Below are 110905 nucleotides of genomic sequence, written 5' to 3' on the forward strand. Positions count from 1 at the left end.
GCTGGCGAAAAGCCAGCAGGAGTTGCACCCGAATTGTCTCACCCCGTGCAGATCACGTGCAGATCGCTCTAACCCTGCACCCTTGTATAGGTGCCCTCGCCCGCGAGAATGCCGCGGAAGCCACCCGGCTCATCCAAAGAGAAGACAATGATCGGCAGGTTGTTGTCCCGCGCCAGTGCGATGGCACTGGCATCCATGACCCCCAGGCGCTTTTGCAAGACGTCGTCATAGCTTACCGTGTCATAGCGCTTGGCATCGCTGTGCCGGGCCGGGTCCTTGTCATAGACGCCGTCCACCTTCGTGCCTTTGAAGATCGCCTCGCAGGACATCTCATTCGCGCGCAAAGTTGCCGCCGTGTCCGTCGTGAAATAAGGGTTGCCGGTGCCGGCGGCAAAGATACAGACCCGTTTTTTCTCAAGGTGGCGCACGGCGCGGCGGCGAATATAGGGTTCTGCCACCTCGTTCATGGTGATGGCGGAAATGACCCGCGTATGAATGCCCAGACCTTCGAGCGCCGATTGCATCGCCAGCGCGTTCATGACCGTGGCAAGCATCCCCATATAGTCCGCGGTTGTCCGTTCCATCCCCTGCGCCGAGCCCTGCAATCCGCGAAAGATATTGCCGCCGCCGATCACCATGCAGATCTCGACACCCAGTTCATGGACCGACTGAACCTCGCGCGCGATCCGCTCGACGGTCGGCGGATTCAGGCCGAACCCCTGATCTCCCATCAGCGCCTCGCCCGAGATTTTCAGCATGACGCGTTTGAAGGTGGCCTGAGGGTCAGTTTCAGTCATGGGCGCGGGCTCCTGAGGCATGGGGTTTTGTTTGCGCGCAAAATGTCGCAAAAGCGGGCGGACTTCAATGCACCCTGACCGGGCACCGCGTATAAAATGACATCCACCTCCAGCAACCGCATGCATGCGCTGATCCGCGGCCTGTCACCGGAAAAGCCGGTGCTGATCGCCGGGCCAACGGCCTCGGGCAAATCGGCGCTGGCGCTGGAGATCGCTGACCGCCAAGGCGGCGTCATCATCAACGCCGATGCCAGCCAGGTCTACGACTGCTGGCGCGTCATCACCGCCCGCCCCTCACCTGCTGAGGAAAGGGCCGCCTCCCATAAGCTTTACGGGCATATCACCGCGCAAACGGCCTATTCCGCCGGGCATTGGCTGCGCGAGGTGACCCCGCTGCTGGCGGCGCCGGAGCGACCGATCATTGTTGGCGGCACCGGGCTTTATTTCATGGCGCTGACGAAAGGGTTGGCAGAGATCCCCCCGACACCCGCGCCCATCCGGGCGCGCGGCGACACGCTGGCCCTGCCGGCGCTTTTGGACGCGTTGGATCCAGCCACCAAGGCGCGGATCGATACCGCCAACCGCGCGCGCGTCCAACGCGCCTGGGAAGTTTTGCAGGCAACCGGGCGATCGCTGGCGGCCTGGCAGGATGAAACCGGCGCGCCGACCCTGCCGGCAACAGGGGTGGAAACCATCGTCTTTGATGTTGCCAAGGAATGGCTCAACGCGCGCATCGAACAGCGCTTCGATCTGATGATCGCGGAGGGCGCTTTGGAAGAAGTGCGCGCCGTTCGGTCGTGCTACGATCCGTCATTGCCCGCGCACCGCGCCATTGGTGTCCCGGAGTTGATGGCGCATCTCGATGGCAGTCTTTCGCTGGCGGAGGCCCGCGACCGCGCCGTCATCGCCACACGCCAATATGCCAAACGTCAACGCACCTGGTTTCGCTCAAAGATGCGCGACTGGCAGGCATTTGCGCCCGGAGCCATCGGCTGAGACTTGCCGACATTAAACTGCTGGTAACTGTTTTCAGCCCTAAGATCGGTATATCCTGAGTCGAAGGTGATGCCTTGCGGAGAGGGTGTATGGAGCACAACGCGCTGAGAATTCTATCGTTATCGCAGTTGAGCAACGGCCAGGACTGGCGGTTGTCGCTGGCGCATGACCGGGCGGAACATCTGCTCATCTGGACCACACGAGGACAGGGGCGTGTCCTGCTCGGCGGTCAAAGGCGCGGCGTCGGCACCCATAACGCGATCATCGTCCCCTCGCGCCAGCTTTTCGCGCTTGATCTGGGGCGGCAGGGCGTTGGCCAGGTGGTCGTATTCCCGGAAGCGACCGAGCTGTCATTGCCGCAAATGTCACGGCTGCTGCGAATCCGGGATGCGGGCGCGATGAACGAGCTGACCACATTGATTGACGCTGCGACGCGGGAACAGATCGCAGGCAAGCCCTTGTGCAAACTCTCCATGGATGCCTATGGCGCGCTGATCTCCATTTGGGTGCAACGACAGTTGGGGCTGGAAGAGCATGCGCCTGAGCGCCGCAACGCGGCGGCACGGCTGAGCGCGTCCTATTGCGATCGCATCAGCGCCTATTTCTCCCACCCGATGACCATGGCCGACCACGCCGAAGAGCTTGGCGTAACGCCCACGCATCTGACAAGGGCGTGCAAGGCCGCGACCGGCAAAACCGCCGCTGATTTGCTAACCGAACGCGTGCTTTATGAGGCGAGATGTCTGCTGGCGACCACCAAAGTGCCCGCACAGGACATCGCCCGGCATCTGGGGTTTGGCAGTGCGGCCTATTTCACCCGCTTCATGCAACACCACACGAATGCCACGCCGACGGCCCTGCGCAAAGCTTCCGCGCGGCTGGTCGAGGCTGCCTGAAGCGGCAGAAACCCTCCCCCGACACACCGGAAAATCATCGATTTGCGACGCATATGATGTCGCAAAAATACATTTTTACGGCGCAAGCCCACATTGACGCCGCCCCAAAAGTCATGCCTGATGGCCAGACAATATAATCCGGAAGCTCAAAAGAGCTTTTGAAAACCAGCGCGACCAACGCGCCATGGCCTGACAACAGGGGCGAAAATGGGACTATTTATACTCAGACGGCTGGGCGTCATGATATTGACGGCGCTCTGCCTGACGTTCGTCGTCTTTTGGCTGACGAACCTTTATCCGAACCTGGAGAAGCTTGCCAAAACGCAAGGGAACTTCCGCATGTCCGACGAGGCGGTGGAAAGCTATCTGGGCAAAAATGGTTATCTGCAGCCGATGCCGGTCAAATTCGGCCAGTGGCTGGGCGTTCTGCCGGGCTGGACCGTCGATACCGATGGCGAAATCACCGGAAAATGCTTTGCCGCAGGCACGCCCGAGGATGAGCGGCGCAGCTTTTGCGGGGTGCTGCAAGGGGATTGGGGGTTCTCAACCGTTTTCAAGGATGATGTTGGATCAATCGTTGCCACGCGATTGGGCCTGACCGGCAAGCTGATGCTCTGTGTGATGCTGGTGATGGTGCCCATGGCGCTGATCATCGGGGTGCTGGCGGGCATGCGCGAAGGCTCGAAACTGGACCGGTCGCTCTCTACCTTCTCCATCGCCTCGACCGCGACCCCGGAATATGTATCGGGCGTCATTTTCATCGCGGTCTTTGCCTCCTCCGCCTTTGGATTGAAGTGGTTCAAGGGGTCGGCGACCAGCGCCATGGAAAACGTGACCTTTGAGAATTTCACCCTGCCGGTGATCACCATCGCGCTTTACGGCATGGGCTATATCGCGCGGATGACGCGGGCCTCGATGACCGAGGTGATGACCGCGCAATACATCCGCACGGCGCGCCTCAAGGGCGTGAAGTTCTCGGATATTGTTCTGAAACACGCGCTGCGCAACGCGCTGATCGCGCCCTTCACGGTGATCATGTTGCAGTTCCCCTGGCTCTTGAACGGGGTGGTGATCGTCGAGACGCTCTTCAACTACAAGGGCTTTGGCTGGCTGCTGGTGCAGGCCGCCTCCAACAACGACATCGAGCTGCTGCTGGCGGTCTCGGTTGTCTCAGTGATCGTGGTGCTGGTGACCCAGCTGATATCGGATATCGGCTATGTCTACCTCAATCCACGTATCCGGATCGCATAAGGGAGGGCTGGTCATGGAAGAACTTTCCTGGGGCGGCATTCTGGCCCGCATGTTCATTCAACTCGGTCCGGTCTGGATTGCGCTGATTGTCCTTTTCACCGTCTCGATGACGTATAAGCGTCGTCTGGGGCTTTATGGCAAACTCTTTGACAGCACGATCGGGATGATCGGCTTTGGCCTGGTCATGTTCTGGGTCTTTGTCGGCGTCTTCGGCGGCCCGCTGGATATGCTGGTCACCCACGACCCGCTGAGCCAGGTCTCGGGCATGAAGAACAAGCTGCCCGGCACGCCAATGCGCGGCGCGGAGGACGGGCAATACGCCTGGTTCCTGCTGGGGGGTGACAACCTGGCGCGGGACGTCTTCAGCCGTCTGATCAAAGGCGCCTGGGTTGTGGTGCAGATCGCCCCGATTGCCACGCTTTTTGCCTTCATGGTCGGCATCACGCTGGGGCTGCCCGCAGGGTATTACGGCGGGCGGCTCGACACGATCCTGTCGTTCCTTGCCAACCTGATCCTCGCCTTCCCGGTGATCCTGCTCTTCTACCTGCTGGTGACACCGGAAATCGTGCTGACGGGCATTCCCAACTATATGGCACTGTTCCTCTTTGTCTTCCCGCTGATCTTTGTGTGTATTCTGCTGAACTCGCGGTACTACACGCAGCCGGCGGTGCGCACCCCCCTGCTCATCGGCGTGCTGGGCGGGTTGGGCTGGCTCTACCTGTCTCTGGTCTCCACCAATGGCGCTGTGGTGGCAACGCCCACCTACTCGATCCCGGGCATCCCGGCGTTCCTTGATCTCTTCGACATCGATCCCGGTATTCTGGTGGTCTTCGTCTCAGTGGTCTTTGTGAACTCGCCGACCGTCTTCCGGATCGTCCGGGGCCTGGCGCTGGACATCAAGACGCGCGACTATGTGGCGGCGGCGCAAACGCGCGGCGAAGGCCCCTGGTACATCATGCTGTGGGAAATCCTGCCCAATGCGCGCGGGCCGCTGATCGTCGATTTCTGCCTGCGGATCGGGTATACGACCATCCTGCTGGGGACCCTGGGCTTCTTTGGCCTCGGGCTGGAATCGGAAAGCCCGGATTGGGGCAGCACGATCAACGCCGGGCGTCGCCTGTTGGCGCTGTACCCGCACGCGGCTATTGCACCCGCGCTGGCACTGCTGACGCTGGTTTTGGGGCTGAACCTGCTGGCCGACGGTCTGCGCGAGGAAAGTCTGCGCGATTGATGAACCGGACCGGGGGCTGTCTGCCCCCGGACCCCCGAGGATATTTCTGGCCAAAAGAAGCAAGACGCGACTGATCGGCCCTCCTGAAAGGAGCATACAGATGCCAAAGACCGACTACGATGGTCCCATCCTTGAAATCGACAAGCTGTCGATTTCGTTTTTCACCCGACTGCGCGAGATACCCGCCGTCATGGATTTTTCGGTCCATGTCAAACCTGGCGAAGCCGTTGGCCTGGTGGGCGAATCCGGTTGTGGCAAATCGACGGTGGCGCTGGGGGTCATGCAGGATCTGGGCAAGAATGGCCGCGTGGTTGGCGGCTCGATCAAGTTCAAGGGCCGCGATCTGGGTGAGATGAGCGATGAGGAGCTGCGCGATATTCGGGGCTCTGAGATTGCGATGATTTATCAGGAACCCATGGCCTCGCTGAACCCGGCGATGAAGATCGGCAAGCAGTTGATGGAAGTGCCGATGATCCATCAGGGCATGAGCGAAAAAGATGCTTACGCGCGGGCCCTGCAAGTGGTCACGGATGTGAAGCTGCCCGATCCGAAACGCATTTTGGGGTCCTATCCGCACCAATTGTCCGGTGGGCAACAACAGCGCATCGTGATCGCGATGGCGCTGATGTCCGAGCCTTCGTTGCTGATCCTCGATGAGCCGACCACCGCATTGGACGTGACGGTTGAGGCAGCGGTCGTGGAACTGGTCAAGGATCTGGGCAAGAAATACGGCACCTCGATGCTCTTTATCTCGCACAATCTCGGGCTGGTGTTGGAGACCTGCGACCGCATCTGCGTGATGTATTCCGGCGAGGCGGTGGAGCGTGGCTCCATCGAGGATGTGTTCGACAAGATGCAGCACCCCTATACGCAAGCGCTTTTCCGGTCGATCCCGCTGCCCGGCGCGGATAAGAATGCCCGCCCGCTGGTGGCCATCCCAGGGAACTTCCCCCTGCCGCATGAGCGTCCCAATGGCTGCAATTTCGGACCGCGCTGCGATTATTTCGAAGCGGGGCGCTGCGATCAAGGGTTCATCCCGATGCAGCAGGTCGATGGCGATGCCCGGCACGAAACCCGCTGTTTGAAGTTCCAAGAGATCGATTGGGCGGCACCACTGGAGCTGGCGGATGTCAAGACCAAGGGCGACGTGGGCGATGTGGTCCTGAAGATGGACAACCTCAAGAAGTACTATGAGGTGGCGGCCAATGCGATCTTTGGCGGTGGCAATAAAAAAGTCGTCAAGGCCAATGAGACCCTCACTTTCGAGGCCCGGGAGAGCGAGACCCTCGCCATTGTGGGCGAATCCGGCTGTGGCAAATCCACCTTCGCCAAGGTGCTGATGGGGCTGGAGACCGCAACGGAGGGGCAAATTCTGCTTGGCAACAAGGAGATCCAGGACGTCCCCATCGAGGAGCGCGACACCAAAACGGTCTCCGAAGTGCAAATGGTGTTCCAGAATCCCTTCGACACGCTCAACCCCTCGATGACCGTGGGCCGTCAGATCGTGCGTGCCCTGGAAATCTTCGGCATCGGCGAGAGTGACCGTGACCGCACGCAGCGCATGCTGAAACTGCTCGATCTGGTCAAGCTGCCCCGCGAGTTTGCGGATCGGATGCCGCGCCAGCTGTCTGGCGGGCAGAAACAACGGGTGGGCATTGCACGCGCCTTTGCGGGGGATGCGCGGATCGTGGTGGCGGATGAACCGGTCTCGGCGTTGGACGTCTCTGTGCAGGCGGCGGTCACCGATCTGCTGATGGAAATTCAGCGCGAGCACAAGACCACCCTGCTCTTCATCAGCCACGACCTCAGTATCGTGCGCTACCTCAGCGACCGGGTGATGGTGATGTATCTGGGTCATGTGGTGGAGCTGGGCACCACCGATCAGGTGTTCTCGCCGCCCTACCACCCCTATACCGAGGCGCTGCTCTCCGCCGTGCCCATCGCCGACACCTCTGTGAAGAAAAAGCACATCGTGCTTGAGGGTGACATTCCGTCGGCGATGAACCCGCCCTCGGGCTGCCCGTTCCAGACCCGGTGCCGCTGGAAGTCCGAAGTGCCTGGGGGCCTGTGCGAGAAAGAAGTGCCCCCGGTGCGCAATTTGGACGGCAATCACCAGATCAAGTGCCATCTGAGCGATGAGAAGCTCGCGGAGATGGAGCCGGTGATCGAAGTGGGCGTCGCCGCTGAATAATCCGCTTCCGGGAGAGAGGGTGCGGCGCAGACCGGCAAAAGATCTGCGCCGCAAACCACCGAGGGCCACGGGGCTGTGCCCCTCGGTGGAAACCCTTACGAGCCGACCAAGCGTAACGATGCCCGGGCGACGGTCACTCGTTACAACACGCTTCAGCTGCCGGAGGTGATGTCTTCTTCCGGCACCAATTCAACGATACGGTCGGCAAATGCCGCCAACATTGCGTCATAGAAATCTGCGTTGCTTGGGGCGACCGAAACGAAGCCTTCCGGAACGGCCTGCTCGTCGGTGCGGGCTGAGAGCCGGATCATCTCGACGAAATCGCGGCTGCCGCCCTCATAGGACAGGAAGCCTTCCAGCTCGTTGAACTCCGCCGAATCCGGCAGAATGGTGTCGCCATCCAGGCTCAAACGTTTGATTTTTACGGAAATGACACCCCCCTCGGGGTCATTTGTTGTGTCGACACGCGAGAGGATTTCACGGGTCAGATCATCCGCGATTGTCGGATAGAGGTCCAGCGCGTTGCTGCCCTGCGGTGCGCCAACCTGCGCCTTTACATCAATGGAGCTGATGCCCTGTCCTGCCGTGGCACCCGATGCCATGAATGCGGCCGTGCCGACGCTTACAACAAGGGCCGTGGTTTTGAGAAAATCGTACATGAGAATGCTCCTTCAAACCTGTTTCACACCCGCCGCAGAGATTTTCTTGGCGGCGGCATGGCAACAACAGCAGGCTCGCAGGAATGGTTCCGTCAAAAACCTCGCCGGGGTCTCAGGCTATGGGCGACATCGGGAACCCTAACTGGGTGAGAGGTGTTTTCTTCAATTTTTACAGCACCTTAAACATGACGAAAGGCAAGCAATTTCTCGCCTGCCTTTACAACTCCGCATTACAAAGCGTTGCAGATGGTGAGTTAGAACATCATCGTAATGACCAGACCCGTCAGGTAACTCAGGGAAAAGAGCGCAAAGCCTGGCTTCTTGCTCGCCAGAAACAATGAGGCCAGCATCAGAACCGGCGCCAGCGCCAACCCCCCCAAGGCTGGCAGGAACATCATCTGGTTCAGCTCGGTTCCCGGACCCCAGGGCGAATTCTCCGATGTCAGGCCGGTCAGCAGCACGGCGGCAATGCATCCCAGCACCGATCCGATCGCGATGGGTTGGAAATGGTCAAAGATGGCAAAGCGCTTGCGCGGCTGCCGTTGCATCGTCATCGGCACAGGTTGCGATTTCAACGCGCGGATGGGGGCCTTGGCCCGTGCGGGCGCCATGCCCTGATGCGCGCGGTTGATCCGGTCAATCCGGGCCTGGAAATTCGTCGTCGCCATGTGTCTATCCCCGTCAACTTTGTTGCTCATAACCTGTTGGGGAAATCGGGCGGCACTATGACCGGGATGAGGAGCGTTTGTGAAATCCACGACATCCATTGGACAGAGGCTTGTGCAGCCCAGATTGATCTCAGACGGGCGATCCTGAAACCGCTATTGACCGCCGATGACTTTCACATAGTTGCGGGTTTCCTTGAAGGGCGGCACGCCACCGTATTTCTTCACAGCCCCTGGCCCCGCATTATAGGCGGCCAGCGCCAGCCGCCATGTCCCGAATTCGCGGTATTGGGCCATCAGATAGCGGGCCCCCCCTTCGAGGTTCTGTTCCGGGTCAAGCGGGTCCACGCGCAGCTTGCGCGCAGTTGCCGGCATCAGCTGTGCAAGACCCAGGGCGCCCTTGTGCGACTTGGCCTTGGGGTTCCAGTTGGATTCCTGTTGCACCAGCCGCAGGAACAGATCCTCCGGCACCCCATGTTTGCGGGCCGCGGACCGCGCCATTTCCAGAAATTGCCCGCGATACCGACCATCATATTGCGGTGTGGCCCATTTGCTGGGGGTATGAACCGTCGGCGGCTGCAGGCGCACGGAATTGTTGTACTGGCTCGCGGCCCGCGTATCCAAAATGCGCGTCTGCGAAGAAAAGAGCTTGGCGCGGTTCTTGCTGGAGAGCGTCTGCGCGTCCACGGGCAGGCTCACCGCACCAAATGCAACGATCACGGCACCACAGCATGTCAGCCGGGCCAGGGTCTTGGGCATCCCACTCATCAGATTGGCCAATATACCGAAATTAACTTTTGATCCAGTGTTTTGCGCAAGGCAAGGGTTTGTTCAACCCACGGTTTTAGTGAGTGGAAAGCGCCGCGCTGTCGGTATAGGTTTAGTCAAATTGCAAAGGTCGGGATTCGCAAAGGCCCGATGCAGGCGGAAAGACACCAAAAGGGGGCACAATGGCCGGCTCAGTGAACAAGGTTATTCTCATCGGCAATCTGGGGCGCGACCCGGAAGTGCGCAGCTTTCAGAACGGCGGCAAGGTGTGCAACCTGCGCATCGCCACCTCCGAGACATGGAAGGACCGCAATACGGGCGAGCGCAAGGAACGCACCGAATGGCATTCCGTCGCGATCTTTCAGGAAGGTCTGGTGCGCATCGCGGAGCAGTATCTGCGCAAGGGGTCCAAGGTCTATATCGAAGGGCAGTTGCAGACCCGCAAGTGGCAGGATCAGTCCGGTCAGGACCGGTATTCCACCGAAGTGGTGCTGCAGGGCTATGGCGGCACGCTGACCATGCTGGACGGTCGCGATGGCGGCAGCGGCGGTGGTAACTTTGGCGGCGGCGGTGGCGGCTCCGCAGGCTATGACGACCGGGGCGGCGACAGCTATGGTGGCGGCTCAGGCGGCGGCAGCCCGGCCCCTTCACGCGATCTGGATGATGAAATCCCATTCTGACGACGTTCTGGTCCGCAGGCTTGAACAGGCGGATTCCGAAAGCCTCATCGCTCTCTATAATGAATTGACCTTCGGGCCCAAGACGGCCCGGATGCGCAGGGTGGCCGCCGTGATGGCGCATCCCGGCACCCGCATTTACGGCGCGGAGACCCAGGGCCGGATCATCGCCATGGTCACGCTGCATATCCTGCCGAATGTGACATATGATGGTCGGCCTTACGCGCTGATCGAAAATGTGGCGACCGCAGAAGAGTTTCGCAAACGCGGGATCGGCCGCAGCGTGATGCAGGCCGCGATTGATGCCGCCTGGGCGGAAGATGCCTATAAGATCATGCTGATGACCGGCCAGAAGCGCGGCGCACGCGGGTTTTACGAAGTGCTCGGCTTTGATTGCGAGGATAAGTTCGGCATGGTGCTGCGCCGGGCTTAACGCCGCGCAGCCAGAGCGTCCTGCAGAACGGCGCTTACCATGTCCTTCGGCACATCGGAGGTGATGAAGGCGTCGCCGATCCCCCGCGCAAGGATAAACCGCAGGGTCCCCTGCACCACCTTCTTGTCCTGCCCCATCAGTTCCAAAAGCCCATCCGCATCTGGCAATGCGCCGGGAATGTCGGCCATGTCTGTCTTCATGCCCATCGCCTTGAGATGCGCGCGCACCCGGCTGGGGTCTTCCTGCGCACAGAGCCCCATGCGCGACGACAGCTCAAAGGCCAGCGCGCAGCCCACCGCTACCCCCTCGCCATGCAGCAGCCGGTCGGAATAGCCCGTCGCCGCTTCCAGCGCATGGCCGAAGGTATGTCCGAGGTTCAGCAGGGCGCGGTCCCCCTGCTCGGTCTCGTCCCGTGTCACGATGTCGGCTTTCATCTGAACCGAGCGGCGTACTGCCTCGACCCGTGCGGCCATATCGCCCGCCGCCAGCGCAGGCCCTTGCTCTTCCAGCCATTCAAAGAATGCCGCATCCCCCAGCAGCCCGTATTTCACGACCTCGCCATACCCGGCCAGAAAATCGCGCGGCTCCAGGGAGCCCAGCACATCCGTATCTGCCAGAACCAGCGCGGGCTGATGGAAGGCGCCGATCAGGTTCTTGCCCTGTGCGGCGTTGATGCCCGTTTTACCGCCTACCGAGCTGTCGACCTGCGCCAGCAGGGAGGTCGGGATCTGCACAAATCGCACGCCACGACGCAGGATGGCCGCGGCAAACCCCGCCAGATCGCCAATGACGCCACCACCAAAGGCCAAAACGATGTCGCCGCGTTCAACCCGCTGGTCCAATAACCAGCTGACGCTCTGCTCCAGGGGCCCCCAGGATTTCGTGGCCTCGCCCGGCGGCAACGCCAGCGCCTCGCTTGTAATGCCCTCATGTGCCAGCCCCGCCTGAAGCGCGTCGAGATGCAGCGCCGCCACGGTCGTGTCGGTCAGGATCGACACCCTTGGGCGTGATAAAAACGGTGCAATCTCAGCGCCTGCCTGGGCCAGCAGCCCCGGCCCGATGCGCACGTCATAGGCGCGTCCCGGCAGATCGACATGGACAGTCTCAAGCATCGCGGCGCTCCAGCACATCCGTACGCGTCAACAGCACCGAGGTCACCCGCTGGGCCATCTGGTCCAGCGTCACAGGCGGCGCGCAGGGGACGCGCAGATCAGCCTTGCTATATTCTGGCACCCGCTTGGTGTAGAGATCCGTCAGGGTCGCCTTGGGGTCAGCGGTGCGCAGCAAGGGACGTGTATCGCGGTGGCGCACACGGCTCCACAACAGCTCCAAATCCGCGTCCAACCAGACGGCCACACCGTTGCGGGAAATGTTTTCCCGATTTTCTGCGGATAGAAAAGCACCGCCCCCCGTGGACAAGACGCAGCGCTCATCCTGCAACAGGCGCGAGATCACTTCCGTCTCGCGGGCCCTGAAAAACGGCTCGCCGTCGCGCGCAAAGATCTCCGGCACGGTCATATTCGCCGCAGCTTCGATTTCCTGATCCGAATCGAGAAAACGCACGTTCAGCAGTTGCGCCAGCACCCGACCCACCGCTGTCTTACCGGCCCCCATCATCCCGACCATGACAACAGTTTTTTTCAGCACATAGGGGTTTGCCTGGGCCCCGTTGGCCACGGATTGCTGAAATTCGCTCATAATTATGTGAATGACGTGATATTGTGCAAAAGGCCATATATAAGTTTGGAAAAATCGGCAGGCAATCAAGGCAGTATCAACAATGTCGCGCGTCTTTAAACTTCTGGTCTACCTCATCGTACTCGGTCTGATCGGGCTCGTAGGCTACGCCTATGTAGGCCCCTATTTCGGCGCTGATTTCTCGGCGCCCCAGGAAGAAGTCCGCGTACCTGTGACGCTGGATGCCAATTAACCCGCACATATCTCTGACGGTTCTGGTGCTGTGCGGTGGCTTGGGGGCAAAGCTCGCAGCGCAAGATCAGCCATTGTCGGTGATCGATTGGGTGCAGCAAAACCCCGATCAGCCCGCGATGACCTCTGTTGCCATGCCCAACGCCGAACCGCCGGTTGCCCATTCGGGGACCGTCCCGACGGTTGCTGTGCAGCCGCTTGAAGACGAGGCGATCCGCATCATCGGGCTGGTCCCGGCCAGCGTCACCGGCCTGCCGCAGGATCTGTGGCGCAAAAGCGACCCCGAGGGGCTCAGCACCACGCTCACCGGGCTTCCGGATTTTCGCCTGCCTGCCGCGCAGGCGCTTTTGTTCACCGCCCTGCTGACCGAGGCGCAAGGCCCGGGACGGGACGCGCGGGAAGAGGATGTTTTCACCCTCGCGCGGGTCGAAGCCTTGCAACGGTTCGGCGCGCTCGACCCGGCGCTGGCGCTGATCGAGCAGGCGGATGTGACACGCGACAAGGAGCACTTTGCCGCCTATATGGATCTGGCGTTGCTCACCGCGCAGGAGTGGCCTGCCTGCAATATTCTGGCCGCCCAATTGCATCTGTCGCCCAGCATCGGCCATCGCATCTATTGCGCCGCCCGCAAGGGGGACTGGGCCACCGCGGCGTTGCTATTTGATACCGCCCGCGCCCTGTCGATGATGTCGCGCGCAGATCAGGAATTGCTTGACCGGTTTCTGCATCCGGAACTCTTTGACGGCGCACCGCCGCTGCGCCCGCCACGTGACATCACGCCCCTGCTGTTTCGGCTGCATGAAGCGATTGGTGAACCGCTGCCCACCCGGCTGCTGCCGCGTGCCTACGCGGTTGCCGATCTGCGGGATCTGGCGGGCTGGAAAGCGCAGTTGGAAGCCGCAGAGCGGTTAGCGCAAACTGGTGCCCTGCCTGACAATCGCCTGCTCGGGCTCTACACCGAACGTGCGCCTGCGGCCTCCGGCAGCATCTGGGACAGGGTCGAGGCGGTGCAACAGTTCGATACCGGGCTTGGTGCCCGGTCTGCTGATGCGGTGTCAAAGACGCTGCCAAGGGCCTGGCAGGCCATGCAGCAGGCCGAACTGGAAACAGCCTTTGCCGGTCTCTTCAATGATCGTCTGTCAAACCTTGATCTGTCCGGGCGCGCAGCGGACATCGCCGAGACCATGGCCTATCTCTCGCCGGACTACGCTGCAGCCGCAGAGCGATCCGATAACAGCCTGTTGCGGGCGGTGGCGGCAGGCGATCCTTCCGGCATGACATCGAATGATCTTGTCACCAGCGCTGTCATCGACAGCTTCAAGCCCGGTGCCGAGAGCCGCGAGCTGATGACCATGGCGCGCACCGGGAGGCTGGGCGAGGTCATTCTGCGCGCGCTGGTTCTGCTGGAAGACGGTGCGGCGGGAGATCCCGGCGCACTCACCGAGGCCCTCGGCACCCTGCGCGCGCTGGGGTTCGAAGATACGATGCGGCGCGCAAGTTTGCAGATCCTTCTGTTGGAAAGGTTCGGGTAATGGCACAACGGCACTGGATTTCCGCGTTTCTCGAAGCGCAGGCAGCCGAACTTGGGGCTGCCCGCAATACCCTGCTGGCCTATGGCCGCGACTTGCAGGATTTTGAAAGCTGGCTGGCGCACAGCGACATTGGCTTTGACAAGGTCGTCAAAGCGGATGTGGAGAACTACCTGGTGAGCTGCGACGCCCAGGGCTTGTCAAAAGCCACGCGGGCGCGCCGGTTGTCGGCAATCAAGCAGCTCTTTCGCTTCGCCTTTGAGGAAGGCTGGCGCGAAGAAAACCCGGCAATCCAGATTGCGGGCCCCGGGCGGGACAAACGCCTGCCCAAAACCCTCTCCGAGGCGGAGGTGGACCGGTTGCTGGAAGCTGCCCGCGCGTCTGGCCGGTCGGAACGGGACCGGAAGCGCAACACCTGCCTGATGGAATTGCTCTATGCGACGGGCATGCGGGTGTCGGAACTGGTCAGCCTGCCGGTCAGTGCGGCACGGGGCGACCCCCGCATGCTGCTGATCCGCGGCAAAGGCGGCAAGGAACGTATGGTGCCGCTCTCGCCCCCCGCCCGCGAAGCATTGGCAGAGTGGATCGAGTTGCGCGACAGGATGGAGGATGATCGTCGCGTCGCTGGCAAGCCTGCGTCAAAGTACCTCTTTGTGTCGCATTCCGCGGCCGGACACCTGACGCGCCATCGGTTTTATCTGCTGATCAAGGAATTCGCCGTAACGGCGGGTGTTTCCCCGGACAAAGTGACGCCGCATACGTTGCGTCACGCCTTTGCCACCCATCTGTTGGCCAATGGGGCCGATTTGCGCTCGATCCAGACGTTGCTGGGCCACGCGGATGTCGCAACGACGGAGATCTACACCCATGTGCTGGAGGCGCGCCTGTCGGAACTGGTGCTCACCCATCACCCTTTAGCCAATGACGCGCCGCGGAAAAACGGCGACAAGGTCTCCTCGGACTGACGCGCGTTCAGCAACGGGTTTACCGGTAATACCGTTGCCAGCCCCTGGTGCGGGGGATGGTTCACCAAACAGCAACACTACAGCTTTGATTGCACCCGGAACGTGGTGCATTTGCCGCAGCTCTCTTGATTGACGCAAGCGCCGTGCCCATAACCGTACCATCCACATTCAAAGGGTGAATTCCAAATGGAAACGGCGACGGCAACGCTTGATAGCGCATTCTGGCTCACATCAGGTGTGATCCTCTTTCTGCTTGTGCTGTCAGGGTTTTTCTCCGGGTCCGAGACTGCCCTGACCGCCGCGTCCCGGGGCAAGCTGCGCGCACAGGCCGATAAAGGTTCGCGCGGGGCGGAACGCGCATTGAAGATCACCGAGGACAATGAACGGCTGATCGGGTCGGTGCTGCTGGGCAACAATCTGGTCAACATTCTGGCCGCCTCGCTGGCCACGGCCATCTTTACCCGCGCCTTCGGGGAAAGCGGTGTGGCGCTGGCCACGTTGGTGATGACCCTGCTGGTGCTGATCTTTGCGGAGGTGCTGCCCAAGACCTACGCGATCACCAATTCCGAGACCGCAGCCGCCCTTGTCTCTCGGCCAATTTCGCTGGTGGTAACGGTGTTTTCACCGATCGTGGCGGCGGTGCGCCTCTTTGTGCGCGGTGTCTTGCGGGTGTTCGGCGTGACCATCGACCCTGACAGCAATATTCTGGCCGTGCGCGAGGAGATCGCCGGGGCGCTGCAACTGGGCCACTCCGAAGGGGTGGTGGAGAAGGAAGACCGCGACCGTATCCTGGGTGCGCTGGACCTCAACGACCGCACAGTGGAAGAGATCATGCTGCATCGCTCCGGCATTGAGATGATCAACGGCGAAGACAGCCCGCAGGAAATTCTGGAACAGTGCCTGACCTCGAACCACACCCGCCTGCCGGTCTATCAGGACGATCCGGAGAACATCATCGGCGTGATCCACGCCAAGGATCTGCTGCGGGCGATGTACAAGACCATCGGCGGCCCCGAAGGCGACGCAGCCCAATTGCGCGACTTCAAAATCCTCGATGTCGCCATGGAGCCCTATTTCGTGCCGGAAACCTCGACGCTGGCGGAGCAGATGCGCCAGTTCCTGCGCCGGCATACCCATTTTGCCCTGGTGGTGGATGAATATGGCTCGCTGCAGGGTCTGATCACGCTGGAAGATATTCTGGAGGAGATCGTCGGCGAGATCACCGATGAGTTTGACGAAGGTGATGATCAAACGGTGACCAGCGGCGAGGACGGTCAATTTGTCGTCGACGGCGCCATGACGATCCGGGATTTGAACCGCGCGACCGATTGGAACCTGCCGGATGACGAGGCCAATACTGTCGCTGGGCTGGTGATCCATGAGGCGCAGATGATCCCGACATCGGGACAGGTGTTTTCCTTTCACGGCTTCCGGTTCGAGGTCACCGCGCGGGATGGCAACAGGATCACCGAGTTAAAAATCCGACCGCTCTGACGTGAGGTGTCGCGCCTAGAGTGATCGTAACCGCGCCCGAATGTATTTGGCCGCGGATCTGAAATGGCTCGGCCCTGCCGCCTCGGCCCAACGGCCGGGTGTCCAGTGGTTGTTCGCGCCCTGCATCGGGCCGCCATAGAGGTCCTCATTGGAACAGGTTTGCACGAAGGCCAGGAGTGCGGCGTATTCCTGTTTCAGAAGCGCTTGCGCCGCCGCCCAATCCACGTCCTTTTGCGCCGCGCGCAGATCGGCGTTGTACCGCTTCAGCTCGTTCCACTTGTACCCTTCGGCTGGGAAATGAACCGTTTTGCCCGCCTGCCCGTCCGCATACCAGCCTAGAAAAAGCGTGATCCAATGGGCGCGGTGCGCAACCACATCCTTGATCGAGGTTTCCGCCTCATCCTTCATCATGGCCTGCTCCGTCGGGATGGGCATGATCAGCCTGTCCAGCTTTGCGTATTCCTTTTGCAATATGTCGATCAATTCGGATTTGTTTGCCGCCGCCATGTGCCCCCGCCTTTCCGGCCCAGATTGACCGTGTTTTGCGGCAGCGGCATTGATCCTTGTCAACGCGGGCCTGGGCATTCCGGTCGCGAACCCGAAAGCCGCCGCTGGCCCGTTGTGAAATTCGACGCCGCAATTGATACAGGTCAACGCGTGTCGCGCCGCCCGTCGGATAAGTTAGCGATCATAAACCATTAGGAGATGGACATGCGTTTTCTTTCCGCCCTGTTGTTTTGTTTGGCCAGTGCCGCGGGCGCCCAGAACCTGGAGGATGGCGAGAAGCTCTATAACCTGCATTGTGCCGCGTGCCACGGCGTGGAGGCCAAGGGGAACGGCCCGATGTCACCGGTGCTGCTGGTGCAGCCCGCGAACCTGACACTGCTGTCACAGAAAGCCGATGGGGCGTTTCCGGTGTTCCGGGTCGTCAAGCGGATCGATGGGCGTGATCCGCTGGTGAGCCACGGCAGCGACATGCCCGTCTATGGCTGGTTTTTCGAAGGTCAGGGCGTCGCCATCGCCGCCAACGATGGTCAGCCGATCATGACCAGCAAACCGGTGGCCGACCTGGTGGCCTGGCTCAAGACCATTCAGGAATAGATCTAGCGGTTAAGGTGTCTCGCGCGGGTCGAGAATGCGCGCGATCACACCGCGTTTGGTGACCTGTCCCACCAGGTCGCCATTCTCTTCGACCCCCAATGGGCCATCGGTTTCCAATAGCTTCCGCATCACGGTTTCGACGTTCATATCCGCTGGCACCGCGTGATCCGGCGCAGCTTGGGCCGGTTCCATCACATCGCTGGCGTTCAGCACGCCAAGCGGATTCATATGTGCGACGAAGTCCGCCACATAGTCGTTCACCGGGTTGGAGAAAATCTCCTGCGGGGTGCCGCATTGCACGATGCGCCCGCCTTCCATGATGGCGATGCGATCACCGAGCTTGAAGGCTTCATCCAGATCGTGGCTGACAAAGATGATCGTGCGTTTGAGATCGCGCTGCAGATCGAGCAACTCGTCCTGAAGCCGCGTGCGGATCAACGGATCCAGCGCCGAGAACGGCTCATCCATCAGCAGAATCGGCGCGTCCGTGGCAAAGGCCCGGGCCAGACCGACCCGCTGCTGCATGCCGCCCGAAAGCTCGCCGACCTTGCGCTCCGCCCAATCGGACAATCCCACCAGTTCAAGCTGCCGGTCTGCCCGCACATAGCGGTCTTTCTTGGGCACATCCGCCAGTTCCAGCCCCAGGGCCACGTTTTCGCGCACCGTGCGCCAGGGCAGCAGGCCAAATTGCTGAAACACCATAGAAACGCATTCGCGCCGCACCCGGCGCAGGTCATTGGCAGAACTATGGGTGACGTCACAGGACCAATCCGCATCGAACACGCGTACGGCCCCGCGCACCACCGGATTGAGCCCGTTCACCGCCCGCAACAAGGTGGATTTCCCTGAGCCGGAAAGCCCCATGAGCACCAGGATTTCACCGGCTGGCACGTCCAGCGAACAATTGTGCACGCCAAGCACCTGACTGGTTTCCTGCTGCACCTCCGCCCGGGATTTCAGCGCATCCATCCCCGGCAGCGCGGATGCAGGTGCGTCACCAAAGACGATGGAGACATTGTCAAACTCAACGGCATTTGTCATTTGCGATCCACCCGCAGCATCCGGTCCAGCATGATGGCGACAACGACGATGATGAAGCCGCTCTCAAACCCAAGGGCGGTGTTCACCTGATTGAGCGCGCGCACCACCGGCACACCCAATCCATCCGCACCCACAAGTGCGGCGATCACCACCATCGAGAGCGACAGCATGATCGTCTGGTTCAGCCCCGCCATGATCTGCGGCAAGGCATAGGGCAGCTCGACCTTCCACAGTTTCTGCAGTGGGGTGGCACCGAAGGCATCTGCGGCTTCGAGCAGGGGTTTCGGCGTTGTGCTGATGCCCAGATGGGTCAGACGAATGGGCGCTGGCACCACAAAAATCACCGTGGCGATCAGGCCCGGCACCATGCCAATGCCAAAAAACACAATGGCCGGAATGAGATAGACGAAGGTCGGTAGCGTCTGCATCAGATCGAGCACCGGGCGCATCGCCTGAAACAGCCGCGGACGGTGTGCGGCGGCGATGCCGATGGGCACACCGATGGCCATACAGACCACGCAGGCCGACAGCACCAGCGTGATGCTCTCCGTCATCTCCTCCCAATAGTCCTGGTTGAGGATGAACAGAAAACCCAGAGCGACAAAAAGGCAGATTTTCCAGCTGCGTTGCAGCGCCCAGGTAAGCGCCACAAAAGCGAGGATGATCACAAAAGGATGCGGCGTCTGCAGCACCCAGAGGATCGCATCGATCATTGCCTCCATCGCAACGGCGAGCCCGTCAAAGAACCACTCGCCATTGGTCTGAAGCCAGTCAAAGAACGCCGCTGCAGTTTTGCCGACAGGTATCTTCGTTTCAGTCAGCCAGTCCAGCAAAACCTACCCCTACCTCAGTTTGATGTTAACCCCGCCCGCAGGTGCAGGCGGGGTCAGATAATTACAGACCCAGCGCGGATTTCACAGCCGCGACGCTGTCGCCACCGTCAACGGTGGTTACGCCATCGAGCCACGCCATGAAGGCATCAGGGTTTGCCGTCAGCCACGCCTTGGCGGCGTCCGAAGGCTCGGTCCCGTCATTCAGGATGGCCCCCATGATCTCGTTTTCCATCGCCAGCGTGAATTTCAGATTGCCCAGCAGCTTGCCGACGTTCGGGCATTCGGCGCTATAGCCAGAACGGGTGTTTGTATAGACCGTCGCGCCGCCAAAATCCGGGCCAAAGAATTCATCACCCCCGGTCAGATAGCCCATCTCGAAATTGGCATTCATCGGATGTGGTTCCCAGCCGAGAAACACGATGGGTTCGTCTTTCTTGGACAGGCGTTCCACCTGCGCCAGCATGCCCTGTTCGGAGCTTTCCTTGACTTCAAAACCGCTGAGACCAAAGGCGTCGGCGTCGATCATCGACTGGATCAGGCGGTTGCCATCGTTGCCGGGCTCGATGCCATAGATCTGTTCGTCCAGCGCGTCCGCGTGTTTGGCGATGTCAGCGAAATCCTTGATGCCAAGGTCCAGCGCTGCCTGGTTCACGGCGAGGGTATATTTCGCGCCTTCGAGGTTTTCCCGCACGGTGTCGACGGTGCCCGCTTCACGGTAGGGTGCGATGTCCGCTTCCATGGTCGGCATCCAGTTGCCCAGGAATACGTCGACATCTCCCTGCGCCATCGAGGTGTAGGTCACCGGCACCGACAGCACCTTGATATCTGTCTCATACCCCAAAGCATCCAGAACCACGGTGGTCGCGGCGGTGGTCGCGGTGATGTCCGTCCAACCCACGTCGGAGAAGGTGACTTCTGTGCATTCGGCACCGGCCACGCCCGCAACGGCGATAAAGGCAAGCGTGCTTGCGGTTGTCTTGAGTGTCATGAAATATCTCCCATCTGATTTTTGCCCATAAATGCGCAGGTTGCATCATAGGGTCAAGGCGAAAGCCCGGACCGTTCGATTGGTCCGGGCTTTGATCCGCCTGAGAGAGGATGGGTTTTCAGTCGGGTGCCTGGCGAAAGACGCCGATGATCCGCTTGATCTCACCGGTTTCATCCGCCCGCGCCATCCCGAAGGATTCGACCTCCACGGTCTCGCCGTCCTTGGTGACGATCCGGTGCCGGAACTGGAAATCCCCACCCTTCTTCGCAACCTTGTTGACCAGCTTTTCGACCTTCGCGCGGTCATCGGGATGGTAGTAGCCCAATCCCGCTTGCAGATCAGGTGGCGGTCCATTCGGGTCCAACCCGTGAATGCGATAGACCTCCGAGGACCAATGCACCGAATTGTCTTTGAGATTTACCGCCCAGTACCCGACCTGCGCGAGGTCCTGCAAAAGCGTGAGCTGTTCCAGCGCGTCTTCGGCTTTGTCCCTTGCATCTATGATGCCGGTAATATCCGTGCCGACGGAGTAGATCGAGGAGGTGCTCTGCGAGGGGTCCGCGAAAATGAAGTTCTCGGTACTCATCCAGTATTTTTCGCCGGTATCGCGCGCAGAAACGGCATTGATGTGGTGCACGCGCCCCGTGGTGCTGTTCATCAGCTCATTGTCGCGTGCTTTCACGGCATCGGCCGTTGCCTTATTTGCCAATTTGAAGAAGTTCTTGCCTTCCGCTTCCTGTCGGGTCGTGCCCAGAATATTGGCCGATTTCTGGCTGATCCGCAGGACCGTCCCGTCGGTGGAGCGGTTCAGCATGAAGATCTCGGCGTGATCGAGGATCAGGTCGAGTTCCTGCGCCAGACCGGGGAACTCAGACACGACCATCGTCGAGCCCTTCATCTGGCCGCGCATGTCAAAGAAAGGCGAACAGGTGAGCTTGTAACGCCCACCCTTGGAGGTGAATTCACGCGAGATCGGCTCGCCGAGTTTGAGGGTTTCATTGCAGATCGGCGCAAGCGACGGGCAGTTTTCAGGCAGGATGCACTGGCTGACATGCGGGTTCGACACCGGACGCGACAGGCCGAACATTTCAGCAGCGGCATTGGTGGCCTGCGAGATTTGCAGCGCCGTATCCAGAACCATGATCGCCAGCGGCGCGGTCTCCAACACCGACATCAGCTCGCCGGTGCGCCCGCTGAGTTCTGCTGCGGTGACCTGCAGTTCTTCATTGACGGTGATCAGCTCCTCGTTGGTGGATTGCAGCTCCTCATTCGAGGTTTCCAACTCTTCGTTGGTGGCCTGCAACTCCTCATTGGTGGACTGCAGTTCCTCGTTGAGCGATTGCAGTTCTTCGTTGGAGGTTTCCAACTCTTCGATGGTCTGCTGCAGCGCTTCCCGCGTCGTTGCGACCTCGTCCTCCAGCAACCGGATACGGTCGCTTTCAAAGGTTTCGTCGCCGCTCTTGTTTGTCGGCTCCAGCCCTTTGGCGCGATCCACCTTCACTTCGCTGAAAACCACCAGCGCGGCGCGTTCGTTCAGATCGCGGGCAATGATCGGAAAGACATCGAGACGGATTTCGGCATCATCGTCATCCGCCAGCAAGTGCCGGACGCCCGAGCGATGCTCGCCGTTTTTCAGCGCGAGGGTCACCAGACTGCGCGCTTCTTCGCGGAAGGGTCGGCGCAGCAGATCGATGTGCATTTTCAGATTGCTGGCTTCGCTCATTTCAATAAACGAGCTGACATTCCCATAGATCCGCACAATCGAATACTCATCGGTCACCAGCACCGAATTCTTGCCCAGCGCCAGCGCCAAGGCCTCGAACATCTGGCGGTCGGTGGAATCGCCCGGTTGCGCCGCCTGCGTCGGTGGCGGAATGCGGCGCGACTGCGGAACATTCCGTGTATTTGCAAAAGGCGTCTGTTCGGAGCGGCGAATGGACCTGCGGCGGTAGATATGCGCAGACTGGCTGTCCTGAATGAACAGCTCGTCGGACCCCGCAACAGTTTCAGCCGTGCCCAAGAACATCAAAGAGCTTTCGGTCAGCGCGTAGTGGAACCGCGACATCACCTTGTGCTGCAGCGCGTTGCCAAAATAAATCAACAGGTTACGGCAGCACAGCAGATCGACCTTTTGGAACGGTGGATCCTGACAGACGTTGTGATCGGAAAACAGAATGGCCGAGCGCAGGGAATCGATGACGCGGATGCCATCGTTCTGCTGGATGAAGTACCGATCCGACAAATCTCTGGGAATGTCGTTGAGGGCCGCCATGCCGTAGACACCCTTGCGGGCCACCTCCAGGGCATCCTTGTCGATATCTGTCGCGAAAATCTGCACGTGGTCCTTGAGCTGGACCTTCGATCCACCCAGGGCTTCGCTGAGCAGAATGGCAATGGAATAGGCTTCCTCACCCGTCGCACAGCCAGCAATCCAGACCCGAAACGGGGTATTGGACTTTTTCTGCAGCAGCGGCGGCAACAATTCCTTGAGCGCTTCAAATTCGCTCTTGTCGCGGAAAAACCGGGTGACCGATATCAGCAAATCCTTGAACAGCGCATCCACCGCGTTTGGATTGACTCGACAGAATTGCGTGTATTCTTCGTGGCTGTCGATCCCTAGAGCGATCATGCGGCGCTCGATCCGGCGGTTGATCGTGGTTTGCTTGTATTCCCGGAAATCGACGCGGGTGCGGGCGAGAAGGATCTGCAACAGATCTGATGAAGGGCTCTTTTCCGCCGCCTCCTGCCGGAAAGCATCGAAATCCCGCGGCGACGTCAGGATCTTCTGCAGGTGCGTGCCGATCTCAAAGGGTCGTAACACCAGGTCGACGCAGCCGGTCTGCATGGCCGACATCGGCATCCCGTCGTATTTCGCACTTTCCGTATCTTGTGCAATCGTGATGCCACCTGCCTCACGGATCGCCTGCACGCCGTAGGCACCATCGGTCCCGGTGCCCGACAGGATGATCGCCATCGATTTTTCGCCATGCTTGTCGGCGATGCTCAGCAAAAACCGGTCCACGGAAGGTTTGGGGGAGGCCACCTCGTGGCTGGGATCAACCAGGCACAGCTTACCATTGTCATAGACAACATCGGTCTTTGGCGGTGTCACGTAGATCACATTGGGTTCGGGCACGCAGCCGTCCACGACATCGCGGACCACCAGCCGGGTTTGCCGGGCAACCAGTTCGGTCATCAGGCTCTTGTGGTGCGGCGACATGTGCTGCACCACGACATAGGCCACCTGCAGATCGGTCGGCAACGTCGCCACCAATTCGCGGATCGCCTCCAGCCCCCCCGCCGATGAGCCGATACCAATAATGGTCAACTCTGCGCTGTCTGCCCCATCCAAATGCCCGCTCCCCTACCTCAGGTCAATTTAAAGTTGGGCTTGAAACCATGCCCCAACCATAGCATGTATCTAGCAACCCACAGTTGCAAACTACGTGGTTATTGGCGGAATGTTCAACCAAAAGATCGCCGCTCCTTAAAAATAATCTTTGGCTGACGCAACAGGCACCGTACGGTGTGTTTACCTTTGACTGCCAGTTTTAGGGCACGTTAGGGCCATAGACTTTAATGCATGGATTATTGAAATGGTTGACACAAATAGCGTTGTACCCTTGTCGTCCGATCTATCCGGTCGTGTTCTGACGCTGAACCTGACGCTGCGAGAAAACGCAACCATCTCGGTGCGGTCTTGCGAAGTGCTCGGGCGCGGGTTTCGGAACCGTGTTTCTTTTCAGGACACCAGTGACATTGATCAGATCCTCGTGGCCAAATTGGCGCACTCTGTTCGCAAATGCATGGCGTCGATACCGGATGGCACACATGTGCTGTCTTTGCCGGAATTTCTGGTGGAGCTGCCGGGCCTGGTCCTTTCCGGAGTTCATGTTCTGATCATGGAACTGAAAGACGGCATGAGAAATGCGATTTTCAGGTTCAAGGAATTTATGGGATCGCTCAACAATGCGTTCCACCCTGACATCGGTTTCCAGGAGCCCTATTCCAATCACGCGGAAAAACTGGCGGCAAATGTGCTGGCCGATATCTGTCTGCCGCTGTTGAACATGTGCCGGGAAATGGAATATGCGCAGGTCGAGACACAGGATCATTTGCCAAGCGGCTTCTCCGAGCGCGCGCAGGAGTTTGAGTTCCAGACCGAATTGTTGAAGCGATTCATTTACAATGCCGGTATTGGACATGCGCAGCCGACGCAGGTTTATCTTGAACCGGAATATCAATCGCGACCCCTGTCGCTGCCACAGATTTAGGAAGATGGTCGCAAAATGAACAGCGGGTCTTTCGGGTGGTACGACAGCTTTAAGGAAAGCCAGCCCCTGACGCCGATGATCGTTTTGCAGTCCGATACTCTGAAAGCGCATATTCTGACGCGCGGCGCGACGCTCGCCGGTTTCTGGCTACGTGGTCATCCCCGCAGCCTTGTCCTTGGCTTCGAGGATCCGCTGGCTTTCGACAGCGCAGCGTTCTACGCGGGCGCGATTGTTGGTCCAGTGGCCAATCGGGTGGCACGGGGTCAGATCGACCTCGACAATCAGGTCTTCCAGATGCCCTCCAACGAGGGCACGACGTGTTTGCACAGTGGAGATGACGGCCTGCATGCGCAGGATTGGACGATCGCGAACCAGACGGCAAACACTGTGACGCTAGAGACCGCGCTGCCCGATGCCGCGATTGGCCTTCCCGGCGCGCGCAGGATTCGTGCCACATATGCGTTGGAAGCGGAAAACACATTGGTCTTGACGATCACCGCCAGCAGCGACTGCGATACGGTGATGAACCTTGCACATCATCCCTATTGGACCCTCGATGAGAAAGCGGATGTGTCGCATCACCAGCTGCAGATCCATGCCGATACCTATTTACCCGTTGATGATCAAAACTTGCCCACGGGGCACATCACACCGGTCGTCGGGTCCGCCTATGACTTTCGGGCGAAAAGAACGGTTCCGGTTGACCGCACGCTGGATGCAAACCTTTGCGTGACCACCGCCCGTTCTGACACGCCACGGGACGTCGCAACCCTGACAGGGGGAACCGGGCTTGTGCTTCATATCGCCTCCACCGAACCCGGCCTTCAGGTCTATAACGGAAGCGGGTTGCCAAGCGACGGCCCCAGCGCCCTACCCGGTCAGAACATCGCCCCGTTTGCGGGCATTGCGCTTGAACCGCAGGGCTGGCCGGACGCCCCAAACCACCCGCAGTTTCCCTCCATTTTGCTCCCGGCGGGCGCAGAATACCGGCAGGAAACGCGGTACCGAATTTCTGCAGATTGAGCCCAAAAGTCATTTTATGGCCATGTCAGCGCCCTGCCCCCGGCAGAAAACACTGGCATTCCTGAGCATGAGGCGGCCCCTCCGCTTCATGTGTAAAGGACCGTAACGATGACCAAAGATACACCAAAACCAAACCCTGCCCCAAAACCGCAAGGCAGCGCTCAGACACCCGCGCCACCACCGCCACCGATCACGGATTATGCAAGTCTTTGACAGGGATTTCCGGGTGACAATCCCCACTGCGACCGCCTATTCTGCGGCGCATGACAACACCTGTTTCCTCGATCCGAAATCTCGGGCCCGCCTTTGAGGCTGCCTGCGCGGATGCTGGCATTCACTCTGCGGAAGAGCTGCGCGCCCTAGGGGCGGATGCTGCCTATGCGCGTTTGTTGAAAAACGGCACCAGACCGCATTTCATCGGGTATTACGTGTTGGTGATGGCGCTGCAAAACCGTCCCTGGAACGATTGCAAGGGCGAAGAAAAGAAGGCGCTGCGCCAGCGGTTCGACGCGATCAAATCATCCTCTTTCGACAAGGGTCTCGATGCTTTCGAACAGATGATGGATCAAATCGGGGTGCGCCCGACTTCATAAAAAAAGGGCCAGCGCCTGGCTGACCCTTTTCCTGGATTTCTGAGGTGTCGCAGCTTAGCCGACCAATTCCAGTCCGGAGAAGAAATACGCGATCTCCACCGCGGCCGTTTCCGGTGCATCGGAGCCGTGAACCGAATTCTCGCCAACGCTTTCGGCAAACTCTGCGCGAATGGTGCCCGCGGCGGCATCTGCAGGGTTGGTTGCGCCCATAACTTCGCGGTTCTTTGCGATGGCGCCTTCGCCTTCCAGAACCTGCACCACAACCGGCGCGGATGCCATGAATTCGCACAGCTCGTCATAGAACGGGCGCTCGGCGTGCACCGCGTAAAAAACCCCTGCTTGCGCCTTGGTCATATGGATGCGCTTTTGCGCCACGATGCGCAGACCTGCGTCTTCGAATTTCGCGTTGATTTTGCCTGTCAGATTACGGCGGGTCGCATCAGGTTTGATGATCGAAAATGTGCGCTCAAGGGCCATCAGAGGTCTCCTGCAAATGTTAATTTGCGGCGCGTCTACCATGGGAGTTTGCAAGGGGAAAGCGGTTTGTGCGTGCCCATACCCGCCGCATCGGATCGTCCCCACGGCGCAGGTTTCACGGCTGATGTGGTGTGTCAGAGACGGGTCGCGCCCCATAAGGGCCCGAGGGGTAGATAGATATCAATCCCACGCATTGACATAGGCGCGGGCGTGGTTCAGTGCAGCGGCCATGTTACGCATTTCAGATATCAACTATTCCGTCGAAGGTCGCCCGCTCTTTGAGGGCGCCAGCGCGGTGATCCCGGATGGTCACAAGGTCGGGCTGGTCGGGCGCAACGGGGCGGGCAAAACCACCCTGTTCAAGATCATTCGCGGCGAGCTTGGTCTGGATGGCGGCAATATTTCCCTGCCCAGCCGGGCCAAGATCGGTGGTGTTGCGCAGGAGGTTCCCTCTTCCTCGACCTCGCTCATCGACACGGTGCTGGAAGCGGATACCGAACGCGCGGCCCTGATGCGCGAGGCCGAGAGCGCCACCGACCCCGCCCGCATTTCCGAGATCCAGACACGGCTGGCAGATATCGATGCCTGGTCTGCGGAGGCCCGCGCCGCGACGATCCTGAAGGGTCTGGGCTTTGATGATGCGGAGCAACAAATGCCCTGCTCCGATTTCTCCGGCGGCTGGCGCATGCGGGTGGCTCTGGCCGCGGTGCTTTTTGCCCAACCGGACCTGTTGCTGCTCGACGAGCCCACCAATTATCTTGACCTCGAGGGCGCCCTTTGGCTCGAAGCCTATCTGGCGCGCTATCCGCATACGGTGATCATCATCAGCCACGACCGGGGCCTGCTGAACCGGGCCGTTGGGGCGATCCTGCATCTCGACGAGCGCAAGCTCACGTTTTATCAGGGGCCCTACGATCAATTTGCCCGCCAACGCGCCGAACAGCGCGCGGTGCAGGCCGCCATGGCCAAGAAACAACAGGCGCGCCGCGATCACATGCAGGCCTTTGTCGACCGCTTCAAAGCCAAGGCATCGAAGGCGAAACAGGCGCAATCCCGCCTCAAGATGATCGAAAAGATGGATATGATCGCGAGCCCCGAACAGGTGGCCAAGCGCGTTTTCACCTTTCCGGAACCCGAAGAACTCTCGCCCCCGATCATCTCCATCGAAGGCGGCGCGGTGGGCTATACGGACACGCCGGTGCTCGCTCGGCTGAACCTGCGCATTGATCAGGACGACCGCATCGCGCTCTTGGGCAAGAACGGTCAGGGTAAATCGACCCTGTCGAAGCTGCTCTCCAATCGCCTGACACTGATGGCGGGCAAATCGGTGCAATCCAACAAGCTGCGCATCGGGTTTTTCGCCCAGCATCAGGTGGAGGAACTCCACATCAACGAAACGCCGCTGCAGCATATGATCTCCGCCCGCCCCGGCGTGCTGCATTCGAAACTGCGCGCGCAGATGGCGGGATTCGGTCTCGGCCCGGATCAGGCAGAAACCGAGGTCGGACGGCTTTCAGGCGGCCAAAAAGCACGGCTGTCGCTGCTGCTGGCCACGCTGCACGCGCCGCATCTGCTGATCCTCGACGAGCCCACCAACCACCTCGACATCGAAAGCCGCGAGGCGCTGGTTGAGGCCCTGACCGCCTATTCCGGTGCCGTGATCCTCGTCAGCCACGACATGCATCTGCTGTCGATGGTCGCGGACCGGCTGTGGCTTGTGTCGGAGGGCACGGTCACCCCCTATGAGGATGATCTCGAAGCTTACCGCAAGATGCTGCTGACCCCCGCCAAACCGATGGGCAAATCCAGCAAAAAGCCACAGGCCGCGCCCAAACCTAGACGCGCCAGCCGCGAGGATATTCTCGCACTCAAATCAGAAACCCGCAAATCCGAGGCCCGCGTCGCGAAGCTCAATGAGATGCGGGACAAACTGGCAAAAAAACTCGCCGACCCCGCACTTTACGAGGACAACAATGTCGGAGAGCTTGAAGTCTGGAACCGCAAATATGCCGAAGTCATGGACGCGCTGGACCGGGCCGAATCCCTCTGGATGACGGCCCTGGAAAAACTGGAGCGGGCAGAAGCGCCATGACCCCTTTCTTCTGGCCCAAAATATCCTGGGGGCGCTCTTGTCGCGCCATTGGTCTGGGCGACAATGGCGACGGGCAAAGCCCCAAGAGGCAGATGCCATGACGATCGACACCGCTTTTCTGATCACCTCCTTTGTCACCATGTTCGTGGTCATCGACCCCATTGGCCTTGCGCCGCTTTTCGTGGCGCTGACGCAGGGCATGACCGATGCCGCGCGCCGCCGGATTGCCCTGCGCGCCACCGCCACCGGTATCCTGATCCTGCTCGCCTTTGCCGCCTTCGGCGAGGCGCTGCTGTCCTTCATCGGGATCTCGATGGCCGCCTTTCGGGTGGCCGGTGGCATCCTGCTGTTCATCACCGCGCTCGACATGCTCTTTGAGCGTCGCACCAAACGCCGCGAGGATCAGAGCGAAGAGGAGGTGAACGACCCTTCCGTCTTCCCCCTCGCCATTCCCCTGATCGCCGGGCCGGGCGCCATCGCCTCGGTCATCCTGCTCATGGGGCAACGTCCAGGCATCGAAGGCACCGTCATCGTGCTGGGCGCCACCGCTGGTGTCATGATCATCGTGATGGGGTTTTTTCTGGCCAGCGGTCTCATCGAACGCGCTTTGGGCAAAACCGGCATCACCGTCGTCACCCGCCTGCTGGGCATGTTGCTGGCCGCCCTCTCCGTGCAATTCGTGCTCGACGGTCTCAGCGCTTTTGGCTTTGGGCCGGGCGCGGGCTGATTTCTGTGCCGAAACGCCTATATTAGGCCGAGAGACGATGGGAGCCTTATATGGATGGTAATGACACTGGCAGCCTGATCTACCTCATCCTGCTGGGATTGATGGTGGTGAGTTGGTTTTTCACACAGAACCGCCAATCCATGAACAAGACGCTGCAGCAGGCCGCCCTTTGGGGGTTCATCTTTCTGGGCGCCATCGCGGCCTACGGTCTTTGGGATGACATCAGCCAGACCGTCCGCCCGCAGCAATCCGTCTTTGCCGAACAGGGCAAGATCGTGGTGCCGCGCAGTGCCGACGGGCATTATTATATCGCGGCCGAGGTCAATGGCGCCCCGGTGCAATTCGTCCTCGATACCGGGGCGACCGAAATTGTCCTGACCCGGGAAGACGCCGAAGCGGTGGGCCTTGCCCCCGACACGCTCAACTTTACCGGACGCGCCATGACCGCCAATGGCGAGGTGCGCACAGCACCAGTGCGGCTGGACCGGGTACAGCTTGGGCCTGCCACGGATGAGAATGTGACGGCGGTGGTCAATGGCAGCGAGATGTCGCAAAGCCTGCTGGGCATGACCTACCTGCAGCGCTGGGGCAAGATCGAGATTACCGGCGGCGAGTTGACCCTGACCAGATAACTGCCCAGGCCTGGGGCGGCACCGGTTCATCGCGGCTCACGTCTCCGCCATTTTCTCCCACCGGCCTGTTTCCTCGGACCAGTATTGTGCCTTGGCACCTGCGTCCTTGAGCGCCTTCCATTGCGCCCGCGCGCCGTCCAGAGCCTGCGTGTCATTGCCATCGAAAAGCACACAGACACGATCCATCGCCGCGACATCCTCGGCACTGACCGCCGCCCCATCCACCGTCATCAGACAGGTCGCCGCATTCGGCGCCTCAGAGGTGGTTGTCAGCAGTACCGGCTGCAGCGCATCATGGTCCCCGCCCGCCAGCCCATGCGGCAGAAACCCGTCCTCCGCGCCCAGCCACAGTTTCTCATCCAACCACCCCATCCGGCCCAGATCCGTGCCGCGCACAACGACACGCATGCCCGCGCCGGTTGCCTTGCTCAATAACATCGCAAGCGTTTCTTCCATCGGACGCCGGGTCAGGTGATAAAAGAGCGCCGTGCCCAACGCCTAGCCTTTCTCGAACCGATCGGCGACCAGCCGGTCCAGCGCCCGCACACCCCAGCCTGTTGCCCCTTTCGGAGCCAGTTTGGTCGGCGATTTCAGCGAGGCAACCCCGGCGATATCAAGGTGAATCCACGGGACATCCTTTTTCACGAAGCGCTGCAGGAATTGCGCCGCCGTAATCGACCCGCCCGGACGCCCGCCAATGTTTTTCATATCGGCGATGGGGGATTTCAGCATGTCGTCATAGGCCTGCCCAAGGGGCATGCGCCACGCGCCTTCCTGCTCCGCTTCAGCCGCTTTCAGGAAGGCATTGCAAAGCGTGTCATCATTGGAGAAAACACCGGCATTTTCATGACCCAAACCGATGATGATGGCCCCCGTGAGGGTCGCCAGATCAATCATGCCCGCTGGCTCAAACCGCTCCTGCGCGTACCACATCACATCGCAGAGCACCAAGCGCCCTTCGGCATCCGTGTTCAGGATTTCAACGGTGTCCCCCTTCATCGAGCGAACAACATCACCGGGACGAATGGCGGTGCCGGAGGGCATGTTTTCCACCAGGCCCACAAGACCCACGACGTTTGCTTTGGCCTTGCGCAGTGCAAGCGCGCGCATCGCCCCCGCCACCGTGCCTGCGCCGCCCATGTCCATGGTCATGTCTTCCATGCCTGCCGAGGGTTTCAGGCTGATGCCACCGGTGTCAAAGACCACGCCCTTGCCGATCAGTGCCAGGGGTGCCGCGCCCTCTGCGCCGCCGTTCCATTGCATCACCACAACCTTGGAGGGGCTGGCAGAGCCCTGCCCCACGGCCAGAAGCGTGCGCATGCCCAGTTCTTCGAGCTTGTCCTCTTCCAGCACCTCGACCTTGAGGCCCAGGGCTTTCATCTCGACCAGCCGGTCGGCGAATTCGGTTGTGGTCAGAATATTTGCCGGTTCATTGACCAGATCGCGGGTCATGAAGATCCCATCAGCAGCGGCCAGCAACGGCGCAGCCGCAGCCTCAACGCCGCTTGGATCATTGCACATCACCTCGATGGCCCCTTCGGCAGCCTCATCCGATGTCTTGTGATCGCGGAACTGGTAGTCACGCAAAACGGCGCCCTGTACCACATGCGCAGCCCGGCGCGCCGATCCGACCGCCAGCAGCAAATCCGCCTTGCCGCGTTTGCTGCCCAAAACGGCGCCAGCATTGCGCGCGGCGTTTTCCGGTGCCGACCGCGGCAGGCACAGCACGTCCACCGCCTCTGCCGCCATACCAGCAGGATAGGCCAGCGTCAGGCTGTCGCCTTCCTTCAGGCCCTTCTCGACCCGCGCCTCCAATGCCCGTTTCAGCGCCCCTTTGCTCAGCCGGTTGACCCGGCGCCCGGCGACATCCAGTTTGCCCGCCTCATCCACGATCAGCCCGATGCGACCCGCGTGATCCGACAGACGTTCAATATCGGTTTCGGAGAATGTAACGGCGGTGAGCGTGGTCATCGGGGCAGCCTTTCCAAAATGGGGTTCCCCACCGACCTAGCGCGCTCCTTCGCCAATGACCAGATAGCAGTTTTACAGCAGCAAAGATTGGTCTATCGTCGCCCATAGGCAAGAGTGCGGGCAAAAGGGGGCCGATGTGAGCAGAATCGACAGATATGTCCTGTCGCAATTGCTCATCCTGTTTGGGTTTTTCTCCCTCGTATTGGTGGCGGTTTTCTGGATCAACCGGGCGGTTGTGCTCTTTGACCGGCTGATCAGCGACGGGCAATCGGCGCTGGTGTTTCTGGAATTCACGGCGCTGGGTCTGCCGAAGTTGATCACCACGGTGCTGCCGATCTCCGCCTTTGCCGCGACCGTCTATGTCACCAACAGGCTGAACAACGAAAGCGAACTGACGGTGATGCAAGCCACAGGATCGAGCCCCTACCGTCTGGCACGACCGGTCCTCGCCTTTGGTGTCATCGTGTTTTTGATGTCCTCCACGTTGCAGCACGTCCTGTTGCCGCTGGCGCTGGGACAGCTGAGCGAACGTGAGGCGGAGATTTCACAAAACGCCACCTCCCGCCTGCTGACCGAAGGTGCGTTCCTGCACCCGTCAAGCGCGGTGACGTTCTACGCCGGTGAAATCAGCGAAGACGGTGTTCTACGCGATGTCTTTCTCTCCGATGGCCGCAAACCCGAAGAAGGGGTCATCTATACTGCCGCCGAAGCCTACCTGATCCGCAATCAGGATCTGACCACACTGATCATGCTCGACGGCATGGCCCAGCGTCTCAGCACGGAAAGCAACCGGTTGGCCACGGCCAATTTTCAGGATTTCTCCTTCGATATCAGCTCTCTGGTGCGCAACGATGCCTCGCCAATCCAGATCGCCCGCAACATGACCACGCCTGAGCTGATGATGTCCTATAAGGACCTGTCAAAAGATACCGGACAATCCGCCGGGCATCTGGCCGAAGAATTTCACTCCCGCTTTGCCGAGCCCCTGTTTTGCATCGTCGCGGCGATGATTGGTTTTACCACCCTGCTGATCGGCGGCTACTCCCGCTTTGGTGTCTGGCGTGAGGTGGTGATCGCTTTCGGGCTGTTGCTGCTGATCAACGGCGCGCGCTCCACAATGCAGAACCCGGTGCGTAGCGATGCCAGCCTCTGGCCGCTGCTGTATCTGCCGGTGATCTTCGGCACGCTGCTGGCATTCGCCATGCTGTGGTATGTGGCCCGACCGAGATGGCGGCGACGCAATGCAGCGCCCATAGCGGGGGCGCCTGCATGATTTTGCATCTCTACTTTGCCCGCCGCTTCGCGATGAGTTTCCTCGTATTGACGGCGGTTCTGTTTTCCCTGGTCGCACTGGTGGATCTGGTGGATCAGACGCGCGGATTCAGCGACTTTGATATCAGCTTTGGGCGCATTGTCGGTCTCACCCTGCTCAATGCCCCCCAGACGGTGAATGAGATTTTGCCGTTGATCATGATCCTTGCGACCATCGCGCTCTTCATCGGTTTGGCCCGCTCCTCGGAGCTTGTTGCAACACGTGCCGCGGGCCGGTCCGCCCTGCGCGCGCTTGTGGCCCCGGTGATTGTGGCGCTGATCATTGGGGGCCTGGCCGTGAGCATGCTGAACCCGATCGTCGCAGCCACCTCGAAGCGGTACAGCGAGCTGGCGGAGAGCTACCGGACCGGGGGCGCCTCCACCCTCTCGATTTCCGGTGAGGGCCTATGGCTGCGCCAGGGCGATGAGACCGGTCAATCTGTAATTCGCGCCTTGCGCTCCAACGCGGATGCCTCGGTGCTCTATGATGTCACCATCATTACTTACGCGCCTGGCCAGGGCCCCGTCCGCCGGATCGCTGCCCAAAGTGCTGCCCTGCAGGACGGCGGCTGGGTGCTGCGCAATGCCAAGCTTTGGCATTTGAAAGCCGGCTGGAATTCCGAAGCCAATGCGGAGCGTCACGATGAGCTCTTTGTCCCCTCCAGCCTGACGCTGGAACGCATTCGCGAAAGTTTCGCCCGCCCCAGCGCCATCTCGATCTGGAAGCTGCCAGAGTTCATCGAGCAGTTGGACCAGGCCGGGTTTTCGTCGCGCCAGCACCGGGTCTGGTTTCAGTCCGAATTGGCCCGTCCGCTGTTTTTGATGTCGATGGTTCTGGTTGCGAGCGCGTTCACCATGCGCCATACCCGTTTTGGGGGGACCGGCATCGCAGTGCTGGCCGCGGTACTTTTGGGGTTTGGTTTGTATTTCATTCGCAGCTTCGCGCAAATTCTGGGCGAAAACGGGCAGATCCCGATTTATCTGGCAGCCTGGGCGACACCTGTTGCTGCGGTGCTGCTTGCCTTAGGTCTCTTGCTGCACGCAGAGGATGGTTAGCCTCGTGGTGCGCGCGTTTGTTGCATGTCTCTTCCTGATCTGGCCGGTGATCTCATGGGCGCAGGGTGCGGACCCCGATGCGGTACCGGCAGTGTTGATCGCCGATGAGCTCTTTATCACCAATGACCGCGAGTTGGTGGCGCGCGGGAATGTCGAAGCGTTTCAGGGCACAACCCGCATCACCGCCCGCGAAATACGCTACAACCGAGACAGCGGTGCGCTGACCATTGACGGTCCCATCACCCTGCAGGATGGCGAGGGGGTCACCATATTGGCCTCCGCTGCCGAATTGGATGCCACGCTGAAAACCGGCCTTCTGACGAGCGCCCGCCTGGTGCTGGAAGATCAGCTGCAACTCGCAGCCGTGCAGATTCAACGGGTGAACGGGCGCTACAGCCAGCTTTACAAAACCGCCGTCACCTCATGCCGGATCTGCGACGACGGGCGTCCGCCGCTCTGGCAAATCCGCGCAAAACGGGTGGTGCATGACAAAGAGGAGCAACAGCTTTACTTTGATCAGGCCCAGTTCATGATCCTGAACGTCCCGGTGTTCTACATCCCGCAACTCCGGTTGCCTGACCCGACGCTGGAACGTGCGACCGGGTTCCTGATCCCCTCGCTGCGGACCACTTCCGAATTGGGCACAGGCATCAAGATCCCGTATTTCATCGCACTGCGTGATGACCGGGATCTCACGGTCACGCCTTATATCTCGTCCAGCACACGCACGCTGGAACTGCGGTACCGTCAGGCTTTTGTCAAAGGACGTATCGAATTCAATGGTGCGATCAGCCGTGATGATGAACGCCCAGGCGAAACGCGCGGCTACATTTTCGGCAATGGGCAGTTTTCGCTCAGAAATGATTTCCGTCTCGATTTTGACGTCGAGATCACTTCGGACGATTCATATCTGCGGAATTACGATTATTCGGAAAAAGACCGCCTGGACAGCGCCATCACCATCAGCCGCGCGCGGCGGGACGAATTCATCTCCGGCAGCGTAATTGCCTTCAAGTCACTGCGCGACGATGACATCAATGCCGAGCTGCCGACGATTGTTGCCGATGGCATTTATGAAACGCGGTATTTCCCGACCACAATTGGCGGCGAGCTGCGCCTGGACCTCGATGCGCATAGCCACTACCGCTATTCGGATGATGATATTGTCGGGCGCGATGTTTCCCGTTTCAGCGCCGAAGCAGATTGGCTGCGCAGCTGGACCCTGGCCTACGGTCTGCGCGCAGAGCTTTCTCTTGGCGCCAGCGCCGATCTGTTCAACATCACCCAAGACAGCACTGTGCCGCAAAACCAGACCCAGTTAAGCCCCCATGGCACCGTCGCCCTGCGCTACCCGATGTCACGCAGCAGCTCGGGCGGCGTCACCGAGCTTCTGGAACCTATCGTGCAGCTCGCCTGGACGGGGGGCGACCGGCTCGACATTCCCAATGAGGAAAGCACCCGGGTCGAGTTTGACGGCGGCAACCTGATTTCGCTGTCGCGGTTTCCCGAACCTGACCGCCGCGAACGCGGTCGGGCCACGGCCATCGGCGTAAACTGGGCCCGCTTTGATCCCAACGGGTTTGATACCTCCCTGACCCTCGGACAGGTGCTGCGTGACGAGGCGGATACGGCCTTTACCGACACCTCCGGTCTCACCGGGACGTCATCAAGCTATCTGGTGGCGGGACAGATTAAGTCGCAGGACACCTGGGCCATCACCGCCCGCACCCTTTTTGACGATGACTTCGACTTTGCCAAAGCCGAGATCCGCGGCGATTTCGGCAACCGTCGCACCCGCCTTGGCGGCAGCTATGTCTGGCTGACCAAGGACATCGAGGAGGAGCGCGCCGAAAGCATCGCCGAGATTTCGCTCGATGGCTCTTACCGGGTTGACAAATACTGGACCGCCTCCGCCGACTGGCGCTACGACATCTCACTGGATAGGGCGGCCAACGCCGGGCTTGGTGTGACCTATAACAATGAATGCGTATCGGTTCAGTTCTCCGTCAATCGCAGCTATGCGACCTCTCAAAGCCTTGCGCCTTCAACGTCTTTGGGCTTATCCATCGGGCTACGCGGGTTTTCAGCGAAAAAAGGCACCGAAACTTACACAAGAACATGCGGGAAATAAGAAAAATGAGCGCATCGAGCAGTATCAGACATATTTTGGCCGCCCTTTGTGCCCTGGCACTGCCCGGCCCAACGGTGGCACAGGGCCTCTTTGACCCGGTTGTGGTGGTCAATGACGCTGTTGTGACCGAATTCGAAGTCGAGCAGCGCCAGACCTTCATGCGCTTTCTCAACGCCCCGGGCTCCAACCGTCAGGATGTGATCGACACACTGGTGGACGAGCGCCTGCAAGCGCAGGCCATCGCCTCCTCCGGTCTGGAGATGACCGAGGAAGGCATTGATGCAGGTCTGACTGAATTTGCCGGGCGGGCCGATATGGATAAGGATCAGTTCATCGCGGTTTTGGGCCAAAACGGTGTGGCCGAAGAGAGCTTTCGCAGCTTTGTTGAAGTTGGCATCGCCTGGCGGGAGCTGATCTCCGCGCGTTTTGGGTCCCGTGTCGAGATCTCCGAAGAGGAGATCGACCGGGCGCTCGGGTCGACAACCGGCACCACCGGGATCCGGGTGCTTGTGTCCGAGATCATCATTCCGGCCCCGCCGGAGCGCAAGGCGGACGTCGACCAGCTGGCGCAAGAGATCGCGCAATCCCAATCGCAGGATGAATTCTCGGACTATGCCCGCGAGTTTTCCGCAACCGCCTCCCGCGAGGCGGGCGGCCGCCTGCCCTGGCAGGACCTGAACAGGCTGCCCGCAGCCCTGCGCCCAATCCTGCTGTCTCTGGCACCGGGTGAGATCACTGACCCGCTCACCATCCCGAATGCCGTGGCGCTTTTCCAGTTGCGCGGGATCGAAGAAACCGGGGCGCCGACACAGGAATTCGTCGCCATCGAATACGCGGCCTATTACATCCCCGGCGGGCGCACCCCTGCGGGTCTCTCGGCGGCGCAAAAACTGCAGGCGCAGGTGGATCAATGCGATGACCTCTACGGTATCGCCCAAGGCCAACCTGAGGAAATCCTCGATCGTACCACCCTGCCGCCCGCGGAAATTCCGCAAGACATTGCCCTTGAGCTCAGCAAGCTAGATCCCGGCGAAGTCTCAACGGCCTTGACGCGCAACAATGGTCAGACGCTGGTCTTTCTGATGATGTGTGGACGCACCGCCGCGGTGAACGAGGATGTTGCGCGTGAAGACGCCGCGCGCGCCCTGCGCTCTGCCCGGATCACCACCTATGCCGAAGGTTTCCTCGATCAGCTGCGCGCAGATGCCCGTATCGTGACCCCATGACAGGGGCCGCGGCGCCGGTTGTCATCAGTTGCGGCGAACCTGCCGGGATCGGCCCGGAAATCGCCGCCCGCGCCTGGGCAGAGCTGAAGGGCAAGGTGCCTCTGGCCTGGATGGGCGACCCGCGCCATCTGCCAACCGGCACCCCCTTCGAGGTCATCACAACCCCTGCCGCCGCAGCAGATGTCGGGCAAGACGTCTTGCCGGTGCTGCATCACGCCTTTCCCAATCCCACCACGCCCGGCTCGCCCGATCCGGCCAATGCGCAGGGGGTGATCGACGTGATTGCCGCCTGCGTCGATCTTGTGAAAGACGGGGCGGCCTCGGCGCTGTGTACCGCGCCGATCCACAAGAAGGCGCTGATCGACGGCGCAGATTTCGCCTACCCCGGTCACACGGAATATCTTGCCGCTCTGGCAGGCGGGGCGCGCGCGGTGATGATGCTGGCCTCCGACGCGCTGCGCGTTGTTCCCGCAACCATCCATATCGCGCTGGAAGACGTCCCCACCACCCTCACCCCGGCGCTGCTGCGCGAAACGATTGAGATCACCGAGACTGCGTTGCGTGACCGCTTCGGCATAGCAACGCCGCGGATCGCCGTTGCCGGGTTGAACCCGCATGCGGGCGAAGGGGGCGCCATGGGCCGACAGGAGCTGGACTGGATCGAGGCCTTGATCGCAGATATGACGCGCGAGGGGCGCGAACTGCGCGGCCCGCTGCCCGCCGATACGATGTTTCACGCCGCCGCGCGCCGCAGCTATGATGCCGCCATTGCGATGTACCACGATCAGGCCCTGATCCCGATCAAGACGCTCGATTTCGACAAGGGGGTGAATGTGACGCTGGGCCTGCCTTTCGTGCGGACGTCACCGGACCATGGCACCGCCTTTGACATAGCGGGTAAAGGGGTGGCCAACCCCACCAGCATGATCGAGGCGATCAAACTGGCGGCCAAAATGGCCAGACCGGGCTGAGCCATGGCGACAATCGATACCCTGCCCCCCTTGCGCGACGTGATCCGCGCCCATGACCTGCAGGCCCGCAAATCGATGGGCCAGAATTTCCTGCTGGATTTGAACCTCACCGCCAAGATCGCGCGCCAGGCCGGAGATCTGACCGGGTGCGATGTGCTGGAGATCGGCCCCGGCCCGGGGGGCCTGACGCGCGGTCTGCTCTCCGAAGGCGCCCGCCATGTGCTGGCGATTGAAAAGGACGCCCGCTGCCTGCCCGCGCTGGCCGAGATCGCAGCTGTCTATCCGGGTCGCTTGAAGGTGCTGGAGGGCGACGCGTTGGAGATCGATCCGCTAAGCCATCTGAGCCCACCGATCCGCGTGGCCGCGAACCTGCCTTACAATGTCGGGACCGAACTGCTGGTGCGCTGGCTAACCCCGAAAGACTGGCCGCCCTTCTGGCAAAGCCTGACGTTGATGTTCCAACGCGAGGTGGCCGAGCGGATCGTGGCGCAACCGGGCAGCAAGACCTACGGGCGTCTGGCCATTCTCGCGCAATGGCGGGCCGAGGCGCGGATCGTTCTGCAACTGCCGCCCGAGGCTTTCACGCCGCCTCCCAAGGTCTCCAGCTCCGTCGTACATCTCGATGCCCTGCCGACACCGCGCTACCCTGCGGATGCAGCCGTGCTAAGCCGTGTCGTCGCTGCTGCCTTCAACCAGCGGCGCAAGATGCTGCGCGCGGCCCTGAAGGGCATCGCACCGGATATCGAAGATCGCCTGCAGGCCGCCGGGTTGAAACCAACCGACCGTGCCGAACAGATCCCCCTCGAAGGGTTCTGCGCGCTGGCCCGCGTCATTGCCGCCAAATAAAAACCCCGGGGACATCCCGGGGTTTGTGCTTGCTGTCTATTCCGCCGCCTTGGGCGCGTCATCGCCGCCGGGCGGGTCCTCATTCACGGCTTCCGGCTTTGGCCGCGGCTTGCGGCGCGGCTGCCGTTTGGGTTTGGGCTGGCTTTCCGGTGTCTCCACCAGATTGCTGTCCCCCTCGGCAACAGGTGCGTCACCCTGCGGTTGGGCCGCCTGCTGCTCTGTCGCCTGATTGGCCTCGCGTTCCTGACGCTCGGCGCGCTCACGGTCGCGTTCCGCCTGGCGTTCGCGGTTCTGGCGGTCCTGCTCCTCCCGGCGCGCTTCGATCTCACGCTGCGCCTCCGAGAGCATGCGGGTGTAGTGTTCCGCGTGTTGCTGAAAGTTCTCCGCCGCCACGCGGTCATTGCTCAGCTGTGCATCGCGCGCCAGCTGATTGTATTTCTCGATGATCTGCTGCGGCGTGCCGCGCACTTTGCCTTCCGGGCCCGAACTGTCGAACACGCGGTTGACGACGTTGCCGCCTTGATTGCCTTGGGACCGGTTGCGGTTGCTCTTCGAGCGGGACCGGGATCTCGATGATTTCATGAAGTTCGCTCAGCCTTCGTGCTGTGGATCGTGTGACCGGATGCGCCATGCGCTTTTGGGAAACCGGGGTGTCGATATGTTGGGCTTAACGCCGCGCGGGACCGCTCTTTGGAGCATCCACCGCTGCAACACCCTTGAATAAGCACGGCGCGCGCATTGCTGCAAGGGGTAATGGCGGATTTTACGCAGATTTACGGTTTTTTCCTGCGTTTTCAGGCCCCGTTACCCCGGTTTCGAGGCCACGACAACGCGATCCCGCCCGCCCAGATCGGGGAGAATCGCCACCTCCCCCCAACCCTGTGCTGTGAAGATGCCAGAGACGCTGCGCCCCTGCTTCCAGCCAATTTCAACCATAACGCGACCCTGGGCATTCAGATACCCTTGGGCCTCCGCCGCGATCACCCGGTAGGCGGTCAAGCCATCACCCTCATCGGTCAGCGCCAGACGCGGTTCGTGGTCGCGCAATTCGGGCTGCACCTCGTCCATTTCAGCCGCCGCCAGATAGGGTGGGTTCGATACGATCAGATCAAAGCGCCCGTCCACATCGGCAAACCAGTCGGACTGCACAATCTGCGCCCGCCCGGCCACATCGTGACGCGCGGCATTGGCGCTGGCGTGCAAACAAGCGGCTTCGCTGATGTCGACACCAACCCCTTCGGCGTCCGCGCGCTCCGCCAGCAAGGTCACCAGAATGCAGCCTGATCCAGTGCCCAGATCCAGCACCCGGTCAAAGGGTTCCGACAGCGCCACCTCGATCAACGCTTCCGTCTCCGGGCGCGGGTCGAGCACATCGCGGCTGATGTCAAAGGACCGTCCGTAAAACTCCCGCGCGCCGATCAACTGTGACACCGGCACACGCACCGCCCGCAGCGCGATCAGATTGTCATAACGCTCCGCAATCTCCGGCGCGATATCCTCGGGCGCAATGAGCGTCACCCGCGCCGCATCGACCTTGGCCGCATGGGCCAGCAACACCCGTGCATCCCGCGCCGGATCCGGCACCCCCGCAGCCCGCAGCCGTGCCATCGCCGCAACCATGGCCTCGGCCGCTGTCACTGCCCCATCTCCGCCATCAGGCGCGCCTGCGCATCCGCCGTCAGCGCGTCGACGATCTCATCCAGATCGCCCTGCATCACTGCGTCCAGCCGGTAGAGCGTCAGGTTGATGCGGTGATCGGTCATGCGCCCTTGCGGGAAATTATAAGTTCTGATCCGCTCTGAGCGATCCCCCGACCCCACCTGTGCCGCCCGATCTGCGGAGCGTTCGCTGTCCACCCGGTTCCTTTCGGCATCATAGAGCCGCGCCTTAAGCACCTGCATCGCGATCTCACGGTTGCGGTGCTGGGACTTTTCCGAGCTGGTCACCACGATGCCCGTGGGCAGATGGGTGATGCGCACGGCGGAATCGGTGGTGTTCACGTGCTGCCCGCCAGCACCGGAGGACCGCATGGTATCGATCCGCAGATCATTTGTGTCGATCTGGATGTCCACATCTTCGGCTTCTGGCAGCACGGCGACCGTGGCCGCCGAGGTATGAATACGCCCCCCGCTCTCGGTGCTGGGCACCCGCTGCACCCGGTGCACGCCGCTCTCATACTTCAGCCGGGCGAACACATCCTGACCTTTGACATGCGCGACCAATTCCTTGATCCCGCCCAACTCGGTCTCCTGCAACTCGATGATCTCGAATTGCCATCCCTTGGCCTCCGCATACCGCTGGTACATCCGCAACAGGTCTCCGGCAAAAAGCGCGGCCTCATCCCCGCCCGTCCCGGGCCGGATCTCCAGCATCGCCGGTTTGGCATCCGCCTTGTCCTTGGGCAAAAGCGCCAGCTGCAGATCGGCCTCTGCCTCGGGCAGTGCCGCCTTGATCCGCGGGATCTCTTCCTGCGCAAGCGCCGCCATATCCGGGTCGGACAGCATGTCTTGCGCGTCCTCAAGATCGCTCTGCAATTGCTGATAGGTCGCGATCTGTTCAACCACCGGGCGCAGGTCGGAATACTCCTTGGCCAGCGTCGCAATATCCGCCGCAGGGTCGCCCGCCGCCATCGCCGCCTCAAGATACTGAAAGCGGGCCGTAATCTGTTCTAATCGCTCGCGTGGGATCATGCCGTTCTGTCCGATATTGAAAGCCGTTGGTCAAGACCCGCAGTCATGCTAATATTTTCGCCATGAAACGATTGAGCCTGCTTCTGATTTGGGCCGCGCTGCCTGGCGTGGCGGACGTCACCTACCCCGGTGGCAAGACAGTGGAGTGTTATTGTACGGATAAATCGGGCACACGCATCGAATTGGGACAAACCATTTGCCTGCAGGTGGACGGGCGCATGTTCATGGCGCAGTGCCAGATGTCGCTGAACGTGCCCATGTGGCGCGAAGTACAGCAAGGCTGCCTCTCATCCTCCCTGGACCGCGGCGATCAGCCCCTCCAGTCGTTTGCGGTTGACGCCCAGATCTGACGCACCAAAACGCAAGCGCCCGAAAATCCTGACCTCATCCGCGCGCAATTCCACGGTGGTCGCATCCGGGAACCCGAAAACCGCGGAGCGGGTCACATAGGTCACGCGCCCCTCTTCCACCGACCCGGCCAATACCTGCGTGCGGGGCAATGCGCGCATCTGCTGATCGATCGCCCGAAAAAGCGCGTCGCCGCCGGCCAGCACCCGCACCGCACCGACGGGCAAATCCTGATCGGCCTGCACCTCTACCGGCTGATGCCAGCGCGCGGGATCCATCGGCGACAACCGCACATATGCCATCCACCCCAAAATCAACACCGCCAGGGCAAGCCCGATCATCTTTCGCACTCCAAAGCTTCTTCTGGCCACAAATATCCCCCGCGGAGCGTCCCTCGGCCTCAGCGGTACTTCACGCCCGGTAGAACGCACAACAGCTCAAAGAGCAGGTTCGCCGCCACCAGCGCCGTATTGCCGGAGGTGTCATAAGGGGGCGAGACCTCCACCAGGTCGCAGCCCACGATGTTGAGCCCCTTCAGGGCCCGGATCAGCTCCATCGCCTGCGCCGTGCTCAGCCCGCCAATCTCCGGCGTGCCGGTGCCGGGCGCAAAGGCCGGATCCAGGCTGTCGATATCATAGCTGACATAGACCGGCACGTCCGGCCCGATATCGCGGCGTATTTCGCCGCCCAGCGTTGCAAGGCTCCGGTGCCACAGCTCCTGCGCCGGGAATTGCTGGAACCCCCAGCCCTGCGCTTCGGTGAAGTCCGACGCCGTGTAGCCGGTGCCGCGCAGCCCGATCTGATAGGTCTTCTCCGGGATCAGCAACCCCTCTTCATGCGCCCGCCGAAACACCGTGCCGTGGGTTTCACGCTCGCCAAACATCTCATCGTTCACATCTGCATGGGCATCGACATGCACCAGCGCCAAAGGTCCGTGCCGCCGATGCATCGCGCGCAAAATCGGCAGGGTGATCGAATGATCGCCACCAATGGCCATCGGCATCGCGTCATAATTCAGGATCGCGTCATAGCTTTGCTCAATGATCTTCAAACTCTTTTCCAATGAGAAGGTATTGATGGCCAGATCGCCGATATCGGCCATCTGCAGACTGTCAAAGGGTGCAGCCCCCGTGCCCATGTGATAGGGCCGGATCATCGCGGATTGCGACCGCACCTCCTTGGGGCCAAACCTCGTGCCAGACCGCCACGACGTACCAATGTCCATCGGCACCCCCAGAAACGCGACATCCAGGCCCTTGAGATCATTTACAAAGGGCAGCCGCATAAAACTGCCCGGGCCGGAAAACCGCGCCAGGTCATTGCCGCTGATCGGTTGGTTCTTTGTGCTCATCTTTACGCCTCTTCACGCATCCGCCAGCCCAGCAGGCTGAGAATTTCCGTCGCCACATGGGCGCCTGCAATGGCTGTCGCCCCGGTGGTGTCAAAGGGCGGCGACACCTCGACCACGTCGCCGCCGCGGATGTTGATGCCCGCCAGATCGCGCAGCATCATCGCCGCCTGCGCCGAGGTCAGCCCGCCCCAGACCGGCGTGCCCGTGCCAGGCGCATAGGCCGGGTCCAATGCGTCAATGTCGAAACTCAGGTAACAGGGGCGGTCGCCCAGAATGGTCTTGATCTTGTCCACCACCGCCGCCGGGCCGGTTTCATGCACCTCACGCGCGTCGATGATGTTCACGCCGAGGGTATCGGCATTGGTTGTGCGGATGCCAACCTGAACCGAGGTGGCCGGGTCCACGATCCCGGATTTCACCGCCTTGTAGAACATCGTGCCGTGATCGACGCGGGTGAAATCATCGTCCACCCAGGTATCGGTATGGGCATCGAACTGCAGCAGGCTGAGGGGGCCGTATTGCGCCGCATAGGCCTTCAGGATCGGGAAGCTGATGTAGTGGTCGCCGCCCAACACAACGCTTGCCGCACCGGCCTCAAGAATACCGCGAATATGCGCCGTCAAAGCGTCTGGAAAATCCGGGATATTGGCATAATCAAAGGCCAGATCACCGTAATCGACAATCGCGCGTTCGCTCAGCACGTCAAAGGGCCAGCCATAGGGTGCATCCGGCGCCTGCAGGGTCGAGGCTTCGCGGATGGCGCGCGGCCCCAAACGGGTGCCGGGACGGTTGGTCACCGCCTGATCAAAAGGCACGCCCGTGACCGCGATATCCACGCCAGTAAGGTCCTTGGTGTATTTGCGCCGCAGAAATGAAACCGCGCCGCCAAAGGTCAGCTCAAAGCTGGGGCCTTTCAGGTCGTCACGCGTGAAGGCATGATCCATCTGCTTCTTGGCATCTTCCAGTGCCATGGGTCAGGTCCCGGCGACAGGCTGCGCCCGCTCCACCAATCGCGCGAAGAAAGACGCGCCGATGGGCGCGATCTCGTCATTGAAATTGTACTTGGGATGGTGCACGCCCGCCGTGTCGCCCTGCCCCAGCATCAGGTAGGCCCCGGGTCGCGCCTCCAGCATGTAGGAAAAATCCTCCGCCCCCATCACCGGGTCGATATCGGTTTTGACCCCCGCCTCACCGGCCACCTCATCCGCCACTTCTGCCGCGAAATCGACCTGTGCGGCGTGGTTCACCGTGGGCGGATAGCCGAATTCAAACTCGAGCGTCGCCTCAAGCCCAAAACTTGCGGCCTGACCGGCGATGATCTCCTCCATGCGTTTGATCACCATCGCCTGCACATCCTTCTTGAACGTGCGCACGGTTCCATTGATGTAGCAGGTCTCCGGGATCACATTATCCGTTGTCCCAGTGTGGATCTGTGTGGTGGAGATTACCAGCGAATCCATCGGGTTACGGTTGCGGCTGATGATGGTCTGCAACCCCTGCACGATGGAACATGCCGCCACCACCGGGTCCACCGCATCATGCGGGCGTGCGGCATGCCCGCCCTTACCGGTGATCCGAATGTGGAACGTGTCCGCGGCCGCCATGATCGGGCCAGCACGGGTGCTGAAACTGCCGAAATCCTTTCCCGGCGCGTTGTGAATGGCGTAGACTTGGCTCACGTCGAAAGTCTCCATGATGCCTTCCTGCACCATCACCTCGCCACCGCCGCCGAACTCTTCGGCCGGCTGAAAGATCAGCGCCACCCGGCCCGCAAAATTGCGTGTCTCGGCCAGGTATTTCGCCGCCCCCAGCAACATCGCCGTATGCCCATCATGCCCACACGCATGCATCTTGCCGTCATGGGTGGAGGCATAGGCGAGCCCGGTCTCTTCGCCAATCGGCAGCCCGTCCATATCCGCGCGCAGCCCGATGGTCGGCCCCTCGCCCTGCCCGTTGATGATCGCCACCATCCCGGTTTTTGCGATCCCCTCGTGCAATTCGTCAACGCCAAATTCACGCAGACGCTCGGCCACGAAACGGGCGGTCTGATGGCATTCCAGTCCCAGCTCCGGGATCCTGTGCAGGTGTTGGCGCCAGGCGGCCATATCCGCACTCATATCAGCGATCCGGTTTACCACGGGCATGGGGTGGACTCCTTGTGGAATTGTTTGTCAGGTGCTTGTGACACGACAGATGGGCACGCTGCAATGGTTGACGACCTGATCCACGACCGCAATGCGGGAATTGAACGTTTGCTGGAAATCATGCGGCGCCTGCGAGACCCCGAGACCGGCTGCCCCTGGGACATCGAGCAAAATTTCGACACTATCGCCCCCTATACTATTGAAGAGGCTTATGAAGTCGCCGATGCGATTCAGCGCAACGACTGGCAGGAGCTGGAAGGTGAACTGGGCGATTTGCTGCTGCAAACCGTCTACCACACCGCGATGGGCGAAGAAGCCGGGCATTTCACCTTTGAAACGGTGGTGCGGGCAATCTCCGACAAGATGGTCGCCCGCCACCCGCATGTCTTTGGTGATGCCTCCCGGGACAAATCCGCGGATCAGCAGAGCGCCGATTGGGAAGCCATCAAGGCGTCGGAGCGCGCGGGGAAAGCGCAGCAAGGTACGCTGGACGGTGTCGCCATTGGCCTGCCCGCCCTCTTGCGCGCATTCAAGCTGCAAAAAAGGGCTGCGCGCGTGGGGTTTGACTGGCCCTCGACCCGCGAGGTGCTCGACAAGATCACCGAGGAAGCGGCGGAGCTGGTGGAGGCCAGGGACAGGCTTACACAGCAGGAGGTGGAAGAGGAATTTGGCGATCTGCTGTTTGTGATGGCAAACCTCGGGCGGCATCTGGGGCTGGATCCAGAGGCGGCGTTGCGCGCTGCCAATGCCAAGTTCACGCGCCGGTTCGAAGGTGTTGAAGCGCTGCTGGCGGAACGGGGAAAAACCCCCGTAGAGAGTGATTTACAAGAGATGGATGCGCTTTGGGACGCGGTGAAGGCCTCTGAGCGTCAGAAGATGTAAACCAACCATTCTGTTTATCTGCGTCCTGTAATGCCGCGGAGAGACGCGAAACATCGAGCTGATGAGTTCGGATAGGGACTCGCAATGTCGCATCGCATCTTTCGGGATGAACTTTGGGTAGCAGCTGGTTCGCGGTGAGATCCCGTGATGCGGGTGGCGTCGGCCCTACAGCGCATCGCGGGCTTTGCACATGGGCGCAGCTCTGCGCAGGTAAAGCTGACCATCTGGACAAATTCCCACCAGCTTGCGAGTGTCGCGCTCACGAGAATCTGGAGCTGGCATGTCCCCCCGAAAAGTCATCATTGATACCGACCCCGGTCAGGACGATGCGGTCGCCTTGCTACTGGCCTTGGCCAGCCCCGAGGATATCAACGTTCTTGGCATCACCTGTGTTGCGGGCAATGTGCCGCTCGCCCTGACATCTAAAAACGCACTTATGATCTGTGAGTTAGCAGGCAAAGTTGATGTGCCTGTATATGCCGGATGCGACCGGCCTCTTGGGCGGGAGCTGGTGACGGCAGAACATGTGCACGGCGAAACCGGATTGAATGGCCCGGTCCTGCCGGACCCTGAAATGGCGCTGCAGAGCGGTAATGCGGTAGACTTCATCATTGAGACTTTGCGGCGCGAAAAACCGGGCGCGGTGACCCTTTGTGCATTGGGACCGCTTACCAATCTCGCAAAAGCTTTGAAAAAAGCACCTGATATCGCAGATCGTGTTCAAGAAATCGTGTTGATGGGCGGTGCGTATTTTGAAGTGGGCAATATCACCCCAACCGCAGAATTCAACATTTATGTCGATCCACAAGCAGCTGATATCGTTTTTAAATCCGGGATTTTCATTGTTGTGATGTCGCTTGATGTGACGCATAAGGCCTTGGTGACCAACGCCCGCAATGAGGCTTTCAGAGCCCTGGGCACACCCGTTGGCAAAGCCGTTGCCGATATGACCGACTTTTTTGAACGTTTCGACAAGGAAAAATACGACTCCGAAGGCGCGCCGCTGCATGACCCTTGCGTCACCGCCTATCTGATTGATCCTGAACTCTTTTCCGGGCGTCACGTGAATGTGGAGATTGAAACCCAATCTGAATTAACGATGGGTATGACGGTCGTGGATTGGTGGGATGTGACGGATCGGCCCTCAAATGCGCTTTTCATGGGGGACATTGATGCTGACGGATTTTTCGCATTGTTGACTGATAGATTGGCAAGGTTGTGAGCGCCGCCCTAACCCTGGCAACACCCGATCATCTGGAAAAGCTGGACGCGCTGGTTGCTGCCTTTCACCTTGAAAGCGGCATTTCGATAGATACCGACGCACGACGCGCTGGCGTTATGCCCCTGCTGGAGGGGTCTCCGCATGGCGCGGCTTATCTGATCGGTCCGCCCAGAGCACCCATCGGCTATATCGTTGTGACCTTTGGCTGGTCCTTGGAATATGGCGGGCTTGATGGGTTTATTGACGAAATCTACGTACGCCCCGGGGTGCGGGGGCGCGGCATCGCATCTGAGACCCTGCAAAGCCTGCCGCGCGCTTTGGCGGGTGCCGGTCTGAAAGCACTGCATTTGGAGGTCGACCGGGATGCGGAGAACACGCAGAAGCTTTACACACGCGCAGGATTTTCCCCGCGGTCGAAATACATGCTGATGACTCGAAAATTGTGACTAGTTTGCAAACTTCACTCTTTCGATTTGCAAACTTCCAATTCACTTTGCAAATCCGCCAGACCCCTTTGCAAAGTCCGATCTACTGGCGCGGCAAGCGGCGAAGACCTATATCCACCCCATGACACTGACCGCCCCCTTCGATAACACATATGCGCGTCTGCCCGCAGCCTTCTACACCAGGCTTGACCCAAAGCCGGTGAAGGCACCTCAGCTTCTGGTCTACAACGAGGCACTTGGCGACATCCTTGGGCTTTCTGCCGCCTCGGAGGAAGCGCAGGCCGCGGTATTTTCAGGTGTCAGCGTTCCGGAAGGTGCTTCGCCCCTCGCGCAACTCTACGCAGGGCATCAATTTGGGTCTTTCAATCCACAGCTTGGCGACGGTCGTGCTTTGCTATTGGGTGAGGTCGTTGGCACCGACGGCATCCGCCGCGACATCCAGCTCAAGGGCTCCGGCCCCACGCCCTATTCCCGCATGGGCGACGGGCGCGCCTGGCTTGGCCCGGTGCTGCGGGAATATGTGGTGTCCGAAGCGATGCATGCGCTTGGCATTCCCACCACACGTGCGCTTGCAGCGACCCTGACCGGCGAAGACATCATCCGCGAAACTGTCCTTCCCGGGGCGGTGCTGACACGGGTGGCACAAAGTCACCTGCGCGTCGGCACGTTTCAAGTCTTTGCCCACCGCGGTCAGCGCGCGGAGCTGAAACAGCTCACCGATTACGCGATTGAACGGCACTATCCGGAGGCGGATGGCCCAATGGGCCTCTTACGCGAAGTTTGCAAGGCGCAGGCCGATCTGGTTGCCGCCTGGATGTCCGTTGGCTTCATCCACGGCGTGATGAACACGGACAACTGCACCATTTCCGGCGAAACAATCGACTATGGTCCCTGCGCTTTTATCGATGATTATCATTCGGATACAGTGTTTAGTTCGATCGATCAAACAGGCCGCTACGCCTATTCCAATCAGCCGCGCATCATCGTTTGGAACATGGCGCAACTGGCGACATCGCTCTTGCAGCAATATGATGATCCGCAAAGCATGGTGGCGGCGGCGACGGAAATCGTGCACGCCATGCCGGCGCAGATCGAAGCGGCCTGGCTTAAGCGATTTGGCGCAAAACTGGGCCTTGCCAATCCAACGCCTGAAGATGCGGCAATGGTTGAGCGGCTGCTGGCCCTGATGCAAGAGGAAGGTGCGGATTTCACCAATACATTCGATGCGCTGGCCCGTGGTGAGGCCCGCGACCAGTTTCTGGATCGCGACGCTTTTGACCTTTGGGCCAAAGATTGGCGCGCGCGGGTGGCAGATGAAGATACCGCCCAGGCCCTCATGCAACAAGCGTCCCCCCGGATCATCCCGCGCAACCACCGGATCGAAGAGATGATCGCCGCCGCCGTGGCCGGCGACTATGCCCCGTTCGAGCGGCTGATGCAGGCGCTGGCGGACCCGTTCAACACCGATGATGCGGAGTTGATGCGCGCGCCCACCAAAGAACAACGTGTGCCTGCAACCTTTTGCGGGACCTGACTTCAGGCGGTCTTGGGTCGCCGGTTGATCAGATAGATGCCCGCGGCCACCAACACCAAGGCAGCCCAGACCTTTGGCCCCACGTCCTCGTTCAAGAGCAACCAGCCCAGGATCACTGCGAACACCGGCGATAGAAAGCTGAAGGAAGCCACTGAGGACGCGGGATAGATCGACATCAGCCAGAACCACGCCAGAAAGCCGAGGCTTGCAACGGCGATGATCTGAAACAGCAGGCCAGCAATATGGATCGGCTGCAGATCGCGGATGAAATCACCGAAAAACGCGGCGGCGACCAGCAATATCGGCGCAGAGACCAGGACCTGAAACATCAACTGCTGCGCGGGAGGCACGGTGCTGAGCGGTGTGATCTTGACGCAGAGCGCAATACCCGCCCAGCAGATAGCGGAGATCAGCGCCAGAATATCGCCGGTCAGGCTGGCCGTGGCATCGCTGCGATCCAGCAGCGCCAGCGCGACCCCACCCATGGCCAGAACCAAACCGATGCTGCGCAGCCCCGTCATCCGATCCGACGGGATCAGGAAATGACTGGCGATCGCCAGCCAGACCGGCATCGAATAGAAAATGACCGAGGCGCGGCTGACGGTGGTGAAATCGAGCGCCGTGAAAAGACACATGAATTCCAGCCCGAAGAGGCATCCTGACAGAATACCGGCGGGCAGCGCCTCGCGCGGCACATTCAGCGTCACACCGCGCAGCCGCATCCAAATCAGCAGCACAATGACCGCCCCGGCAGACCGCAATCCGGCGGCGAAAACCGGGCCAAATCCACCATTGGTCAGCTTGATCACCACCTGATTGAACGCCAGATGCAGCGCAAAGGCGATCAGGGCAGCCGCGCCAAAGGCATCCATATGCGATTTCTTTTCCATCCCGCAAAAGGGCGGTGCCGCCCGCGGAATGTCAATCACCTGCGGCATCAGTTTCAACCGGCCTGATGGCAAAAAGGTGCTGCTTGCGGATAATTCCCCTTACGGCGATGGCAAATGATGGCACACTCGCCGCGTGTACATTGAAAACATTGGGGGGATTTTCAAAAATGAGTTTGATGAAGACATTGGCCAAGGTGGCCATCGGTGTGGCCGTGGCCAAGGGCGCGCAAAGCATGATGAAGGGCGGCGGCGGTGGCCTTGGCGGCATGATGCGCGACGCAGGCGCCCGTGTGGGCGGCCAGCGATCAGCCAGCAGCGGCGGGGATCTACAGGATATGCTGGGCGGACTGCTCGGGGGCACCACCGGCGCGGGATCAGCCGGGGGATTGCCGGGAGGGCTTGGCGGCCTGCTGGAAAACCTTGGCGGCACCCAGGGCGGCGGCGGTTTGCAAGGGATGTTGACGGGACTCGCGGGTGGCGCCGGTGCGGGCGGTTTGCTGGGGGCTTTGACCGGTCAGGCGCAAAGGCGACCGCAGACCAGCACGGCAAGTTTTGGCGAGGTGTTGAACTCATCCTTTGACGCGACGCCCCAACCAGAAATCGAACCCAGCGCCGATCAGGAAGCCGCTGCGGCCCTGATGCTGCGGGCGATGATCCAGGCGGCCAAGTCAGACGGCAAGCTGGATGATGCCGAGCGTGAGAAGCTTTTGGGTCAGCTCGGCGACGAGGTGGATGCGGAAGAGGCCGCTTTTGTCCAGGCCGAACTGCAGGCACCGGTGGATGTTGAAGGACTGGTCGAGCAAACACCGCGCGGCATGGAAAGTCAGGTCTACGCAATGTCGGTTCTGGGCATCAATCTCGATGATCAAGCCGAAGCGCAATATCTGCACAAACTGGCGCAGACCTACGGGCTGGACGCGCGCGCGGTAAACGATATCCACGATCAGCTGGGCGCGCCATCGCTTTATACCTGAAAACCGATACCTGAACACGAAAACGGCGGCGTTCCTGGCACGCCGCCGTCATTCTCATCCTGAACGCTGGCTTCAGGCGGCGCGCTGACCGCCACCACCCGGCTTGCCACCCCGGCGACGTCTGCGGCCACCACCGGGTTTCTTGCCCTGCGGTTGCTGACCGCCGGTACCGGCGCCGCCGCCCTGCGGACGCCCTCCGCGTCCCCGACCCCGTCCGCGACCTTTCGGTTTGGTGCCTTCGGGAATGTCCATCGCTTCCCAGGGCCGTCCGGATCCTACAGGGATCGCAACGCCCATGGTTTTCTGAATGGCCTTCAATTCGCCCATCTCGTCAGGAGCGCAAAAGGCAATCGCAGCCCCGTCTTTGCCCGCCCGCGCGGTGCGTCCGATCCGGTGCACGTAGTTGTCCGGCACATTCGGCAGGTCGTAGTTGTAGACGTGTTTCACATCGGGAATATCGAGACCACGCGCCGCCACATCCGTGGCCACCAGCACCTTGATCTCCCCGGATTTGAAGGCGGCAATCGCCCGGTCCCGCTGGCCCTGTGATTTGTTGCCATGGATTGACCCGGCGGCATAACCCGCCTTCACCAGCGTCTTCATCAGCTTTTCAGAGCCGTGTTTGGTGCGGCCAAAGACCAGCGCCCGTTCGTCGCGATGCTTGTCCAGCATCTCGATCAGCAGCCCGGCTTTTTCGGATTTCGCGATGAAGTGTACTTCCTGCGTGACCTTATCCGCGGCCTTGCCGGGGGGTGACACTTCCACACGAATGGGGCTGCGCAGATAGCTTTGCGCCAATTCGTTCATCTGCTTTGGCATCGTGGCCGAAAACAGCATGGTCTGGCGGTCCTTGGGGATCACGTTCGCGATCTTGCGCAGATCATGGATAAAGCCCATGTCCAGCATCTGATCCGCCTCGTCGAGCACCAGGAACACCGCCTCGTCAAGCCGCACGGCGCGCCGGTCCATCAGGTCGAGCAACCGCCCGGGCGTGGCCACCAGCAGGTCGACACCCCGCTCCAGCCGCTTGATCTGGTTGTTGATCGACTGGCCGCCCACAACCATCGCCACCTTGATCTGCGTTTTCTGGGCAAAACCGCGCAAGTTCACGCTGATCTGCGTCGCCAGTTCGCGCGTGGGCGCCAACACCAGCCCGCGCACGGATTTGGGCGCAGGGCGCCCTTCAAGTTCCAGCATCTGCGCCACCAGCGGCACGCCAAAGGCAGCCGTCTTGCCGGTGCCGGTCTGCGCCAGACCCATCACATCCCGCCCGTTCAGTGCGTGCGGGATTGCCTGTTTCTGGATGGGGGTCGGATCCTTCAGACCCATTTCATTCAGGCGCGCCACCAGTTTCGGTGGCAGATCCATCATGTCAAAATCGCTCATTCAATTCTTTCCAGCATACCATGTAGGTACACCATTATTCTTGCTGTGCCGCATCGGGCACCGCTTGGGACACGCAAAACGGATCGCAAGCGAGGCCAAATGCCTGCACCTGTCCGCAGCGTCTGGACCCACGCGTGATTTTGGGAACACAAAGCGCGCCTTTCGGAATTATGCGCCGCTTGCGGGTGTTTCCCGGGGCGCTCATGACTGCTCACGCGGCAGAAGGCATCGCTTGAGATGGCACATGGGGGTTTATGCCCCGGAAGTCAACCGAAAGCTTCAAAACGCGTCTGGATGCTGATGCGAAATACCGTTAAACCTGCAGGCCAGAAATCAAGGGCACCGGCATGAGCAAATCCATCATCAAACGCTGCGAAGCGAAAGGCCTGCGCATGACGGGTCAGCGGCGCGTGATTGCCCAGGTGCTGGAAGACAGCGACGATCACCCCGATGTCGAAGAGCTCTATGCCCGTGCCTCTGCCATCGACGCGGGCATATCGATTGCGACCGTCTACCGGACGGTGAAGCTATTCGAAGAGGCGGGCATTCTGGACAAGTTGGAGTTCGGCGACGGTCGAGCCCGCTACGAGGATGCCGAGCGGGATCATCATGATCACCTGATCGATATGAATTCCGGCGAGGTCATCGAATTCGTCGATGCCGAAATCGAGGAATTACAGGACCGCATCGCGCGCAAACTGGGCTATGAACTGCGCGGTCACCGGTTGGAGCTTTACGGCGTACCGCTGAAAAAGCGCTGAACTCCTCCGGTCGCACGGCCCGGGCCGGCCTTCTTAGCGTCAATTCTCCCACAGCAGTCCATTCCGCCATCTGCAAGCGCGTCCATCAGGACGCGATGTCCCTCAGGTACTCCTCCGCGTAAACCCCAAGTCTCTCCAGATTATCCTCAAAGAACTCGCCCTCCCCGATGAGCAGGCGCTGGAAGGAGGCTTTCTTGCGCGCGCTCAGCTCCCAGGCTTCGTCAAAGACAACGGTGTTCGCCTCATTCACCACTGTCTCCCCCGTGGCCATGTTCAGCGTCTTGTGGATCTTGTCATAGTTGGCGGCATGGGTACTCGCAAAGACGTTGATGTTGAAATCCAGCTCTCCGCGTTTGTATTCCGCTCTGCGTTGCGCCAGCAAATCGCTACGTAGGATTTCCACTTCCTCTTCGGTCATGGAGTCGACCACACCTGTCGGATCGCGCGTCCCCTCGGAGAACGTAATGAAGTCCTCCCCGCGCGACATCTCAACAGCCTTTTTTATGGCTCCGATCTGACCATCCACCAGCGTATTTATCTGGTACTCCACCAGTTCTTCGGTGCTCATTTCGACGTATTTTTCACCGAAAAGAATAGAACCCGCGCCTTTCAAGCTGGCGGCGTCCTGTGTTGCAAGGGCCGAGATAATGGAAAACTTGAGCTCAAGGAGGCCGGCGTCGCGGGTCTCCTCGGACAGTCCCCGCATCTGCTCATTTGTGAGATCGGTGTATTTGGTACTCTCCGGCAACTTGTCCTCCGGCTCAAACTCCAGATCCGTTTCGACCATCTGACGAAACGTCGCTCCGATGGTTTCCAACTCATTGTTGATCAGGGAGTGGATGGTATCCAGTATCCTCTGCGTGGTCTCCGAGAAGGCAACGGCGGGTGTCGGACCGATGCGCGGATCACTATAAATACCCGTCATTTCTGTTGTCTCGGCGGGCGCAAAACGGCTGGCTGGTCCAGGTGGGCCAACGGAAGGCTCAACCGTGGCCCCTGAAGCGGCCCCTTGAAACAAGGACAGCGTATAGGAATTCAAAGACTGGCTAACCTGCATGACATCCCTCGCAACGCACCGGACCACAAACCTTCCAACGAAGTTGGTCAAAGCATCTGCGCTCAAGGGTTAACAGCGCACGAATTCTGCACTGTCAAAATGATCGCAAATTTCGGCACTTTTTTCGTTGCGCGCGCCACGCGCGACCTTCCCCACCGGCGATGCCTGAATGCTGATGCGCAGAAGGCCGCAGCCGTCAGATCAAAACATGCCGCCCCACCCTTTCGCCGGATGCTGCGCCAGATTGACCCTGGCCTGAATTTCTGAAAGGAGGCAGGCACTTCTACCAAAGGGCAGTCAATGGAAAACCTACGCGGCGCGACCTTCATGGTCCTGGCGATGCTCGGCTTTGCAATCGAGGACATGCTGATCAAATTCCTCGCTGTTGAGCTGCCCGTGGGGCAGATCATCGGCATGCTGGGACTGGGCAGCGCGGTGCTTGTCGGACTCCTGCTGATGCTACAGGGTCAGGCGCTTTTCACCCGCGCGATGCTGACACCCGTCATTGCGCTGCGCGCTTTTGGCGAATTGGTCGGCACCTTAGGCTTCGTCACGGCCATCGCGCTCACGCCGCTCTCTTCGGCCTCGGCCATCCTGCAGGCGACGCCGCTCTTTGTGACCCTTGGGGCTGCGCTTTTCCTACAGGAAAAAGTGGGCTGGCGGCGCTGGTCGGCGATCATCGTGGGATTCTTTGGCGTACTATTGATCATCCGCCCGGGCATGGAGGCCTTCGACTGGCTCTCGCTCTTTGCCCTGCAGGGGGTTATCGGGCTTGGCATCCGCGATCTGGCCACACGCCGGGTTCCGCAGGAGACATCCTCCTTGCAACTCAGCTTCCTGGCCTTTCTCGTGCTGATCCCCTCTGCAGCACTGCTCATGTGGATCAACGGCAGCGCGCTGGTCACCGTCAGCACCGCCAACTGGGTTTACCTGATCATCGCGCTGCTCATCGGCATTGTTGCCTACTATCTCATCGTCGTTGCCATGCGCATTGGTGAGGTCAGTTTCGTCACCCCCTTTCGCTATTCGCGCATCATATTCGCGCTCGTCGTGGGCATTGCGGTCTTCAATGAAAACCCGGACCTCTGGACCCTGACAGGCGCCTTCATCATCGTGGCCTCCGGCCTCTATACCCTTTGGCGGGAGGGGAATGTTCGCGCTAACAGCGCCTGACCCTTTCCTTAACGTCCACGGCCCGCTATGACGCGCATAACTGGTATCAAAGGAGCCCGACATGAGCACCATCATCGACATCCACGCCCGCGAAATCCTTGATAGCCGGGGCAACCCGACGGTGGAGGTCGACGTGATCCTCGAAGATGGCACCATGGGCCGCGCTGCGGTGCCCTCCGGGGCCTCCACGGGCGCCTATGAGGCGGTGGAACGGCGCGACGGTGACAAGGCGCGCTATATGGGCAAAGGCGTGCTGGAAGCCTGCGCCGCGGTCAATGGCGAGATTGCCGAGGCGCTGGTGGGGATCGATGCGACCGAACAGGTCGACATCGACACAACCATGATCGAACTGGATGGCACCGACAACAAGGGACGTCTGGGGGCGAATGCCATCCTTGGCGTTTCCATGGCGGCAGCGAAGGCGGCGGCGGATTACTGCACGCAACCGCTCTATCGTTATGTCGGCGGCACCTCGGCGCGGGTTCTGCCGGTGCCGATGATGAACATCATCAATGGCGGTGAACATGCGGATAACCCAATCGACATTCAGGAATTCATGATCATGCCGGTTGCGGCGGAGAACATCCGCGAAGCGGTGCGCATGGGGTCCGAGGTCTTCCACACGCTGAAAAAGGAACTCTCCGCCGCGGGTCTCTCTACCGGGATCGGCGACGAAGGAGGCTTTGCTCCGAACATCAGCTCCACGCGGGATGCACTTGATTTCATTTTGAAATCTATCGAAAAGGCCGGGTACAAACCGGGCGATGATATCTATCTCGCAATGGATTGCGCGGCGACAGAATACTACAAGGATGGCAAATATGTCCTGACAGGCGAAGGCAAGACCCTCAGTTCCGAAGAGAACGTGGCCTATCTGGCCGCTCTGGTGAATGACTATCCGATCATCTCCATCGAGGACGGCATGTCCGAAGACGACTGGGACGGCTGGCATGCTTTGACCCAGGCGCTGGGGGATCGCGTGCAGCTTGTGGGGGATGATCTCTTTGTGACCAACCCGGCGCGTCTGGCCATGGGCATTGAACGCGGGTCGGCCAACTCCATGCTGGTAAAAGTCAATCAAATCGGCAGCTTGACAGAGACGCTTAAAGCCGTGGATATGGCCCATCGTGCAGGCTTCACCAACGTGATGTCGCACCGCTCCGGCGAAACCGAGGATGCGACCATCGCTGATCTGGCGGTGGCCACAAACTGCGGTCAGATCAAAACCGGGTCGCTGGCCCGCTCGGACCGGCTGGCCAAATACAACCAACTTATCCGCATCGAGGAAGCCCTCGGCGAGACGGCCGAATACGCCGGGCGGTCGATCCTGCGCTGATGGGGGCGCTACGGATCCGCCCGGCGGAGATGCCGCGCGACCTGCCGGATGTACAACAGCTGTGCTGGGACTACCGCGACCACCTGCTGAGCTGTGGCCCTGAAATGCAGCAGCTGGTCGAGGCGTTCTATCCGGAGGATGTCTACACTGCGCTGATGGACGCCCTGCCGGTCAAGCACGCGCGCCCATATGGTACGATCCTTCTGGCGGAGCTGAATGGCGCCGCCGTAGGTTGCGGTATGTATCACCCGCTCAATAAGCAAGATGCTGAAATAAAACGTGTTTTCGTCGCAGAAGCGGCGCGCGGCACGGGCGCGGGGCAAAAGCTGTCGCAGGCCCTGATCGATCAGGCCCGCGCAGATGGGTATCGCCGCATCCTGCTCGACACCAACAAGACCTTCACGCCTGCGCGCGGGCTCTATGAAAAGCTTGGATTCGAGAACCGGGGCCCCTATTCCGAATTGCCCCCCGGCACGGCGGAGTATTTGACGTTCTACGAACTTATCCTGTGAACCGCGCAGGCCGGTAGGGCGACAGCAGCGCCAGTTGCGTATTGCTGAGCGCGCTTTCCATCACCTCCGCTGCGGCCAGTTCAGCAACCAGGGGTGCAAGCGTCGCGCCGGAGTGCATGACCGTCACGTAAAGCCCCGCCGGCCCGCAGGCCCCGATCACCGGTAACCCATCCTGCGGCACCGGTCGAAACGCCAGCGTCACCTGATCCCAAGCGACCGGGCGTCCAATCATGGCTTGCACCCGCGCCATAGTCCTGTTGGCCAGCGCATCCGGCGGCTCTGGCGCGGTGTCGCTGTCGTCTCCTTGATGCCCGGCGGAGGTGGGGGCCAGCAAATGGCCCTGCGGCGTCTGCCGCAGTTCCTGCCCTGAGCTGACAAGAACGTGGCGCAGCAGAGGCGGTAGCGGTTCGGAACGTACGATCAGACCGGGCCGCGACAGCATCGGCACCGGCACGCCCATCTCGGCCATCAGCCGCTCCGTCGCGACCCCGGCGGCGACGATGACCTGATCCGCTGTCAGCCTTCCAGCGGCGGTTTGAACGCCAGTGGCCTTCCCTGCGGCCTCCAGCAGTCGGGTGACCGGCAGTCCCGCGACGACACGAACACCCATCGCCGCGCCCGCCCGCAGCGCCTCTGCTGCCAATTGGGCCAGATCAACCGCTCCTTCATCCAGAAAATGCAAGGCACGTGGTGGGGCAACGACCGACGGCTCCAGCTCGGAAAACGCCTGTGCGGAGACCTCGGAAACCGCATATCCCAGCGCTTTCAAAGCCTTGTGCTGTTCATCGAGGGCATCCCCCTGTGCTTCCCAGCACAGGCACCCCGGCCATCTGATCGCGTCGCTTTTCAATTCAGCAGCAAGGCGGTGATGCGCCGCGATCGCGGCCAGGCGCAGGTTGAAATGATCCTGATCGACATAAAAACTGGCGTTGATCCATCCAAAAGACGCCCCCGAGGCTGCACCCGCAGGCTGACCGGCGTCAATCACCGTGACCTCTGCGCCACGTTCCGCCAGCCGGAAGGCGGTCAACGCCCCGATGATGCCGGCCCCAACGATGATCACTTTCATGACGAATGCCCCTTGGCCCTCAGCTATCGCAAGATTAACCTGCGCCCATGACAGCACAAGAGATCATCGCGCATCTGCGCCTCTCGCCGCATCCCGAGGGCGGACATTTTCGGCAGACATGGATTGCCGAAAATGACGGGCGGCCCAGCGGCACCTGCATCTATTTTTTGTTGGCCGCTGGGGAATCTAGCCATTGGCACCGGGTAGATGCCACCGAAATCTGGCTTTACCACGCGGGTGCACCGCTGGTTTTGTCGATGAGTGCTACGGATGAGGGCCCGGCAACCGATCACCTGCTGACCCCGGATTTGTCAAAGGGTGCACCACAGATCATCGTGCCCAAAGATCACTGGCAGGCGGCGCGCAGCACCGGCGCGTATACTCTGGTCAGCTGTACCGTCTCGCCGGGCTTTCAATTCGACGGGTTTACGCTGGCAGACAAAGGGTTCGATATCCCACGCGGCTGAAGCCCCCTGCGCGTCTCCCCCGCTCAGACAGCGATGTCCGTCGCCTTTGGCCAGCTCACAACACCGCCGCCCACAGCGGCCCGCACCCCGGTGGTGCCGGGACAGGATGTCGGCAAGCCCCGCGCAACGCGCACGGCCAGATAGGCGAAGGCCTGCGCTTCCAGCATATCACCGTCCAGCCCCACGTCCTCCACCGGGGCAACCGGGCAATCCAGCGACACCGCGAGCATTTGCATCAGCACCGGATTGTGACGCCCGCCGCCGGTGACCAGCACCCGCGCGGGCGGCTGCGGACAATGCTGCATGCCTTCGGCCACCCCTGCTGCACACATCGCCGTCAGCGTCGCCGCGGCATCGGCATCATTCAGCTCGGCCACCAGGGCGACCATCTCCGAAAAATCATTTCGGTCCAGAGATTTGGGTGGCATTTTTGAGAAGTAAGGCTCTGCGAGGAAAAGCTCCAGCGCGCCCTGCTCTACCGTGCCGCGCCGGGCGATTTCACCCCCCTTGTCAAAGGCCAGCCCCTGGCGCGCCTGCAGCAGATCATTGAGCGGCGCATTCGCCGGACCGGTGTCAAAGGCCAGAAGCGCGCCGGGCTCTTCCGGGCGCTCAAAGGACGGATCAACATAGGTCAGGTTGCCCACGCCGCCGAGGTTCAGAAAGGCCACGGGATCAGTGGCGCGAATGTGTTTGGCGCAGGCGAAATGGAAAAACGGGGCCAGCGGCGCCCCCTCGCCCCCAAGTTCCACGTCTGCGGAGCGGAAATCCCAGACCACCGGACGCCCGAGCGCTTCGGACAGCCATGCGCCGTCACCCACTTGCAAGGTGCCCTTTGTGCGCGGAGCATGGGCCAGCGTCTGGCCGTGAAACCCTACCAGATCGACCTCGTCATAGGGCTCAAGCAGGGCAAGATGCGCCTGCTCCACCACATCGGTGGCCGCCTCCACCACCTCCCCGGACCACTGCCCCAATGCGGTGCGCAAAACAGCCTGCTCCTCACCGGAATAGCTGCGGTAGGATGTGCGCCCAAACCCTTCGATCCGGTGCCCGTCCGTCCTCACCACGGCCGCGTCCACGCCATCCAGAGAGGTGCCGCTCATCGCGCCCAGTGCCGTGAGGGTGCCCGTTTTTTCGATGGCCCTTTTCAAAGCCTTTTCCTTTGTCTGCTCACCGCCTATAGAGTGGGCGCAATTCAAGCCGAGAGCAAGCAAGATGACCTATCACCCCAAATCGGATTTCCTGAACGAACTCAGCAGCCGCGGCTTCATCGCCGACTGCACCAATCTGCAGGAACTCGACGAGCGGATGGTGAAGGGTGTGGTGACCGGCTACATCGGCTTCGATCTGACCGCGACCAGCCTGCACATTGGCAATCTTGTGCAGATCATGCTGCTGCGCTGGCTGCAAAAGACCGGGCACCGGCCGATCACCCTGATGGGCGGCGGCACCACCAAGGTCGGCGACCCCTCGGGCAAGGACGAGATGCGCAAGATCCTCTCGGTCGATCAGATCAATGCGAACGCCGAAGGCATCCGCAAGGTCTTCTCACGCTATATCTCTTACGGCGACGGGCCGCTGGATTCACCGCTGGTCAACAACGCCGAATGGCTTGACCAGTTGAAATACATCGATTTCCTGCGCGACATAGGGCGGCATTTTACGATCAACAGGCTGCTGGCCTTTGAGAGCGTAAAGTCGCGGCTGGACCGCGAACAGGCGCTGTCCTTCATCGAGTTTAACTACATGTTGCTGCAATCCTATGACTATCTGGAACTGCATCGCCGCTACGATTGCCGGTTACAGATGGGGGGCTCCGATCAATGGGGCAACATCGTTTCCGGCGCTGATCTGATCCGCCGCGTTGACGGCGAGGACGCTTACGGGTTGACCACGCCGCTGGTCACGCGCGCGGACGGCAAGAAAATGGGCAAATCCGCCGAAGGCGCTGTCTGGCTGAACGAAGACATGATGTCGCCTTATGAATTCTGGCAGTGGTGGCGCAATGTGGCGGATGCCGATGTCGGCAAATTCCTCAAGCTTTTCACCGAACTGCCGGTCGACGAATGTGATCGATTGGGCGCGCTGCAAGGAGCCGAGATCAATGAGGCCAAGGCGCGGCTCGCGGGTGAGGTCACGACGCTTTTGCACGGGGCTGATGCCGCCGCGGCGGCTGAAGCAACGGCGCGTGAGGTGTTTGAAAAAGGCGGGGTCGGTGACGATCTGCCCACGTTGACGCTGAGCGCGTCAGACCTTGGTGATGGTATTTCCATTGTGCAACTGATCGTGAAGTCAGGCCTTGCAGGCTCAGGCAAGGAGGCCAAGCGCCTGATTGCGGAAAACGGCGCGCGTCTGGATGATCAGCCGCTGACCAATGCCGGGCTGATGATCGACGCAGGTGCGCTTTCCAGCCCGATCAAACTCAGCGCGGGCAAGAAGCGGCATGCCTTGGTGCAGCTGGCCTAGAACCAGAGCCACTCCACCAGCGACAGGATCGCGAAGACGGGGATGGACATGCCGGTCGCGATCAGGAATGCGGCGGTCTTTGTCATGCGGGGTGCGGGGGCGGCAACGCCTTGAACAGTCTTTTTCATGTCACCCATTAACCGGCAATTAGGTTTATACCCGGTTAATGGGCGACATGTTTGATGCCGCCCCCACCGCCGATCCGATCCCCCTCCAGCAAAGCGATGCCTTTGAACGGACGCTGCGCGCCTTGGGCCAGCCGGTCCGGCGCCTGGAGGATGGGACCCTGGCGGTGCACCGCAGCTTTGGCCCTCTGCCGGTTCACATGATCAGCAGACCGCAAGCCGCATCGCCCGAGGCTCTGTTGACCGCTGCAAAGCGCCTGGGGTCAAGGGGGCCGGTCATCCTGGCGCCGGAGAGACCCCTGCCGCTGGACAGGATCGGCGCGCTGCCGCTGGTCAGCCCCAATACGGTCGCCCGGTTGGAACTACGGCCCGACCTTGGGACGCTGAAGGCGAAGCTGCATCAGAAGTGGCGCAATCGGTTGCGGCATGCACAAAAGCAGGACCTGCGGGTGAAACGACAGAACATGCCGGATGATCCCGGGCATTGGTTGTTGCAAGCCGATGCCTTGCAGCAAAGTCAGCGTCGGTATCGCAGTTGGCCTACGGCTCTGACGCTGGCCTACGGGCGCGAGAACCCCAGCCAATCCAAGCTCTTCACCGCCTTTTGGGGCCGCGAACCGGTAGCCGCCATGCTGATCCTGCGACATGGAACGACAGCCACCTATCACATTGGTCACGCGCGCCCCTCGGGCCGCATTGCATCCGCGCATACGCTGCTGATGTGGGAGGTGATCTGCTGGGCGCAGAAGAAGGGGATCGACCACTTGGAACTGGGCCTGATCGACACCGAAGAGGGCCAGGGGCTGGCCAGGTTCAAGCTGGGCACGGGCGCGCGGGCACACCGGCTGGGGGGCACCTGGGTCTGGTGGCCGCCGATGAGCAGGCTCTTTGCCCCTATCGCCCGTCTGGACAGAGGGCTGATGCGCGGCACCTAGACAGCTCACACCCGCCATGATTAAATGAACATGCGTTCAGATCAGGGAGAACGGGATGCACCTCAAGGAGACAGCTGCGATCATCACAGGGGGCGCTTCCGGTCTGGGCGAGGCCACCGCACGGCATTTCGCGGCGCAGGGCGCACAGGTGACACTGCTTGACCGGGACGCGACGCGCGGCGCGCAGGTCGCCGAGGAGACCGGCGGTCATTTCGCGCAAACCGACGTCACAGATGAAGCATCGGTGCAGGCGGCCATCGCGCTGGCCAAGGAGCGTATGGGCGGGATCAGCGCCGCGGTCAACTGCGCGGGCATCGCGGATGCCATCAAGACCGTGGGCCGTGACGGGCCGCATCCATTGGACGCGTTTCAGCGCACCATCGACATCAATCTGGTGGGCACATTCAACGTCGCGCGCCTTGCCGCAGAGGCGATGCAGACCAACGACGCCGCACCGGATGGCGCGCGCGGTGTCATTATCAATACCGCCTCCATCGCGGCCTTCGATGGTCAGAAAGGGCAAACCGCCTATGCGGCATCAAAAGGCGGTGTCGTCGGGCTCTGCCTACCGATGGCGCGGGATCTGGCCAAGACCGGCATCCGCGTGATGACCATCGCCCCGGGCATTTTCATGACGCCGATGCTCGCGGGGTTGGGGGAAGAGGTGCAGGCGCAGCTCGCCGCCGACGTCCCCTGCCCGCCCCGGCTTGGCGATCCTGCGGAATATGGACGCCTTGCCGGATTTATCGTCGAATGCGGGTATCTGAATGGCGAGGTGATCCGCATCGACGGCGCATTGCGCATGCGCTGAGTTCAGGCGGAGGATTTCTCTTCCAGCGCCAGCCATTCCTCTTCCGCTGCGCTGAGCAATTCATGCCGCGCCACCAGCGCGTCGGTCGCTTTCTGAAATTTCACCGGATGATCGGTAAAGAGGCCTGGATCGCTCAACAGCTCTTCCAGCTTGGCAATCTCGGCCTCCAGACGCTCAATCTCCGCGGGCAGCGCGTCAAGCCGGTGCTTCTCGGTGAAACTCAAACCGGACGTTGGGGCAGCTTTGGGCTTTTCCGCCCCACCGGAGGATTTCTGCTTGGCCACGCTGCCCGCAAAATCATCCTGACCGCGCTGGCGAATGTAATCGCTCCACCCACCGGCATAAACCGTCGCCCGACCGTCACCTTCCATCGCGATGGTTGTCGCGGCCACCCGGTCGAGGAAATCCCGGTCGTGGCTGACCAGCAACACCGTGCCGTCATAAGTACCCAGCAGTTCCTGTATCAGGTCCAGCGTTTCCACATCGAGATCATTGGTCGGTTCGTCGAGCACCAGCAGGTTGCTGGGCCGCGCCATGATCTTGGCCAGCAGCAAACGCGCCTTTTCGCCGCCCGACAAAGCGCGCACCGGGGCCCGCGCCTGCGCCTCGTCAAAAAGAAATTCCTTGAGATAGCCCACCACATGTTTGGGCGTGCCGCGCACCATGACCTGATCCGCCTTGCCGGAGACGCGCATATCGGGATCGCCGGTCAGGCTGTCCCAAAGGCTCATCTCCGGATCCAGCTGCGCGCGCGCCTGATCAAAGAGCGCCAGTTCCAGGTTGGTGCCCAGCTTGACCGTACCCGCATCCGGTGCTTCGCGACCAATGAGCATGTTCAAAAGCGTCGTCTTGCCCACGCCGTTCGGCCCCACCAGCGCAATCCGGTCGCCGCGCTGCACGGTCAGGGAAAACGGCTTGAGAATGGATTTCTCACCAAAGGTTTTGGAAATCCCCATGGCCTCAATGACCTTGCGCCCGGATTTTGGCCCCGCATCCAGCGCCATCGCCGCTGTGCCCTGCCGGTTGATCTGAGCGCTGCGTTCGGCGCGCAAATCCTGCAAGGCCCGCACGCGCCCCTGATTGCGCTTGCGCCGCGCCGAAATCCCCTCGACAGCCCACCGCGCCTCCGCCTTGATCTTGCGGTTGAGCTTGTGTCGCTGGCTGTCTTCCTCCGCCCAGACCTGATCGCGCCAGGCCTCGAAATCGGCAAATCCCTTTTCCTGCCGCCGCACCGCGCCGCGATCCACCCAGAGCGTCGCACGTGTCAGCGCCCGCAGGAACGCCCGGTCGTGGCTGATGATGATATAGCCCTTGCGGCTTTGTTTCAGCTCCTCTTCGAGCCAGGCAATGGCCTCAATATCCAGGTGGTTGGTGGGCTCATCCAGCAACATCAGATCGGGGCCACCGGCCATCAGACGTGCCAACGCCGCGCGCCGCCGCTCCCCACCACTGGCGGTCTCAACCGGGCGCGCGGGGTCAAACTTCAGCCCCTCGCCCGCGCGTTCGACCAGATACATCTCGGACGGCTCTAAGCCGTGAGCGGCGAAATCTCCCAGCGTTTCAAAACCACTCAGGTCCGGGTCCTGCTCCATGTAGCCGACCGACACCCCCGGCCCCGGCACCACCTCGCCGCTGTCGGGCTCCACCAGACCGGCCATGACCTTCATCAAGGTGGATTTGCCCGACCCGTTGCGCCCGACCAGCGCCACCCTATCCCCGGGCTGCACCACAAGGCTGAGGTCTTCGAACACCGGATCGCCGCCAAAGGTCAGCGATATTTCATTCAGTTGGAATAAAGGAACACGTGCCATGTGCCGCAGCTATGCCGCATTGCGACAAGCGTCAACGCATCTCGTTTCTTCTGGCCCCAAATATCCCCGCCGGAGGCATAAAAGTCATGCGAGCGCGCGCAACAACCGCTTGCGTGCGGCCGGGATCGCACCGATCTCCACCCCGGTGAAGACATGCAGGGTGTTCATCTGCCGGTCCACCACCGCGTGATCACTGACCCAGCCCCCCATCATCAGATAGGTGCGCAGCAAGGGGGGCATATGCGCCATCGCCTTCTTCAGATCCGGCTTACGACGCAAGCGCGCGGCAAATCGAAACACATCCGGCGCCTTGACCCGCGGCAACCAGCGCTTGGGGGCCAGGTGCCGCGCTTTCAGCATGGCAAAGGCGTCCAGATAATTCGCGGTTTCCGTGCCCACGAAAGACGAACAGCCAAAGAGCAGTTTGACGTCGTAATCATCCACATAGGCCGTCATCGCCGCCCAGGCGACACGCAGGATGTCTGGATCCTTCACATCGGGATCAATGCAGAAGCGGCCCATTTCCACCATCCGCCCTTCGAAAGCTTCCAGCGCAGAAAGTTCATAGTATTGTGCGGAATAGCTGGCGCCCACATCCGCGCCGGTCAGATCCAGCATCCGAAAGGTGCAGACCAGCGCGCCGCTCTGGGCATCTTGCACCAGAATATGGGCGCAGCGCGCATCAAAGCCGTCCGCGTCTCGGGCACAGTCCAGCCCGAAACAGCGCGCCCGCAATTCCTGTGCTGTCAGAATGTCATCCGGGTCCGTTGCGATGCGTGCCGCGTAGCGTGGTTTTCCCACCATGATCCTGGCTCCTTCTGCCCGCTCCACGGGGTCGCAGCCCTTCTATACCACCGTTTCTGACGGCAGCATGACAGGTCAGAAGTCCAGATCACCGCCGCCAGGTGTGAAGCGCCCGATGTTGCCCAGAAGCTGCCGCAAGAAGGATTTATCCTTGACGCTGGAACTGGTCACCCGGCGCGCCAGCGGCACGACCTGACCTTTTTCCAACCCGAAACTTTCAACATTGGAGACAATACCACCGGAATCGAAACTGATGGCAACGACCTCGCGCTCGACGACTTCCGGGGCCAGCATGGCAAAGGTCCGCACCCGACTGCGTACGAAATAGATGTTGCCCTCGTCGGTGACCGACCGCGAGGAGGCAGAGCCCAGCGTTTCCTCGACACTCGCGCGGGTATCGATGCCCACAACGATCTGCTCCAGATCCTCGGGCGGCGGCACATAGCCGTGATCGCGGTAGCGCCCGTCACAGGCCGCGAGCGTCAGACACAATAGCGCCATGGCACCCCAGCGCGCGCCTCTGAGGCTCCTGCCTTTTACCGTATTCACCGTACCCATAACCGCTGCCCTCTTGCCCTTGTGCTTCGTGGCTTTTATCCCGCTTACACCATGCACTGCACATGGTTCAAGAAACGAAAGCATCAGATGTCCAAGCAAACCCCTCCCAACCCCAGCGCCCTGCGCGTGGCCGACCTCAACCAAAACAGCGCAACCGCCTTTGCGCTGCGCCCTGAGGCCGAGGCGTTGAAAGCCATTGCCGCGGAGCTGGAGCTGCTGGGCCTGCGCAAGTTGTCCTTTGCCGGTGACGTGACGGCGCAGGGGCGCTCTGACTGGCATCTTTCCGCAAAACTGGGCGCGACGGTGATCCAGCCCTGCAGCGTGACGTTGGAGCCGGTGACCACGCGGATCGATGTCCCGGTCACCCGCCGCTATCTCAGCGATTATATCGAAGAGGACGCGCCCGAGGTTGAGATGCCCGAGGATGACACCTACGAGCCCTTGGGCCATTGGATCGATCCCGAGCAGGTGATGATCGAAGCGCTGGTGCTTGCCCTGCCGCTCTATCCGCGCAGTGACGGCGCAGAGCTGGGCGAAATGGTCTATTCCGAACCCGGCATTGCACCGATGCGGGATGAGGATGCCCGCCCCTTTGCCGGGTTGGCATCGCTGAAGGATCAATTGTCCGATCCTGATAAGGACAAGGGCTGACGCACTTGGATCACATTCCAGTTGATCGCGCCAAAAAACGCCTTGCGCTGCCGATTTTTCTGAGTATTTTGCGCCGCTCACCCAATTAGGGTTGGACAAGGCGTGGGCTTGGGCCTAAACGCACGTCACACCCGGCTGATGGGAATAGAATTGAAACTCGGCCCCGCGCTCCGATGCGCCCGGCCCCGAATGACAAAAGGCCCAAGACAATGGCTGTTCAACAGAACAAAGTCTCCAAATCGCGCCGCAACAATCGCCGCGCGCATGACGCGCTGGTTGCGGCAAACCCCAACGAATGTACCAACTGTGGCGAGCTGAAACGCCCGCACCACGTTTGTGCTGCCTGTGGCCATTATGACGACAAAGAAGTCGTGGCGCTCACAGAAGAGATTGATCTGGAAGACGACGCGGCCTAAACCTTTCCCTTAAACAATAAAGGGCAGAGGTTTTGGGGGCAGTCGCACTATGACGGCGCAGACCGATCAGGCACACGCGAAGGCCAGACGCATCACAATATCCGTAGATGCGATGGGCGGGGATGAAGGCCCCGCCGCGGTGATTGCAGGGTGTGACGTGTCCGCCCGCAAGAATTCTGACATCCAATTCATCCTGCACGGTCCCAAATCGGAACTCTCCGGTTTGGTGGACCGCAAACGCGCGCTCGAAGGCCGGGTGGAAATTCGCGATGCCTCGGATGTGGTGACGATGGATGACAAGCCCAGCCAGGTCGTGCGCAACGGCAAGGACACGTCCATGTGGTCGGCCATTGAGGCCGTGCGCGAAGGCTCCGCCACTGTGGCGGTTTCCTGCGGCAACACCGGCGCGCTGATGGCGCTCTCGATGATCCGCCTGCGCAAGCTGCCGGGCGTCAATCGCCCCGCCATCGCAGTGCTCTATCCCTCCTCCAACCCGCAGGGCTTCAATGTGATGCTGGATGTCGGCGCCGATGTGAAAGCGGATGCGGACGATCTGCTGCGCTATGCGCTGATGGGGATGTCCTATGCCCGCAACGGTCTGGATTTACCGCGCCCGCGTGTCGGTTTGCTGAACGTCGGCACCGAAGAGCACAAGGGCCGCACCGAACTCAAGGAAGCCTATGACCTGATTCGCGATCAGCGCGATGTGGCCGGTTTCGAATTTGTCGGCTTTGTCGAAGGCGGCGATATCTCCGGCGACATCTGCGATGTGGTCGTGACCGATGGCTTTACCGGCAATGTGGCCATCAAGACCGGCGAAGGCACCGCGAGCCTGATCGGCGACCGCCTGCGCGAGGCCTTCAAGTTCTCGCCGCTGTCACGGCTGGCCTCGCTGCTGGCCTATACCTCGCTGAATCGTCTGAAAAAGAAGATCGATCCGCGCCGGGTGAACGGCGGCGTTTTTCTGGGCCTGAACGGCACGGTTGTGAAATCACACGGATCGGCAGATGCTACAGGCGTATCTGCGGCAATCAAACTGGCCGCGCAACTGGCCGATATCAAATTCACGGACAAATTGGCCGCGCGTGTCGCCGCCCTGCCCGCAGAGGAGAGCGAAACATGACCCTGCGTGCCGTTGTCAAAGGTGTCGGTCACTATCTGCCGGAACGCGTTGTGCCAAACGCGGAGTTCGAGGCGACACTCGACACCAATGACGAATGGATCCGCGCCCGCTCCGGCATCGAGCGCCGCCATTTTGCCGCCGAGGGGGAGACCACCTCGTCGATGGCCAGCGCTGCGGCGCGGGCCGCGCTCAAGGACGCGGGCCTGACGGCGGCGGATATTGACGCGATCATCGTGGCCACCTCCACCGCGGATCTGACCTTTCCCTCGGCCGCCACCATGGTGCAGGCCGACCTAGGAATGGATCAGGGGTTCGCCTTTGATGTCCAGGCCGTCTGCGCCGGGTTCATCTATGCGCTCAGCAATGCCAATGCGCTGATCCTCTCCGGTCAGGCCAAACGCGTTCTGATCATTGGTGCGGAGACGTTCAGCCGCATCATGGACTGGACGGATCGTTCAACCTGCGTGCTTTTCGGCGATGGTGCGGGCGCATTGATCCTGGAGGCGCAGGACGGCACAGGCGGCCCGGAGGATCGCGGCATCCTCTCAACCGATCTGAATTCCGACGGGCGCCACAAGGATCTGCTTTATGTGGATGGCGGCGTCTCGACCGGCACCACCGGCTATCTGCGCATGCAAGGCAATCAGGTTTTCCGCCACGCTGTTGAAAAGCTCGCCTCAACCGCAACCAAAGCCATGGAACGTGCCGGGGTTGCGCCACAGGATGTGGACTGGATCGTGCCACATCAGGCCAACATCCGCATCATCCAGGGCACCGCGAAAAAGCTTGGCCTGCCGATGGAAAATGTCGTGGTGACCGTGCAGGATCACGGCAATACCTCTGCGGCATCGATTCCCCTGGCGCTCTCCGTGGGCCGTTCGCGCGGCCAAATCAAGGAAGGTGACCTGATTGTCACCGAGGCAATTGGCGGCGGACTGGCCTGGGGGGCGGTTGTTCTGCGCTGGTAAGGGACTAATTTTGCCCAAACTGCATCCGCCAAGCCATTGATATTGACTCTGAAAATCCCTCTCCCCTATGGTTGCTGAAAATCAACGGGGGGACAACCATGTCGGAAAAGACTTTGACGCGTATGGATCTGAGTGAAGCAGTGTTTCGCGAGGTCGGATTATCTCGCAATGAAAGCGCGCAACTGGTTGAATCCGTGCTGGAACATCTCTCCGAAGCGCTGGTCAAAGGTGAGCAGGTCAAGATCTCTTCCTTTGGCACTTTTTCGGTCCGTGACAAATCGGCCCGCATCGGTCGCAACCCCAAGACCGGCGAAGAGGTTCCGATCAATCCCCGGCGGGTGCTGACCTTTCGCCCCTCTCATCTGATGAAAGATCGCGTGGCAGACGGGAACAAGTCCTGATCTGATGGCCAAATCGCCCGATGCTTTTCGCACAATCTCGGAAGTCGCCGACTGGCTGGGCGTGCAGGCGCATGTGCTGCGCTTTTGGGAAAGCAAATTCACCCAGGTAAAACCCATCAAACGCGCGGGGGGCCGCCGGTACTACCGCCCGGCGGATATGCTGCTGTTGGGCGGGATCAAGAAGCTGTTGCACGATGACGGTTTGACCATCAAGGGCGTGCAAAAGATCCTCCGCGAACAGGGGATGAGCCATGTCGCGGATCAGTCGCAGGCGCTTGATGACCTGACCATGGCCGTCATCGAGGGCAGCACGGCTTCGGAGACACCAAAGGCCGCGGCCAAACCGGAGCCTGAAACAGTCGCGGTCGACGATACCCCCGATGACACGGGCGAAATGCTTCAGGCCGAGGCCTCGTCTATCGAGGCGGAAGAGGACGTCGATGACGCGAGTGCGCCAGCGCCGGAGATAGAGGCTTTGCTCTCTGACGACGCTGAGGCGGACGAAGCTGAGGTCGCGCCCGAGGCGGAACCTGCGCCGGAAGTGCGTCCAGAACCCGATGTAACGCCTGAGCCAGCCCCCCCGGCGGCTGCGGAGACACCGCCCGAGCCTGACCCGCTCCCCGAAGAAGCACACGAAACACCTGAACCTGAAACTGAAGAAGAACCTGCCCCAAGCGCCCCTGTTCCAGAACCGGAATCGATCAGCGATCCGGAACCGGAGCTTGTGGAAACCAGCCCGGAGGCGGCAGAGGTTGCAGAACCAGAGCCCGCGCCCGAAGACCCGGCACCCAAAGAAGAAACCGACGATGCGGAGGAGGTTGACGCGGCGGCGTTGCCCAGCTTCATTCGTCGACCGCTCGCGGAGCCGGAATCGGATGCGCCCGCGCAAGCAGAAGCGGCCCCAGAAACGCCGCCAGAAGATGCCGCACCAGCCGAACAACCTGAACCGGAAACCGCGGAACCAGAGGTCGCGGCAGGCGATGATGCCACTGCTGAGCAGCCCGCGCCAGAGCCTGCAGCAGAAGACGCCGCTCCGGCAGAACCGGCGCAGCTGAAACCGCGCGTCATAGACCTGCCGGATCTACCGGTGGAGGCGGATCTTCCAGCCGCACCTTCGGCGCTCTCTGCCGTGGCACGAGCCAAATCGCTGGCCGCCAAGGACCGCGATGCCGCCAAGCCGCTGCTGGCGCAACTGATCCGGCTGCGGGCCAGCATGGCGAACCCGCGCAAAGACACCCACAAAGACTGACAGATGGCACTTCCCTCTTGTCTCGGCCCTCAGATCGGGTATGAAGCGGCTCATGTCGGGCTATGGCGCAGCCTGGTAGCGCGTCCGTCTGGGGGACGGAAGGTCGCAGGTTCGAGTCCTGCTAGCCCGACCACTATCCGACATATGCCAAGTGCCCGCGCGCGCCCCGCGCGGGCCTTTGCGCATTCAGGAGAGACGATATGAGCGGTGTCCTGCCGAACCAACAGATCAGCCAGATGATCGACGACAGTCAGATCGCGTCGAAGCGCCCGATCATTGACGCGCAGATCCAGCCCGCCAGCCTTGATCTGCGCCTGGGCACAACGGCCTACCGGGTGCGCGCCTCCTTTCTCGCAGGCCTCGGTAACCGCGTTTCCGACCGCCTGAAGGAATTCAAGATGCACAGCGTCGATCTCTCGGACGGCGCCGTGCTGGAAAAAGGCTGCGTCTATGTGGTGCCGCTGATGGAATCACTAGCGCTGCCAGAAGACATCCAGGCGGTCGCCAATGCCAAAAGCTCCACCGGGCGGCTCGATCTGTTGACCCGCACCATCACCGATGGGGGCACGGAATTTGATCGCGTGGCCCCGGGCTATTGTGGCCCGCTTTATGCAGAGATTTGCCCGCGGTCTTTCTCGGTCCTGGTCCGGCCCGGCATGCGGTTGAACCAGATCCGCTTTGGCGATGGTCAGGCGGTGCTGGGGGACGACGCCCTGCGCGCGCTGCACGCGGAGACGCCCCTGGTCGACGGTACGGCGGTGATCGACGATGGCTTGGGCTTCTCCGTCGATCTGCGCCTGCCCGACACGACCCTCGTGGGGTACCGGGCCAAACCGCACACCGGTGTCATCGATCTCGATCGCATCGACCACTACGCGCCTGCGGAATACTGGGAAGAAGTGCACAGCAGCAACGGGCAGATCATTCTGGACCCCGGCGCCTTCTACATCCTTGTCAGCCGCGAGGCGGTGACGATCCCGCCGGAATATGCCGCCGAAATGGCGCCGTTTCTGGCGATGGTGGGGGAATTCCGCGTGCATTACGCGGGCTTTTTCGACCCCGGTTTCGGGCATGATGCCGCGGGAGGTGCCGGATCACGCGGGGTGCTCGAAGTGCGCTGTCATGAGGCACCTTTCGTGCTGGAACACGGTCAGGTCGTTGGCCGTCTTGTGTATGAACGGATGGCCGAGGTGCCCACACAGCTTTATGGCGCGGGAATTGCCTCCAACTACCAAGGCCAGGGCTTGAAGCTGAGCAAGCATTTCCGGTCCGCCTGAGCGACACCTCTTACCTGCGGGTGATGCGGCCCATCATCTTGGCCGCGCGGCGCGTCTGATGGGCGGCGCGTTTGTTCTGCTGGCGCTGTTGCGGGCTGGCCGGTTCATCCGCCATATCGGTTTGGGGGTTTTTCCCGCGTCCCATGGATGCGGCCTTGTTGATCCCCATATTGATGCCCTTATTGACCAAACGCCGCGTCAGCTGGCGCAGGATCATGTTCAGAATTCTATCCATTATCTCGCCCTTTGGATCTTTGCCTCGCGTATACTATAGCACCAATTGCGGCAATTTTCAGGGCAAAGCCGGTTAATCCTCGAAAAGCTCGCTCTGTCCTTCGGTGCTTTCGTCTTCCCCCTCCTCCTCAGGGCCGGGCAAACCCGCACCGGGCGGCGGACGGTTTTCCAGAAGACCCGCAGCCCGCAATTCCTTCAGGCCCGGCAGATCACGCGCATTTTCCAGACCGAAGTGATCCAAGAACTCCTGCGTCACCACAAAGGTCACAGGCCGCCCCGGTGTCATCTTGCGGCGCCCGAACCGGATCCATTCCATTTCCAGCAGCTGATCCACGGTGCCGCGGCTGACGGAAACGCCCCGGATCTCTTCGATCTCGGCGCGCGTTACCGGCTGATGATAGGCGATGATGGCGAGGGTTTCGATGGCGGCACGCGACAGCTTGCGCGTCTCGACCGTTTCGCGCTGCATCAAAAACCCCAGATCGGGTGCGGTGCGCATCGCCCAGGCATCGCCGATCTTGCACAGGTTTACGCCGCGCCCCTCATAGCGTTTGCGCAAATGCACCAACGCTTCTGCCGGGTCCGACCCATGCGGCATCCGCGCAGCCAGTTCACGCAGGGAAATCGGCTCTGCCGTGGCAAAGAGAATGGCCTCGACCATGCGCTCCTGTTCGCCCATCGGGGGCGCTTCAAACAGGCTTTCTTCGGTCTCTTGCGGGGCGTCTTCGGTCACTGTGGGCTGTCCCTTTTGCGCAGCTGAATGGGCGCGAATGTCTCTGACTGGCGGATTTCCAGATGGCCTTCTTTAACAAGCTCCAGCGAGGCCGCAAAGGTCGCGGCCGTGGCTGACCGGCGGCGCGCCGGGTCCAGCTCCCAGCCTTCCGGGAGGTAGCTGGAAATATCCGTCCAGTCGCCGGCAAAGCCCATCAAACCGCGCATCCGTTCCAGCGCCTGTTCCATCGTGAACACGGCATCGCGGTCCATCACAAAGGGTCGGAAATCGTCACGCGTGCGAATGCGCGCATAGCCCTGCATCAGGTCCAGCAAGGTGGCGGTGTATTGTATCTTGCGGGTGCGGGTCACCTCATGCGTCTGACCGCGCGCAAAGAAATCGCGTCCCAGTCGGTCGCGCCCCATCAGCCGGGCGGCGGCATCACGCATCGCCTGCAATCGCTCAAGCTGGAACGCCAGATGGGCGGCCAGTTCTTCGCCAGAGGGGCCCTCTTCGGTGGGATCGGGGGGCAGCAACAGGCGCGATTTCAAGAACGCCAGCCAGGCCGCCATCACCAGATAATCCGCCGCCAGTTCCAGCCGCAGCGCCTTGGCACGTTCCACAAATGCCAGATATTGCTTGGCTAGCGCCAGCACGGAGATTTTGCGCAAGTCCACCTTCTGCGTCCGGCTCAATGTCAGCAGCAGATCAAGCGGGCCCTCAAACCCATCGACATCGATGATCAGCGCTTCGGCAGCCAGCCTGTCAGCGACGGAGATCGTGTCTTCTTCAAAGGGGTCTTCAGCCATGCACCATAACGATTTTCACGCCCCGTTTAACAGCGTCTCAAGCTGCGCGCGCAGGGCGTTAATGTCAATATCGTCAGGGGTTTTACGCGCCGCCAATGCGCGTTCCGCGCGGGTTTGGGCGGCTTGCGTCATCTCTCCGGCAGCTTCGGCCACCGCGCGCCGATCAGCCAGCGGCGCGTTGCAATGCAGCACCAAGTCACATCCTGCGGCAAGCGCGCCCTGCGTGATCTCGGTCAGGCTGCCTTTGAGCGCTTTCATACTAGTGTCATCGGTCATAATCAGATTGTCGAAACCGATCTCTTCGCGGATGATTTGCATGACCTTGGGCGACAGGGTTGCGGGGCGGTCATCGAGCGCCTCATAGACCAGATGTGCGGTCATCCCCATCGGCAGATCCGTCAGCGCCGCGAAAGGTGCAAAATCTTCGGCACTCAGCGCGGTGTGCTCGGCATCAACCTGCGGCAGGTCATAGTGGCTGTCGAGGGTCGCACGACCATGCCCCGGTATGTGTTTGAGGACCGGCAACACCCCACCGTCCAGCAGGCCATTTGCCACCGCGCGGCCCAAATCGGCCACCTTGGACGGGTCCGCCCCGTAACACCGGTTGCGCAGAAATTCATGTGTCGCGGGTCCCGCCAGATCCACCATGGGCGCACAATTGCTGTCGATACCGACCGCTTTGAGCTCCGCAGCAATCAGCCGGTAGCGCAGATACATCGCTTGGCCCGCATCAGCCCCTGCCTGGGCCACAAAATCCAAGGGCGGCGACCATTCTGTCCAGACCGGGCCCCGCAGCCGCTGCACCCGCCCGCCTTCCTGATCAATGGTGATCGGTGCATCCCGCCCCACGGCCTCGCGCATCTCTCCACACAGACGGCGTACTTGATCAGGGCTGTCGATATTGCGCGCAAAGAGAATGAATCCGAAGGGGTTGGCGGTGCGAAAAAAAGCTTTTTCCTCGGCCGTCAGGCTCAGGCCATCCGCATCCAGGATCGTTGCGCCAAACCGCGTCATTTCACAGCGACGGGAATGCAGTCGACGCCTTCGGCCTTGAAGGCGGAACAGAACCGGCGCGCGTCCGCCAGATCGACAAACCCCATGGCCCGCAAGCGGTAGAAGGTGCGCCCACCCGATTGCGCCCTTTGCACCACGCGGGATTTGTCCTGCAGATAATCGCCAAAGCGCGCATCCAGCCGCGACCATTCGGCCCGCGCCACATCGGCGCTGTCAAAGGCCCCGAGCTGCGCCAGACGTGTCCCGGCAGGGATCGCCGCCGCGTCAACTTCCGAGGTCGGCGTGTCGGCCACGAAAGATGCAGCCTGCAGCGTCGCGGCATTCGCAGGCCGCAACCGGGGGCGTTTGACGACCTTTTGGGGCGGGGTGGGTTCAAGCTCTGCGATCATCTCTGCCTCATCGGCCGGATCCGCAGGTGTCTCTGATAGCGGCGACGTCTCCTCAGACGCGGATGCCTCCGGCGTCGCCAGCGGGGTAACGCCCGCCGTCAGCTCAGCAACCACCGCATCGATCGCACCACTTTGCAGGTTGTCGGCAACCGAGTTTCCGCTCTTTGCGGGCACGCGTTTTGCGCCCCCAATGGTTTCCGCAGCGGGTGCCAGCGGTTCGGGCTGGGTCACCGGCGCCACCTCAGCCGCGGTAATCGGCTGATCTTCTGGTGCCAGTTCCGTGTCTTTCGGGGCAAGGACAACCTGATCGACCGGCCCTGCCGCTTCGCCCTCGGCGGCAACGGCATTGACCGCCAGCCCCTGATGCCGCGCCAATTGACCGCCCGGGTTTTCGGGCCGGATGCGCATCTCGCCCTCCGCCGCGCGGACCACGGGGATACCCGATACGTCGCGCACCATCAGCTTGTAGCCCCAGACGCCGATGCCCGCGATCAGGGCCAGCGACACAACCGCGCCCGCAACATTTGTCATCATCGTCAAAGAGTTGGGTGCCACATCGTCACCCTGCTGGCTTTCGGAATCACGCCCGTAAGCCCCCATTCCATGGGAGAATTCAATGTCCGCCATCTTCGCCTCGCTGCCACCGGGATACGATGCCCCAATGGTCTGTCTGATGCTTGCCTGCTCTGGCGAAGGTCGCGATTTTCTTACCGCATTTCCTGCGCCGGTGTGACACCAAGAATACCAAGACCGGCTGCAATTACAACGCTCGTGGCGCGTGCCAGCGCGATTTTCGCCGTTGTGACTTTTGGGTCATCCTGCACGAACCGCAAGGACGGCAGATCATGGCCCTTGTTCCAGAGCGCATGGAAGGTGCCCGCCAGTTCGTCAAGATAAATCGCCACGCGGTGCGGCTCATTGCGGCGCGCCGCCGTTTCCACCAGACGCGGCCACTCGGCAAGCTTGGCAGCCAGCCCCAGTTCGGCCTCATGATCCAGCAGGCTCAGATCTGCGGATTGCAGGGTTTCGTCATCCACTGAGATGCCTGCTTCGCCTGCCTTGCGCAGAACAGACACCCCCCGGGCGTGCGCGTATTGCACATAAAACACCGGGTTTTCCCGGCTCTGCTCCATCACCTTGTCGACATCGAAATCGAGCGTTGTGTCGTGCTTGCGCGTGAACATCACAAACCGCGTCACGTCCGGCCCGACCTGATCCACCACATCGCGCAGGCTCGCAAAGGTCCCTGCCCGGTTCGGCTTCTTGACCTCCTGCCCGTCTTTGAAGAGCTTCACCAGTTGCGTCGGCATGATATCAAGCGGCACCTGCCCTTCGGACAGTGCGGAGACCGCCGCCGTCATCCGTTTCGCATGGCCAACATGATCCGCCCTCATAACATCGATCAGCAGATCGAAACCCCGCTGCAGCTTGTCGTGGTGATAAGCGATGTCAGCGGCGAAATTCGACCAACTGCCATCGGATTTCTTGATCAGGCGATCTTCGTCATCGCCGTGGACGGTGGAGCGGAACAGCTTTTGCACTCGCGGCTCCCCGTCATCGGCCTCATTGCCCTCGGGCGGCGCCAGGGTACCGTCATAGATCAGACCCTTATCGTTCAGGTCGTTGATCGCCGCTTCGATCCCCCCGCTGCTGCAGATTGATTTTTCGGAGCAGAAGACATCCATCTCCACCCCAAGCGATTTAAGGTCCGCGCGGATCAGGTCCCCCATCGCGTCGATGGCAAACGCCTGCACGTCCCGCAGCCAGACCTGCTCACCCTTGCCCAGATAGGCATCGCCGACCTTCTCTTTCAGCGCTTCGCCCGCCGCGATCAGGTAATCACCGGAATAGGTTCCGTCGGGAAAGGCGACCTCCTGCCCCTGCGCTTCGAGGTAGCGCAGGTAGACGGAGCGCGCGAGCGTATCACCCTGCCCGCGGCTGCCGTTGATGAAGTATTCTCGCGTGACGTCATGGCCCGCAAACTCCAGCAGCGAGGCCAGCGCGTCGCCAAAAACAGCGCCCCGCAAGTCCCCGACGTGCAATAGGCCAGTGGCGTTGGCGGAGACATATGCGACATGAACGCGCTTGCCCTGCCCAAGTGTTGCCCGACCGAAATCGATGCCCTTGGATAACGCCGCAGCGATCACACCCTGCCAGACAGAGGCCGCAAGACGCAGATTCACAAACCCCGGCCCCGCAACCGCTGCGTGGGTGATCCGCGCGTCCTTGATCAGATGAGCGGCCAGCGTTTGAGCAATGTCTCGCGGTTTCATGCTGGTAGGTTTGGCCAGCACCATCGCGGCATTGGTCGTCATGTCGCCGTAGGCAGCATCGCGCGGAGGGGCGACCGTGACATTGTCCAGCGCGAGGCCCTCGGGCAACTCACCGGCGGTGACCATGTTCTGCAGGCAATCCAGCACAAGCGCTTGAATATCGGCGAAAAGGTTCATCTCTTGGGTCCTGACCGAAGCTTTCGGCGGTTTATCACGCACAAAACCCGGGTCAATCATCCAAGGCCATCGCGTGGCGACCGTGCGCCAAACCCATACCAGGGCAGGCTGACGGCGCTTGCCCCCGCAGTTTCACCATATCCTCAAGGTTTGCCCAATTGATTACCCGGTTGTGATCAACCGGTCGTGCTCCTGCAACGCAAAACGATCAGTCATACCAGCGATGTAGTCCGAGACAATGCGCGCCAGCGCGGTTTCACCCTGGGCTTCGTCCACATCCTTGCGCCATTGCTTGGGCAATTGATCGGGATGCGACATGAAATAGGGGAACAGCTCTTCGACCACCTGTGTCACCTGCGCGCGCATCTCGACAACGCTCGGCGCGCGATACATCCGATCAAACAGAAACGACCGAATGACCTTCAGGTCGGAAAACACATCGTCGGAAAACCGGATGATCGTTTGCCCTGCCCCGCGCACATCGTCAACAGATTGCGGCTGCAACGACATCAGACGGGCCTGTGCAAAATTGATCACATCCTCCACGAGAACGCCGAAGAACCGACGCAGGGCTTCGTGCCGCCTGCGGTAGTAGTTCAGGCCGGGGTAAAGCTCGTCCACCTCTTCAAAACAGGCGTTCAGGATCGGCAGCGCCGCCAGCTCATCGGTGGAAAACAGTTCCGCCCGCAGGCCATCGTGCAAATCGTGGTGGTTATAGGCGACGTCATCCGCGATGGCCGCAACCTGCGCCTCGGCGCTGGCAAACGTATGCAGTTCCAGATCATGCTGCGCGTTATAGATCTCCAGCGCCCAGGGCACGGGGCCGGTCACCGGGCCGTTGTGCTTGGCCAACCCTTCCAGCGTCTCCCAAGTCAGGTTCAACCCGTCAAAGCTGGCATAGTGCCGCTCCAGATGGGTCACGATCCGGATCGCCTGCGCGTTGTGATCAAAACCGCCAAAAGGCGCCATCAGCTCTGAGAGCGCATCTTCGCCCGTGTGCCCGAAAGGCGTGTGGCCCAGATCATGCGCCAGCGCCACGGCTTCGGTCAGTTCGGGGTTGAGCCCCAACGCCCCGGAAATGGTGCGCGCCACCTGCGCCACCTCAATCGAATGGGTCAGACGCGTGCGGTAATAATCGCCCTCATGTTCAATGAAGACCTGCGTTTTGTGCTTGAGCCTGCGAAAGGCGCTTGCATGAATGATCCGATCCCGATCACGCTGAAAACATGACCGAAACGTGCTTTCCTCTTCGCGCACACGCCGTCCCCTGGCGCGCATCGGGTCCGAGGCATAAAGAGCCGTCATCGCTGGCTGGTCCTTGTGGCCTGTCCTGAGAGTTTCTATATTGCACGGGAAGCCTTAATGAAACCGCTTGACGGAGTCCGCAGATGCAACTTCCGCCCACAGTCACACCCCGCGCCTTTGACCGGCTGGTCGAAATCGGTGCTGCCACGGAGGGAAAAGCCCTGCGGGTGGCGGTCGAGGGCGGCGGCTGTTCCGGTTTTCACTACGAGATTGTGCTGGACGAGCCGCGCGATGATGATCTGATTCTGGAAGGATCCGGGCAAAAAGTCGTTGTGGATGCGGTGTCTTTACCGTTTCTGGGCGGCGCAACAATCGACTTCACCGAAGAGCTGATCGGCGCGCGGTTCGTGATCGACAACCCGAATGCCTCGAGTTCATGTGGATGTGGCACATCGTTTTCGATGTGACATCAAGAACGCCGGATAACCTTCTGTTTCGAAATAATACTAATTAAGAACCCGCGCGCGCGAATCCTTCGAAGAATGCGCCGAACCGGTCGGACGACTGCTCCGCACCAAAGAGGATTTCCACCCCGTCATCCCCCACCGCGTCCGTCAGACCTTGGCGCATCCTTTCCCAATCGCCGCTGCGCGCGGGACCAAGGTGAAACATATATTCCGACATCGCGCGCAAGGGTCCCCTGCGGCTGACGTGGCGGTCAACATGCAACCCAGCATCCGACGGCGTGCCGGGAAAGCTGCTGTGATCGGCAAAGCCAGCCCACCAGGATGTCACTAGATACTCGTGATAGGCGTCCGTTGGCCCTGCCCCGTTGGCCCGCAACACGAACCCGCCCATTTCCCGCGCAATCCAGTCTTCCCAGATCACGCTTGGGAAGTGCCCGGCAAACCGCATGGCGACGCAGATTTCAGCAAGTAAATCAACATCCTGGTCGAGATAGGCCAGAAGGCCCGCAAACTCCAGACTTGCTAGGGCGGCTTCCTCCAGATGTGGATTTTTGGCGCCGTATTCAGACAGATAGAAAACAATATGCGTCAGCTCATAGGCTGCTTTTTTGTTGGGCAGAGCAAAAGTATCGGAACGATTGACGAAACGATGCAACCGCTCTGTCAGCCCCCGATCTTCCTGCTCAATACCGCGCCTGCTCAATAGGCGTCGTGCTTCTGCGCGTTGTAAATCCGACAGCTCCGCCTCGGCCACCCCGGCCTGGGAGGCCCAATGGCACAGCGCTGTTCCTTTGTCTTTGCCCAATCCGAGGTCTTCGAGATCCAGACAAATCGACAGTAAAAAACGGTAGTATTGCGGGAAAAACCGGAGCCGTTCCTCCAACCCATCATAAACTTGGGTGTAGGGTTCAAGCGCCGCCCCCGCCAATTGCGCGCCACCGGTGGCCAGAATATTGAGGATTTCGGCGTTTTCCTTCAGCCAGAACACATCGTCGGAGCTGCGTCGATGGCAAGCGAAATTCTGCAGCAAGAGCGCCTGGCGTTCCGGCAAGCTCTTTCTGCGCGGCAGATCCAAAGAGACGACGTTAGACATGGGGGTTCTTCCTTTGTCTTTAGGATCTGCCGTGCAAGGCTCCTGGCAGGGACCGCGCCGGAGGATGTGGCCCGGCCCGAGCCAAAAGAGACGGGTTACATGGAGGTCGTGAAAAGACCGGTGACATCGCCCGACAGCGTGTCCCGCCCGGACACCATGCTGGTGGTGAACTGGCCGGTTTCAGAACCTGCCATCACATCGGCTTCGGGAGCCATCGATGTGGTGAACAGCTCTGTCCCCACACCGCTCATCATATTGGTGCCGGCAGGTCCCATGCTGGTTGTGAAAAGTGCCGTTCCTGCGCCGCTGTGGAGATCATTTTCGGCGTGGAAAAAAGCGTCGGCAGCAGGTGTGGCGATCATTGCGTTCGTCTTCATAGCATATCCCTTTCAAATGAAGTTTTCGCCGTTTCACGCTTGCCCGTTTAACGAGAGCTTCCAAGTTTTTTTCGCGTTAACAATGTGTTAACACTTACTTATCCACAGGCGGAAATCGGCCTATCGACCCGATGCGCCACAGATCTCGATCTGGTAATCTTGGTTAATTTTTTTTTATCCACAGTGGGTAAATCTGTGGATATTAACCATTTCCAAAACGCCTGCGTTAACCATTAACGAGAATCACGGCGTCGCCGCGACGAGCATCCCGTGGCCGCGCGCCGTCATGGCTCTTGCCCTGACCTGATGGTTGCGCGATAGCTGAGGCACCCGACCAGCAGGAGCCGACCATGAAAATCGCCACATTCAACATCAATGGCATCAAGGCCCGGATCAACGCGCTGCCCGATTGGCTTGATGAGGCGCAGCCCGATGTGGCGGTTTTGCAGGAAATCAAATCGGTGGATGAGGCCTTTCCGACCGAGATTTTCGAGGAACGGGGCTATAACGTCGCCACGCACGGGCAAAAGAGCTTCAACGGCGTCGCGATCCTGTCCAAACGCCCGCTGGAGGATGTCACGCGTGGCCTGCCCGGCGATGATACCGACGAACAGGCCCGATGGATCGAGGCAACCATCACCGGCGATACCCATCCGGTGCGGGTTTGCGGGCTCTATCTGCCGAACGGCAATCCGGCGCCGGGCCCGAAATATGATTACAAACTGGCGTGGATGGCGCGGCTGCTGGCACGGGCGGAACAATTGCTGTCGGAGGAGACCCTCTTTCTGATGGCGGGCGACTACAATATCATCCCGCAGGCCGAAGACGCGGCAAAACCGGACAGCTGGCGCGAGGATGCGCTCTTCCGACTTGAGAGCCGCGCGGCCTTCCGCAAACTGATCAATCTGGGGTTGACGGACGCCTTTCGCGCGCGCATGCCAGGCCCGGGACATTATAGTTTCTGGGACTATCAGGCCGGCGCCTGGAACCGTAACAACGGCATCCGGATCGATCATTTGCTCTTGTGCCCGCAGACGGCGGACATGTTGACCGACTGCGTGATCGATAAGGACGTGCGCGGGCGCGATAAACCCTCCGATCACGTCCCGGTCTGGGTCGATCTGGCCGTGTGAGCTAACTGGGTCAGGTCGCAGGATTTGCCCTTGACCTGAAGTTACTCCAGCCCGCTATGGTCCACCCGCCGACAGAAAACGGGAGGGCTTATGCGCATTTCAGAGGTGGCCGCGAAGAGCGGTCTGAGCATCGACACCATCCGGTATTATGAGAAATCCGGCCTTTGCCCTCCCATCACGCGGGGCCGTGATGGCACGCGTCAGTTTACGGCGGAAAACGCGGAATGGCTGACGCTGCTGTCCTCGTTGCGCGACACGGGCATGCCCACCAAAGACATGCGGCATTTTGCGGGCCTCTACCAAACAGGCGATGCCACGATCCCGGAACGCAAACACCTGCTGCTCGAACATTCCAGACGACTGGAGGCGCGACACGAAACGATCAATCAGTGCAAGGCCTTACTGGCGCACAAGCTGGCGCGGTATGACCGGATACTGGGGCAAAGCTCATGAAGGTCATCGTGGTCGGCGCAAACGGTGACATCGGCAAAGTGGTTTGCGACGCTTTGGGCGCGCGGCACGATATCGTCACGGTTGGACGCTCCAGCGGGGATTTTCAGATCGATATGTCGGACCTCTCCGCAATCGATGACATGTACGCAAGCGTCGGCCAGTTTGACGCGGTCGTTGCCACTGCGGGCGACGTGCATTTCAGCGCCTTGCAGGAGCACACCGCGGAAACCTTCATGATCGGTCTGCGCCAGAAGGTCATGGGGCAGATTAACCTCGTGCTGGCAGGGCTGCGCAAAATTCGGGATCGTGGCTCCTTTACCTTAACCAGCGGCGTGCTGGACCGCGACCCGATCCCGATGGGCACTGCTGCGGCCACCGCAAATGGGGCTCTGGCTGGATTTGTCGTCGGCGCCGCGATTGAAATGCCGCGGGGCCTGCGCGTGAATGTCGTCAGCCCCTGCCTGCTGGATGTCTCCGCGCCGCGCTATGGCGCATGGTTTCCGGGGCATGATCCGGTACCCTCCCGGCGCGTCGGGCTGGCCTATGCAAAAAGCGTCGAGGGTGCGGTCACCGGTCAGGTCATCACGGTAGACTGACTTGGCGCATACAGAAAAAACCCGCCGGGCTGTCGGATTTGCAATCCTTCGCGCGTCCTCGCATCATCAGGGACCACAAGGGAGACCGCGCCATGATGTACGCAATCACGATCTATGGAGAAGCCGGGATGTTCGAAAATCTGCCGAAAGACCGGCAGGAACAGGTCATGGCAAACCACCACGCCTTGCAGGAAAAACTGCAGGACCGGGGCGATTTTATTTCCGTCAAGCTGATGCCGCCATCGTCGGCGGTGACCATCGACCCTGCGCCCGAAGCGGCGGCTGATCCGCTGATTATCGACGGCCCCTTTGCCGAGACAAAAGAGAGCTTTTTGGGTTTTTATGCCGCCGAGTTCAGCAATCTGGAGGAAGCAATCACCCATGCGCGGATGATTTCGTCCCCCATTGCCCGGCTGGAGGTCCGCCCGATCGCCTGGGCCGGAGGGGCCATTTCAACCGATTGATCGGGAAAGGCGGCGCATGTCGGATTGGCTGGAAGCGAGCTTTGCCCACCAACGCCCCAGGGCCATTGCAGCGTTGACCCGGTATTTTCGCGACGTGGAAACCGCCGAGGAAGCCTTTTCCGAGGCCTGCATCAAGGCCCTGACCGACTGGCCCAAAAACGGGACGCCGCGCGACCCCTTTGCCTGGTTTCTGACCACGGCCAGACATGCGGGCCTCGACAAACTGCGCAAGGCACAGCGCCAGACGCGCCTGCTGGCGGAAAACCGGATTGTCATGGAAAGCGATGCCCCCCCACCCCCCGATCCGCATGAATTGCGGGATGATGTCCTGCGCCTTTTATTCATCTGCTGCCATCCGGCGCTGGAGCGGCAGGACCAGATCGCCCTTGCCCTGCGGATCGTGGGCGGGTTGACCGTGCCGGAGATTGCACGGGGGTTTCTGGTCAAACCCAAGGCGATGGAACAACGGATTACCCGCGCCAAAAAGAAGATCGCCGCCCAGCCGGTGGCCTTTGAAACCCCCAGCCCGCGGGAACGCGGCAGGCGTCTGGGCGAGGTTTCCCTGATGATCTACCTGATGTTCAACGAGGGGTGGTCGACCTCGGATGCGCCAACGCAAATCCGCCTGACGCTTTGTGAGGAGGCGATACGGCTGGCCCGGCTGATGACAGAGCTCTTCCCCGGCATGGGCGAACAGGCGGCCCTGCTGTCCCTGCTCCTGTTCCAGCACGCCCGGCGCGACGCACGCATCGATGCGACCGGACATCTGGTGGCATTTGAAGACCAGGATCGGCAGCTCTGGGACCGTGCGGCGACTGCGGAAGCCACGGCATTCTTCTACAAGGCGCAGCGGATCGGGCATCAGGGCCCCTACCGCATCCAGGCGGCCATCGCGGCAGAACATGCCGCCGCGCCAACGCCGGCGCATACCAACTGGCCGGTGATTGAGGCGCATTACGCCGCCCTTCACGTGTTGCAACCGACGCCGGTGATCCGTCTGAACCTGATTGCAGTGCAGGCCAAGACACAAGGGCCGGAGTTTGCGCTGCGCGAGATGGAGACGTTGAAAACGGATCTTCAGGCCTACCGGTGGTATCACACGATGCGGGCTGCCTTGCTGACACAGACGGACCGCCCGGAGGCCGCCATCGATGCCTATCGCGCGGCCTTGGACCTTGGGCCAACCGGGCCGGAACGCACCGTGATCGAAGAGAAAATCGCCACGTGTCGAAAAAATATGGAAGGCCTGTAGGATCGCAAGCCGATCACGCGTCCTTGGTTCAGTCCCCGATGTGGGACACCGCAACAAGGAGCGACATTGTGAGCATTCTCGACATGACAACCATCGGCAATTCCGGCTGGATCGGCCATTCAGGGCCAGACCAGAACGCGGCCAAGACGTTCTACAAGGACGTGCTGGGCTGGACGATCAACGACATGCCGATGCAGGACGGGTCCAGCTATTCCGCCGCAGCGGTGGGCGAAACGGCCATCGGCGGCTTTTCCCCGATGCCGGAGGAAACCGGCGTCTGGACGATCTATTTCACCGTGGCCGATGTGGATGCAAGCGTGGCCACCGCGCAGGCCAAGGGCGCGACGCTCGTCGCACCCGCAATGGACATGCCGGGGGTCGGGCGCATGGCGACGCTGACCGATCCGCATGGCGCGCGCTTTGCCCTGATCACCTATGAAAGCATGACCGGCTGAGCGCCCTGAGAGGAGACCTGACCATGGACCAGATGCCGCAAACAACGCTAATCTTCACCGCCCTCTTCGTCCTCATGAGCGTGCCCATTTCGATCCTGGTCGGCCTGCGGCGCGCAGAGACCGGCATCATGATGCTGCATGGCGATGATGAGGATCTGCTGCGCCGTATTCGCGCGCATGGCAATTTCATCGAATATGTCCCGCTGGCCCTGCTGGCCATGGCCGGGGCAGAGATCGCAGGCGCGCCCTCCTGGCTGGTGCTGGCCTGCGGGGTCGCCTTGCTCGCCGCGCGGCTGATCCATTACGTTGCCCTGCGCCGCAACCCCACGGGGTCGGGGCGCCTGATCGGAGCGGCCCTGACCTCGCTCACGATGCTGGTCCTCGCGGCGTCGATCCTGCTGACCCTGGGCGGGGTGATCTGATGCCGCAGGACGAAGAGCTCATCGCAAGGATGCGGGCCGCCCTTGAGGGGCATGCCGGGATCAGCGAAAAACGGATGATGGGCGGCACCTGTTTTTTCCTGAACGGTCATATGCTGAGCGGTGCCCGGCGCGACAAGGATGGCCTGCGCCGTTTCATGTTCCGGGTCGGCAAGGCGCAGGAAGCTGCCGCCCTGCGCAACCCCGTCGCGCGCCCGGTTGTCCAGGGCGCGCGCAAGCTTGGTGGTCTTGTGCATGTGACACATGATGAGTGCGACGCAAAAGAGTTACAGGAATGGCTGCACCTCTGCCTCACCCACGCGGCATCCCTGCCCCCTAAATCCTGATCCGGAGGCCCCATGGATCCATTTGACCATTTCTCACCGCAGGCCCTCACCTTTTTGTCGGACCTGAAGGCGCATAATGACAAGACCTGGTTTGCAGCGCACAAACAGGTCTACGAGCAGGAGATTAAAGAACCCGCCAAAGGCTTTGCCCTGGCCATGAGCGCGGCACTAAGCACGACAACCGGCAGAGCGCATCACGCGAAAATCTACCGCATTCACCGCGATATCCGTTTCTCCAAAGACAAGACACCCTACAACACTCACATCCACCTGTCCTTTGCGCCAGAGGAGGGAGGACCCAACGCGCCGATGTGGTTTTTCGGGCTTGGCCTCGAAAGGCTTTCGCTGGGCTGCGGGGTGTTTCAGTTCGACAAGGACGGGCTCACGGCGTTTCGCGCCCAGATGGCAGGTGACAAGGGCGCCGCGTTGATCGCGCTGACCACACGTTTGCAGGACACGGGCCTGCGTGTCAGTGCACCGGCATTGAAACGCGTGCCTTCGGGCTTCGACAAAGACCATCCGCATGCGGAAGCACTGCGCCGCAAGGGGTTTTCGGCCTGGAAAGACATCTCAGACACTGGGTTTGTCACGCAGCCCGACCTTGTGACCAGAACAGTGTCAGAGATGACCCCCCTGCGTGAGGTGTTCGACTTCCTGTCGGATATCGCTTGAGCGAAGCAGCTATCATGCCGGGGGCGTGTCACTTTTCATGGCCAGAATGATCCTCTGCGCCAGGTCCAGAAAAACGCCCCTCTCGGCCTCCGACAGCCCGACAAGCGCATCGGCATTCTGAGCCACCGCCGCGGCAATGGCGGGTTCTTTCAACGCGCGCGCCTGATCCGTTAGCCAGACCCGTTGCACCCGACCATCCGAAGCATCCCGTTTGCGCACAATCATCCCGTCCCGTTCCATCCGGGTCAGCGTATTGGCCATGGTCGCCTGTTCGATATCAAGCCGGGCCACCAGTTCCTTTTGCGTTAACCCGTCTTTCTCCCAAAGCTCCAAAAGCGCCGGAAAGGTACCGGTCGTCAGGCCCAGCGGCTTGATCCGCTCCGACAGGCCCCGTGCAAAGAGCCGCGCCATGTGATTCACCAGATATCCGGCAGAGTGGTTTTGAAAGGATGTCATTCTTCTGAATACCACTTGCATAGCAAGCTATGCAATATTATATAGCTTGCTATGTTAAATCATGCATCAGGAGCAAACCAATGGTCAAAACCCTTCACCCAATTGCAGGAGGCATCGCCCTGCTCACGATCTTCACCTTCTGGATGTCGACGATCCTTTCAGAACTCTTTGGCAGCACCGCGGCAATCGTCATGGTGAAAACGCTCATTCCCTGGGGCTTCGTGATCCTGATCCCGGCCTTGATGACCGCAGGCATCACAGGTGCAACACTCTCGAAAAAGTTCCGCGGACCTTTGGTTGCCAAGAAACAAAAACGGATGCCTTTTCTGGCGGCCAATGGCATCCTGATCCTGATCCCCTCGGCGCTTTACCTATCTTTCAAGGCACAGGCGGGCGACTTCGATGCAGCATTCTATGCGGTGCAAACCATCGAACTGATTGCGGGCGCGGTGAACATTGCCTTGCTGGGGCTCAATATGCGCGACGGATTGTCCCTGACCCGGTGGCGGCGTCGCCTGACCTGAGCCTCGGCGGGTGATTTTAGATCGCATCCTGCGTTGGACGCAGGCCGCGCGGCGCCCTTACGGGGCTTCAAGCCTCCAGCTCGGCATCCCAATAAAGGAAATCCATCCAGCTTTCATGCAAGTGGTTGGGTGGGAATTTGCGGCCCATGTTGCGCAGTTCCTCTGCGCCCGGTTGACGCGGCGGCTTGCGTAGGGACAGGCCAGTGCGGTGCAGCGGTTTTGACCCCTTCTTGAGATTGCAGGGCGAACACGCTGCCACCACATTCTGCCAGCTCGTGACCCCGCCGCTGGCGCGGGGCACCACGTGGTCAAAGGTCAATTCGCCCTTGGCACCGCAGTACTGGCACCTGAATTCGTCCCGCAGAAATAAATTAAAGCGCGTGAAGGCCACGCGCTTTTGAGGTTTCACATAGTCCTTGAGAACAACGACCGACGGTATTCTGATCTCGGTACTCGGGCTTCGGACAATATCGTCATATTCGGCGACGATATCGACCCGGTCGAGCCAAGCCGCCTTGACGGCTTCCTGCCAGGGCCAGAGCGACAGCGGGTAGTAGCTGAGCGGCCGATAATCGGCATTCAGCACCAAGGCCGGCCTGTGCCTCAACGCCGCCGGGTTGCGCGTAAAATCCGTTCTGAAATCGCCGTCCATGTCTGGGCTCACCCTATGCCGATTTGCCTGTACCCTCGCGCCAACCGCGCCACCAGCGCGCGAGTCTCAAGAAGACTATATATCGTGGTTGCAAGCTGACAAGTCCTAGTGTGACCACAATATCTCGCCATTTGGTTAAGTCGATTCCGTAACGATTAAGTGACAGTTATCCACAGGCGCACTCCGGACGGGCACAAGACCCGCCCGGCGCGCGACTTTACGGGTTATGGCATCACACCGGTTTGACGCAGGTGGTCCAGGATCAGCGCAAAAATCCGGTCGTGCTGGGCCACGCGTTCCTCAGCGCCCTTGACGCAGACAACCTCATCGCCGGGCTCTTCCCGCTTGAGGATCTCATAGCCGCCTTCGACACAGGCACCCATGAAATCAAAGTGGCCCGCATCTTCGATTTCCACATGAGTGACCAGCGCATCCGGCAGGGCCGCTGCAAGGGCGCGGGACTCGACGTCCTGATTGAGCATATCCTGGCGCCCGGACCCCAACACCAGCACCGGCATGTCGATGGCCTGCAGGCTGGCCGGAGCGAAGGTCTGCGCGCCGCCGAGATCCAGCGGGATCACCGTGCGGATACGTGGATCGGACCGGTCGCTCTGCAACATCTCAAGATCATCCGCATTGTGCCCGACCTTCCAGCCGTCGAGCACATCACAATCCACGCGCTCCGGCGCATCAACACAGCCGGCGGCAAAATGTGCCGCATCATGCCGGGCGCCCGCTGCGGCCATCACCGTATAACCCCCCAGCGAATGCCCCGTGGCAGCCACCCGGGTGGGGTCCATGTGATCAGCAAACCGCGGATCGGTCAGCAGCTGATCAAAACTGACGCTGAGGTCGGTGGCACGCAGCCATAATTGCCGCGCCTGATCCGGGTCGCGGCCAAAGCTGGTGGTGCCGGGATGGTTGGGCAGGATCGAAATCACGCCTTCTGCGGCCAGCCGTTTCGCCAGCCACGCCTGATTGACCGAATTGCCGTACATCCCGTGCGAGATCATCACCACCGGGAAGACACCCGGCGCAATGCGCGCATCAAGATGGCCGGTGATGTCGCGCCAGACGGCACTGCCCCGCAACAGCTTTTCGTCTCCTTCGGCTTTGGTGGGGTACCAGACATGGCCGTCGAGCGCACGCGCGCCACCGGGATGGGCCGCCTGAAACTCGGCAACGCCCGGGCGGTGGTCCTGCGCCTCGGTCAATGTGGGCGACAGCGCGATGAGAGCGAAGCTCAAACTGGCGGTCAGGTTGAAAAGGTCTCGGGTCATGGCATGCATCCTTTATGTTGATTTGCGTGATGCTGACCACTTGAGCCGTTTGGGTTTTTCGGGCAATGGAGGGGCTGTCCTGAAAGCTGTTTCAGGACAGGTTCGCGCCCCTAACGAGCAGGAAAGACAGTGATTTCCGTGCCCCTACCGCTTTTTCTGACCGGGCTTGCCGCCTTGATGGCGGCGCTTGTGGTCACGCGAGGCTGGCTCGGGACGCACGCCAAAACACTGTTTCTGGTGCTGGCTGCCGTGATGATGATCGAAACCATTCTGGTGGCCCTGCGCTTTGCCTACCAGATCGAGGGCGTGCTGGTGATCCAGCGGTTGCTGCCCTTCTGGATTGGCCCGCTGCTCTATCTGGGTTTTCTGGCGCTCAGCGACCGTGCGGAGCATCTGCGCCGCCTCGTCGTGCTTCATCTGGGCTGGGCCGCGGCTTTCACCCTGGTGGTCGCCGCGGTGCCGCAGGTCCGCATCGCGCTCGATTTTCTGATCGCCTTCAGCTACGCGTTTTATGCCGTGCTGCTGATGCGTCTGTGGCGCGGCGGCCCGGACCGGTTGTCGCAATTGGCCGTGGCCCATATTCCCAAGATGCGACGGTTCATGGTGCTGGGTGTGCTGCTCCTGGCCGTGACCTGCCTGATGGACACGGTGATTGCCGTCGATTTCATCCGCAACGAGGGGGCAAACGTCACCCGGATGCTGTCCCTTGGCAGCCTGATCCTCATCCTGCTCTTTGCCGGTGCCGCGTTCTGGATCGGCAAGGCCCCTACCGGCAAGGAGACCACCACATCCCTCTCTGATCAGGACGATGATGTCGTCACCCGCGCCACGCAGTTTTTGGAGGAGACCCGGCTTTTCACCGATCCCGATCTGTCGTTGACGCGGCTGGCCCGGCGCATTGGCGTGACGGATCGGGTGCTGTCCACAGCCGTGAACCGGCAAACCGGCAAAAACGTGTCGCAATTCATCAACGGGTTTCGGGTGACGGCAGCGGCTGATCTGCTGCGCGCCACCAATGACCCGGTGAGCGCCATTGGTGAGGCCGCGGGGTTTCTGACCCGCTCCAATTTCTATACGGAATTCCAGCGCGCCTATGGCCAAAGCCCGGGCGCCTATCGCAAAGGCTAGGCGCAGGCCCGCATCCCGCCGCACCTGCACCGTTGCCGCGAAGAAGTGTTCCCTGCCACAAGAACAGAAAAAAGGGACACATATATATGTGTCCCTTTCCGGCGCGGCGCCCGGGCCTGCCTCTGGGAGGACAGGCGGACCCGCTACCCGCCTACGGCCTTGCGGTGCTCATTGTAGGCGGCTTTGATCCCATTACCGCTTGTGATCTTGTCGGGATTGGGCTTGTACCATTCTTCCTTTTCATGATGGCGCTGCCAAAGCCGACCCTCCTTGTCAACAACATGCCGCCAGCAGTTTTTCTTGACCTCATCCGGCTCGTCCTTGTCTTTCCATTCCCAGACCGCCTCATAGCAGAGCGTGCCTTTCGAGGTCACATACCATTTGCCATCGGCGTAGGACTTGCTGTTGTCCTTTTCGCTGGTCCAGACGGCCTGAAATACGCCGCTGCCGCCCCAATAGGACCCACCGCGTGACCAGTTCCAGGTGTTGCCCAAATAGGCTTCGATGACCCGTTGCGGATCAGCCGGTTTCGATCCGCGCGGTTTTTTATCCGCCAATGCGGCGGTGCCTGCGGTCATCAAAGCAACGGTCATCACGGCGCCTAAAGCACCTTTCATCGTTTTAAAAATCATATTTTCCTCCAAATGAAACGTGTCTCTATTCCACGCGATTCCCCCGAACCGCGTCATGATCCATCTGGACTATGCCGGTGAAAAAGACGGCTTTTGCGTTTGGCGTGAGGATTTTCTGTGAGGGCAGCAACCGGCCACAATGAGCTTGCGGGTGCGTGGCCTTGATCGCCGATGATGCGGATTTCCGCCAAGCGGTTACAGACTGAGCTTGTCCCGCATGAAGGCCAGCGCCACCGACAGACCATCAGGCGCGATGCCGTGGCCCGTGCCCTTCATGATATGAGCATAGACGTCTTTCCATCCCGCTTCCTGCAATGCCTCTGCCGCCTGGGGCAGCGATTGTGGCGGGACAACATCATCCGCATCCCCATGCACCAGCAGGATCGGCGGGCGCACAACCACCTCATCCGCCAGTGTTTCGGGGCTGAGCAAACGGCCCGAAAACCCGACCACACCCGCGATCTCATCTTCGCGGCGCGGGGCAATGTGCAGCGCCATCATGGTGCCTTGGCTGAAGCCAAAGAGCACGACCTGTTCCGGCAAGACATCCTCATCCACCATCAGCGCGTCGAGAAAGGCGTTCAGATCCTCAACCGCCTGCATCATCCCGCGCATCGATTCCTCTTCGGAGGAGCCGTCAATCCAAGGGATCGGAAACCACTGAAACCCCATCGGGGCCCCGGCGCAGGCTTCGGGCGCGTCAGGCGCGATGAAAAGCGTATCCGGCAGGTGTTCACCCAAAGGGTCGGCGAGACCAAGAAGATCGGCACCATTGGCCCCGTAGCCGTGCAGGAACACGACAACGGACCGCGTGTCCCCGGATACCGGCGCCCGCCGCCCTGCATTCAAAACCCGTGTCATGTAATCCCGTCCCTCTGCTTTGCGTGTCTGTAGTAGGCAAAGAGCAGCCGCGCCGCAACCGACCGCCAGGGCGACCAGTTTTCCGCCAGCTGCCGCAGGACCGGTTCGCGGGGGCGTTCGGGCAAATCGTAAAGCAGGCGCGCCGCTTCCTGCAGCGCCAGATCACCGGGGGCGAATACATCCGCCCGCCCCAACGAAAACATCGCATAGATCTCGGCAGTCCAGACACCGATGCCGGTGACGGCGGTGAGTGTTTTGACAACCTCGGCGTCAGGCGACTGGCGCAGTGCTCCAAAGTCGATCTCGGCCGCGGCCAGCGCATGGGCATAGCGCGCCTTCTGACGACTGAGACCGAGATCGCGCAAATCGCCCTCGGATCGCGCACGCACCGCCTCGGCGTCAATCACACCCGCCGCTTCCAATTTGCCCCAAAGCGCGCGGGCAGAGGCGGTGGAGACCTGCTGACTGACAATCGCACTGAGCAATTGGGAGAACCCATCCGGTCTGCGCCGCAGGGGCAGCGGCCCAGTGGTTTTGTAGGCCACCGCCAGGACAGGATCTTGTGCCGCCAGCCACGCAGCACCTTCGGCAACATCCGCGTCGGTTTCGACAATCCGGCCAATGCTCAAGGATTGGCTTCCCAGGCCAGCGCCTCAGCAACCGTTTCGACCACGGGCATGGCCACTGGCGGATCCGGCCGGTCGATCATGGAAACCCGCACGCCCAGACGCCGCGCGGCAAGCAGTTTGGACATGCTCGCGGCGCCCCCGACATTCCGACAGATCAGCATCGAGATGCGGAGATCGCGAAACAATTGCTCTTCATGGCGTTGCGAAAAAGGCGGTTTCCCGACCACATAGCTCACGAAGGAAAACGGGGGCGGCGCTGTTGGGTTCTGGGTTTGGCGTAAAAACAGCGCCTGCCCGGCAAATTCGGCAAATTCCGGCAGCGAGGCGCGGCCGGTATTGCTGAAAACCCGTGCATTTGCCGGGATTTCCTTTGCGGCCTTTTCGACCGAAGTATAACGTATCCACCGGTCCTGGCCCGTGGGACGCCAGGAGGGCCGCAGCACCCGTACGTAACGTAGATTTCTCTTTGCGCATAGCACCGCCGTGCGGCTCGAAATGGTTGCATCGAACGCGTGGCTGGCATCGATCACGCAGGCCACTTGATTGTCTTCAAACCATTGATCCAAGGCATTCGCGTCATGAAACGGACCGATCCGCGTGGGCACCGGCAAGGGGTCAAAGACGCGTTCCGGCTCCGGCAGGCTGGCAATGACGTTGCGCCCCCGGGTCACCAGCCGTGACACGATGCTATGCGCCTCGCGTGCACCCGCCATGACCAGAGTTTTTGTACCGTTTCGCATGGAGCGACTTTATGTCAGATCGCCGGGGGTGCAAGAGGGCTTGCTCACTTCGCGCAAGAGGATTACGCACACGGCATGCAACATGTGGATGATAGTCGCGCCAAGCGCAACGTGGCAGTGCTGGTGATGGCACAGGCCTTTCTGGGCAGTCAGATCACCATGATGTTCGTTGTCGGCGGTCTCGCCGGGCAGCAAATGGCCGTGAATGCCTGCCTTGCCACCCTGCCGATTTCAATGATCGTCTTTGGCTCGATGACCACGGCACCCTGGCTTTCGGGATTGATGCAGCGTTTTGGTCGGCGCGCGGGTTTCATCGTCGGCGCGGCGGGGGGGCTTCTTGGGGCCTCGATTTGCGCCTATGCGCTGACGCTCTCGAATTTCTGGATCTTTCTGGTCGGCAGCTACCTGACAGGCATCTATATGTCATCGCAGGGTTTTTTCCGCTTTGCGGCTGCCGATACCGCCTCTGATGCCTTCCGGCCTAAAGCGATTTCCTATGTCATGGCAGGCGGGCTCCTGTCTGCCATCATCGGGCCGCAGTTGGTGGGGTACCTGACCAGCACTAATCCCGACGCGACGGTCATGCGGTTCTTTCCGGTCTATCTGGCTGCCATGGCGCTGAACGTCATGGGCATGTTCCTCTTCGCCTTCCTCGACATCCCCAAGCCGCCCAAAAGGACTGTGGACAGCCCGCATGGTCGTTCCCTGGCAGAACTGTTGAAAACGCCGCGCATTGCCGTGGCTGTCATCTGCGCCATGGTGTCTTACGCGCTGATGAACCTGGTGATGACCTCCACACCGCTGGCGGTTGTGGGCTGTGGCTTTGCGGTGGCCGACGCCTCCAATGTGGTGACCGGGCACGTGCTGGCGATGTTTGCGCCGTCCTTTTTTACCGGCCATCTGATCGTACGTTTCGGCGTGGAGCGGATCATGGGCCTGGGTCTGCTGATCCTGGGCGCCGCCGGGGCTGTTGCCCTCTCTGGTGTGGAACTGGGGCATTTCTTCGTGGCCCTCATCTTGCTGGGGCTGGGCTGGAACTTTGGTTTCATCGGGGCCACGACGATGCTTGCCGGCGCGCATGCGCCGCATGAACGCGGACGAATGCAGGGATTGAACGACCTCTTGGTCTTTGGCGGTGTGACCTTGGCGTCGCTGTCTTCCGGCGGTCTGATGAATTGCTCCGGCGGCACGCCGCAGGAAGGCTGGGCCGCCGTCAATATCGCGATGGTGCCTTTCCTCGTGCTCGCGGGGGGGGCGTTGATCTGGCTGGTGCTGCGGCCCAGAGAACAGACCGTCTGAGGGGGCGCTGCCCCCCGGTGCGTCGCACCTCCCCCGGGATATTTTTAGCCAGAAGAAGTCAAATTCGGCGTTTCAGGCGTGCGAGGATCAGCGCAGCGCTGCGCAGGATCGCAGGTTCCGCAAGCTGGCCGCGGGCCACAAGCTGCGGGGTCTTTTGTACGCGGCGCAGGATGCCCCGCGTACGCCACCCTGAGAGCAGCACCAGAAGGGAGGGCGTGCTCAGGCGGGTTTGCCGCTTGAGATCACTCAAGGCGGCGTTTGCGAGCTGCAACAGCGTTTCCGGTCGCCCGTCGTGCATCGGTTTTTTGCCCCGCGCTTCCAGCTCAGGCAGCGCCTGCATCCAGTTCGCCAGTGCGATGGCGCGCGCCACCCGACGAAAATCAGCTTCATCCTCAGCGGCGGCGTCCAGCGCGCGCGCCGCCGTCCACAGCAGGTTGCCAGTGGTCGCGTCGAGATATTGCCAGAGCGCGGCTTCATCCTCGAAAGCGTCGCTGCCAATGTCCCAGCGACGCGCCGCCACCAGATCGTCCAGCAGTCTGGCCCCTTTGGCATCAAGGCAAGCAGCGAGCGGCGTGACCACTTCGTGGCGGCGCACTGGGGTCCCTTCGGCGATTTCCTCGAGGGCATCGCGCCACCACTGCAAGCGCATTTCCGCGATCATCGGCTCCTGCGTGAGCCAGGGCGCGCGCGATACCTCGACGTTGAAGGCGTAGAGCGGGAAGAGAATGCGCCGGGCCGTGACCGGGCTGGCCATCGTGGCCGCAAATCGGTCCGGGTCGCCTTTTTCCACCAGTGCTGCACAGGCGTTGAGGTCCGCGTCAAACTGCATTCGGGCGCACAACGCTGAGCAGATAGCCGAAACTTTCGCGATGCGCACGCCAGACCGCCGCTTCGGTGCGGGCCTCCTCCAGAACCTGCGTCAGCGCGCCACTTGCGCCGGGGCTCAGCTTTGCGATGCGTTGATCAAGCGGCCCGTAGTAATCTTCCCAGGCCCTGTCGGATATTTTGCGGGTCGCCAGAGTGGTATAGCCTGCGGCCTCCACCCACGCAGCCACGCCCGCCACATCGGTCATCTCTGGGTAGTCCGCCCAGAGATCCACCGCCGCTGTCGGGCGGTCCTCGGTGAACCAGCAGACATGGGAGAATGCGACCACACCGCCGGGGGCGAGCGCCTCGCGCCAGCGCTGTAATCCTTCGGTCACGCCTAGAAAATAGAGCGCGCCAGCACACCAGATCATATCGTAGGGGCCGGTGATGTCGGACATGTCCGCCACCAAAAGCGTTACATTCGGATCATCGCCCTGCCGCGCGCGGGCCTGTTCCACAAAGCCCGCGACCTTGTCCATCGCGTCGACATGCCCCCGAGGGGCCACCCGGCGCAGCGCCGCGATATCGGCGCCCGGACCACAGGCAGCGTCACAGATCCGCGCATCAGGTTTCAGATCGGCGATCTCTGCGGCCCAGGCCACATCGACGTCTTCGCCCGGCCCCTCGCGCGGCAAATCGCGGTGCAATTCGAAAAAGGCGTCCCAATAGGCGTCGCTCATGCCGCAACCTTTCGGTCGCGCAGCAGTTTCCAGCGGATCGCATCCAGCAGCGCCTCGAAAGAAGCGTCCACTATATTCGCGGAAACCCCAACCGTCGACCAGCGCCGCCCCTGCCCGTCTTCGGAATCGATGATCACACGGGTCACCGCCTCGGTGCCGCCCTGGGTGATGCGCACCTTGAAATCCACCAGCCGCATGTCGTCGATGATCGCCTGATAGGGGCCAAGATCCTTGGCCAGCGCCTTGGCCAGCGCGTTTACGGGGCCGCGATCCGAGCCCGTCTCATCCATGGATTCGCTCACCGACAGCTTTTTGACGCCATCGACTTTCACGACCACCACGGCCTCCGACAGGCTGATCATCTTGTCATATTTGTTTTTGCGCCGCTCCACCGTGACGCGGTAGCGTTTGACCTCAAAGAAGTCCGGCATCTGGCCCAGGGCCGCGCGGGCCAGCAGCTCGAAACTGGCCTGCGCGGTGTCGTAGGAATACCCCTCTGCCTCCCTCGCCTTGATCCGATCCAGGATCAGGCCCAGGGCCGGGTCGCCTTTTGCCACGGTAATGCCCGCAGCGGTCAGACGTTCGCGCAGGTTGGATTGCCCGGCCTGGTTCGACATCGGAATGATGCGCGCATTGCCCACGTCATCGGGTGCGATGTGCTCATAAGTGGTCGGGTCCTTGGCAATTGCCGAGGCGTGCAGCCCCGCCTTATGCGCAAAGGCTGAAGAGCCGACAAAAGCCGCCTGCCGGAAGGGCACCCGGTTGAGGATTTCATCCAGCATCCGGCTGGTCCGTGTCAGCCCTTTGAGCGCTTTTTTCGTAACGCCAATCTCAAACCGGCTGGCATAGGGGTCTTTCAGCAGCAGGATCGGGATGATCGAGGTCAGGTTGGCATTGCCGCAGCGCTCGCCCAGACCGTTCAGTGTGCCCTGGATCTGGCGCGCGCCGGCATCAACGGCCGCGAGCGTGCAGGCGACTGCATTTTCCGTGTCGTTGTGCGTGTGAATGCCCAGATGGTCGCCCGGAATGCCCGCGGCAATCACCTCTGCGGTGATCCGCCCGACCTCTTCGGGTAGCGTGCCGCCATTAGTATCGCATAGCACAATCCAGCGCGCGCCCGCGTCATAGGCCGCGCGCACGGTTTCCAGCGCGTAGGCCGGGTTGGACCGGTATCCGTCAAAGAAATGTTCGGCGTCAAACAGCGCCTCGCGCCCCGCGGATTTCAGGTGGGCAATCGATCGCGCGATGTTATCGGTGTTGTCTTGGAGCGCGATCCCGAGGGCCGCGCGCACGTGAAAATCATGGGTTTTGCCCACCAGGCAGACCGCTTTGGTACCAGCGTTCATGACCGCGGCAAGGACATCGTCGTTTTCCGCGGAGATGCCCACACGTTTGGTCATGCCAAAAGCCGTCATAGTCGCGCGGGTCTTCGGGGCGGCATCAAAAAACGCGCTGTCGGTCGGGTTGGCGCCGGGCCAGCCGCCTTCGATGTAGTCAACGCCCAGCGCATCCAACGCTTCGGCGATGGTGCGCTTCTCCTCGGTGGAAAACTGGACGCCCTGCGTCTGCTGCCCGTCGCGCAGGGTGGTGTCGTAGAGATAAAGGCGTTCGGTCATGGCTGTCTTTCGCAAAAGTAGATGGCTCGGCGCAAGCCGCGCGAAAACAACGGTCCGGGCTTACAGCCCGGACAGCCCCCGACCGCCCCCCCGGGCGGGGGCTTCACCCCCACCCGCGGTCGGGGGCTGTCCTTGGTGCTGGTTTGGGGCATCATTTCAGGGCCTCCAGCTTCGATGCATCGAAATCGGGGCTAATTTCATACACCGGACCATCTGCAGTATCTGTCAGGGATACACCCGCATTCGCCAAGTCTTCCCTGATCCGATCGGCAAGTTCCCATTGCTTTGCTCGCTTGGCGGCGATCCTCTCATCTATCAATCGCTGTATCTTCTTGGCATAAAGTCCTTCGTTCAAAACAACATTCAGCTTTGCATCCAGCACCACATCGTCAATCGTACGGGGGCGTTGCGTCTCCCAAAAAGATTCAAGGTCAATCCCAAGTAATTCAGTCAGAGTGTGAAAGAGCTTGGCCAAAGCAAGATTCCCAGCATTCGTCACCGACTGGGCTTCTTTGTAGAGTTCGTTCATCCTTTGAAGAACGGCATGCGTGTTCAGGTCGTCTTTCAAGTAATCTTCCGCAACAGAATCAACTACTGGCTCAGGAAAATTGGAAGCACGCGTCACCGCCGGGCGATCATTCACAAGCATCGCCCATTTGCGCAGCGTCTTCTCCGCCTCCTCCCGCTTCTTCTCTGTCCAATCCATCGGCTTGCGGTAGTGCGTCGAGAGCATCACAAATCGGATCACTTCGCCCGGGACCCCTTGATCCAGCAAGTCGCGGACAGTGAAGAAATTGCCCAGGGATTTGGACATCTTCTTACCCTCGACCTGCAACATCTCGTTGTGCATCCAGACCTTCGCAAATCCGTGCCCCGCGCAGGTCGATTGCGCGATTTCATTCTCATGGTGCGGAAATTGCAGGTCGATCCCTCCGCCGTGGATGTCAAAGGTCTCGCCCAGCAGGTCATGCGCCATGGCGGAGCATTCGATGTGCCAGCCGGGGCGACCCCGTCCCCAGGGGCTACTCCATCCGGGCAGATCATCGGTTGAGGGCTTCCACAGCACGAAATCCATTGGGTTGCGCTTGTAGGGAGCGACTTCGACCCGGGCGCCTGCGATCATGTCGTCAACAGACCGCCCCGACAGCTTGCCATAGCCTTCTTTCCAGCTGTCCACGGCGAACAAGACATGGCCTTCGGCGGCATAGGCATGGCCCTTATCGATCAGATCGGAGATCATGGCGATCATCTGATCGATGTATTCCGTGGCGCGCGGCTCCGCCTTCGGTGAAACCTCTCCATTGATCGACGGCCGCAGCGCGCCCAGCGCATCCATATCCGCGTGATACCAGACGATGGTTTCATCCGAGCGCGCGCGGATCAGCTCTTCGAGCGTGCCGGGTTCCCCCGCCGCCTTGCGCTTTTGCGCGGTTTCATTGATGCGGTCGTCCACATCGGTGAAGTTGCGCACATAGGTCACGTGATCCGCGCCGTAGACATGCCGCAGCACCCGGTAGAGCACGTCGAACACCAGCACAGGCCGCGCATTGCCCAGATGCGCGCGGTCATAGACGGTGGGTCCGCAGACATACATCCGCACGTCATTCGCATCGATGGGTGCGAAGTCTTCCTTGCTGCGGGTCTTGGTGTTGTAGAGCTTGAGTGTCGTCATGACAGGCGTCCTTGCGCGGGTGTGGCGCGGGCATAGCAATCTCGATCAGGGATGAAAACGACCTAAAACCGCCCGCTGGGGGTGATCAGCAAATAATACAGCAAATGAGCGTGGTTTGGGTCATGCGGCATCCCTACCGCGCGCGCGCATCCGCGGTCAAGGGTGATTGACGAATCGTGCGCCCTCTGCGCCCCTGCGCGGACGCGAGACAGGGAGGCGACAATGCAGTTATCGACGCGGATTACCGGGCTGACCGGGGGAGGATCTGACGGCTGGGATGTGTTTCTCAAGGCGCGCGATATGATCGCCCAAGGGATTGATGTGACCGAACTGACAATCGGTGAACATGATATCCGCACTGCCGCCCCCATTTTGCAGGAAATGCATGCCACAGCGATGGGGGGGCATACAGGCTATGCCGCGGTGCCGGGCACCAGCAGCCTGCGTGATACCGTCGCTGCGCGTGTTGCCGAACGTACCGGCGTGCCCACGACCCGCAAGAACGTGCTGATCACGCCCGGCGGGCAAGCAGCCCTTTTTGCCGCCCATATGGCCGCTTGTGACCCCGGTGACACGGCGCTTTATATCGATCCCTATTATGCGACCTATCCCGGCACACTCAGAGGCGTAGGTGCAATCCCGCAGGCCATTGAGACCCGTGCGCGGGACGCGTTTCAACCCAGAGCAGAGGCGATCAGGGCGCATTCGAAATCGGCAAGGTCGCTGCTGATCAACACGCCGAACAATCCTACCGGCGTGGTCTATTCCGATGCGACGCTGCAGGAGATCGCCGGGATTTGCCAGGCCGATGACCTCTGGCTCATCTCGGACGAAGTCTACGACACGCAAGTTTGGGAGGGGCGGCACCTGTCGCCGCGCGCCCTGCCCGGCATGGCCGAACGCACCCTTGTTGTCGGATCAATGTCAAAATCCCATGCCATGACGGGCTCGCGCTGTGGCTGGATTGTGGGCCCGGAAGCCGCGATTGAGCGGCTGATCACCCTGGCCACCCATACCACCTATGGCGTGCCCGGGTTCATACAGGACGCCAGCCAGTTTGCCTTGACACAAGGCGAGGCGTTCGAGGCTGAAATCGCCGCCCCCTTCCAGCGTAGGCGCGCCATCGCCACGCAGGTGCTGGCGCAGCAGAACACGGTCAGCCTGGTGCCCGCGCAGGGGGCGATGTACCTGATGCTCGACATCCGCGCGACCGGGATGACGGGCGAGGATTTTGCCTATGACCTGCTGGATGCGCACCACATTGCGGTCATGCCGGGCGAAAGCTTTGGCACCTCGGCGGCGGGACATATCCGGGTGGCCATGACGATTGAAGATGGCGCTTTTGAAAGCGCGCTGCAGACGCTGTGCACCCACGCAAAGACACTGGCAGCAGCATAAAAAAGACCCGGCAGGCATATGCCGCCGGGTCTCGGTACGATCATCCGCAATCAGAACTGCCAGGAGGCGCGGATTGTGAATGTATCAGCTTCGGCATCGAAACCGGAATTGCCGCCGATGTCGCTGAAGTCATGCATCAGGTATTCACCCGAAACGATGAATTGTTCTGTCGCTTTATACGACACACCGACACCATAGAAATCACCGGTGTCGCTGCCGACGGATGTGTCCACCTCGGCCAGACCTGCGGTTGCATAAAGCAATGTGCGGCCGAAATCATAGCCGCCGCGCAGCTTTGCGCGCCAGACTGAATCGATGGAGGCCCCTACAGGCGACAGATCCACGCTGGCGTCGTCATAGTCCAACTCACCACCAACAACCCAGGAGCCGAAGTCGTAGTTGTACCCGGCATGCAGACCGTAAGTGGTGTCATCACCGCTGTTGCCCGCAAGCCCGGATTCGCCGTCCGCATCCAGATTACCGATCTGCGCACCCGCGTAGAAACCGGTCCAGTTACCACCCGTATAAACGGGCGCAGGGGGTGGTGCGGCTGGCGCTGGCGCAATGGTGGGTTCGTCTAAAGCGCCGGCAAAGGCGGGTCCTGTCAGAACAAGGGTCAAGGCCGTTGCGGCTGCTGCACTCAAGATATTCTTCATTTTCATATCCTTGATTTAGGTTTGGGACGCTCTTACGCGCGCCCTTGAACTACTAACTGGGCAGCAGCCCAAATGGTTCAATGCACAGCGTGTCAATCATATGTGAACGGGCCAAAACGAGCCGGTATTGGCGCAAAATCCCGCCGCCACTTGGCAATTCTCCGCTACGTGGCCCCGGATGAGCGCACAATCCAATTGCGACATGAGGTCGCAAACAGGCTTGACCGGTCAAATCGCTTCGCTCCAGATTGGCATAGAAGAAGGAGCCGGGATGCAAGGTCATCTGAGCAAGATCAACCTGATCATACGAACGATCGGTGCGGAACGCGGGCGCGCGGCCCGGGGGCGACCTGTTTAGCAACAGCCGCTTTTGACCGACACTTCTCTTAGGACCACATCATGACACAACGCACCCAATCCCGCAGCGGAGGCCGCTCGGCCCGCCGTGCTGCGCGCGCGGCCCCTCTGGCCACCCATCTGCGCCCCATTCGCCCTGGCATGGAGGGGGGCCGATACGCGCCCCTGACCCCCGCCGAAATGGACCGCATTCATGCCACCGCGCTGGATGCGCTGGAACAGATCGGGCTGGCCGATGCGCCGCCCTCGGGCATCGAACATCTGACCCGGGTTGGCGCGACCCTGGGCGAGGATGGGCGCATCCGGTTTCCCCGCGCGCTCATTGAGGACACCATCGCCCGGGCCAACCGCGCCGTGACCCTGATGGGCCGCGACCCGGCCCATGATCTGCAACTGTCGGGAAACCGCGTGCATTACGGCACCGCGGGGGCTGCCGTGCATCTGGTGGAGATCGATGGCAGCTCCTACCGCGAATGCGGCGTTCAGGACCTGCATGATGCGGCCCGGATTGCCGATACGCTGGAAAACATCCACTTCCTGCAGCGCCCCATGGTCTGCCGTGACATCACCGATAATCTGGAGATGGACCTCAATTCCATCTATGCCTGCTGTGCCGGGACGACCAAGCACATCGGCGTCTCCTTTACCGAGCCGGATTTCGTCAAACATGGCGTCGAGATGCTGCATATGATCGCGGGGGGCGAGGACAAATGGCGCGAGCGGCCTTTTGTCAGCAATACCAATTGCTTCGTTGTGCCCCCGATGAAATTCGCCACTGAATCCTGCGAGGTCATGGAGGAATGCATAAAGGCGGGCATGCCGGTGTTGCTGCTCTCTGCGGGGATGGCCGGGGCCACCGCCCCTTCCACGATTGCAGGCGCGATTGTGCAGGCGGTCTCGGAATGTCTGGCCGGTCTGGTCTATGTGAACGCCGTCAAACCCGGACATCCGGCGGTGTTTGGCACCTGGCCGTTCGGGCTGGACCTGCGCACGGGTGCGATGACCGGCGGGTCCGGCGAACAGGCCCTGCTCACCGCAGGCTGCGCGCAGATGCACAAATATTACGACCTGCCCGGTGGGGCGGCGGCCGGGATCGCCGATTCCAAACTGCCCGACATGCAGGCCGGGTGGGAGCAGATGTGCTCAAACGTGATGGCCGGGCTGTCCGGGCTGAACATGGTCTATGAGGCGGCGGGCATGCATGCCTCGCTGCTGGGGTTTTGTCATGAATCGCTGATTTTGGGCAATGATCTGATCGGTCAGGCCCTGCGCTGCGTGCGGGGGATCGAGATCAACGACGAGACCCTGGCGCTGGAGCAGATCCGCGAAGTCTGCATCGGCGGGCCTGGCCACTATCTGGGCACCGAAGAAACGCTGGGCCGGATGCAGCAGGATCACGTCTACCCGGAGTTTGGCGACCGTACCTCACCGAAAGAATGGGATGAATTGGGCAAACCCGATTTGATTGAAAAAGCCACGGCGCGAAAGAACGCTATTCTGGCCGAGCACTCCGCGGCGCGGTTTGATCCCCGGTTGGATGCCGACATACGGGCGCGTTTCAACATTCACCTGCCCGCGTAGCATCTAACGCTAAAAGGTGTCCGGATCCTGGGGGAGGACCCGGACACCTTGGACCTCAAGCCTCGAGTGTCAGCTCTGTATCAAAGGGCGAGAGGTCTGCTGGCTGTTTAGGCCGGCATCAGGCCAGCTTCTTGCGCGGACTGTACTTCTGCTTCGTCGAGCGCGCCGTCAGCATTCAGGTCCATCGTGGTGAAGGACTCTGCGGTGATGTCAGGATAAACTGCCTGAACCTCATCGATTGTCAGAACGCCATCACCATTCGCATCTGCCGCCAGCTGTGCGAAAGCCGCGGAGGCCGACATCAGTGCGATCAGTGCGATTGTGGGTTTGGTGATCAGTTTCATTTGGGTACTCCCATTAAAGTTTGAACAAAAGTGTCCAAGGCGCTGCTCTGCGCCTCACTTTGTCAGATGCATGAAAAGCCGGTTCCGTCCGTGCCATCTGATGGTGGGTCCCAATCGCGCCATTCCCCGCCGATCTGCCCGGCGCACAGCGGCGGTGCATCGCCTAAAAAGGGGCAATTGACATAATCGGCAAAAAGCCCCCGTCTGGTGTGCAACTTTTAAGGTGCCATGTTGGTTTTGTTCCACCCGAAAAGGAGCTCGACATGTACCAGTTGCACCATCTTCCCGACGAACTAGACGCATTGTTGCCCCGGCTATCGGCGCGTGCACGGCGTTTGAGCGACAGCCAGAGCGATGCCGACGACCTGGCGCAGGAGGCCGCGCTGAAGCTCTGGACCACGCTGCACAAGGGGACCGACGTCGACGATCTGGAGCGCTACGCGATGACCATCCTGCGCAATCTCGCACGGCAAAGGTGGCGCTCTGACAAGCCAACCGACCCGCTTGAGGATGAAAGCGCCTCGGTCCCGCCTACGGCGCCTGCGCGCATGGCCTGCGCCGATCTCGCTGTCGCGGTCGATAAGCTGCCCGAGTCCCAGGCGCTGCTGATCCAGATGATCGCTGCGGGCGAGACCAGCCCTTCCGCTTTGGCCGAACGCACCGGCCTGCCCGTAGGCACGGTAATGTCGCGGCTGGCGCGGGCCCGTGCGACGTTGCGACAGGAAATGGGGATCGAACGCAAAGCGCCGGTGTCCGAGCTTTTCTGACCGGCCAAACACGCGCCCGGACCCGGCTCTCAGTGGACTGATTTCCTCGGGTGGGTTTCAGGCCGCGGGCCCGCTGCGCGAGAACGCGGCACCCCCCCCTTTTGCAACGTGTTGGTGTCCTGAAAAAAGGGGGAGATGCAAAAGCACCTCCCCAAGGTTCGCCGTTCAGGCTCAATATGTTAACCGCTCGGTATTTTTCTGCCTGCGGCCTGAACGTCGTCGAGGGCGAGCGCACCCGCCCCGGATATCAGAGAGGCCAAGGTCCCACCCTGCCCGTCCCCAATCTCGTTGGAAATCCTGTGGATTTCCGACGCGTGAGACAGAGCGGAAAACATCTTCGTTTTCTGCGGAGTCTCACCCGCCAATCTCGGTAGCGACCGGTCTGCCGCCCGCTCCCCTTGTTCGTCGGGGTGCGGCCTGCGTTGGCAGAACCGCGACCCCTACACGTCCCCCAGGGACGCGTTTGCCTTAGCTACACCCGGACGTACCGCCACAAGTATTGCACTTCATGCAAGTCCCGTTGCGCACCAGCGTGTAGTTGCCGCATTCGCCGCAAGCTTCGCCCTCATAGCCCTGCATCTTGGCTTTGGTGCGGGCATCGAGGCTGACCGATCCACTGGTGACCGCCGTGGTGGCCATGGCCACCGCAACGCTGCCGTCGGAGACCGGGGCCAGACCGTCAAAGGCAACCGCCTCTTCGGCAAAGCCTTGTTGACCGCCCTGCAGCACCACCAGTTCCTGTGGCAAGCGGTTGCGCAGGTACCCCGTGGAGCTGATTTGTTTCAGCACTTCCAGGGACTTGGTGGCCGCCGTGTCGCTGAGCTCGGAGATGTTGCTCACGCCCTCTTCCTCGCCGCGTCCGATGGTGTCGAATGTCGCGCCCTCGGGGGCCACATGCGCCAGATCGGTGCGATCAAGGTAGGAGACCGCCAATTCCCGGAACACGTAGTCGAGGATCGAGGTGGCGTTCTTGATCGTCTCGTTGCCCTGCACCATGCCCGCAGGCTCGAATTTGGTGAAGGTGAAGGCGTCCACGAACTCTTCCAGCGGCACCCCGTATTGCAGGCCCACGGAGACCGCGATGGCGAAGTTGTTCATCATCGCCCGGAAGCCTGCGCCTTCCTTGTGCATGTCGATGAAGATCTCGCCGATCTTGCCATCTTCATACTCGCCCGTACGGAGGTAGACCTTGTGCCCCCCCACGATGGCTTTCTGCGTGTAGCCCTTGCGGCGCTGAGGCATCTTTTCACGGTGAGATTTCACAATCTCCTTCACGATGATTTTCTCGACGATCTTTTCCGCCAGCACCGTGGCTTTTTCCTGCTGGCTGCCGCTTTCCAGCGTCTCTTGCGCGTCCTCGTCGTCTTCGACCAGCGCTGCCGCCAGCGGTTGCGAGAGTTTCGAGCCATCGCGGTAGAGCGCGTTGGCCTTCACCCCCAGCGACCAGCTGAGCTCATAGGCTTTCTGGCAGTCCTCGATGGTGGCGTCATTCGGCATGTTGATCGTCTTGGAGATCGCACCTGAGATGAAGCTCTGCGCCGCTGCCATCATGGTGATGTGGCTGTTCACGGAGAGGAAGCGTTTGCCCTTCTTGCCGCAAGGATTGGCGCAGTCGAAGATCGGCAGATGTTCGTCTTTCAGGAACGGCGCGCCTTCGAGCGTCATAGTGCCACACACGTGGTCGTTGGCCGCATCGATGTCCGCCTTGGAGAAGCCCAGGTGCCGCAACAGGTCGAACGTTGGGTCGTTCAGCTTTTCGGCAGGGATGCCAAGCACTTGCGTGCAGAACTCCTCGCCCAGCGTCCACTGGTTGAAGACAAACCGGATGTCAAAGGCCGAGGCCAGTGCCGCATCCACCTTGGCCAGCTCATTGGTACCAAAGCCGTGGCCCGCAAGCGAGGTGTGGTTGATGCCCGGCGCATTGCCGATGGTACCGTGACCGACCGCGTAGGAGATGATCTCTTCGATCTGCGCCGAGCCATAGCCGAGCTTTTCAAGGGCGGCGGGCACCGACTGGTTGATGATCTTGAAGTACCCGCCCCCGGCGAGTTTCTTGAACTTGACCAGCGCGAAGTCTGGCTCGATCCCGGTGGTGTCGCAGTCCATCACAAGGCCAATGGTGCCGGTGGGGGCGATGACGGAAACCTGCGCGTTGCGGTAGCCGTGCTTTTCACCCAAGGCCAGCGCCTCGTCCCAGGCGGAGACGGCCACTTCGATTAGCTTCTGATCCGGGCAGCCCGCGTGATCCAGAGCAACCGGCTTGACGGCCAGGTCTTCGTAGCCGTCGGTTTTACCCAAAGCGGCGGTGCGGTGGTTGCGAATGACCCGCAGCATATGTGCGCCGTTCTTTTCATAGCCCGGGAAGGGCCCCAGTTCACCCGCCATTTCAGCGGAGGTGGCGTAGGACACACCGGTCATGATCGCGGTCAGCGCACCGCAGAGGGCACGGCCCTCGTCGCTGTCATAGCTGTACCCCATGTTCATCAGCAGACCGCCGATGTTGGCATAGCCCAGACCCAGCGTGCGGAAATCATAGGAGCGCTGCGCGATTTCCTTGGAGGGGAACTGCGCCATCATCACCGAAATTTCCAGCGTCACGGTCCAGAGGCGGGCCGCATGCATGTAGTCTTCGACCTGGAAGGTGCCGTCCTTAAGGAAGGTCAGCAGGTTCATCGACGCCAGGTTGCAGGCGGTGTCATCGAGGAACATGTATTCCGAGCAGGGGTTGGAGCCGCGGATGGCGCCATCTTCGGGACAGGTGTGCCAGTCGTTCACGGTGTCGTGGTACTGGATGCCGGGATCCGCACAGGCCCAGGCGGCATGGCCGATCTGTTCCCAGAGATCGCGCGCCTTCACGGTCTTGGTGATTTTGCCGTCGACGCGGTTGATCAGCTCCCAATCGGCGTCTTTTTCAACGGCCGTCAGGAAGGCGTTGGTCACGCGGATCGAGTTGTTGGAGTTCTGGCCGGAGACAGAGTTATAGGCCTCGGAATCCCAGTCGGTATCGTATGTCGGGAATTCGATCGAGGTGTGACCCTGTTTGGCATAGTCCAGCACGCGCTTAACGTAAGTCTCTGGGATCGAAACCTTTTTCGCCTCTCGGATCGCCTGTTTCAGCGCGTCGTTCTTGGCCGGGTCATAGGCGTCGGCTTCGGCACCGTCCCATGTCTTGATCGCTTCGAAGAGACCGTTGAGCTTCTGCTCGTGCATCTTGGAGCCGGCGACGATGCTCGCCACTTTCTGCTCTTCGATGACCTTCCAGTTGATGAAATCCTCGATGTCGGGGTGGTCCGCGTCGACGATCACCATCTTGGCGGCCCGGCGCGTGGTGCCGCCCGATTTGATGGCCCCCGCCGCGCGGTCACCAATTTTCAGGAAGCCCATCAGCCCGGACGACTTGCCGCCACCCGACAGGCTCTCCCCCGCAGCCCGAAGGCTGGAGAAGTTGGTGCCGGTGCCGGAGCCGTATTTGAACAGACGCGCTTCCCGAACCCACAGATCCATGATGCCGCCGTCGTTTACGAGGTCGTCTGAGACAGACTGGATGAAGCAGGCATGCGGTTGTGGGTGCTCGTAGGAAGATTTGGATTTGGTCAGTTTGCCGGTTTTGTAATCGACATAATGGTGGCCCTGCGCCGGACCATCGATGCCGTAAGCCCAGTGCAGGCCGGTGTTGAACCATTGCGGGGAGTTGGGCGCGGCACGCTGGGAGGCCAGCATGTGGCGCATCTCGTCGAAATACGCCTTGGCGTCGCTCTCGGTGCTAAAGTAGCCGCCCTTCCAGCCCCAATAAGCCCAGGCACCGGCGAGGCGATCAAACACCTGCTTGGAGGAAATCTCGCCGCCCATCTCCGCGCCTTCAGCCGGGACCGACCGCCACAGAAATTCAGGAACGCCTTTTTCTTTCACCTTGCGGGTTTTTGACGGCACGCCCGCTTTGCGGAAGTATTTCTGCGCGATCACGTCACTGGCCACCTGGCTCCAGGAGCTGGGCACTTCGACATCATCCAGGCGGAACACAACGGTCCCATCGGGATTGCGGATCTCGGACGCGGTGGTCACGAAATCCAGTTCAGCATAGGCGTCTTGGTCGACTTTGGTGAATTTACGTTCAATCTTCATTTTAGCTGCCTCATCTCCAGCGTCTTCATCAAAGAGCCGACCCTGTCATTGCAGGACGTCTCGCTTATGCCTTCGGTCAAAAGCGCACAAAACTTCTGTGATCGGCGCCGCGATAACGGTACCGTCGTTTTGCCTCAGAGCGATGATATTGATCGTCTGTTTGCCCCTTGTCCCGCCGATGCACCCCTGTGTGTTAACCACTACATGTTGTGGCGTCATCGTCGGCTTGCACAACCTGACGTATCACCCCCTACTCGGTCAACGATATTTTTATACTTTTTTTGAAGTTTACCGGCTTGACGGTCTGGGTTTTTTGAGCAGCGCTCACGGCGCCGTGATTCAACACGTTAACAGCTGGTTAATATCCACAACCCAGCCGTTTGTCGGCCCTCGCGACAGGACCGTCAATAATCTATTGAATTGGCAGATTTAGCCCAGAAATTTGAAGCATCGGA

115 protein-coding genes and 1 tRNA gene are annotated in these 110905 nt (G+C 60.9%); 63 read left to right on the forward strand and 53 right to left on the reverse strand.

The window, feature by feature from the left end:
- Nucleotides 1–68: 68 nt before the first annotated feature.
- Nucleotides 69–797: a UMP kinase gene (pyrH, locus tag Q1A20_RS01080; RefSeq protein WP_299915582.1), complete on the reverse strand. Its 729-nt coding sequence runs from the start codon at nucleotides 795–797 to the stop codon at nucleotides 69–71.
- Nucleotides 798–893: 96 nt separating this feature from the next.
- Between pyrH and miaA the strand changes: the two genes are divergently transcribed.
- The 5 genes from miaA (at nucleotide 894) to Q1A20_RS01105 (ending at nucleotide 7362) form a co-directional block, all read left to right on the forward strand.
- Nucleotides 894–1793: a tRNA (adenosine(37)-N6)-dimethylallyltransferase MiaA gene (gene miaA, locus Q1A20_RS01085; RefSeq protein ID WP_299404487.1), complete on the forward strand. Its 900-nt coding sequence runs from the start codon at nucleotides 894–896 to the stop codon at nucleotides 1791–1793.
- An 89-nt stretch (nucleotides 1794–1882) separates the two neighbouring features.
- A complete protein-coding gene (locus Q1A20_RS01090; protein ID WP_299915583.1) occupies nucleotides 1883–2689 on the forward strand; it encodes an AraC family transcriptional regulator in 807 nt (268 codons plus the stop codon).
- 207 nt (nucleotides 2690–2896) lie between these two features.
- Nucleotides 2897–3940, forward strand: coding sequence for an ABC transporter permease (locus Q1A20_RS01095; protein WP_299404481.1), 1044 nt, complete (start codon nucleotides 2897–2899; stop codon nucleotides 3938–3940).
- 13 nt (nucleotides 3941–3953) lie between these two features.
- Nucleotides 3954–5171: an ABC transporter permease gene (locus tag Q1A20_RS01100; RefSeq protein ID WP_298969710.1), complete on the forward strand. Its 1218-nt coding sequence runs from the start codon at nucleotides 3954–3956 to the stop codon at nucleotides 5169–5171.
- Between the two features lie 100 nt (nucleotides 5172–5271).
- The gene (locus Q1A20_RS01105; protein WP_299404478.1) at nucleotides 5272–7362 is read left to right on the forward strand and encodes an ABC transporter ATP-binding protein; all 2091 of its coding nucleotides are present in this window, start codon (nucleotides 5272–5274) and stop codon (nucleotides 7360–7362) included.
- A gap of 152 nt (nucleotides 7363–7514) precedes the next feature.
- Here the strand turns inward: Q1A20_RS01105 and Q1A20_RS01110 are convergent, their stop codons facing one another.
- From Q1A20_RS01110 to Q1A20_RS01120, 3 genes are all read right to left on the reverse strand, one after another.
- Nucleotides 7515–8021, reverse strand: coding sequence for a hypothetical protein (locus tag Q1A20_RS01110; protein WP_298969712.1), 507 nt, complete (start codon nucleotides 8019–8021; stop codon nucleotides 7515–7517).
- Nucleotides 8022–8275: 254 nt separating this feature from the next.
- A complete protein-coding gene (locus Q1A20_RS01115) occupies nucleotides 8276–8689 on the reverse strand; it encodes a hypothetical protein (protein ID WP_298969713.1) in 414 nt (137 codons plus the stop codon).
- Nucleotides 8690–8842: 153 nt separating this feature from the next.
- Entirely contained in the window at nucleotides 8843–9454 is a 612-nt protein-coding gene (locus Q1A20_RS01120) for a lytic transglycosylase domain-containing protein (RefSeq protein WP_299404475.1), read from the reverse strand.
- A 182-nt stretch (nucleotides 9455–9636) separates the two neighbouring features.
- Between Q1A20_RS01120 and ssb the strand changes: the two genes are divergently transcribed.
- Complete coding sequence (gene ssb, locus Q1A20_RS01125; protein ID WP_299404474.1) at nucleotides 9637–10134, forward strand: single-stranded DNA-binding protein; 498 nt, start codon at nucleotides 9637–9639, stop codon at nucleotides 10132–10134.
- A complete protein-coding gene (locus Q1A20_RS01130; RefSeq protein WP_299404471.1) occupies nucleotides 10115–10564 on the forward strand; it encodes a GNAT family N-acetyltransferase in 450 nt (149 codons plus the stop codon). Before ssb ends, Q1A20_RS01130 begins: the two co-directional genes overlap by 20 nt.
- On the opposite strand, the gene aroB is transcribed toward Q1A20_RS01130, so the two are convergent.
- Both aroB and Q1A20_RS01140 read right to left on the reverse strand, forming a co-directional pair.
- Nucleotides 10561–11676 (reverse strand): 3-dehydroquinate synthase, encoded by a 1116-nt coding sequence (aroB, locus tag Q1A20_RS01135; protein ID WP_299404469.1) that lies wholly within the window; start codon nucleotides 11674–11676, stop codon nucleotides 10561–10563. The genes Q1A20_RS01130 and aroB overlap by 4 nt on opposite strands.
- Nucleotides 11669–12262: a shikimate kinase gene (locus Q1A20_RS01140; RefSeq protein WP_298969718.1), complete on the reverse strand. Its 594-nt coding sequence runs from the start codon at nucleotides 12260–12262 to the stop codon at nucleotides 11669–11671. The genes aroB and Q1A20_RS01140 overlap by 8 nt, the downstream gene beginning before the upstream one ends.
- Nucleotides 12263–12344: 82 nt before the next feature.
- On the opposite strand from Q1A20_RS01140, the gene Q1A20_RS01145 reads away from it, so the two are divergent.
- The 4 genes from Q1A20_RS01145 (at nucleotide 12345) to Q1A20_RS01160 (ending at nucleotide 16481) form a co-directional block, all read left to right on the forward strand.
- Nucleotides 12345–12494 carry a hypothetical protein gene (locus Q1A20_RS01145; protein WP_298969719.1) on the forward strand — a complete coding sequence of 50 codons (150 nt, stop codon included), beginning with the start codon at nucleotides 12345–12347 and terminating at the stop codon, nucleotides 12492–12494.
- Nucleotides 12484–14025: a hypothetical protein gene (locus Q1A20_RS01150; protein WP_299404465.1), complete on the forward strand. Its 1542-nt coding sequence runs from the start codon at nucleotides 12484–12486 to the stop codon at nucleotides 14023–14025. Before Q1A20_RS01145 ends, Q1A20_RS01150 begins: the two co-directional genes overlap by 11 nt.
- Nucleotides 14025–14987 (forward strand): site-specific tyrosine recombinase XerD, encoded by a 963-nt coding sequence (locus Q1A20_RS01155; protein WP_299404462.1) that lies wholly within the window; start codon nucleotides 14025–14027, stop codon nucleotides 14985–14987. Before Q1A20_RS01150 ends, Q1A20_RS01155 begins: the two co-directional genes overlap by 1 nt.
- 186 nt (nucleotides 14988–15173) lie before the next feature.
- On the forward strand, nucleotides 15174–16481 hold the full coding sequence (locus Q1A20_RS01160) for an HlyC/CorC family transporter (RefSeq protein WP_298969722.1): 1308 nt from the start codon (nucleotides 15174–15176) through the stop codon (nucleotides 16479–16481).
- Between the two features lie 15 nt (nucleotides 16482–16496).
- Here Q1A20_RS01160 and Q1A20_RS01165 read toward each other — a convergent pair whose 3' ends face one another.
- Nucleotides 16497–16988: a ClbS/DfsB family four-helix bundle protein gene (locus tag Q1A20_RS01165; protein WP_299404459.1), complete on the reverse strand. Its 492-nt coding sequence runs from the start codon at nucleotides 16986–16988 to the stop codon at nucleotides 16497–16499.
- A gap of 204 nt (nucleotides 16989–17192) precedes the next feature.
- Here Q1A20_RS01165 and Q1A20_RS01170 point away from each other — a divergent pair, with 204 nt between their 5' ends.
- A complete protein-coding gene (locus tag Q1A20_RS01170; RefSeq protein WP_298969724.1) occupies nucleotides 17193–17582 on the forward strand; it encodes a cytochrome c in 390 nt (129 codons plus the stop codon).
- Nucleotides 17583–17591: 9 nt separating this feature from the next.
- On the opposite strand, the gene choV is transcribed toward Q1A20_RS01170, so the two are convergent.
- From choV to Q1A20_RS01190, 4 genes are all read right to left on the reverse strand, one after another.
- Nucleotides 17592–18623, reverse strand: coding sequence for a choline ABC transporter ATP-binding protein (gene choV / locus Q1A20_RS01175; protein WP_299404456.1), 1032 nt, complete (start codon nucleotides 18621–18623; stop codon nucleotides 17592–17594).
- Nucleotides 18620–19453, reverse strand: a complete 834-nt coding sequence (choW, locus tag Q1A20_RS01180; protein ID WP_298970471.1) for a choline ABC transporter permease subunit — start codon at nucleotides 19451–19453, stop codon at nucleotides 18620–18622. The genes choV and choW overlap by 4 nt, the downstream gene beginning before the upstream one ends.
- Nucleotides 19454–19517: 64 nt before the next feature.
- Nucleotides 19518–20444: a choline ABC transporter substrate-binding protein gene (locus Q1A20_RS01185; RefSeq protein WP_299404454.1), complete on the reverse strand. Its 927-nt coding sequence runs from the start codon at nucleotides 20442–20444 to the stop codon at nucleotides 19518–19520.
- 118 nt (nucleotides 20445–20562) lie between these two features.
- Nucleotides 20563–23796, reverse strand: a complete 3234-nt coding sequence (locus Q1A20_RS01190; protein WP_298969727.1) for a chemotaxis protein CheB — start codon at nucleotides 23794–23796, stop codon at nucleotides 20563–20565.
- Between the two features lie 244 nt (nucleotides 23797–24040).
- Here Q1A20_RS01190 and Q1A20_RS01195 point away from each other — a divergent pair, with 244 nt between their 5' ends.
- From Q1A20_RS01195 to Q1A20_RS01205, 3 genes are all read left to right on the forward strand, one after another.
- Entirely contained in the window at nucleotides 24041–24718 is a 678-nt protein-coding gene (locus Q1A20_RS01195) for a hypothetical protein (RefSeq protein ID WP_299915584.1), read from the forward strand.
- Between the two features lie 15 nt (nucleotides 24719–24733).
- Nucleotides 24734–25741: an aldose epimerase family protein gene (locus Q1A20_RS01200; RefSeq protein WP_299404447.1), complete on the forward strand. Its 1008-nt coding sequence runs from the start codon at nucleotides 24734–24736 to the stop codon at nucleotides 25739–25741.
- 263 nt (nucleotides 25742–26004) lie between these two features.
- Entirely contained in the window at nucleotides 26005–26334 is a 330-nt protein-coding gene (locus tag Q1A20_RS01205; protein WP_299404444.1) for a TfoX/Sxy family protein, read from the forward strand.
- 54 nt (nucleotides 26335–26388) lie between these two features.
- On the opposite strand, the gene ndk is transcribed toward Q1A20_RS01205, so the two are convergent.
- Entirely contained in the window at nucleotides 26389–26811 is a 423-nt protein-coding gene (ndk, locus tag Q1A20_RS01210) for a nucleoside-diphosphate kinase (RefSeq protein WP_298969731.1), read from the reverse strand.
- Nucleotides 26812–27040: 229 nt separating this feature from the next.
- On the opposite strand from ndk, the gene Q1A20_RS01215 reads away from it, so the two are divergent.
- From Q1A20_RS01215 to Q1A20_RS01225, 3 genes are all read left to right on the forward strand, one after another.
- Nucleotides 27041–28903, forward strand: coding sequence for an ABC-F family ATP-binding cassette domain-containing protein (locus Q1A20_RS01215; protein WP_299915586.1), 1863 nt, complete (start codon nucleotides 27041–27043; stop codon nucleotides 28901–28903).
- 97 nt (nucleotides 28904–29000) lie between these two features.
- Nucleotides 29001–29630 (forward strand): MarC family protein, encoded by a 630-nt coding sequence (locus Q1A20_RS01220; RefSeq protein ID WP_298969733.1) that lies wholly within the window; start codon nucleotides 29001–29003, stop codon nucleotides 29628–29630.
- Between the two features lie 50 nt (nucleotides 29631–29680).
- Complete coding sequence (locus Q1A20_RS01225; RefSeq protein ID WP_298969734.1) at nucleotides 29681–30262, forward strand: TIGR02281 family clan AA aspartic protease; 582 nt, start codon at nucleotides 29681–29683, stop codon at nucleotides 30260–30262.
- 36 nt (nucleotides 30263–30298) lie between these two features.
- Here the strand turns inward: Q1A20_RS01225 and Q1A20_RS01230 are convergent, their stop codons facing one another.
- Both Q1A20_RS01230 and Q1A20_RS01235 read right to left on the reverse strand, forming a co-directional pair.
- Entirely contained in the window at nucleotides 30299–30757 is a 459-nt protein-coding gene (locus Q1A20_RS01230) for a DNA polymerase III subunit chi (RefSeq protein ID WP_299915587.1), read from the reverse strand.
- A 3-nt stretch (nucleotides 30758–30760) separates the two neighbouring features.
- Nucleotides 30761–32233, reverse strand: a complete 1473-nt coding sequence (locus Q1A20_RS01235; protein ID WP_299915588.1) for a leucyl aminopeptidase — start codon at nucleotides 32231–32233, stop codon at nucleotides 30761–30763.
- Nucleotides 32234–32369: 136 nt separating this feature from the next.
- On the opposite strand from Q1A20_RS01235, the gene lptF reads away from it, so the two are divergent.
- Genes lptF through rsmA form a run of 6 tightly spaced genes read left to right on the forward strand, consistent with a single transcriptional unit; the run spans nucleotide 32370 to nucleotide 39774 of the window.
- Nucleotides 32370–33506, forward strand: coding sequence for an LPS export ABC transporter permease LptF (gene lptF / locus Q1A20_RS01240; protein WP_299404430.1), 1137 nt, complete (start codon nucleotides 32370–32372; stop codon nucleotides 33504–33506).
- Nucleotides 33503–34600 carry an LPS export ABC transporter permease LptG gene (gene lptG, locus Q1A20_RS01245; RefSeq protein ID WP_299404428.1) on the forward strand — a complete coding sequence of 366 codons (1098 nt, stop codon included), beginning with the start codon at nucleotides 33503–33505 and terminating at the stop codon, nucleotides 34598–34600. The genes lptF and lptG overlap by 4 nt, the downstream gene beginning before the upstream one ends.
- Nucleotides 34601–34604: 4 nt before the next feature.
- Nucleotides 34605–36731: an LPS assembly protein LptD gene (locus Q1A20_RS01250; protein ID WP_299915589.1), complete on the forward strand. Its 2127-nt coding sequence runs from the start codon at nucleotides 34605–34607 to the stop codon at nucleotides 36729–36731.
- Between the two features lie 5 nt (nucleotides 36732–36736).
- Entirely contained in the window at nucleotides 36737–37957 is a 1221-nt protein-coding gene (locus tag Q1A20_RS01255) for a peptidylprolyl isomerase (protein WP_299915590.1), read from the forward strand.
- Nucleotides 37954–38928, forward strand: a complete 975-nt coding sequence (gene pdxA, locus Q1A20_RS01260; protein ID WP_299915591.1) for a 4-hydroxythreonine-4-phosphate dehydrogenase PdxA — start codon at nucleotides 37954–37956, stop codon at nucleotides 38926–38928. The genes Q1A20_RS01255 and pdxA overlap by 4 nt, the downstream gene beginning before the upstream one ends.
- Before the next feature lie 3 nt (nucleotides 38929–38931).
- A complete protein-coding gene (gene rsmA, locus Q1A20_RS01265) occupies nucleotides 38932–39774 on the forward strand; it encodes a 16S rRNA (adenine(1518)-N(6)/adenine(1519)-N(6))-dimethyltransferase RsmA (RefSeq protein WP_299404417.1) in 843 nt (280 codons plus the stop codon).
- 36 nt (nucleotides 39775–39810) lie between these two features.
- Here rsmA and Q1A20_RS01270 read toward each other — a convergent pair whose 3' ends face one another.
- The 3 genes from Q1A20_RS01270 to prfA all read right to left on the reverse strand — a co-directional run bounded on the left by Q1A20_RS01270 (nucleotide 39811) and on the right by prfA (nucleotide 42464).
- A complete protein-coding gene (locus tag Q1A20_RS01270) occupies nucleotides 39811–40356 on the reverse strand; it encodes a DUF4167 domain-containing protein (RefSeq protein ID WP_299404414.1) in 546 nt (181 codons plus the stop codon).
- 222 nt (nucleotides 40357–40578) lie between these two features.
- A complete protein-coding gene (gene prmC, locus Q1A20_RS01275; protein WP_299915991.1) occupies nucleotides 40579–41394 on the reverse strand; it encodes a peptide chain release factor N(5)-glutamine methyltransferase in 816 nt (271 codons plus the stop codon).
- Nucleotides 41395–41408: 14 nt separating this feature from the next.
- A complete protein-coding gene (gene prfA, locus Q1A20_RS01280; RefSeq protein WP_298969744.1) occupies nucleotides 41409–42464 on the reverse strand; it encodes a peptide chain release factor 1 in 1056 nt (351 codons plus the stop codon).
- A 62-nt stretch (nucleotides 42465–42526) separates the two neighbouring features.
- Here prfA and Q1A20_RS01285 point away from each other — a divergent pair, with 62 nt between their 5' ends.
- Nucleotides 42527–42814 (forward strand): hypothetical protein, encoded by a 288-nt coding sequence (locus Q1A20_RS01285; protein WP_299498917.1) that lies wholly within the window; start codon nucleotides 42527–42529, stop codon nucleotides 42812–42814.
- Here Q1A20_RS01285 and Q1A20_RS01290 read toward each other — a convergent pair.
- Genes Q1A20_RS01290 through Q1A20_RS01305 form a run of 4 tightly spaced genes read right to left on the reverse strand, consistent with a single transcriptional unit; the run spans nucleotide 42752 to nucleotide 46307 of the window.
- Nucleotides 42752–43153 carry a DUF1499 domain-containing protein gene (locus tag Q1A20_RS01290; protein ID WP_299915593.1) on the reverse strand — a complete coding sequence of 134 codons (402 nt, stop codon included), beginning with the start codon at nucleotides 43151–43153 and terminating at the stop codon, nucleotides 42752–42754. The genes Q1A20_RS01285 and Q1A20_RS01290 overlap by 63 nt on opposite strands.
- Nucleotides 43154–43212: 59 nt before the next feature.
- Nucleotides 43213–44163, reverse strand: coding sequence for an agmatinase (gene speB / locus Q1A20_RS01295; protein ID WP_299915594.1), 951 nt, complete (start codon nucleotides 44161–44163; stop codon nucleotides 43213–43215).
- Between the two features lie 2 nt (nucleotides 44164–44165).
- On the reverse strand, nucleotides 44166–45134 hold the full coding sequence (gene speB, locus Q1A20_RS01300; protein WP_299915595.1) for an agmatinase: 969 nt from the start codon (nucleotides 45132–45134) through the stop codon (nucleotides 44166–44168).
- Nucleotides 45135–45137: 3 nt separating this feature from the next.
- Complete coding sequence (locus Q1A20_RS01305) at nucleotides 45138–46307, reverse strand: M20 aminoacylase family protein (protein ID WP_299404398.1); 1170 nt, start codon at nucleotides 46305–46307, stop codon at nucleotides 45138–45140.
- A 63-nt stretch (nucleotides 46308–46370) separates the two neighbouring features.
- Between Q1A20_RS01305 and mazG the strand changes: the two genes are divergently transcribed.
- From mazG to Q1A20_RS01325, 4 genes are all read left to right on the forward strand, one after another.
- Nucleotides 46371–47189, forward strand: a complete 819-nt coding sequence (mazG, locus tag Q1A20_RS01310; protein WP_299404396.1) for a nucleoside triphosphate pyrophosphohydrolase — start codon at nucleotides 46371–46373, stop codon at nucleotides 47187–47189.
- 280 nt (nucleotides 47190–47469) lie between these two features.
- Entirely contained in the window at nucleotides 47470–48411 is a 942-nt protein-coding gene (locus Q1A20_RS01315; RefSeq protein ID WP_299404393.1) for a nucleoside hydrolase, read from the forward strand.
- Entirely contained in the window at nucleotides 48408–48857 is a 450-nt protein-coding gene (locus Q1A20_RS01320; protein WP_299404391.1) for an N-acetyltransferase, read from the forward strand. Before Q1A20_RS01315 ends, Q1A20_RS01320 begins: the two co-directional genes overlap by 4 nt.
- A 121-nt stretch (nucleotides 48858–48978) precedes the next feature.
- The gene (locus Q1A20_RS01325) at nucleotides 48979–50391 is read left to right on the forward strand and encodes a YdiU family protein (RefSeq protein ID WP_299404388.1); all 1413 of its coding nucleotides are present in this window, start codon (nucleotides 48979–48981) and stop codon (nucleotides 50389–50391) included.
- Between the two features lie 2 nt (nucleotides 50392–50393).
- Here Q1A20_RS01325 and Q1A20_RS01330 read toward each other — a convergent pair whose 3' ends face one another.
- A complete protein-coding gene (locus Q1A20_RS01330; protein WP_299405143.1) occupies nucleotides 50394–51281 on the reverse strand; it encodes a DMT family transporter in 888 nt (295 codons plus the stop codon).
- A 167-nt stretch (nucleotides 51282–51448) separates the two neighbouring features.
- Here Q1A20_RS01330 and Q1A20_RS01335 point away from each other — a divergent pair, with 167 nt between their 5' ends.
- Nucleotides 51449–52255, forward strand: coding sequence for a tellurite resistance TerB family protein (locus tag Q1A20_RS01335; protein ID WP_299404387.1), 807 nt, complete (start codon nucleotides 51449–51451; stop codon nucleotides 52253–52255).
- A gap of 72 nt (nucleotides 52256–52327) precedes the next feature.
- On the opposite strand, the gene Q1A20_RS01340 is transcribed toward Q1A20_RS01335, so the two are convergent.
- A complete protein-coding gene (locus Q1A20_RS01340) occupies nucleotides 52328–53641 on the reverse strand; it encodes a DEAD/DEAH box helicase (RefSeq protein WP_299404385.1) in 1314 nt (437 codons plus the stop codon).
- 347 nt (nucleotides 53642–53988) lie between these two features.
- Here Q1A20_RS01340 and Q1A20_RS01345 point away from each other — a divergent pair, with 347 nt between their 5' ends.
- Complete coding sequence (locus Q1A20_RS01345) at nucleotides 53989–54402, forward strand: Fur family transcriptional regulator (protein WP_298969757.1); 414 nt, start codon at nucleotides 53989–53991, stop codon at nucleotides 54400–54402.
- An 85-nt stretch (nucleotides 54403–54487) separates the two neighbouring features.
- Here Q1A20_RS01345 and Q1A20_RS01350 read toward each other — a convergent pair whose 3' ends face one another.
- A complete protein-coding gene (locus tag Q1A20_RS01350; protein ID WP_299404383.1) occupies nucleotides 54488–55327 on the reverse strand; it encodes a hypothetical protein in 840 nt (279 codons plus the stop codon).
- Between the two features lie 84 nt (nucleotides 55328–55411).
- Between Q1A20_RS01350 and Q1A20_RS01355 the strand changes: the two genes are divergently transcribed.
- The 4 genes from Q1A20_RS01355 (at nucleotide 55412) to Q1A20_RS01370 (ending at nucleotide 58480) form a co-directional block, all read left to right on the forward strand.
- Nucleotides 55412–55726, forward strand: coding sequence for a hypothetical protein (locus Q1A20_RS01355; protein ID WP_299404382.1), 315 nt, complete (start codon nucleotides 55412–55414; stop codon nucleotides 55724–55726).
- A 33-nt stretch (nucleotides 55727–55759) separates the two neighbouring features.
- Nucleotides 55760–56632 (forward strand): DMT family transporter, encoded by an 873-nt coding sequence (locus Q1A20_RS01360; RefSeq protein ID WP_299404380.1) that lies wholly within the window; start codon nucleotides 55760–55762, stop codon nucleotides 56630–56632.
- 61 nt (nucleotides 56633–56693) lie between these two features.
- Nucleotides 56694–57968, forward strand: a complete 1275-nt coding sequence (eno, locus tag Q1A20_RS01365) for a phosphopyruvate hydratase (protein ID WP_299915596.1) — start codon at nucleotides 56694–56696, stop codon at nucleotides 57966–57968.
- A complete protein-coding gene (locus tag Q1A20_RS01370; protein WP_299404377.1) occupies nucleotides 57968–58480 on the forward strand; it encodes a GNAT family N-acetyltransferase in 513 nt (170 codons plus the stop codon). The genes eno and Q1A20_RS01370 overlap by 1 nt, the downstream gene beginning before the upstream one ends.
- On the opposite strand, the gene Q1A20_RS01375 is transcribed toward Q1A20_RS01370, so the two are convergent.
- Nucleotides 58470–59549 carry an FAD-binding oxidoreductase gene (locus tag Q1A20_RS01375; RefSeq protein WP_299915598.1) on the reverse strand — a complete coding sequence of 360 codons (1080 nt, stop codon included), beginning with the start codon at nucleotides 59547–59549 and terminating at the stop codon, nucleotides 58470–58472. The two genes, Q1A20_RS01370 and Q1A20_RS01375, sit on opposite strands and share 11 nt — an antisense overlap.
- A gap of 47 nt (nucleotides 59550–59596) precedes the next feature.
- Here Q1A20_RS01375 and Q1A20_RS01380 point away from each other — a divergent pair, with 47 nt between their 5' ends.
- Complete coding sequence (locus Q1A20_RS01380; protein WP_299915599.1) at nucleotides 59597–60016, forward strand: cupin domain-containing protein; 420 nt, start codon at nucleotides 59597–59599, stop codon at nucleotides 60014–60016.
- Nucleotides 60017–60039: 23 nt separating this feature from the next.
- Here the strand turns inward: Q1A20_RS01380 and Q1A20_RS01385 are convergent, their stop codons facing one another.
- The gene (locus tag Q1A20_RS01385) at nucleotides 60040–61164 is read right to left on the reverse strand and encodes an anhydro-N-acetylmuramic acid kinase (RefSeq protein WP_299404373.1); all 1125 of its coding nucleotides are present in this window, start codon (nucleotides 61162–61164) and stop codon (nucleotides 60040–60042) included.
- Nucleotides 61165–61228: 64 nt separating this feature from the next.
- Between Q1A20_RS01385 and tyrS the strand changes: the two genes are divergently transcribed.
- A complete protein-coding gene (gene tyrS, locus Q1A20_RS01390) occupies nucleotides 61229–62479 on the forward strand; it encodes a tyrosine--tRNA ligase (RefSeq protein WP_299404372.1) in 1251 nt (416 codons plus the stop codon).
- Here tyrS and Q1A20_RS01395 read toward each other — a convergent pair.
- Complete coding sequence (locus Q1A20_RS01395) at nucleotides 62476–62607, reverse strand: hypothetical protein (RefSeq protein WP_298969766.1); 132 nt, start codon at nucleotides 62605–62607, stop codon at nucleotides 62476–62478. The two genes, tyrS and Q1A20_RS01395, sit on opposite strands and share 4 nt — an antisense overlap.
- A 47-nt stretch (nucleotides 62608–62654) precedes the next feature.
- Between Q1A20_RS01395 and Q1A20_RS01400 the strand changes: the two genes are divergently transcribed.
- Together Q1A20_RS01400 and Q1A20_RS01405 are read left to right on the forward strand one after the other, a co-directional pair.
- Complete coding sequence (locus Q1A20_RS01400; protein ID WP_299915600.1) at nucleotides 62655–63539, forward strand: GNAT family N-acetyltransferase; 885 nt, start codon at nucleotides 62655–62657, stop codon at nucleotides 63537–63539.
- Nucleotides 63540–63594: 55 nt separating this feature from the next.
- Nucleotides 63595–64350, forward strand: a complete 756-nt coding sequence (locus Q1A20_RS01405) for an SDR family NAD(P)-dependent oxidoreductase (protein WP_299915601.1) — start codon at nucleotides 63595–63597, stop codon at nucleotides 64348–64350.
- 2 nt (nucleotides 64351–64352) lie between these two features.
- Here Q1A20_RS01405 and Q1A20_RS01410 read toward each other — a convergent pair whose 3' ends face one another.
- The 3 genes from Q1A20_RS01410 to Q1A20_RS01420 all read right to left on the reverse strand — a co-directional run bounded on the left by Q1A20_RS01410 (nucleotide 64353) and on the right by Q1A20_RS01420 (nucleotide 67523).
- Nucleotides 64353–66161: an ABC-F family ATP-binding cassette domain-containing protein gene (locus Q1A20_RS01410; protein ID WP_299404367.1), complete on the reverse strand. Its 1809-nt coding sequence runs from the start codon at nucleotides 66159–66161 to the stop codon at nucleotides 64353–64355.
- Nucleotides 66162–66245: 84 nt separating this feature from the next.
- Nucleotides 66246–66965, reverse strand: a complete 720-nt coding sequence (locus tag Q1A20_RS01415) for a GNAT family N-acyltransferase (RefSeq protein ID WP_299404365.1) — start codon at nucleotides 66963–66965, stop codon at nucleotides 66246–66248.
- Between the two features lie 75 nt (nucleotides 66966–67040).
- Nucleotides 67041–67523, reverse strand: a complete 483-nt coding sequence (locus Q1A20_RS01420) for an outer membrane protein assembly factor BamE (protein ID WP_299404364.1) — start codon at nucleotides 67521–67523, stop codon at nucleotides 67041–67043.
- Nucleotides 67524–67610: 87 nt separating this feature from the next.
- Between Q1A20_RS01420 and Q1A20_RS01425 the strand changes: the two genes are divergently transcribed.
- The 8 genes from Q1A20_RS01425 (at nucleotide 67611) to Q1A20_RS01460 (ending at nucleotide 73608) form a co-directional block, all read left to right on the forward strand.
- Nucleotides 67611–68174, forward strand: a complete 564-nt coding sequence (locus Q1A20_RS01425; protein ID WP_299915602.1) for a DUF177 domain-containing protein — start codon at nucleotides 67611–67613, stop codon at nucleotides 68172–68174.
- A gap of 209 nt (nucleotides 68175–68383) precedes the next feature.
- Nucleotides 68384–68590 carry a 50S ribosomal protein L32 gene (gene rpmF, locus Q1A20_RS01430; protein ID WP_159979744.1) on the forward strand — a complete coding sequence of 69 codons (207 nt, stop codon included), beginning with the start codon at nucleotides 68384–68386 and terminating at the stop codon, nucleotides 68588–68590.
- Between the two features lie 49 nt (nucleotides 68591–68639).
- Complete coding sequence (gene plsX / locus Q1A20_RS01435) at nucleotides 68640–69713, forward strand: phosphate acyltransferase PlsX (RefSeq protein ID WP_298969773.1); 1074 nt, start codon at nucleotides 68640–68642, stop codon at nucleotides 69711–69713.
- Complete coding sequence (locus Q1A20_RS01440) at nucleotides 69710–70681, forward strand: beta-ketoacyl-ACP synthase III (protein WP_299404360.1); 972 nt, start codon at nucleotides 69710–69712, stop codon at nucleotides 70679–70681. The genes plsX and Q1A20_RS01440 overlap by 4 nt, the downstream gene beginning before the upstream one ends.
- Nucleotides 70682–70779: 98 nt before the next feature.
- Nucleotides 70780–71082, forward strand: coding sequence for an integration host factor subunit alpha (ihfA, locus tag Q1A20_RS01445; protein ID WP_298969775.1), 303 nt, complete (start codon nucleotides 70780–70782; stop codon nucleotides 71080–71082).
- 4 nt (nucleotides 71083–71086) lie between these two features.
- On the forward strand, nucleotides 71087–72331 hold the full coding sequence (locus tag Q1A20_RS01450; protein ID WP_299915604.1) for a MerR family transcriptional regulator: 1245 nt from the start codon (nucleotides 71087–71089) through the stop codon (nucleotides 72329–72331).
- A 56-nt stretch (nucleotides 72332–72387) separates the two neighbouring features.
- A tRNA-Pro gene (locus Q1A20_RS01455) sits at nucleotides 72388–72464 on the forward strand.
- Nucleotides 72465–72531: 67 nt separating this feature from the next.
- Nucleotides 72532–73608, forward strand: coding sequence for a 2'-deoxycytidine 5'-triphosphate deaminase (locus Q1A20_RS01460; RefSeq protein ID WP_299404357.1), 1077 nt, complete (start codon nucleotides 72532–72534; stop codon nucleotides 73606–73608).
- Nucleotides 73609–73618: 10 nt separating this feature from the next.
- On the opposite strand, the gene Q1A20_RS01465 is transcribed toward Q1A20_RS01460, so the two are convergent.
- The 7 genes from Q1A20_RS01465 to Q1A20_RS01495 all read right to left on the reverse strand — a co-directional run bounded on the left by Q1A20_RS01465 (nucleotide 73619) and on the right by Q1A20_RS01495 (nucleotide 80521).
- Nucleotides 73619–73843 carry a hypothetical protein gene (locus tag Q1A20_RS01465; protein WP_299404356.1) on the reverse strand — a complete coding sequence of 75 codons (225 nt, stop codon included), beginning with the start codon at nucleotides 73841–73843 and terminating at the stop codon, nucleotides 73619–73621.
- 72 nt (nucleotides 73844–73915) lie between these two features.
- On the reverse strand, nucleotides 73916–74521 hold the full coding sequence (scpB, locus tag Q1A20_RS01470; protein ID WP_299405140.1) for an SMC-Scp complex subunit ScpB: 606 nt from the start codon (nucleotides 74519–74521) through the stop codon (nucleotides 73916–73918).
- A 50-nt stretch (nucleotides 74522–74571) separates the two neighbouring features.
- Entirely contained in the window at nucleotides 74572–75363 is a 792-nt protein-coding gene (locus Q1A20_RS01475; protein WP_299404355.1) for a ScpA family protein, read from the reverse strand.
- Between the two features lie 15 nt (nucleotides 75364–75378).
- Entirely contained in the window at nucleotides 75379–76377 is a 999-nt protein-coding gene (gene nagZ, locus Q1A20_RS01480) for a beta-N-acetylhexosaminidase (protein WP_299915607.1), read from the reverse strand.
- Nucleotides 76374–77393, reverse strand: a complete 1020-nt coding sequence (locus Q1A20_RS01485; protein WP_299915609.1) for an SPOR domain-containing protein — start codon at nucleotides 77391–77393, stop codon at nucleotides 76374–76376. The genes nagZ and Q1A20_RS01485 overlap by 4 nt, the downstream gene beginning before the upstream one ends.
- An 80-nt stretch (nucleotides 77394–77473) precedes the next feature.
- On the reverse strand, nucleotides 77474–79216 hold the full coding sequence (gene argS, locus Q1A20_RS01490) for an arginine--tRNA ligase (protein ID WP_299915611.1): 1743 nt from the start codon (nucleotides 79214–79216) through the stop codon (nucleotides 77474–77476).
- 162 nt (nucleotides 79217–79378) lie between these two features.
- Nucleotides 79379–80521 (reverse strand): deoxyguanosinetriphosphate triphosphohydrolase, encoded by a 1143-nt coding sequence (locus tag Q1A20_RS01495; RefSeq protein ID WP_299404348.1) that lies wholly within the window; start codon nucleotides 80519–80521, stop codon nucleotides 79379–79381.
- A gap of 83 nt (nucleotides 80522–80604) precedes the next feature.
- Between Q1A20_RS01495 and Q1A20_RS01500 the strand changes: the two genes are divergently transcribed.
- Nucleotides 80605–80928 (forward strand): iron-sulfur cluster assembly accessory protein, encoded by a 324-nt coding sequence (locus tag Q1A20_RS01500; RefSeq protein WP_298969784.1) that lies wholly within the window; start codon nucleotides 80605–80607, stop codon nucleotides 80926–80928.
- 43 nt (nucleotides 80929–80971) lie between these two features.
- On the opposite strand, the gene Q1A20_RS01505 is transcribed toward Q1A20_RS01500, so the two are convergent.
- Nucleotides 80972–82021, reverse strand: coding sequence for a hypothetical protein (locus tag Q1A20_RS01505; protein WP_299404345.1), 1050 nt, complete (start codon nucleotides 82019–82021; stop codon nucleotides 80972–80974).
- Between the two features lie 95 nt (nucleotides 82022–82116).
- Nucleotides 82117–82398, reverse strand: coding sequence for a DUF6749 domain-containing protein (locus Q1A20_RS01510; protein ID WP_299915613.1), 282 nt, complete (start codon nucleotides 82396–82398; stop codon nucleotides 82117–82119).
- 350 nt (nucleotides 82399–82748) lie between these two features.
- Here Q1A20_RS01510 and xth point away from each other — a divergent pair, with 350 nt between their 5' ends.
- The 9 genes from xth (at nucleotide 82749) to Q1A20_RS01555 (ending at nucleotide 88189) form a co-directional block, all read left to right on the forward strand.
- Nucleotides 82749–83531, forward strand: a complete 783-nt coding sequence (gene xth, locus Q1A20_RS01515) for an exodeoxyribonuclease III (protein WP_299915615.1) — start codon at nucleotides 82749–82751, stop codon at nucleotides 83529–83531.
- A gap of 90 nt (nucleotides 83532–83621) precedes the next feature.
- A complete protein-coding gene (locus Q1A20_RS01520; RefSeq protein WP_299915617.1) occupies nucleotides 83622–83984 on the forward strand; it encodes a MerR family transcriptional regulator in 363 nt (120 codons plus the stop codon).
- On the forward strand, nucleotides 83981–84580 hold the full coding sequence (locus tag Q1A20_RS01525; RefSeq protein ID WP_299915619.1) for a short chain dehydrogenase: 600 nt from the start codon (nucleotides 83981–83983) through the stop codon (nucleotides 84578–84580). The genes Q1A20_RS01520 and Q1A20_RS01525 overlap by 4 nt, the downstream gene beginning before the upstream one ends.
- A gap of 92 nt (nucleotides 84581–84672) precedes the next feature.
- A complete protein-coding gene (locus Q1A20_RS01530) occupies nucleotides 84673–85044 on the forward strand; it encodes a YciI family protein (RefSeq protein WP_299915621.1) in 372 nt (123 codons plus the stop codon).
- A 16-nt stretch (nucleotides 85045–85060) separates the two neighbouring features.
- A complete protein-coding gene (locus Q1A20_RS01535) occupies nucleotides 85061–86296 on the forward strand; it encodes a sigma-70 family RNA polymerase sigma factor (RefSeq protein ID WP_299915623.1) in 1236 nt (411 codons plus the stop codon).
- Between the two features lie 68 nt (nucleotides 86297–86364).
- Nucleotides 86365–86751: a VOC family protein gene (locus Q1A20_RS01540; RefSeq protein WP_298969792.1), complete on the forward strand. Its 387-nt coding sequence runs from the start codon at nucleotides 86365–86367 to the stop codon at nucleotides 86749–86751.
- A 23-nt stretch (nucleotides 86752–86774) separates the two neighbouring features.
- On the forward strand, nucleotides 86775–87173 hold the full coding sequence (locus Q1A20_RS01545; RefSeq protein WP_298969793.1) for an MAPEG family protein: 399 nt from the start codon (nucleotides 86775–86777) through the stop codon (nucleotides 87171–87173).
- Nucleotides 87173–87517 carry a TfoX/Sxy family protein gene (locus Q1A20_RS01550; protein WP_298969794.1) on the forward strand — a complete coding sequence of 115 codons (345 nt, stop codon included), beginning with the start codon at nucleotides 87173–87175 and terminating at the stop codon, nucleotides 87515–87517. Before Q1A20_RS01545 ends, Q1A20_RS01550 begins: the two co-directional genes overlap by 1 nt.
- Before the next feature lie 12 nt (nucleotides 87518–87529).
- On the forward strand, nucleotides 87530–88189 hold the full coding sequence (locus Q1A20_RS01555; protein WP_298969795.1) for a DUF2461 domain-containing protein: 660 nt from the start codon (nucleotides 87530–87532) through the stop codon (nucleotides 88187–88189).
- A 12-nt stretch (nucleotides 88190–88201) separates the two neighbouring features.
- On the opposite strand, the gene Q1A20_RS01560 is transcribed toward Q1A20_RS01555, so the two are convergent.
- Nucleotides 88202–88645 (reverse strand): MarR family transcriptional regulator, encoded by a 444-nt coding sequence (locus Q1A20_RS01560; protein ID WP_298969796.1) that lies wholly within the window; start codon nucleotides 88643–88645, stop codon nucleotides 88202–88204.
- A gap of 80 nt (nucleotides 88646–88725) precedes the next feature.
- Here Q1A20_RS01560 and Q1A20_RS01565 point away from each other — a divergent pair, with 80 nt between their 5' ends.
- The gene (locus tag Q1A20_RS01565) at nucleotides 88726–89169 is read left to right on the forward strand and encodes a hypothetical protein (protein WP_298969797.1); all 444 of its coding nucleotides are present in this window, start codon (nucleotides 88726–88728) and stop codon (nucleotides 89167–89169) included.
- Nucleotides 89170–89236: 67 nt separating this feature from the next.
- Here the strand turns inward: Q1A20_RS01565 and Q1A20_RS01570 are convergent, their stop codons facing one another.
- Nucleotides 89237–89821, reverse strand: a complete 585-nt coding sequence (locus Q1A20_RS01570; protein WP_298969798.1) for an HNH endonuclease — start codon at nucleotides 89819–89821, stop codon at nucleotides 89237–89239.
- A 224-nt stretch (nucleotides 89822–90045) separates the two neighbouring features.
- Entirely contained in the window at nucleotides 90046–91101 is a 1056-nt protein-coding gene (locus tag Q1A20_RS01575) for an alpha/beta fold hydrolase (RefSeq protein WP_299915627.1), read from the reverse strand.
- A 129-nt stretch (nucleotides 91102–91230) separates the two neighbouring features.
- Here Q1A20_RS01575 and Q1A20_RS01580 point away from each other — a divergent pair, with 129 nt between their 5' ends.
- Nucleotides 91231–92229, forward strand: coding sequence for an AraC family transcriptional regulator (locus tag Q1A20_RS01580; protein WP_299915629.1), 999 nt, complete (start codon nucleotides 91231–91233; stop codon nucleotides 92227–92229).
- A gap of 143 nt (nucleotides 92230–92372) precedes the next feature.
- Here the strand turns inward: Q1A20_RS01580 and Q1A20_RS01585 are convergent, their stop codons facing one another.
- The 4 genes from Q1A20_RS01585 to Q1A20_RS01600 all read right to left on the reverse strand — a co-directional run bounded on the left by Q1A20_RS01585 (nucleotide 92373) and on the right by Q1A20_RS01600 (nucleotide 95091).
- Nucleotides 92373–92861, reverse strand: a complete 489-nt coding sequence (locus tag Q1A20_RS01585) for a DUF995 domain-containing protein (RefSeq protein WP_299404320.1) — start codon at nucleotides 92859–92861, stop codon at nucleotides 92373–92375.
- A gap of 195 nt (nucleotides 92862–93056) precedes the next feature.
- A complete protein-coding gene (locus Q1A20_RS01590) occupies nucleotides 93057–93722 on the reverse strand; it encodes an alpha/beta fold hydrolase (protein WP_299915632.1) in 666 nt (221 codons plus the stop codon).
- Complete coding sequence (locus Q1A20_RS01595) at nucleotides 93719–94351, reverse strand: DNA-3-methyladenine glycosylase 2 family protein (RefSeq protein WP_299915634.1); 633 nt, start codon at nucleotides 94349–94351, stop codon at nucleotides 93719–93721. The genes Q1A20_RS01590 and Q1A20_RS01595 overlap by 4 nt, the downstream gene beginning before the upstream one ends.
- Nucleotides 94348–95091, reverse strand: a complete 744-nt coding sequence (locus Q1A20_RS01600) for a precorrin-6A/cobalt-precorrin-6A reductase (protein ID WP_298969804.1) — start codon at nucleotides 95089–95091, stop codon at nucleotides 94348–94350. The genes Q1A20_RS01595 and Q1A20_RS01600 overlap by 4 nt, the downstream gene beginning before the upstream one ends.
- A gap of 75 nt (nucleotides 95092–95166) precedes the next feature.
- On the opposite strand from Q1A20_RS01600, the gene Q1A20_RS01605 reads away from it, so the two are divergent.
- Nucleotides 95167–96390 carry an MFS transporter gene (locus tag Q1A20_RS01605; protein ID WP_299404310.1) on the forward strand — a complete coding sequence of 408 codons (1224 nt, stop codon included), beginning with the start codon at nucleotides 95167–95169 and terminating at the stop codon, nucleotides 96388–96390.
- A gap of 58 nt (nucleotides 96391–96448) precedes the next feature.
- On the opposite strand, the gene Q1A20_RS01610 is transcribed toward Q1A20_RS01605, so the two are convergent.
- The 4 genes from Q1A20_RS01610 to cysS form a co-directional block, all read right to left on the reverse strand.
- Nucleotides 96449–97219, reverse strand: coding sequence for a squalene/phytoene synthase family protein (locus tag Q1A20_RS01610; protein ID WP_299404307.1), 771 nt, complete (start codon nucleotides 97217–97219; stop codon nucleotides 96449–96451).
- On the reverse strand, nucleotides 97209–97937 hold the full coding sequence (locus Q1A20_RS01615) for a trans-aconitate 2-methyltransferase (protein ID WP_299404305.1): 729 nt from the start codon (nucleotides 97935–97937) through the stop codon (nucleotides 97209–97211). Before Q1A20_RS01615 ends, Q1A20_RS01610 begins: the two co-directional genes overlap by 11 nt.
- On the reverse strand, nucleotides 97934–99553 hold the full coding sequence (gene cimA / locus Q1A20_RS01620) for a citramalate synthase (protein WP_299404302.1): 1620 nt from the start codon (nucleotides 99551–99553) through the stop codon (nucleotides 97934–97936). The genes Q1A20_RS01615 and cimA overlap by 4 nt, the downstream gene beginning before the upstream one ends.
- 151 nt (nucleotides 99554–99704) lie before the next feature.
- Entirely contained in the window at nucleotides 99705–101225 is a 1521-nt protein-coding gene (gene cysS / locus Q1A20_RS01625) for a cysteine--tRNA ligase (protein WP_299404299.1), read from the reverse strand.
- A gap of 222 nt (nucleotides 101226–101447) precedes the next feature.
- Here cysS and Q1A20_RS01630 point away from each other — a divergent pair, with 222 nt between their 5' ends.
- Nucleotides 101448–102623: a pyridoxal phosphate-dependent aminotransferase gene (locus Q1A20_RS01630; protein WP_299404297.1), complete on the forward strand. Its 1176-nt coding sequence runs from the start codon at nucleotides 101448–101450 to the stop codon at nucleotides 102621–102623.
- Between the two features lie 50 nt (nucleotides 102624–102673).
- On the opposite strand, the gene Q1A20_RS01635 is transcribed toward Q1A20_RS01630, so the two are convergent.
- Nucleotides 102674–103279, reverse strand: a complete 606-nt coding sequence (locus Q1A20_RS01635; RefSeq protein ID WP_299404294.1) for an outer membrane beta-barrel protein — start codon at nucleotides 103277–103279, stop codon at nucleotides 102674–102676.
- A gap of 399 nt (nucleotides 103280–103678) precedes the next feature.
- Between Q1A20_RS01635 and Q1A20_RS01640 the strand changes: the two genes are divergently transcribed.
- Nucleotides 103679–105217: a trimethylamine methyltransferase family protein gene (locus Q1A20_RS01640; RefSeq protein WP_299404291.1), complete on the forward strand. Its 1539-nt coding sequence runs from the start codon at nucleotides 103679–103681 to the stop codon at nucleotides 105215–105217.
- A gap of 107 nt (nucleotides 105218–105324) precedes the next feature.
- Here the strand turns inward: Q1A20_RS01640 and Q1A20_RS01645 are convergent, their stop codons facing one another.
- Nucleotides 105325–105519 (reverse strand): hypothetical protein, encoded by a 195-nt coding sequence (locus Q1A20_RS01645; protein ID WP_298970479.1) that lies wholly within the window; start codon nucleotides 105517–105519, stop codon nucleotides 105325–105327.
- Between the two features lie 305 nt (nucleotides 105520–105824).
- Here Q1A20_RS01645 and Q1A20_RS01650 point away from each other — a divergent pair, with 305 nt between their 5' ends.
- Nucleotides 105825–106328, forward strand: coding sequence for a sigma-70 family RNA polymerase sigma factor (locus tag Q1A20_RS01650; protein WP_298969813.1), 504 nt, complete (start codon nucleotides 105825–105827; stop codon nucleotides 106326–106328).
- Nucleotides 106329–106796: 468 nt separating this feature from the next.
- On the opposite strand, the gene Q1A20_RS01655 is transcribed toward Q1A20_RS01650, so the two are convergent.
- On the reverse strand, nucleotides 106797–110450 hold the full coding sequence (locus Q1A20_RS01655; protein ID WP_299915638.1) for a vitamin B12-dependent ribonucleotide reductase: 3654 nt from the start codon (nucleotides 110448–110450) through the stop codon (nucleotides 106797–106799).
- Nucleotides 110451–110905: the final 455 nt, after the last annotated feature.

It is taken from the genome of uncultured Roseobacter sp. (genome assembly GCF_947501835.1).
Lineage (GTDB): Bacteria > Pseudomonadota > Alphaproteobacteria > Rhodobacterales > Rhodobacteraceae > Roseobacter.

What these genes read in the sequence shown, in the direction of transcription:
- Q1A20_RS01350 (WP_299404383.1), bottom strand. Translation starts at nt 55,327, where the DNA reads ATGACGGGTATTTATAGTGATCCGCGCATCGGTCCGACACCCGCCGTT.
- Q1A20_RS01200 (WP_299404447.1), top strand. Translation starts at nt 24,734, where the DNA reads ATGAACAGCGGGTCTTTCGGGTGGTACGACAGCTTTAAGGAAAGCCAG.
- Q1A20_RS01485 (WP_299915609.1), bottom strand. Translation starts at nt 77,393, where the DNA reads ATGGCGGACATTGAATTCTCCCATGGAATGGGGGCTTACGGGCGTGAT.
- Q1A20_RS01195 (WP_299915584.1), top strand. Translation starts at nt 24,041, where the DNA reads ATGGTTGACACAAATAGCGTTGTACCCTTGTCGTCCGATCTATCCGGT.
- Q1A20_RS01640 (WP_299404291.1), top strand. Translation starts at nt 103,679, where the DNA reads ATGACACAACGCACCCAATCCCGCAGCGGAGGCCGCTCGGCCCGCCGT.
- Q1A20_RS01100 (WP_298969710.1), top strand. Translation starts at nt 3,954, where the DNA reads ATGGAAGAACTTTCCTGGGGCGGCATTCTGGCCCGCATGTTCATTCAA.
- Q1A20_RS01410 (WP_299404367.1), bottom strand. Translation starts at nt 66,161, where the DNA reads ATGGCACGTGTTCCTTTATTCCAACTGAATGAAATATCGCTGACCTTT.
- choV (WP_299404456.1), bottom strand. Translation starts at nt 18,623, where the DNA reads ATGACAAATGCCGTTGAGTTTGACAATGTCTCCATCGTCTTTGGTGAC.
- plsX (WP_298969773.1), top strand. Translation starts at nt 68,640, where the DNA reads ATGACGGCGCAGACCGATCAGGCACACGCGAAGGCCAGACGCATCACA.
- Q1A20_RS01535 (WP_299915623.1), top strand. Translation starts at nt 85,061, where the DNA reads ATGTCGGATTGGCTGGAAGCGAGCTTTGCCCACCAACGCCCCAGGGCC.
- cimA (WP_299404302.1), bottom strand. Translation starts at nt 99,553, where the DNA reads ATGACCGAACGCCTTTATCTCTACGACACCACCCTGCGCGACGGGCAG.
- cysS (WP_299404299.1), bottom strand. Translation starts at nt 101,225, where the DNA reads ATGACGACACTCAAGCTCTACAACACCAAGACCCGCAGCAAGGAAGAC.
- Q1A20_RS01465 (WP_299404356.1), bottom strand. Translation starts at nt 73,843, where the DNA reads ATGGATAGAATTCTGAACATGATCCTGCGCCAGCTGACGCGGCGTTTG.
- Q1A20_RS01615 (WP_299404305.1), bottom strand. Translation starts at nt 97,937, where the DNA reads ATGAGCGACGCCTATTGGGACGCCTTTTTCGAATTGCACCGCGATTTG.
- Q1A20_RS01425 (WP_299915602.1), top strand. Translation starts at nt 67,611, where the DNA reads ATGTCCAAGCAAACCCCTCCCAACCCCAGCGCCCTGCGCGTGGCCGAC.
- lptG (WP_299404428.1), top strand. Translation starts at nt 33,503, where the DNA reads ATGATTTTGCATCTCTACTTTGCCCGCCGCTTCGCGATGAGTTTCCTC.
- ihfA (WP_298969775.1), top strand. Translation starts at nt 70,780, where the DNA reads ATGTCGGAAAAGACTTTGACGCGTATGGATCTGAGTGAAGCAGTGTTT.
- Q1A20_RS01170 (WP_298969724.1), top strand. Translation starts at nt 17,193, where the DNA reads ATGCGTTTTCTTTCCGCCCTGTTGTTTTGTTTGGCCAGTGCCGCGGGC.
- Q1A20_RS01340 (WP_299404385.1), bottom strand. Translation starts at nt 53,641, where the DNA reads ATGAGCGATTTTGACATGATGGATCTGCCACCGAAACTGGTGGCGCGC.
- Q1A20_RS01185 (WP_299404454.1), bottom strand. Translation starts at nt 20,444, where the DNA reads ATGACACTCAAGACAACCGCAAGCACGCTTGCCTTTATCGCCGTTGCG.
- Q1A20_RS01605 (WP_299404310.1), top strand. Translation starts at nt 95,167, where the DNA reads ATGCAACATGTGGATGATAGTCGCGCCAAGCGCAACGTGGCAGTGCTG.
- Q1A20_RS01570 (WP_298969798.1), bottom strand. Translation starts at nt 89,821, where the DNA reads ATGGACGGCGATTTCAGAACGGATTTTACGCGCAACCCGGCGGCGTTG.
- Q1A20_RS01655 (WP_299915638.1), bottom strand. Translation starts at nt 110,450, where the DNA reads ATGAAGATTGAACGTAAATTCACCAAAGTCGACCAAGACGCCTATGCT.
- Q1A20_RS01330 (WP_299405143.1), bottom strand. Translation starts at nt 51,281, where the DNA reads ATGGAAAAGAAATCGCATATGGATGCCTTTGGCGCGGCTGCCCTGATC.
- Q1A20_RS01315 (WP_299404393.1), top strand. Translation starts at nt 47,470, where the DNA reads ATGTCCCCCCGAAAAGTCATCATTGATACCGACCCCGGTCAGGACGAT.
- Q1A20_RS01290 (WP_299915593.1), bottom strand. Translation starts at nt 43,153, where the DNA reads ATGATCGGGCTTGCCCTGGCGGTGTTGATTTTGGGGTGGATGGCATAT.
- Q1A20_RS01645 (WP_298970479.1), bottom strand. Translation starts at nt 105,519, where the DNA reads ATGTCGGCCTCCGCGGCTTTCGCACAGCTGGCGGCAGATGCGAATGGT.
- Q1A20_RS01155 (WP_299404462.1), top strand. Translation starts at nt 14,025, where the DNA reads ATGGCACAACGGCACTGGATTTCCGCGTTTCTCGAAGCGCAGGCAGCC.
- Q1A20_RS01450 (WP_299915604.1), top strand. Translation starts at nt 71,087, where the DNA reads ATGGCCAAATCGCCCGATGCTTTTCGCACAATCTCGGAAGTCGCCGAC.
- Q1A20_RS01160 (WP_298969722.1), top strand. Translation starts at nt 15,174, where the DNA reads ATGGAAACGGCGACGGCAACGCTTGATAGCGCATTCTGGCTCACATCA.
- Q1A20_RS01395 (WP_298969766.1), bottom strand. Translation starts at nt 62,607, where the DNA reads ATGAAAAAGACTGTTCAAGGCGTTGCCGCCCCCGCACCCCGCATGACA.
- prfA (WP_298969744.1), bottom strand. Translation starts at nt 42,464, where the DNA reads ATGATCCCACGCGAGCGATTAGAACAGATTACGGCCCGCTTTCAGTAT.
- mazG (WP_299404396.1), top strand. Translation starts at nt 46,371, where the DNA reads ATGGTTGACGACCTGATCCACGACCGCAATGCGGGAATTGAACGTTTG.
- Q1A20_RS01475 (WP_299404355.1), bottom strand. Translation starts at nt 75,363, where the DNA reads ATGGCTGAAGACCCCTTTGAAGAAGACACGATCTCCGTCGCTGACAGG.
- Q1A20_RS01220 (WP_298969733.1), top strand. Translation starts at nt 29,001, where the DNA reads ATGACGATCGACACCGCTTTTCTGATCACCTCCTTTGTCACCATGTTC.
- Q1A20_RS01440 (WP_299404360.1), top strand. Translation starts at nt 69,710, where the DNA reads ATGACCCTGCGTGCCGTTGTCAAAGGTGTCGGTCACTATCTGCCGGAA.
- Q1A20_RS01505 (WP_299404345.1), bottom strand. Translation starts at nt 82,021, where the DNA reads ATGTCTAACGTCGTCTCTTTGGATCTGCCGCGCAGAAAGAGCTTGCCG.
- Q1A20_RS01235 (WP_299915588.1), bottom strand. Translation starts at nt 32,233, where the DNA reads ATGACCACGCTCACCGCCGTTACATTCTCCGAAACCGATATTGAACGT.
- Q1A20_RS01130 (WP_299404471.1), top strand. Translation starts at nt 10,115, where the DNA reads ATGATGAAATCCCATTCTGACGACGTTCTGGTCCGCAGGCTTGAACAG.
- aroB (WP_299404469.1), bottom strand. Translation starts at nt 11,676, where the DNA reads ATGCTTGAGACTGTCCATGTCGATCTGCCGGGACGCGCCTATGACGTG.
- Q1A20_RS01120 (WP_299404475.1), bottom strand. Translation starts at nt 9,454, where the DNA reads ATGAGTGGGATGCCCAAGACCCTGGCCCGGCTGACATGCTGTGGTGCC.
- rsmA (WP_299404417.1), top strand. Translation starts at nt 38,932, where the DNA reads ATGGCGACAATCGATACCCTGCCCCCCTTGCGCGACGTGATCCGCGCC.
- pdxA (WP_299915591.1), top strand. Translation starts at nt 37,954, where the DNA reads ATGACAGGGGCCGCGGCGCCGGTTGTCATCAGTTGCGGCGAACCTGCC.
- Q1A20_RS01460 (WP_299404357.1), top strand. Translation starts at nt 72,532, where the DNA reads ATGAGCGGTGTCCTGCCGAACCAACAGATCAGCCAGATGATCGACGAC.
- Q1A20_RS01095 (WP_299404481.1), top strand. Translation starts at nt 2,897, where the DNA reads ATGGGACTATTTATACTCAGACGGCTGGGCGTCATGATATTGACGGCG.
- Q1A20_RS01600 (WP_298969804.1), bottom strand. Translation starts at nt 95,091, where the DNA reads ATGCGAAACGGTACAAAAACTCTGGTCATGGCGGGTGCACGCGAGGCG.
- Q1A20_RS01635 (WP_299404294.1), bottom strand. Translation starts at nt 103,279, where the DNA reads ATGAAGAATATCTTGAGTGCAGCAGCCGCAACGGCCTTGACCCTTGTT.
- Q1A20_RS01090 (WP_299915583.1), top strand. Translation starts at nt 1,883, where the DNA reads ATGGAGCACAACGCGCTGAGAATTCTATCGTTATCGCAGTTGAGCAAC.
- Q1A20_RS01110 (WP_298969712.1), bottom strand. Translation starts at nt 8,021, where the DNA reads ATGTACGATTTTCTCAAAACCACGGCCCTTGTTGTAAGCGTCGGCACG.
- Q1A20_RS01400 (WP_299915600.1), top strand. Translation starts at nt 62,655, where the DNA reads ATGTTTGATGCCGCCCCCACCGCCGATCCGATCCCCCTCCAGCAAAGC.
- Q1A20_RS01380 (WP_299915599.1), top strand. Translation starts at nt 59,597, where the DNA reads ATGACAGCACAAGAGATCATCGCGCATCTGCGCCTCTCGCCGCATCCC.
- prmC (WP_299915991.1), bottom strand. Translation starts at nt 41,394, where the DNA reads ATGGTTGCGGCGATGGCACGGCTGCGGGCTGCGGGGGTGCCGGATCCG.
- xth (WP_299915615.1), top strand. Translation starts at nt 82,749, where the DNA reads ATGAAAATCGCCACATTCAACATCAATGGCATCAAGGCCCGGATCAAC.
- Q1A20_RS01510 (WP_299915613.1), bottom strand. Translation starts at nt 82,398, where the DNA reads ATGAAGACGAACGCAATGATCGCCACACCTGCTGCCGACGCTTTTTTC.
- Q1A20_RS01150 (WP_299404465.1), top strand. Translation starts at nt 12,484, where the DNA reads ATGCCAATTAACCCGCACATATCTCTGACGGTTCTGGTGCTGTGCGGT.
- speB (WP_299915595.1), bottom strand. Translation starts at nt 45,134, where the DNA reads ATGGCACTGGAAGATGCCAAGAAGCAGATGGATCATGCCTTCACGCGT.
- Q1A20_RS01105 (WP_299404478.1), top strand. Translation starts at nt 5,272, where the DNA reads ATGCCAAAGACCGACTACGATGGTCCCATCCTTGAAATCGACAAGCTG.
- Q1A20_RS01140 (WP_298969718.1), bottom strand. Translation starts at nt 12,262, where the DNA reads ATGAGCGAATTTCAGCAATCCGTGGCCAACGGGGCCCAGGCAAACCCC.
- eno (WP_299915596.1), top strand. Translation starts at nt 56,694, where the DNA reads ATGAGCACCATCATCGACATCCACGCCCGCGAAATCCTTGATAGCCGG.
- Q1A20_RS01145 (WP_298969719.1), top strand. Translation starts at nt 12,345, where the DNA reads ATGTCGCGCGTCTTTAAACTTCTGGTCTACCTCATCGTACTCGGTCTG.
- pyrH (WP_299915582.1), bottom strand. Translation starts at nt 797, where the DNA reads ATGACTGAAACTGACCCTCAGGCCACCTTCAAACGCGTCATGCTGAAA.
- Q1A20_RS01335 (WP_299404387.1), top strand. Translation starts at nt 51,449, where the DNA reads ATGAGTTTGATGAAGACATTGGCCAAGGTGGCCATCGGTGTGGCCGTG.
- Q1A20_RS01555 (WP_298969795.1), top strand. Translation starts at nt 87,530, where the DNA reads ATGGATCCATTTGACCATTTCTCACCGCAGGCCCTCACCTTTTTGTCG.
- Q1A20_RS01345 (WP_298969757.1), top strand. Translation starts at nt 53,989, where the DNA reads ATGAGCAAATCCATCATCAAACGCTGCGAAGCGAAAGGCCTGCGCATG.
- Q1A20_RS01360 (WP_299404380.1), top strand. Translation starts at nt 55,760, where the DNA reads ATGGAAAACCTACGCGGCGCGACCTTCATGGTCCTGGCGATGCTCGGC.
- Q1A20_RS01255 (WP_299915590.1), top strand. Translation starts at nt 36,737, where the DNA reads ATGAGCGCATCGAGCAGTATCAGACATATTTTGGCCGCCCTTTGTGCC.
- Q1A20_RS01305 (WP_299404398.1), bottom strand. Translation starts at nt 46,307, where the DNA reads ATGCCCGTGGTAAACCGGATCGCTGATATGAGTGCGGATATGGCCGCC.
- Q1A20_RS01115 (WP_298969713.1), bottom strand. Translation starts at nt 8,689, where the DNA reads ATGGCGACGACGAATTTCCAGGCCCGGATTGACCGGATCAACCGCGCG.
- Q1A20_RS01370 (WP_299404377.1), top strand. Translation starts at nt 57,968, where the DNA reads ATGGGGGCGCTACGGATCCGCCCGGCGGAGATGCCGCGCGACCTGCCG.
- Q1A20_RS01405 (WP_299915601.1), top strand. Translation starts at nt 63,595, where the DNA reads ATGCACCTCAAGGAGACAGCTGCGATCATCACAGGGGGCGCTTCCGGT.
- Q1A20_RS01285 (WP_299498917.1), top strand. Translation starts at nt 42,527, where the DNA reads ATGAAACGATTGAGCCTGCTTCTGATTTGGGCCGCGCTGCCTGGCGTG.
- speB (WP_299915594.1), bottom strand. Translation starts at nt 44,163, where the DNA reads ATGAGCACAAAGAACCAACCGATCAGCGGCAATGACCTGGCGCGGTTT.
- argS (WP_299915611.1), bottom strand. Translation starts at nt 79,216, where the DNA reads ATGAACCTTTTCGCCGATATTCAAGCGCTTGTGCTGGATTGCCTGCAG.
- nagZ (WP_299915607.1), bottom strand. Translation starts at nt 76,377, where the DNA reads ATGACGCGGTTTGGCGCAACGATCCTGGATGCGGATGGCCTGAGCCTG.
- Q1A20_RS01420 (WP_299404364.1), bottom strand. Translation starts at nt 67,523, where the DNA reads ATGGGTACGGTGAATACGGTAAAAGGCAGGAGCCTCAGAGGCGCGCGC.
- Q1A20_RS01495 (WP_299404348.1), bottom strand. Translation starts at nt 80,521, where the DNA reads ATGACGGCTCTTTATGCCTCGGACCCGATGCGCGCCAGGGGACGGCGT.
- ssb (WP_299404474.1), top strand. Translation starts at nt 9,637, where the DNA reads ATGGCCGGCTCAGTGAACAAGGTTATTCTCATCGGCAATCTGGGGCGC.
- Q1A20_RS01325 (WP_299404388.1), top strand. Translation starts at nt 48,979, where the DNA reads ATGACACTGACCGCCCCCTTCGATAACACATATGCGCGTCTGCCCGCA.
- tyrS (WP_299404372.1), top strand. Translation starts at nt 61,229, where the DNA reads ATGACCTATCACCCCAAATCGGATTTCCTGAACGAACTCAGCAGCCGC.
- Q1A20_RS01520 (WP_299915617.1), top strand. Translation starts at nt 83,622, where the DNA reads ATGCGCATTTCAGAGGTGGCCGCGAAGAGCGGTCTGAGCATCGACACC.
- ndk (WP_298969731.1), bottom strand. Translation starts at nt 26,811, where the DNA reads ATGGCCCTTGAGCGCACATTTTCGATCATCAAACCTGATGCGACCCGC.
- rpmF (WP_159979744.1), top strand. Translation starts at nt 68,384, where the DNA reads ATGGCTGTTCAACAGAACAAAGTCTCCAAATCGCGCCGCAACAATCGC.
- Q1A20_RS01590 (WP_299915632.1), bottom strand. Translation starts at nt 93,722, where the DNA reads ATGACACGGGTTTTGAATGCAGGGCGGCGGGCGCCGGTATCCGGGGAC.
- miaA (WP_299404487.1), top strand. Translation starts at nt 894, where the DNA reads ATGACATCCACCTCCAGCAACCGCATGCATGCGCTGATCCGCGGCCTG.
- Q1A20_RS01550 (WP_298969794.1), top strand. Translation starts at nt 87,173, where the DNA reads ATGCCGCAGGACGAAGAGCTCATCGCAAGGATGCGGGCCGCCCTTGAG.
- Q1A20_RS01560 (WP_298969796.1), bottom strand. Translation starts at nt 88,645, where the DNA reads ATGACATCCTTTCAAAACCACTCTGCCGGATATCTGGTGAATCACATG.
- scpB (WP_299405140.1), bottom strand. Translation starts at nt 74,521, where the DNA reads ATGGGCGAACAGGAGCGCATGGTCGAGGCCATTCTCTTTGCCACGGCA.
- Q1A20_RS01375 (WP_299915598.1), bottom strand. Translation starts at nt 59,549, where the DNA reads ATGAAAGTGATCATCGTTGGGGCCGGCATCATCGGGGCGTTGACCGCC.
- Q1A20_RS01525 (WP_299915619.1), top strand. Translation starts at nt 83,981, where the DNA reads ATGAAGGTCATCGTGGTCGGCGCAAACGGTGACATCGGCAAAGTGGTT.
- Q1A20_RS01575 (WP_299915627.1), bottom strand. Translation starts at nt 91,101, where the DNA reads ATGACCCGAGACCTTTTCAACCTGACCGCCAGTTTGAGCTTCGCTCTC.
- Q1A20_RS01630 (WP_299404297.1), top strand. Translation starts at nt 101,448, where the DNA reads ATGCAGTTATCGACGCGGATTACCGGGCTGACCGGGGGAGGATCTGAC.
- Q1A20_RS01270 (WP_299404414.1), bottom strand. Translation starts at nt 40,356, where the DNA reads ATGAAATCATCGAGATCCCGGTCCCGCTCGAAGAGCAACCGCAACCGG.
- Q1A20_RS01585 (WP_299404320.1), bottom strand. Translation starts at nt 92,861, where the DNA reads ATGATTTTTAAAACGATGAAAGGTGCTTTAGGCGCCGTGATGACCGTT.
- Q1A20_RS01165 (WP_299404459.1), bottom strand. Translation starts at nt 16,988, where the DNA reads ATGGCGGCGGCAAACAAATCCGAATTGATCGACATATTGCAAAAGGAA.
- Q1A20_RS01545 (WP_298969793.1), top strand. Translation starts at nt 86,775, where the DNA reads ATGGACCAGATGCCGCAAACAACGCTAATCTTCACCGCCCTCTTCGTC.
- Q1A20_RS01530 (WP_299915621.1), top strand. Translation starts at nt 84,673, where the DNA reads ATGATGTACGCAATCACGATCTATGGAGAAGCCGGGATGTTCGAAAAT.
- Q1A20_RS01225 (WP_298969734.1), top strand. Translation starts at nt 29,681, where the DNA reads ATGGATGGTAATGACACTGGCAGCCTGATCTACCTCATCCTGCTGGGA.
- Q1A20_RS01415 (WP_299404365.1), bottom strand. Translation starts at nt 66,965, where the DNA reads ATGGTGGGAAAACCACGCTACGCGGCACGCATCGCAACGGACCCGGAT.
- Q1A20_RS01500 (WP_298969784.1), top strand. Translation starts at nt 80,605, where the DNA reads ATGCAACTTCCGCCCACAGTCACACCCCGCGCCTTTGACCGGCTGGTC.
- Q1A20_RS01215 (WP_299915586.1), top strand. Translation starts at nt 27,041, where the DNA reads ATGTTACGCATTTCAGATATCAACTATTCCGTCGAAGGTCGCCCGCTC.
- Q1A20_RS01610 (WP_299404307.1), bottom strand. Translation starts at nt 97,219, where the DNA reads ATGCAGTTTGACGCGGACCTCAACGCCTGTGCAGCACTGGTGGAAAAA.
- Q1A20_RS01650 (WP_298969813.1), top strand. Translation starts at nt 105,825, where the DNA reads ATGTACCAGTTGCACCATCTTCCCGACGAACTAGACGCATTGTTGCCC.
- Q1A20_RS01565 (WP_298969797.1), top strand. Translation starts at nt 88,726, where the DNA reads ATGGTCAAAACCCTTCACCCAATTGCAGGAGGCATCGCCCTGCTCACG.
- Q1A20_RS01205 (WP_299404444.1), top strand. Translation starts at nt 26,005, where the DNA reads ATGACAACACCTGTTTCCTCGATCCGAAATCTCGGGCCCGCCTTTGAG.